This window comes from Embleya scabrispora (genome assembly GCF_002024165.1).
Taxonomy (GTDB): Bacteria; Actinomycetota; Actinomycetes; order Streptomycetales; family Streptomycetaceae; genus Embleya; species Embleya scabrispora_A.
On sequence record NZ_MWQN01000001.1, the window covers coordinates 6,192,743 to 6,302,019 of the forward strand.

The 109,277-nt window shown below is 69.7% G+C and carries 129 protein-coding genes, 8 pseudogenes and 6 riboswitches (2 of these 143 running past the window's edge); of the genes and pseudogenes, 97 read left to right on the plus strand and 40 right to left on the minus strand.

From position 1 onward, the window contains the following. Positions 1–104, plus strand: partial view of a hypothetical protein gene (locus tag B4N89_RS27000; protein ID WP_321170716.1) — the end only. It extends 763 nt beyond the left edge of the window; the window shows 104 of its 867 coding nt (coding positions 764–867); its start codon lies beyond the left edge, outside the window; its stop codon occupies positions 102–104. 53 nt (positions 105–157) lie between these two features. On the opposite strand, the gene B4N89_RS27005 is transcribed toward B4N89_RS27000, so the two are convergent. Both B4N89_RS27005 and B4N89_RS27010 read right to left on the minus strand, forming a co-directional pair. Next, on the minus strand, positions 158–601 hold the full coding sequence (locus B4N89_RS27005) for a nuclear transport factor 2 family protein (RefSeq protein WP_078978382.1): 444 nt from the start codon (positions 599–601) through the stop codon (positions 158–160). 91 nt (positions 602–692) lie between these two features. After that, positions 693–1,673, minus strand: a complete 981-nt coding sequence (locus B4N89_RS27010; protein WP_078978383.1) for an aldo/keto reductase — start codon at positions 1,671–1,673, stop codon at positions 693–695. A gap of 209 nt (positions 1,674–1,882) precedes the next feature. Here B4N89_RS27010 and B4N89_RS27015 point away from each other — a divergent pair, with 209 nt between their 5' ends. Continuing rightward, entirely contained in the window at positions 1,883–2,767 is an 885-nt protein-coding gene (locus B4N89_RS27015; RefSeq protein ID WP_078978384.1) for a helix-turn-helix domain-containing protein, read from the plus strand. Between the two features lie 148 nt (positions 2,768–2,915). Continuing rightward, complete coding sequence (locus B4N89_RS27020; protein WP_078978385.1) at positions 2,916–3,512, plus strand: cadmium resistance transporter; 597 nt, start codon at positions 2,916–2,918, stop codon at positions 3,510–3,512. 180 nt (positions 3,513–3,692) lie between these two features. Here B4N89_RS27020 and gntD read toward each other — a convergent pair whose 3' ends face one another. From gntD to B4N89_RS27035, 4 genes are read right to left on the minus strand one after another with little or no spacing between them, the layout of a single operon-like run. After that, positions 3,693–4,769, minus strand: a complete 1,077-nt coding sequence (gntD, locus tag B4N89_RS27025; RefSeq protein WP_078978386.1) for a guanitoxin biosynthesis L-enduracididine beta-hydroxylase GntD — start codon at positions 4,767–4,769, stop codon at positions 3,693–3,695. Next, complete coding sequence (locus B4N89_RS27030) at positions 4,766–5,788, minus strand: SDR family oxidoreductase (protein WP_201260915.1); 1,023 nt, start codon at positions 5,786–5,788, stop codon at positions 4,766–4,768. The genes gntD and B4N89_RS27030 overlap by 4 nt, the downstream gene beginning before the upstream one ends. Before the next feature lie 5 nt (positions 5,789–5,793). Next, the gene (locus B4N89_RS52690) at positions 5,794–5,922 is read right to left on the minus strand and encodes a hypothetical protein (RefSeq protein WP_268812525.1); all 129 of its coding nucleotides are present in this window, start codon (positions 5,920–5,922) and stop codon (positions 5,794–5,796) included. Next, positions 5,919–6,746, minus strand: coding sequence for a hypothetical protein (locus B4N89_RS27035; protein ID WP_161500820.1), 828 nt, complete (start codon positions 6,744–6,746; stop codon positions 5,919–5,921). Before B4N89_RS27035 ends, B4N89_RS52690 begins: the two co-directional genes overlap by 4 nt. A gap of 461 nt (positions 6,747–7,207) precedes the next feature. Between B4N89_RS27035 and B4N89_RS27040 the strand changes: the two genes are divergently transcribed. Further along, positions 7,208–8,170: an aldo/keto reductase gene (locus B4N89_RS27040; RefSeq protein ID WP_078978389.1), complete on the plus strand. Its 963-nt coding sequence runs from the start codon at positions 7,208–7,210 to the stop codon at positions 8,168–8,170. A gap of 115 nt (positions 8,171–8,285) precedes the next feature. Here the strand turns inward: B4N89_RS27040 and B4N89_RS52695 are convergent, their stop codons facing one another. Continuing rightward, positions 8,286–8,420: a hypothetical protein gene (locus B4N89_RS52695; protein ID WP_268812526.1), complete on the minus strand. Its 135-nt coding sequence runs from the start codon at positions 8,418–8,420 to the stop codon at positions 8,286–8,288. 262 nt (positions 8,421–8,682) lie between these two features. Next, positions 8,683–9,024 (minus strand): hypothetical protein, encoded by a 342-nt coding sequence (locus tag B4N89_RS27045; RefSeq protein ID WP_143658099.1) that lies wholly within the window; start codon positions 9,022–9,024, stop codon positions 8,683–8,685. A 1,086-nt stretch (positions 9,025–10,110) separates the two neighbouring features. Here B4N89_RS27045 and B4N89_RS27050 point away from each other — a divergent pair. Continuing rightward, the gene (locus tag B4N89_RS27050; RefSeq protein WP_078978391.1) at positions 10,111–10,449 is read left to right on the plus strand and encodes a helix-turn-helix domain-containing protein; all 339 of its coding nucleotides are present in this window, start codon (positions 10,111–10,113) and stop codon (positions 10,447–10,449) included. Between the two features lie 343 nt (positions 10,450–10,792). On the opposite strand, the gene B4N89_RS27055 is transcribed toward B4N89_RS27050, so the two are convergent. Both B4N89_RS27055 and B4N89_RS27060 read right to left on the minus strand, forming a co-directional pair. Further along, positions 10,793–12,343 (minus strand): DEAD/DEAH box helicase, encoded by a 1,551-nt coding sequence (locus B4N89_RS27055; protein WP_078978392.1) that lies wholly within the window; start codon positions 12,341–12,343, stop codon positions 10,793–10,795. Positions 12,344–12,718: 375 nt separating this feature from the next. After that, positions 12,719–12,928: a cold-shock protein gene (locus B4N89_RS27060; protein WP_078978393.1), complete on the minus strand. Its 210-nt coding sequence runs from the start codon at positions 12,926–12,928 to the stop codon at positions 12,719–12,721. Positions 12,929–13,658: 730 nt separating this feature from the next. Between B4N89_RS27060 and B4N89_RS27065 the strand changes: the two genes are divergently transcribed. Both B4N89_RS27065 and B4N89_RS52700 read left to right on the plus strand, forming a co-directional pair. Then, complete coding sequence (locus B4N89_RS27065; RefSeq protein ID WP_078978394.1) at positions 13,659–13,934, plus strand: hypothetical protein; 276 nt, start codon at positions 13,659–13,661, stop codon at positions 13,932–13,934. A 19-nt stretch (positions 13,935–13,953) separates the two neighbouring features. Then, a complete protein-coding gene (locus B4N89_RS52700) occupies positions 13,954–14,082 on the plus strand; it encodes a hypothetical protein (protein WP_268812527.1) in 129 nt (42 codons plus the stop codon). 374 nt (positions 14,083–14,456) lie between these two features. On the opposite strand, the gene B4N89_RS49950 is transcribed toward B4N89_RS52700, so the two are convergent. Continuing rightward, positions 14,457–14,726, minus strand: coding sequence for a hypothetical protein (locus B4N89_RS49950; protein ID WP_161500821.1), 270 nt, complete (start codon positions 14,724–14,726; stop codon positions 14,457–14,459). Positions 14,727–15,142: 416 nt separating this feature from the next. On the opposite strand from B4N89_RS49950, the gene B4N89_RS49955 reads away from it, so the two are divergent. From B4N89_RS49955 to B4N89_RS53410, 4 genes and pseudogenes are all read left to right on the plus strand, one after another. Beyond that, positions 15,143–16,606, plus strand: coding sequence for an FAD-dependent monooxygenase (locus tag B4N89_RS49955; RefSeq protein WP_078978395.1), 1,464 nt, complete (start codon positions 15,143–15,145; stop codon positions 16,604–16,606). Positions 16,607–16,829: 223 nt separating this feature from the next. Then, complete coding sequence (locus tag B4N89_RS27080; RefSeq protein WP_161500822.1) at positions 16,830–17,372, plus strand: hypothetical protein; 543 nt, start codon at positions 16,830–16,832, stop codon at positions 17,370–17,372. Positions 17,373–17,650: 278 nt separating this feature from the next. Further along, positions 17,651–17,974, plus strand: a complete 324-nt coding sequence (locus tag B4N89_RS27085; protein WP_078978397.1) for a hypothetical protein — start codon at positions 17,651–17,653, stop codon at positions 17,972–17,974. Positions 17,975–17,984: 10 nt separating this feature from the next. After that, a pseudogene (locus tag B4N89_RS53410) lies at positions 17,985–18,329 on the plus strand (nucleotidyl transferase AbiEii/AbiGii toxin family protein); the annotation flags it as partial. A gap of 135 nt (positions 18,330–18,464) precedes the next feature. On the opposite strand, the gene B4N89_RS27095 reads toward B4N89_RS53410, so the two are convergent. Beyond that, positions 18,465–19,562 carry a terpene cyclase/mutase family protein gene (locus tag B4N89_RS27095; protein ID WP_078978399.1) on the minus strand — a complete coding sequence of 366 codons (1,098 nt, stop codon included), beginning with the start codon at positions 19,560–19,562 and terminating at the stop codon, positions 18,465–18,467. Positions 19,563–19,692: 130 nt separating this feature from the next. After that, positions 19,693–19,827: riboswitch (cobalamin riboswitch) on the minus strand. An 855-nt stretch (positions 19,828–20,682) separates the two neighbouring features. Next, positions 20,683–20,854, plus strand: a riboswitch (cobalamin riboswitch). A 48-nt stretch (positions 20,855–20,902) separates the two neighbouring features. On the opposite strand from B4N89_RS27095, the gene B4N89_RS27100 reads away from it, so the two are divergent. The 6 genes from B4N89_RS27100 (at position 20,903) to B4N89_RS27125 (ending at position 28,218) form a co-directional block, all read left to right on the plus strand. After that, positions 20,903–21,496 (plus strand): cob(I)yrinic acid a,c-diamide adenosyltransferase, encoded by a 594-nt coding sequence (locus B4N89_RS27100; RefSeq protein WP_078978400.1) that lies wholly within the window; start codon positions 20,903–20,905, stop codon positions 21,494–21,496. A gap of 914 nt (positions 21,497–22,410) precedes the next feature. Next, positions 22,411–22,579: riboswitch (cobalamin riboswitch) on the plus strand. Positions 22,580–22,785: 206 nt separating this feature from the next. Next, entirely contained in the window at positions 22,786–24,285 is a 1,500-nt protein-coding gene (locus B4N89_RS27105) for a CoA-acylating methylmalonate-semialdehyde dehydrogenase (RefSeq protein WP_078978401.1), read from the plus strand. A 3-nt stretch (positions 24,286–24,288) separates the two neighbouring features. Further along, positions 24,289–25,431 (plus strand): acyl-CoA dehydrogenase family protein, encoded by a 1,143-nt coding sequence (locus tag B4N89_RS27110; RefSeq protein ID WP_078978402.1) that lies wholly within the window; start codon positions 24,289–24,291, stop codon positions 25,429–25,431. Then, a complete protein-coding gene (locus B4N89_RS27115; RefSeq protein WP_078978403.1) occupies positions 25,428–26,513 on the plus strand; it encodes an enoyl-CoA hydratase/isomerase family protein in 1,086 nt (361 codons plus the stop codon). Before B4N89_RS27110 ends, B4N89_RS27115 begins: the two co-directional genes overlap by 4 nt. After that, positions 26,510–27,445 carry a 3-hydroxyisobutyrate dehydrogenase gene (mmsB, locus tag B4N89_RS27120; protein WP_078978404.1) on the plus strand — a complete coding sequence of 312 codons (936 nt, stop codon included), beginning with the start codon at positions 26,510–26,512 and terminating at the stop codon, positions 27,443–27,445. Before B4N89_RS27115 ends, mmsB begins: the two co-directional genes overlap by 4 nt. Then, positions 27,442–28,218: an enoyl-CoA hydratase gene (locus B4N89_RS27125; RefSeq protein WP_078978405.1), complete on the plus strand. Its 777-nt coding sequence runs from the start codon at positions 27,442–27,444 to the stop codon at positions 28,216–28,218. The genes mmsB and B4N89_RS27125 overlap by 4 nt, the downstream gene beginning before the upstream one ends. A gap of 96 nt (positions 28,219–28,314) precedes the next feature. Here the strand turns inward: B4N89_RS27125 and B4N89_RS27130 are convergent. The 11 genes and pseudogenes from B4N89_RS27130 to B4N89_RS51670 form a co-directional block, all read right to left on the minus strand. Continuing rightward, positions 28,315–28,692, minus strand: a pseudogene (locus tag B4N89_RS27130) (SAM-dependent methyltransferase); the annotation flags it as partial. After that, positions 28,671–29,555, minus strand: a complete 885-nt coding sequence (locus B4N89_RS27135; RefSeq protein WP_078978406.1) for an ECF transporter S component — start codon at positions 29,553–29,555, stop codon at positions 28,671–28,673. The gene B4N89_RS27135 and the pseudogene B4N89_RS27130, both read right to left, overlap by 22 nt. Further along, complete coding sequence (locus tag B4N89_RS27140) at positions 29,552–31,252, minus strand: ABC transporter ATP-binding protein (RefSeq protein WP_078978407.1); 1,701 nt, start codon at positions 31,250–31,252, stop codon at positions 29,552–29,554. Before B4N89_RS27140 ends, B4N89_RS27135 begins: the two co-directional genes overlap by 4 nt. Continuing rightward, positions 31,249–32,484: a CbiQ family ECF transporter T component gene (locus tag B4N89_RS27145; protein WP_078979671.1), complete on the minus strand. Its 1,236-nt coding sequence runs from the start codon at positions 32,482–32,484 to the stop codon at positions 31,249–31,251. The genes B4N89_RS27140 and B4N89_RS27145 overlap by 4 nt, the downstream gene beginning before the upstream one ends. Beyond that, on the minus strand, positions 32,481–33,494 hold the full coding sequence (locus tag B4N89_RS27150; protein ID WP_078978408.1) for a hypothetical protein: 1,014 nt from the start codon (positions 33,492–33,494) through the stop codon (positions 32,481–32,483). Before B4N89_RS27150 ends, B4N89_RS27145 begins: the two co-directional genes overlap by 4 nt. Positions 33,495–33,517: 23 nt before the next feature. Next, complete coding sequence (locus tag B4N89_RS27155) at positions 33,518–34,792, minus strand: prenyltransferase/squalene oxidase repeat-containing protein (protein ID WP_161500823.1); 1,275 nt, start codon at positions 34,790–34,792, stop codon at positions 33,518–33,520. A gap of 14 nt (positions 34,793–34,806) precedes the next feature. Next, entirely contained in the window at positions 34,807–35,004 is a 198-nt protein-coding gene (locus B4N89_RS49960; protein WP_161500824.1) for a hypothetical protein, read from the minus strand. A gap of 123 nt (positions 35,005–35,127) precedes the next feature. Then, a riboswitch (cobalamin riboswitch) is annotated at positions 35,128–35,202 on the minus strand. A gap of 417 nt (positions 35,203–35,619) precedes the next feature. Continuing rightward, complete coding sequence (metE, locus tag B4N89_RS27160; RefSeq protein ID WP_078978409.1) at positions 35,620–37,944, minus strand: 5-methyltetrahydropteroyltriglutamate--homocysteine S-methyltransferase; 2,325 nt, start codon at positions 37,942–37,944, stop codon at positions 35,620–35,622. Between the two features lie 164 nt (positions 37,945–38,108). Then, a riboswitch (cobalamin riboswitch) is annotated at positions 38,109–38,327 on the minus strand. Between the two features lie 228 nt (positions 38,328–38,555). Continuing rightward, complete coding sequence (locus B4N89_RS27165; RefSeq protein ID WP_078978410.1) at positions 38,556–39,089, minus strand: flagellar hook-length control protein FliK; 534 nt, start codon at positions 39,087–39,089, stop codon at positions 38,556–38,558. Positions 39,090–39,272: 183 nt separating this feature from the next. Then, positions 39,273–39,347: riboswitch (cobalamin riboswitch) on the minus strand. 275 nt (positions 39,348–39,622) lie between these two features. Continuing rightward, positions 39,623–40,567: a cobalamin-binding protein gene (locus B4N89_RS27170; protein ID WP_078978411.1), complete on the minus strand. Its 945-nt coding sequence runs from the start codon at positions 40,565–40,567 to the stop codon at positions 39,623–39,625. Between the two features lie 83 nt (positions 40,568–40,650). Then, positions 40,651–40,983, minus strand: a complete 333-nt coding sequence (locus B4N89_RS51670; protein ID WP_235618810.1) for a hypothetical protein — start codon at positions 40,981–40,983, stop codon at positions 40,651–40,653. Positions 40,984–40,992: 9 nt separating this feature from the next. On the opposite strand from B4N89_RS51670, the gene B4N89_RS27175 reads away from it, so the two are divergent. Beyond that, a complete protein-coding gene (locus tag B4N89_RS27175; RefSeq protein ID WP_235618811.1) occupies positions 40,993–41,589 on the plus strand; it encodes a (2Fe-2S)-binding protein in 597 nt (198 codons plus the stop codon). Between the two features lie 28 nt (positions 41,590–41,617). Here the strand turns inward: B4N89_RS27175 and B4N89_RS27180 are convergent. Then, positions 41,618–43,076, minus strand: a pseudogene (locus B4N89_RS27180) (short-chain fatty acyl-CoA regulator family protein). A gap of 192 nt (positions 43,077–43,268) precedes the next feature. Here B4N89_RS27180 and B4N89_RS27185 point away from each other — a divergent pair. The 6 genes and pseudogenes from B4N89_RS27185 to B4N89_RS27215 all read left to right on the plus strand — a co-directional run bounded on the left by B4N89_RS27185 (position 43,269) and on the right by B4N89_RS27215 (position 48,369). Beyond that, positions 43,269–44,795: an MmgE/PrpD family protein gene (locus tag B4N89_RS27185; RefSeq protein ID WP_078978413.1), complete on the plus strand. Its 1,527-nt coding sequence runs from the start codon at positions 43,269–43,271 to the stop codon at positions 44,793–44,795. A 162-nt stretch (positions 44,796–44,957) separates the two neighbouring features. Then, a pseudogene (locus B4N89_RS27195) lies at positions 44,958–45,152 on the plus strand (citrate/2-methylcitrate synthase); the annotation flags it as partial. Continuing rightward, on the plus strand, positions 45,149–45,577 hold the full coding sequence (locus tag B4N89_RS27200; RefSeq protein ID WP_078979672.1) for an acyl-CoA thioesterase: 429 nt from the start codon (positions 45,149–45,151) through the stop codon (positions 45,575–45,577). The pseudogene B4N89_RS27195 and the gene B4N89_RS27200, both read left to right, overlap by 4 nt. A gap of 526 nt (positions 45,578–46,103) precedes the next feature. After that, positions 46,104–46,742 carry a metal ABC transporter ATP-binding protein gene (locus B4N89_RS27205; protein ID WP_078978414.1) on the plus strand — a complete coding sequence of 213 codons (639 nt, stop codon included), beginning with the start codon at positions 46,104–46,106 and terminating at the stop codon, positions 46,740–46,742. After that, positions 46,739–47,608, plus strand: a complete 870-nt coding sequence (locus tag B4N89_RS27210; protein WP_078979673.1) for a metal ABC transporter permease — start codon at positions 46,739–46,741, stop codon at positions 47,606–47,608. The genes B4N89_RS27205 and B4N89_RS27210 overlap by 4 nt, the downstream gene beginning before the upstream one ends. Further along, complete coding sequence (locus tag B4N89_RS27215; RefSeq protein WP_078978415.1) at positions 47,566–48,369, plus strand: metal ABC transporter solute-binding protein, Zn/Mn family; 804 nt, start codon at positions 47,566–47,568, stop codon at positions 48,367–48,369. The genes B4N89_RS27210 and B4N89_RS27215 overlap by 43 nt, the downstream gene beginning before the upstream one ends. Before the next feature lie 206 nt (positions 48,370–48,575). Here B4N89_RS27215 and B4N89_RS27220 read toward each other — a convergent pair. The 8 genes and pseudogenes from B4N89_RS27220 to B4N89_RS27250 form a co-directional block, all read right to left on the minus strand. Continuing rightward, a pseudogene (locus tag B4N89_RS27220) lies at positions 48,576–50,231 on the minus strand (class I adenylate-forming enzyme family protein). Between the two features lie 240 nt (positions 50,232–50,471). Continuing rightward, complete coding sequence (locus tag B4N89_RS27230; protein WP_235618812.1) at positions 50,472–51,674, minus strand: MFS transporter; 1,203 nt, start codon at positions 51,672–51,674, stop codon at positions 50,472–50,474. A gap of 322 nt (positions 51,675–51,996) precedes the next feature. Further along, positions 51,997–54,642: an alanine--tRNA ligase gene (gene alaS, locus B4N89_RS27235; protein WP_078978416.1), complete on the minus strand. Its 2,646-nt coding sequence runs from the start codon at positions 54,640–54,642 to the stop codon at positions 51,997–51,999. A 314-nt stretch (positions 54,643–54,956) separates the two neighbouring features. Next, positions 54,957–55,214: pseudogene (locus B4N89_RS51685) on the minus strand (3-hydroxyacyl-CoA dehydrogenase family protein); the annotation flags it as partial. A gap of 186 nt (positions 55,215–55,400) precedes the next feature. After that, complete coding sequence (locus tag B4N89_RS27240; RefSeq protein WP_078978417.1) at positions 55,401–55,904, minus strand: NUDIX hydrolase; 504 nt, start codon at positions 55,902–55,904, stop codon at positions 55,401–55,403. A gap of 15 nt (positions 55,905–55,919) precedes the next feature. Next, a complete protein-coding gene (locus B4N89_RS49965; protein ID WP_161500825.1) occupies positions 55,920–56,069 on the minus strand; it encodes a hypothetical protein in 150 nt (49 codons plus the stop codon). A 302-nt stretch (positions 56,070–56,371) separates the two neighbouring features. Next, on the minus strand, positions 56,372–56,659 hold the full coding sequence (locus B4N89_RS27245) for an endonuclease NucS domain-containing protein (protein ID WP_161500826.1): 288 nt from the start codon (positions 56,657–56,659) through the stop codon (positions 56,372–56,374). A gap of 910 nt (positions 56,660–57,569) precedes the next feature. Further along, positions 57,570–57,959, minus strand: coding sequence for a hypothetical protein (locus tag B4N89_RS27250; protein ID WP_078978419.1), 390 nt, complete (start codon positions 57,957–57,959; stop codon positions 57,570–57,572). Positions 57,960–59,068: 1,109 nt separating this feature from the next. Here B4N89_RS27250 and B4N89_RS27255 point away from each other — a divergent pair. From B4N89_RS27255 to B4N89_RS47975, 7 genes and pseudogenes are all read left to right on the plus strand, one after another. Next, complete coding sequence (locus B4N89_RS27255) at positions 59,069–63,346, plus strand: AAA family ATPase (protein ID WP_143658100.1); 4,278 nt, start codon at positions 59,069–59,071, stop codon at positions 63,344–63,346. Continuing rightward, the gene (locus tag B4N89_RS27260) at positions 63,343–64,191 is read left to right on the plus strand and encodes a hypothetical protein (protein ID WP_078978421.1); all 849 of its coding nucleotides are present in this window, start codon (positions 63,343–63,345) and stop codon (positions 64,189–64,191) included. The genes B4N89_RS27255 and B4N89_RS27260 overlap by 4 nt, the downstream gene beginning before the upstream one ends. Before the next feature lie 1,042 nt (positions 64,192–65,233). Further along, a complete protein-coding gene (locus B4N89_RS27265) occupies positions 65,234–65,440 on the plus strand; it encodes a hypothetical protein (RefSeq protein WP_143658101.1) in 207 nt (68 codons plus the stop codon). 82 nt (positions 65,441–65,522) lie between these two features. Further along, the gene (locus B4N89_RS49110; protein WP_143658102.1) at positions 65,523–66,071 is read left to right on the plus strand and encodes a MauE/DoxX family redox-associated membrane protein; all 549 of its coding nucleotides are present in this window, start codon (positions 65,523–65,525) and stop codon (positions 66,069–66,071) included. Between the two features lie 13 nt (positions 66,072–66,084). Next, a pseudogene (locus B4N89_RS47970) lies at positions 66,085–66,229 on the plus strand (IS5/IS1182 family transposase); the annotation flags it as partial. 14 nt (positions 66,230–66,243) lie between these two features. Beyond that, the gene (locus B4N89_RS53415; protein WP_414646430.1) at positions 66,244–66,510 is read left to right on the plus strand and encodes a transposase; all 267 of its coding nucleotides are present in this window, start codon (positions 66,244–66,246) and stop codon (positions 66,508–66,510) included. Further along, positions 66,507–67,220 (plus strand): tyrosine-type recombinase/integrase, encoded by a 714-nt coding sequence (locus B4N89_RS47975; protein ID WP_161500827.1) that lies wholly within the window; start codon positions 66,507–66,509, stop codon positions 67,218–67,220. Before B4N89_RS53415 ends, B4N89_RS47975 begins: the two co-directional genes overlap by 4 nt. A 392-nt stretch (positions 67,221–67,612) precedes the next feature. Here the strand turns inward: B4N89_RS47975 and B4N89_RS27275 are convergent, their stop codons facing one another. Together B4N89_RS27275 and B4N89_RS27280 are read right to left on the minus strand one after the other, a co-directional pair. After that, entirely contained in the window at positions 67,613–67,807 is a 195-nt protein-coding gene (locus tag B4N89_RS27275; protein WP_078978423.1) for a hypothetical protein, read from the minus strand. A 189-nt stretch (positions 67,808–67,996) separates the two neighbouring features. Then, entirely contained in the window at positions 67,997–68,545 is a 549-nt protein-coding gene (locus tag B4N89_RS27280; RefSeq protein WP_161500828.1) for a helix-turn-helix transcriptional regulator, read from the minus strand. Between the two features lie 210 nt (positions 68,546–68,755). Here B4N89_RS27280 and B4N89_RS27285 point away from each other — a divergent pair, with 210 nt between their 5' ends. The 24 genes from B4N89_RS27285 to B4N89_RS27405 all read left to right on the plus strand — a co-directional run bounded on the left by B4N89_RS27285 (position 68,756) and on the right by B4N89_RS27405 (position 82,522). Continuing rightward, positions 68,756–69,028 (plus strand): helix-turn-helix domain-containing protein, encoded by a 273-nt coding sequence (locus B4N89_RS27285; protein ID WP_161500829.1) that lies wholly within the window; start codon positions 68,756–68,758, stop codon positions 69,026–69,028. Positions 69,029–69,573: 545 nt separating this feature from the next. Further along, positions 69,574–69,972: a hypothetical protein gene (locus B4N89_RS27295; RefSeq protein ID WP_078978427.1), complete on the plus strand. Its 399-nt coding sequence runs from the start codon at positions 69,574–69,576 to the stop codon at positions 69,970–69,972. Then, the gene (locus B4N89_RS27300; protein ID WP_143658104.1) at positions 69,969–70,277 is read left to right on the plus strand and encodes a hypothetical protein; all 309 of its coding nucleotides are present in this window, start codon (positions 69,969–69,971) and stop codon (positions 70,275–70,277) included. Before B4N89_RS27295 ends, B4N89_RS27300 begins: the two co-directional genes overlap by 4 nt. A 122-nt stretch (positions 70,278–70,399) precedes the next feature. After that, complete coding sequence (locus B4N89_RS27305) at positions 70,400–71,026, plus strand: hypothetical protein (protein ID WP_078978429.1); 627 nt, start codon at positions 70,400–70,402, stop codon at positions 71,024–71,026. After that, on the plus strand, positions 71,023–71,538 hold the full coding sequence (locus B4N89_RS27310) for a hypothetical protein (RefSeq protein ID WP_078978430.1): 516 nt from the start codon (positions 71,023–71,025) through the stop codon (positions 71,536–71,538). The genes B4N89_RS27305 and B4N89_RS27310 overlap by 4 nt, the downstream gene beginning before the upstream one ends. Next, positions 71,535–71,954, plus strand: a complete 420-nt coding sequence (locus B4N89_RS27315) for a hypothetical protein (protein WP_078978431.1) — start codon at positions 71,535–71,537, stop codon at positions 71,952–71,954. Before B4N89_RS27310 ends, B4N89_RS27315 begins: the two co-directional genes overlap by 4 nt. Further along, the gene (locus B4N89_RS27320; protein ID WP_143658105.1) at positions 71,951–72,514 is read left to right on the plus strand and encodes a hypothetical protein; all 564 of its coding nucleotides are present in this window, start codon (positions 71,951–71,953) and stop codon (positions 72,512–72,514) included. The genes B4N89_RS27315 and B4N89_RS27320 overlap by 4 nt, the downstream gene beginning before the upstream one ends. Next, a complete protein-coding gene (locus tag B4N89_RS27325) occupies positions 72,511–72,855 on the plus strand; it encodes a hypothetical protein (RefSeq protein ID WP_078978433.1) in 345 nt (114 codons plus the stop codon). Before B4N89_RS27320 ends, B4N89_RS27325 begins: the two co-directional genes overlap by 4 nt. Continuing rightward, the gene (locus B4N89_RS27330) at positions 72,852–73,145 is read left to right on the plus strand and encodes a hypothetical protein (RefSeq protein ID WP_078978434.1); all 294 of its coding nucleotides are present in this window, start codon (positions 72,852–72,854) and stop codon (positions 73,143–73,145) included. Before B4N89_RS27325 ends, B4N89_RS27330 begins: the two co-directional genes overlap by 4 nt. Next, the gene (locus B4N89_RS27335) at positions 73,145–73,573 is read left to right on the plus strand and encodes a hypothetical protein (RefSeq protein WP_101897186.1); all 429 of its coding nucleotides are present in this window, start codon (positions 73,145–73,147) and stop codon (positions 73,571–73,573) included. The genes B4N89_RS27330 and B4N89_RS27335 overlap by 1 nt, the downstream gene beginning before the upstream one ends. After that, complete coding sequence (locus tag B4N89_RS27340) at positions 73,570–74,403, plus strand: hypothetical protein (protein WP_078978436.1); 834 nt, start codon at positions 73,570–73,572, stop codon at positions 74,401–74,403. Before B4N89_RS27335 ends, B4N89_RS27340 begins: the two co-directional genes overlap by 4 nt. A 1-nt stretch (position 74,404) precedes the next feature. Continuing rightward, the gene (locus B4N89_RS27345; protein ID WP_078978437.1) at positions 74,405–75,433 is read left to right on the plus strand and encodes a hypothetical protein; all 1,029 of its coding nucleotides are present in this window, start codon (positions 74,405–74,407) and stop codon (positions 75,431–75,433) included. After that, entirely contained in the window at positions 75,430–75,744 is a 315-nt protein-coding gene (locus tag B4N89_RS27350; protein ID WP_078978438.1) for a hypothetical protein, read from the plus strand. The genes B4N89_RS27345 and B4N89_RS27350 overlap by 4 nt, the downstream gene beginning before the upstream one ends. Then, positions 75,741–75,929 (plus strand): hypothetical protein, encoded by a 189-nt coding sequence (locus B4N89_RS27355; protein ID WP_078978439.1) that lies wholly within the window; start codon positions 75,741–75,743, stop codon positions 75,927–75,929. Before B4N89_RS27350 ends, B4N89_RS27355 begins: the two co-directional genes overlap by 4 nt. Further along, positions 75,926–76,618, plus strand: a complete 693-nt coding sequence (locus B4N89_RS27360; protein ID WP_078978440.1) for a hypothetical protein — start codon at positions 75,926–75,928, stop codon at positions 76,616–76,618. Before B4N89_RS27355 ends, B4N89_RS27360 begins: the two co-directional genes overlap by 4 nt. Beyond that, entirely contained in the window at positions 76,615–77,172 is a 558-nt protein-coding gene (locus B4N89_RS27365; RefSeq protein ID WP_235618813.1) for a Holliday junction endonuclease, read from the plus strand. Before B4N89_RS27360 ends, B4N89_RS27365 begins: the two co-directional genes overlap by 4 nt. Continuing rightward, positions 77,169–77,870, plus strand: a complete 702-nt coding sequence (locus B4N89_RS53090; protein WP_321170717.1) for a WhiB family transcriptional regulator — start codon at positions 77,169–77,171, stop codon at positions 77,868–77,870. Before B4N89_RS27365 ends, B4N89_RS53090 begins: the two co-directional genes overlap by 4 nt. After that, on the plus strand, positions 77,867–78,127 hold the full coding sequence (locus B4N89_RS27375) for a WhiB family transcriptional regulator (protein ID WP_235618814.1): 261 nt from the start codon (positions 77,867–77,869) through the stop codon (positions 78,125–78,127). The genes B4N89_RS53090 and B4N89_RS27375 overlap by 4 nt, the downstream gene beginning before the upstream one ends. A 94-nt stretch (positions 78,128–78,221) precedes the next feature. Beyond that, positions 78,222–79,067 carry a hypothetical protein gene (locus B4N89_RS27380; RefSeq protein WP_078978442.1) on the plus strand — a complete coding sequence of 282 codons (846 nt, stop codon included), beginning with the start codon at positions 78,222–78,224 and terminating at the stop codon, positions 79,065–79,067. Positions 79,068–79,101: 34 nt separating this feature from the next. Then, complete coding sequence (locus B4N89_RS27385) at positions 79,102–79,524, plus strand: hypothetical protein (protein WP_078978443.1); 423 nt, start codon at positions 79,102–79,104, stop codon at positions 79,522–79,524. Beyond that, positions 79,521–80,318, plus strand: coding sequence for a hypothetical protein (locus B4N89_RS49970; protein WP_078978444.1), 798 nt, complete (start codon positions 79,521–79,523; stop codon positions 80,316–80,318). Before B4N89_RS27385 ends, B4N89_RS49970 begins: the two co-directional genes overlap by 4 nt. 65 nt (positions 80,319–80,383) lie before the next feature. After that, entirely contained in the window at positions 80,384–80,578 is a 195-nt protein-coding gene (locus B4N89_RS27395) for a hypothetical protein (RefSeq protein ID WP_078979677.1), read from the plus strand. A 188-nt stretch (positions 80,579–80,766) separates the two neighbouring features. Next, on the plus strand, positions 80,767–82,071 hold the full coding sequence (locus B4N89_RS27400) for a DNA cytosine methyltransferase (RefSeq protein ID WP_078978445.1): 1,305 nt from the start codon (positions 80,767–80,769) through the stop codon (positions 82,069–82,071). A 40-nt stretch (positions 82,072–82,111) separates the two neighbouring features. Continuing rightward, a complete protein-coding gene (locus B4N89_RS27405; protein WP_078978446.1) occupies positions 82,112–82,522 on the plus strand; it encodes a hypothetical protein in 411 nt (136 codons plus the stop codon). An 8-nt stretch (positions 82,523–82,530) separates the two neighbouring features. Here B4N89_RS27405 and B4N89_RS27410 read toward each other — a convergent pair whose 3' ends face one another. Then, positions 82,531–82,950 carry a hypothetical protein gene (locus B4N89_RS27410; RefSeq protein WP_078978447.1) on the minus strand — a complete coding sequence of 140 codons (420 nt, stop codon included), beginning with the start codon at positions 82,948–82,950 and terminating at the stop codon, positions 82,531–82,533. 42 nt (positions 82,951–82,992) lie between these two features. Continuing rightward, positions 82,993–83,190 (minus strand): type II toxin-antitoxin system Phd/YefM family antitoxin, encoded by a 198-nt coding sequence (locus B4N89_RS27415; protein ID WP_078978448.1) that lies wholly within the window; start codon positions 83,188–83,190, stop codon positions 82,993–82,995. Positions 83,191–83,314: 124 nt separating this feature from the next. On the opposite strand from B4N89_RS27415, the gene B4N89_RS27420 reads away from it, so the two are divergent. The 19 genes from B4N89_RS27420 to B4N89_RS27510 all read left to right on the plus strand — a co-directional run bounded on the left by B4N89_RS27420 (position 83,315) and on the right by B4N89_RS27510 (position 93,554). Next, the gene (locus B4N89_RS27420; protein ID WP_143658107.1) at positions 83,315–84,301 is read left to right on the plus strand and encodes a hypothetical protein; all 987 of its coding nucleotides are present in this window, start codon (positions 83,315–83,317) and stop codon (positions 84,299–84,301) included. After that, entirely contained in the window at positions 84,301–84,975 is a 675-nt protein-coding gene (locus B4N89_RS27425; RefSeq protein WP_422652282.1) for a zinc finger domain-containing protein, read from the plus strand. The genes B4N89_RS27420 and B4N89_RS27425 overlap by 1 nt, the downstream gene beginning before the upstream one ends. After that, positions 84,972–85,511, plus strand: a complete 540-nt coding sequence (locus B4N89_RS27430) for a hypothetical protein (RefSeq protein WP_078978451.1) — start codon at positions 84,972–84,974, stop codon at positions 85,509–85,511. The genes B4N89_RS27425 and B4N89_RS27430 overlap by 4 nt, the downstream gene beginning before the upstream one ends. 201 nt (positions 85,512–85,712) lie before the next feature. Further along, on the plus strand, positions 85,713–86,435 hold the full coding sequence (locus B4N89_RS27435) for a helix-turn-helix transcriptional regulator (protein WP_235618815.1): 723 nt from the start codon (positions 85,713–85,715) through the stop codon (positions 86,433–86,435). After that, entirely contained in the window at positions 86,432–87,559 is a 1,128-nt protein-coding gene (locus B4N89_RS27440) for a hypothetical protein (protein WP_078978452.1), read from the plus strand. The genes B4N89_RS27435 and B4N89_RS27440 overlap by 4 nt, the downstream gene beginning before the upstream one ends. Next, the gene (locus tag B4N89_RS27445; RefSeq protein WP_078978453.1) at positions 87,559–87,828 is read left to right on the plus strand and encodes a hypothetical protein; all 270 of its coding nucleotides are present in this window, start codon (positions 87,559–87,561) and stop codon (positions 87,826–87,828) included. Before B4N89_RS27440 ends, B4N89_RS27445 begins: the two co-directional genes overlap by 1 nt. Next, positions 87,825–88,616, plus strand: a complete 792-nt coding sequence (locus B4N89_RS27450) for a hypothetical protein (RefSeq protein ID WP_078978454.1) — start codon at positions 87,825–87,827, stop codon at positions 88,614–88,616. The genes B4N89_RS27445 and B4N89_RS27450 overlap by 4 nt, the downstream gene beginning before the upstream one ends. Then, complete coding sequence (locus B4N89_RS27455) at positions 88,613–88,933, plus strand: hypothetical protein (protein WP_078978455.1); 321 nt, start codon at positions 88,613–88,615, stop codon at positions 88,931–88,933. Before B4N89_RS27450 ends, B4N89_RS27455 begins: the two co-directional genes overlap by 4 nt. After that, the gene (locus tag B4N89_RS27460) at positions 88,930–89,178 is read left to right on the plus strand and encodes a hypothetical protein (protein ID WP_078978456.1); all 249 of its coding nucleotides are present in this window, start codon (positions 88,930–88,932) and stop codon (positions 89,176–89,178) included. Before B4N89_RS27455 ends, B4N89_RS27460 begins: the two co-directional genes overlap by 4 nt. Further along, on the plus strand, positions 89,175–90,428 hold the full coding sequence (locus tag B4N89_RS27465; protein ID WP_078978457.1) for a hypothetical protein: 1,254 nt from the start codon (positions 89,175–89,177) through the stop codon (positions 90,426–90,428). Before B4N89_RS27460 ends, B4N89_RS27465 begins: the two co-directional genes overlap by 4 nt. A gap of 25 nt (positions 90,429–90,453) precedes the next feature. Beyond that, positions 90,454–90,687 (plus strand): hypothetical protein, encoded by a 234-nt coding sequence (locus B4N89_RS27470; protein ID WP_078978458.1) that lies wholly within the window; start codon positions 90,454–90,456, stop codon positions 90,685–90,687. Positions 90,688–90,806: 119 nt separating this feature from the next. Then, positions 90,807–91,037, plus strand: a complete 231-nt coding sequence (locus tag B4N89_RS27475) for a hypothetical protein (RefSeq protein WP_078978459.1) — start codon at positions 90,807–90,809, stop codon at positions 91,035–91,037. 79 nt (positions 91,038–91,116) lie between these two features. After that, a complete protein-coding gene (locus B4N89_RS27480) occupies positions 91,117–91,320 on the plus strand; it encodes a hypothetical protein (protein ID WP_078978460.1) in 204 nt (67 codons plus the stop codon). Between the two features lie 39 nt (positions 91,321–91,359). After that, positions 91,360–91,674, plus strand: coding sequence for a hypothetical protein (locus tag B4N89_RS49120; protein WP_078978461.1), 315 nt, complete (start codon positions 91,360–91,362; stop codon positions 91,672–91,674). Between the two features lie 52 nt (positions 91,675–91,726). Continuing rightward, entirely contained in the window at positions 91,727–91,960 is a 234-nt protein-coding gene (locus B4N89_RS49125) for a hypothetical protein (RefSeq protein WP_078978462.1), read from the plus strand. Further along, positions 91,957–92,271, plus strand: coding sequence for a hypothetical protein (locus B4N89_RS27495; protein ID WP_078978463.1), 315 nt, complete (start codon positions 91,957–91,959; stop codon positions 92,269–92,271). Before B4N89_RS49125 ends, B4N89_RS27495 begins: the two co-directional genes overlap by 4 nt. A 185-nt stretch (positions 92,272–92,456) precedes the next feature. Then, on the plus strand, positions 92,457–92,831 hold the full coding sequence (locus tag B4N89_RS27500; protein ID WP_078978464.1) for a hypothetical protein: 375 nt from the start codon (positions 92,457–92,459) through the stop codon (positions 92,829–92,831). Next, positions 92,828–93,163: a hypothetical protein gene (locus tag B4N89_RS27505; protein WP_078978465.1), complete on the plus strand. Its 336-nt coding sequence runs from the start codon at positions 92,828–92,830 to the stop codon at positions 93,161–93,163. Before B4N89_RS27500 ends, B4N89_RS27505 begins: the two co-directional genes overlap by 4 nt. A gap of 166 nt (positions 93,164–93,329) precedes the next feature. After that, positions 93,330–93,554 (plus strand): hypothetical protein, encoded by a 225-nt coding sequence (locus tag B4N89_RS27510; RefSeq protein WP_078978466.1) that lies wholly within the window; start codon positions 93,330–93,332, stop codon positions 93,552–93,554. A 17-nt stretch (positions 93,555–93,571) separates the two neighbouring features. Here the strand turns inward: B4N89_RS27510 and B4N89_RS50820 are convergent, their stop codons facing one another. Then, on the minus strand, positions 93,572–93,943 hold the full coding sequence (locus B4N89_RS50820; RefSeq protein WP_201261032.1) for a hypothetical protein: 372 nt from the start codon (positions 93,941–93,943) through the stop codon (positions 93,572–93,574). Here B4N89_RS50820 and B4N89_RS27520 point away from each other — a divergent pair. From B4N89_RS27520 to B4N89_RS27605, 23 genes and pseudogenes are all read left to right on the plus strand, one after another. Next, positions 93,837–94,393, plus strand: a pseudogene (locus B4N89_RS27520) (single-stranded DNA-binding protein). The gene B4N89_RS50820 and the pseudogene B4N89_RS27520 overlap by 107 nt on opposite strands. A 62-nt stretch (positions 94,394–94,455) precedes the next feature. Continuing rightward, positions 94,456–94,800 (plus strand): hypothetical protein, encoded by a 345-nt coding sequence (locus B4N89_RS27525; RefSeq protein ID WP_078978468.1) that lies wholly within the window; start codon positions 94,456–94,458, stop codon positions 94,798–94,800. Beyond that, complete coding sequence (locus B4N89_RS27530; RefSeq protein WP_078978469.1) at positions 94,797–95,180, plus strand: hypothetical protein; 384 nt, start codon at positions 94,797–94,799, stop codon at positions 95,178–95,180. Before B4N89_RS27525 ends, B4N89_RS27530 begins: the two co-directional genes overlap by 4 nt. Then, positions 95,177–95,395 (plus strand): hypothetical protein, encoded by a 219-nt coding sequence (locus B4N89_RS27535; protein WP_078978470.1) that lies wholly within the window; start codon positions 95,177–95,179, stop codon positions 95,393–95,395. The genes B4N89_RS27530 and B4N89_RS27535 overlap by 4 nt, the downstream gene beginning before the upstream one ends. A gap of 486 nt (positions 95,396–95,881) precedes the next feature. Then, positions 95,882–96,097, plus strand: a complete 216-nt coding sequence (locus tag B4N89_RS51690; protein ID WP_235618816.1) for a hypothetical protein — start codon at positions 95,882–95,884, stop codon at positions 96,095–96,097. A 238-nt stretch (positions 96,098–96,335) separates the two neighbouring features. Continuing rightward, entirely contained in the window at positions 96,336–96,971 is a 636-nt protein-coding gene (locus B4N89_RS27545; protein WP_078978472.1) for a vWA domain-containing protein, read from the plus strand. Next, positions 96,968–97,534: a 3'-5' exoribonuclease domain-containing protein gene (locus B4N89_RS27550; protein ID WP_078978473.1), complete on the plus strand. Its 567-nt coding sequence runs from the start codon at positions 96,968–96,970 to the stop codon at positions 97,532–97,534. Before B4N89_RS27545 ends, B4N89_RS27550 begins: the two co-directional genes overlap by 4 nt. A 41-nt stretch (positions 97,535–97,575) precedes the next feature. Beyond that, complete coding sequence (locus B4N89_RS27555) at positions 97,576–98,007, plus strand: response regulator transcription factor (protein ID WP_078978474.1); 432 nt, start codon at positions 97,576–97,578, stop codon at positions 98,005–98,007. 39 nt (positions 98,008–98,046) lie between these two features. After that, positions 98,047–98,826: a VWA domain-containing protein gene (locus B4N89_RS27560; RefSeq protein ID WP_078978475.1), complete on the plus strand. Its 780-nt coding sequence runs from the start codon at positions 98,047–98,049 to the stop codon at positions 98,824–98,826. Then, positions 98,823–99,350, plus strand: a complete 528-nt coding sequence (locus tag B4N89_RS27565) for a hypothetical protein (protein ID WP_078978476.1) — start codon at positions 98,823–98,825, stop codon at positions 99,348–99,350. Before B4N89_RS27560 ends, B4N89_RS27565 begins: the two co-directional genes overlap by 4 nt. Positions 99,351–99,369: 19 nt before the next feature. Next, entirely contained in the window at positions 99,370–100,452 is a 1,083-nt protein-coding gene (locus B4N89_RS27570; RefSeq protein WP_078978477.1) for an RNA ligase (ATP), read from the plus strand. Continuing rightward, positions 100,449–101,045 carry a hypothetical protein gene (locus B4N89_RS49975; RefSeq protein ID WP_161500830.1) on the plus strand — a complete coding sequence of 199 codons (597 nt, stop codon included), beginning with the start codon at positions 100,449–100,451 and terminating at the stop codon, positions 101,043–101,045. Before B4N89_RS27570 ends, B4N89_RS49975 begins: the two co-directional genes overlap by 4 nt. After that, positions 101,035–101,232 (plus strand): hypothetical protein, encoded by a 198-nt coding sequence (locus tag B4N89_RS49980; protein ID WP_161500831.1) that lies wholly within the window; start codon positions 101,035–101,037, stop codon positions 101,230–101,232. Before B4N89_RS49975 ends, B4N89_RS49980 begins: the two co-directional genes overlap by 11 nt. 86 nt (positions 101,233–101,318) lie before the next feature. Further along, positions 101,319–101,492 (plus strand): hypothetical protein, encoded by a 174-nt coding sequence (locus tag B4N89_RS49985; RefSeq protein ID WP_161500832.1) that lies wholly within the window; start codon positions 101,319–101,321, stop codon positions 101,490–101,492. Further along, the gene (locus tag B4N89_RS49990; protein WP_161500833.1) at positions 101,489–102,307 is read left to right on the plus strand and encodes a tRNA(His) guanylyltransferase Thg1 family protein; all 819 of its coding nucleotides are present in this window, start codon (positions 101,489–101,491) and stop codon (positions 102,305–102,307) included. Before B4N89_RS49985 ends, B4N89_RS49990 begins: the two co-directional genes overlap by 4 nt. Then, positions 102,304–103,530 carry a T4 RnlA family RNA ligase gene (locus B4N89_RS27580; RefSeq protein ID WP_235618817.1) on the plus strand — a complete coding sequence of 409 codons (1,227 nt, stop codon included), beginning with the start codon at positions 102,304–102,306 and terminating at the stop codon, positions 103,528–103,530. Before B4N89_RS49990 ends, B4N89_RS27580 begins: the two co-directional genes overlap by 4 nt. Positions 103,531–103,535: 5 nt before the next feature. Beyond that, the gene (locus B4N89_RS27585) at positions 103,536–104,423 is read left to right on the plus strand and encodes an AAA family ATPase (RefSeq protein WP_078979680.1); all 888 of its coding nucleotides are present in this window, start codon (positions 103,536–103,538) and stop codon (positions 104,421–104,423) included. A gap of 24 nt (positions 104,424–104,447) precedes the next feature. Next, positions 104,448–104,621, plus strand: coding sequence for a hypothetical protein (locus tag B4N89_RS49995; RefSeq protein WP_161500834.1), 174 nt, complete (start codon positions 104,448–104,450; stop codon positions 104,619–104,621). Continuing rightward, on the plus strand, positions 104,618–105,001 hold the full coding sequence (locus B4N89_RS49130) for a DUF6915 family protein (protein WP_078978478.1): 384 nt from the start codon (positions 104,618–104,620) through the stop codon (positions 104,999–105,001). The genes B4N89_RS49995 and B4N89_RS49130 overlap by 4 nt, the downstream gene beginning before the upstream one ends. After that, complete coding sequence (locus tag B4N89_RS27595; protein ID WP_078978479.1) at positions 104,998–105,492, plus strand: hypothetical protein; 495 nt, start codon at positions 104,998–105,000, stop codon at positions 105,490–105,492. Before B4N89_RS49130 ends, B4N89_RS27595 begins: the two co-directional genes overlap by 4 nt. 37 nt (positions 105,493–105,529) lie before the next feature. After that, positions 105,530–106,207: a hypothetical protein gene (locus tag B4N89_RS27600; RefSeq protein ID WP_078978480.1), complete on the plus strand. Its 678-nt coding sequence runs from the start codon at positions 105,530–105,532 to the stop codon at positions 106,205–106,207. After that, entirely contained in the window at positions 106,207–107,151 is a 945-nt protein-coding gene (locus tag B4N89_RS47985; RefSeq protein WP_143658110.1) for a hypothetical protein, read from the plus strand. Before B4N89_RS27600 ends, B4N89_RS47985 begins: the two co-directional genes overlap by 1 nt. Further along, complete coding sequence (locus tag B4N89_RS27605; RefSeq protein WP_101897191.1) at positions 107,148–107,633, plus strand: DUF6221 family protein; 486 nt, start codon at positions 107,148–107,150, stop codon at positions 107,631–107,633. The genes B4N89_RS47985 and B4N89_RS27605 overlap by 4 nt, the downstream gene beginning before the upstream one ends. A gap of 261 nt (positions 107,634–107,894) precedes the next feature. On the opposite strand, the gene ligD is transcribed toward B4N89_RS27605, so the two are convergent. The 3 genes from ligD to B4N89_RS47990 all read right to left on the minus strand — a co-directional run. Continuing rightward, complete coding sequence (gene ligD / locus B4N89_RS27610; RefSeq protein ID WP_078978482.1) at positions 107,895–108,875, minus strand: non-homologous end-joining DNA ligase; 981 nt, start codon at positions 108,873–108,875, stop codon at positions 107,895–107,897. A gap of 106 nt (positions 108,876–108,981) precedes the next feature. Next, complete coding sequence (locus B4N89_RS27615; RefSeq protein ID WP_101897192.1) at positions 108,982–109,167, minus strand: DUF397 domain-containing protein; 186 nt, start codon at positions 109,165–109,167, stop codon at positions 108,982–108,984. Further along, a protein-coding gene (locus B4N89_RS47990; RefSeq protein WP_101897193.1) for a DUF5753 domain-containing protein crosses the window boundary here: on the minus strand, positions 109,095–109,277 show its 3' portion. Its footprint extends 762 nt past the window's final position; only the last 183 of its 945 coding nucleotides appear in the window; its start codon lies off the right edge, out of view; the stop codon is at positions 109,095–109,097. The genes B4N89_RS27615 and B4N89_RS47990 overlap by 73 nt, the downstream gene beginning before the upstream one ends.

The window sequence follows — 109,277 nt, forward strand, 5'->3', positions numbered from 1 at the left end:
TCGTACGGGTGATCCGCCTGCACGCGGACGACCCCAAGGCCCTGTACGACGCCGTCACACGAGCACGAACCGCACCCGCCCGGGGTGCACCCGCGTCGGGGTGAGCACCGGGTCCGGCGGGGCACGCTCGGCGCTCCGCACCCCGGTGCCGCCGGCTTCACGACCACTGCGCGGTCGACGGCGAGGACCGGGTGCGCTGGACCACCTTGGGCTTGTCGACCAAGGTGCCGGCGTCGTGGTAGAAGAGCCGGTTCTCGACGATCTTGCCGCCCTTGACGGTGAATTGCTCGATGAACCGGGTCGGCTCTCCGGTCGCGATGTCGGTGATGCCGACGCACGCCGCGACGCGGTCGCCGTCGGCGATGGTGTAGTGCACCGTGATCGAGGAGATGTCGAGGTAGTCGGGCAGGACTTGAGCGAGGGCGAGGAATTCGTCCTTGCCGTGGTACGCCTTCCCGAAGGGCAGGAACAACGGTTCGATGACCGCGATGTCGTCGGACAGGTGGGAGAGGACTCCCTCGATGTCGCCCTTGTTCGCCGCGGCGAACATGGCTTCGACGACCGCGCGGTTGCGCTCGGTCGGTGACGTGGCCGCGGACATGACGTTCCTCCTGAAGGGCGAGGGCTCTCGGGCGTCGAGAACCTCGGTGACAGTCGCTTTCGGGTTGCGGGTGTTCGCGTCGGTGCCGGGTTCAGCGGTCGATCGTGGACTCGTTGAAGTCGTCGTGCCGGGCGCCGGTGGCCGGCGTGAGGGTGTCGAGCCGCCGCAACCGATCGGCGGTCAGAACGACGTCGTCGGCGGCGGTGTTCTCCTCGACGCGGGCGACGCGCCGGCTTCCGGGGATCGGGGCGATGTCCCCGCCCTGGGCCGCCAGCCACGCCAGCGCGATCTGGGCCGGGGTCGCGCCGACCTCGCCCGCGACGGCCCGTACCTCCTCCACGAGCCGCAGGTTCTGTCGGAAGGCCTCGCCGACGAACCGCGGATTGGTCTTGCGCCAGTCCCCCTCGGGGATCTCCTCCGGCGTGCGGATCCCGCCGGTGAGGAACCCGTGCCCGAGCGGCGCGTAGGGGACCAGGCCGATACCCAGCTCGCGCAGCAGAGGCAGCAACTCGCTCTCGACATCGCGGGTCCACAGGGAGTACTCGGTCTGCAACGCGGAAATCGGATGAACGGCGTGTGCGCGGCGGATCGTGTCCGGAGCGGCCTCGGACAGGCCGATGTGCAGGACCTTGCCCTCGGCGACCAGCTCGGCCACGGCGCCGATGGTCTCCTCGATGGGGGTGCTCCGGTCGACCCGGTGCTGATAGTAGAGATCGATCCGATCGGTGCGCAGACGCTTCAGAGACCCCTCGACGGCGGTACGGATGTTGGCCGGGCTGCTGTCGAACATGGCGGTCGCGTCCCCGCCGTGCGACAGGATGCCGAACTTCGTGGCGATGACGGCCCGGTCGCGCCGGCCTTCCAGCGCCCGCCCGACGATCTCCTCGCTGTGGAACGGGCCGTAGCTTTCCGCGGTGTCGATGTGGGTGACGCCGAGGTCGAGCGCGCGATGGATGGCGCGGACGGATTCGGCGTCGTCCAAGCCGCCACCCGAGGTGTAGGTGCCGGCCATGGTCATGGTGCCCAGGCCGATCCGGGAAACCCGCAGGCTCCCGAGCATCGCGTTCCGCATCGAAGGACTCTTTTCTCGTGGAGGGGGAGTGGCGCGGGAGGGTGTGTCAGGGGTAAGCGGCGAGGACGGGCATCCGTGGTGTCCGGGCGTCGATCCCGACCCCGCCGACGACCAGCCAACATCGGTTGACCACATCCCGACAGGCACGGCCGAAAGGGGTACTCGCAGGGACCCCTTCCGGTGCGCGGGCCGGGCCTACCCTCGATCCCATGGACGAACAGGAGGCCGCCCGCTCCGCGGTCCGCGAGTTCCTGACCACCCGCCGTGCCCGGGTCACCCCCGCCGACGCCGGCCTTCCTCCGCAGGGCGCCCGCCGTCGGGTGAAGGGCCTGCGCAGGGAGGAGGTCGCGCTGCTCGCCGGGGTCAGCCCGGAGTACTACGTGCGGCTCGAACGCGGCCAGGCGACCGGGCCCTCCGCCGGCGTCGTCGACGCCGTCGCCGGGGTCCTGCGCCTGGACGAGGACGAACGCGCCCACCTCGACCGGCTGCTCGCGGCCCTGACCCCCGCGGCCCGCAAGCGGCGACGCCGGGTGGGGAAGGACCCGGTCAGCCCGGGAATCCGGTTGCTGCTCGACTCGATGGACCACCTACCCGCGATGGTCTTCAACGGCCGGTTCGACATCCTCGCGGCCAACACACTGGGGCGCGCACTCCTGGCACCGATGTACGACCTGCACGAACAGCCGAACTGCGCCCGCTTCCTGTTCCTCGAAGAGCCCAGGGCCCGGGACCTGTTCCCCGAGTGGGACCGGATCACGGCCGACACGGTGGCGATGCTGCGCATCGAGGCCGGCCGCCATCCCGACGACCCCGACCTGACCGCTCTGATCGGTCAACTCGCCACCCGCAGCCCGCACTTCCGGACACGCTGGGCAAGCAACGACGTCCGCGTCCACCGCGCCGGCACCAAGACCTTCCGACACCCGCTCATCGGCGAGATCACACTGCCCTACGAGACCCTGCACATCGACGCCGCCTCCAGCCGGATCCTCATCGTCCACACACCCCAACCGGGCACCCTCGAAGCCGACGCGATCCGCCTCCTGGCCAGTTGGAACGCCGACAACCAACGGAACATCAACCCGACAGCATGACCATGTGCCGCGCTTGAGGAGGATGACCGCAGCCGCGTCGCTTGGTGCCTCCGGACCAGGGGCTTTTGCGGACCGCCAGACGAGGCACCGCGGGATTCCGCCGGCCCAGTAGGGTCGCGGGGCGATCGAACGAAGGAGCACCGAGTCCGTGGAGTCGGGCATCGTGGGGCAGGCCGTGGGCCTGTTCGCCGTGACGAACGTCGACGACATCGTGATCCTGGCGCTGTTCTTCGCCCGGGGAGCGGGGCACCGCGGCGCGGCTCGGCGGATCGTGCTCGGCCAGTACCTCGGCTTCGCCGGGATCCTCGCCGTCGCCGGAGCCGCCGCGTTCGGCGCCACGTTCCTGCCCGGGTCGGCCATCCCGTACCTGGGCCTGCTTCCCGTCGCGCTCGGCGTCAAGGCGGCCTGGCAGGCATGGGAACACCGCGGCGAGGCCGACGGGGAGCGGGACGGGGCGAGCGGTGGCCCGAAGGCCCTGGAAATCGCCGCCGTCACCTTCGCCAACGGTGGCGACAACATCGGCGTCTACGTCCCGGTGCTCACCACCGCCGGAGTCGGCGGGATGGCCGTGTACGCGGTCGTGTTCCTGGCGCTGGTCGCGGTGTGGTGCCTCGCCGGCCGCTGCTTCGCCACCCGCCCCGTCGTCGCCAAGGCGCTGAGCCGCTGGGGCCACATCCTGCTCCCGGTGGTGCTGATCGCCATCGGCCTGCTCATCCTCGTCGAAGGCGGCGCGTTCGGGCTGTAGCCGGCCGACCGCGCCGTATCGACGATCCGTCACGTGGTGGCCGGCCGGGTGCGGAGCCACGGTGTCGTTCCCGGAGGCGGGAGCGATGATCCGTGTTTGCCGTGCCGCGTGGAGGTGTTCGGGCGTGGGGTCGTGGATCGATCGGTGCACCCGGTCTTCCACGTCTTCGCGGCCGGCTCCCTACACCAGCGCACGGCCGTGGGGGCCGAACCGGCGTCCCTCGGTGGGGCGCAGGTCGGCGGTCACCTTGACGCGCCTCAGCCAGCGGTCGGTGCCGTCGTAGCGGGCCCGGAACGGGCGGCGGCCGTGGACGGCCCGTTTGTTGTCGACGATCAGTGCCTGCCCGGGTGCGACGACCACATCGCGCAGGGATCGGTCGATCGTGTCGATCAATGTGTCGAGGGCGCGTTCGGCTTCGGGATCCCGGAGGCGGCGCCGCATGTAGGGCGGGTCGATGCAGAGGAAGGGCGCGTCGGGGTCGCCGGTGAGGACGGCGAGTTCGCGTGGCCGGTGCGTCGCCGCGATGATGCGTTCGAAGGTCTCGGCGCTGGGGTGGTGGTCGCTGTTTCCGGTCATGGGGGTCCGGAGAGTCGTGGAGTGGGATTTGTCGGGGAGGATGACGAATCGTTCCTCGAACAGGACGCGTTTGATGTCGGGGTCGAGGTCCAGGTCCGTGACGGGGACGAAGGTCGTGGCGATGTCGTCGTGATTGCGCAGGCCGAGCAGGACGAGCCAGTCGGCGCGGTGGGGATGGAAGGCGTCTTCGATGTGCCAGTGCAGCATCGTCGTCGAGCTCGAGCCCAGCTTTTCGTGCTCGTGTTCGGGCACGGGGAACATGTCCCCCGTCAGCCTGCCCGATTGCTGGGTGAGGGAGGAGAAGGGGCTGCCCAGCAGCGAGCCGATCAACAGCAGCAGCGCGGTGGCGCAGTCCAGTTCGCGGGAGCGTGGCGGGTTGCTCTGGTCGGTGGGGGTGGGGCCGATCAGGGTCGGGTCGAGGGTGAGTCCCGACAGGAGGAGTCCGCCGTAGGGCTGACCGGTCAGCCGGAAGCGGGTCAGGACGGTGCGGACGCGGACGGGCAGTTCCTGCGCGCGAACCGCGATGGTGTCCAGTTGCCGGTCGAGGGGGCGGGCGGGATCGGCGTCCACCAGTCGTTCGGCCACGTCGCGGAGCACCGCGCTTTCCTGTGCGGTCAGATCCAGACGTGGGATGGTGCCGTCGCCGTCGAGATCCGGTGGCGTCGATGCGGTGTGCGTCATTGCTGAATCCCTTGTTCTGGTGGCTTCACGCCCGGGTCGCTCGGCTGGGGCGGCGGATGACCGGTCGGCGGGTATGGCGACGGGTCTGCGGTCGCCGTCGCGCCGATGCCCGTGGCGGTCGGTTCGTCGTGACGGGAGCCGGCGCCGGGGCCGGTCGGGGTCGACGGCCGCACTCGTGACTCGTCCGAGGGCGGTGCGTGGTTCAGGCCGCTGCCGGATGCGCGGGACGCCTCCACCTGGGCGAGGAGTTGCCTGGCCTTCGCCTCGGCGGTGGCCAGTGCGTCGTCACCGACGATCCAGCGCAGCGGCGGCTCCGCGGCCTCGGCGATCCGGATCAGCGACGCCGCGAGTTTGGCCGGGTCGCCTGCTTGCCTGCCGTTCTTGAGTCGCCATGCGGGCAGCATGGTGGCGGTGCGCCCGGCGTAGTCCTCGATCGACGACTCGGGCCAGGTGGTGGAGGGTTCGCTCAGCAGTTCGGTACGGAACAGGCCCGGGTTGACGATGGTGGTGCGGATGCCGAACGGTTCGATGTCGAAGCGCAACGATTCCATCCATCCTTCGACACCGAACTTGGCGGTGGCGTAGGCGGCGCAGAACTCCAGGCCGGCCAAGCCGTCGATCGAGGAGATCGTGATGATGTGACCACCGCGCTCGCGTCGCATGTACGGCAGGACGGCGCGGGTGACGTTCATCGGCCCCATCAAGGTGGACTCGATCTGGGCCCGCATCCGTTCGGGTGGGATCTCCTCGAAGTAGCCTGGGTAGGAGTCGGCGGCGTTGTTGACCAGTACGTCGACGCGTCCGAACCGCTCCACCGCCGCCGCGACTGCGGTCTCGGCTTCGGCGGGTCGGGTGATGTCCAACCGGGCCACCAGCAGGTCGTCATGTTCGCCGAACACCTGCTCGATGCGTGCGGGGCGGCGACCGGTCGCCACCACGCGGTGGCCGGCGTCCAGCGCCGCCCGGACGATGTGGGTGCCCAGGCCCCGTCCGGCACCGGTGACGAGCCAGACCTTCATGGTGTTCATTCCTCCCGGAAGCCGCGCGCCGGATGCGGCGAAGGTACGCGCGAACCGGACGGGGTGCCGCGGGTGATGTGGCCGATGGTGATGCCCTCGGCGGCGCGCGCGGCCGTGCGGTTTCGGGTGGTCATGGACGTTCGAGGAGGTGCAGTCGGCTGTGTGCGAGTGCCTCGACCACGATGGACGCCTCACCGTGGGAGTGCTCGTGCGAGCGCGCCTCCATGCGCAGACTCGGTCCGGCCCGGCCGCCGAAGTGGTCGCACACGTGGACGTGGGCGACGTACATCGCCCGGACCGCGGTCAGGAACGTCTCGTACTCCTCGGATCGGGCGCGGAGGGCGTTCAGGGGGAGATCGCGGAAGGCCTGTACCAGTGCGTGGTGGTCCCGGGTCTGCATGCCGCTGAAACCGGCGTTCAGGCGAGGGGGCGTCATCGTGTCGCGCACCGACCCGTAGTCCTGCGGTCGGAAGTCCCCGGCGTAGCGCAGGCCGGCCCCCGCGGCGAGCGCCAGTCGGGAGGCGAGCAGCAGGTGCGTGCGTACGCCGGGATCGTCGCCGCGGTCGACGGCGGTGCGCAGCAGGTTCAGCGCGACGACGAGTGCCTGGATCTGGGCAAAGAAGTGCTGGTGTCCGAGGTGCCAGCGGCCCGAGGGGCGGTAGGCGTGGCCGTGCGCGAGCGGTGGGGTTCGGGTCGGGGGCGCGGCGGGGTCCTCGTCGGTCGCCGAGGACGCGTACCCGTACCACGGGGCATAGCCGTCGAGCAGACGAGCGACCTCCTCGGGCCGCATGGTCGTCCCCATGGTCCGCAGATCCATCAGGACCCGGGCATGGCTCAGCGCCGTACCGGCGAGAAACGCGACGCCGGCGTTGTCGCAGACCCGCGTGATCCGGAAGAAGCCGTCGTGTTCGGCGAAGTCCTCGATGGCGCCCCGGTCCGGGTCCGTCCGAGTCGACATCATCGCCCCGGGGCAATGCTCCGAGAGACAATCGCGCGCTGCGATCGCAAAGCCGCGAGTATCCGTGAACAGTCGGGGCGGTGACAGGGAGAAATTATCGAGGATGGGGACGGCCGACCGCAGCTCCGCCCGTCCGGTCGGTAGAAAGTGAGGAAAAGGGAGAGTAAGCGTGCCGAACGATGCGCTGTCGCTTTCGAATGTCTTCTCCATATTCAGGCACCCTGTATTCGGGGGTCTTTTCTGTCAACCGCCCATCGGGTGACGCCCCGTTCGTTTCACACGGCGGCAGCAGCCGATCGCGGCCGATCGGCTGAATCCTCGCCGATCGCGGACCGTGACAGGCGGGCGCAGTATAGGAACCGACGAGGCTCTCGAACGCCCAAACCACTCGCCGTCGTCCTGCACCGGCCAGGCACAGGGCGACGGTACTCACCGCGATCACCGACCCGGATGGAAACACCATGACACGTCCCGCCATCGCCGACCTGACCCTCTTCCCCATGGCTCTGGGCGGCAACGTCTTCGGCTGGACAGCCGATCAGGACGAATCCTTCGCCGTCATGGACGCCTACGCGGAAGCCGGCGGAAATTTCATCGACACGGCGGACTCCTACTCCAAATGGGCACCGGGAAATTCCGGCGGAGAGTCCGAAGAGATCATCGGGAAATGGATGAAGGCCCGGGGAAACCGGGCCGATATGGTCATCGCCACCAAAGTCGGAGCGCACCCCGAATTTACCGGCATCGCACCCCGGGTCGTCGCGGGTGCCGTCGAGCAATCCCTCCGGCGCCTGCAAACCGACTACATCGATCTCTACTACACGCACAACGATGATCCCGGGGTACCCGTGGAGGACTTCCTCGGAGCCCTGGACCGCCTCGTGGCGCAGGGAAAAGTGCGCCACATCGGCGCATCGAACATCTCCGCCGAACGCCTCACCGCTGCCTTGGCCGCCTCCGAGCGCGACGGATCGGCGAGTTATGTCGTTCTGCAGCATCACTACAACCTCATGGAACGCGACCGCTACGAAGGCGGGTTGCGAAACGTGGTCGCCGCGCACGGACTGGCGACCGCGCCGTACTACGCCCTGGCCGGGGGATTCCTCACCGGCAAGTACCGGCCGGGAACGACGGTGGACAGTCCACGATCGGCGTCCGCCGTCGCGTATCTGAACTCGAGCCGCGGTGGACGGGTGCTGGCGGCTCTGGACACCGTGGCCAGGGCCCACGGCGCGAGTGTGACCGCGGTGGCGCTCGCCTGGCTCGCGGCACAACCGACCGTGACCGTGCCCATCGCAAGCGCCCGCGACACGGCGCAGTTGGCCGACCAACTCGCCTTTCTCGACATCGCCCTCGAAGAGGCGGAGGTGCAACTCCTGTCCGCGGCCTCCGAGGCCACCGACTCCCCGCACGACGACGCGTGAGGCCGACACAGCCGTCGGTGGCGGGCCGCTGCTGTGGACGCCGAGGTGGACGGCGTTGTCAGTGCCCTGCCGAACACGGCGACGTGGATGCGGTTGTCGCGGTCGAGGGCCGCGCTCACGCCGCCTTGGCTGCCGTGCCGTCGATGACCGCGCCGACATCGGAGGCGACGTGCGTGGCGTGATTCAGCTTCACGATCCAGTCGCTGTGACCGGGGACGCGCTCATGGCACACGTGAAGGTTGTCCGTCATGCCCCGACCGCCCATCACGATGCGGCCGAACCGTCCCGCACCGCGAACAGGCTCCGAAGGTCCGGCCAGGTGTCGTCCCCGGCCCTGACAGGCGAGACGGAGTCACCGCAGGAGCGGGTCGGGCTGCCTCGGCGCGAGTCGGGCTCGGGGCACAGTGGTCCCCACGCCGCTGACACCCGCCCGGCGGACCCATGCCGCTCGTCCCGTCCCACCCATGCCGACATTCGATGCTCTTTACAGCCGACATGCCGTCACCGGTTTGTCAGGCGACTTTGCGACATTTGTAGCCGGACAGGTAGCCCTGTTCGATTACCCCGTAGGCGCCGTTTGCCTTCTTCTGGTCGCAGACCCACGTGCCCTTCTTGTAGATTCCTACGATCTCGAACGGCTGCCAGATGAAACCCCATCCCGTCTGGGCACCATTTTTGGCCTCGCAACGACGCATGTCGTCACCTACATCCCCATCGATGTCCTTGCTGGGGAACTGACACACGTACTGCCAGGTGGAGTCGGCCTCATCCTCCACCGTCCCGGCCACGGACGGTGCAGCGGCGGCCAAAAGAAATGCCGATGAGAGGGCGATGGAGAGAAAACCACGTTTCATTCGTGCCTCCTGCTCGGATGCAACCCGCGCTCACAGCCGACGGCTCAGCGCATTCGCCACACAGGTGTTGTGTGCAGCCCACCCACGCCTTCCCACGACGCCCGCCGAGCAGTACTCCACCGAGGCGGATTCACCACATCAGGTGACCGAGCGAGTACCAAGTCCGGGCCGAGGCTGCCGGAGAAATGCAGCGAAGTGCCCAACGGTCCGGCCCGATGACGGGAAGGCCGATGCGCGCAACGCGGCGCCCATGCGGCGCAGGCCGGGACGGCAGTCCGCTTCGTGCTACCGGTGGAGGCCCCCCGCCCCGCCGGCGGCGGTCTGGCCCGGATCAGGCGCGGTCGGTGATCGCCCCGGAGCAGATTTTGTGTACCCGGAGCTTCCAAAAATCTGTGGTGGCTGGAGTAGACATTGGGTGCTGGTGTGGTTATGGTTTCTCTCGTAGCCCAGAGAGACGGAAGGGCCTGGCAGAGACGAACTGCCGGTCGCAGTACACGTAGTCGAAGTTTGCAGGACGGTGCGCTGGTGGAGCCCCGAAGCCAGGGTTGTCGCAGGACGGCGACGGGACTGACGGCCGCATCGGGTGAGCGATGTCGCAAGTGCAGTGCGCAGTACCCGCAGTAGAAGTAAGTGAGCAGCACCTCGGTGAAGGCGTCGACTGCGGACGCGCGCACCGGGAGGTTCGGCGGTGGGGTTCCAAGCCAGAGCAAGCGAAGAACGGGCGATCGGGGCCGGCCGTCGAAGGAGTGGCGCAGTCACAGGCCACCGAGCAGTACGTGTCACCGGCAGTATGCGGAACCGATAGAGCAACACCGGCATTACGCAACCGAGGAAACAACGAAGGAGTGGAAGCGCCATCGGGATCGCCCGGGCGGAAGTCTCGAGCCCGGGTACCGCAGGACATCGTCAGTGAGGTGGTCTCCGGTCAAGCAACCGCGATCCCCACGCCCCCGATGCCAATCCGGTCGGGTCCGCGGAATCAATAGGCCGGCGCAACGTCAGGGCCGGCAGGTGGTGTAGCAGTTCCTTCGGGGCCCTGGATGCCGAACGGCACCAGGGCCCCTCCACGTTCCACAGAGAGGCGCGATGACAGCAGACAACTCGTACGGCCGTCTCGACGACGACGACTACCCCGCCTACACCACGGGCCGGGCCGCCGAGATCCTCGGCACCACCCAGGGCTTCCTCCGCGCCGTCGAGGGAGCCCGCCTGATCACCCCGCTGCGCTCCGAAGGCGGCCATCGCCGCTACTCCCGTCGACAGCTTCGTATCGCGGCCCGTGCTCGGGAACTCGTCGACCGCGGGACCTCCATCGAGGCCGCCTGCCGCATCGTCGTCCTCGAGAATCGGCTGGAGGACGCCCGGCGCGGCAACGCCGAAGGCCGCCGATCCGCGGTATCGGTGAGCCCCACCGCCGTGGCCTGAGACGACCGAGATCCGCAATCCCCGAGAACCTCTCGGCCACCGCCCACACACGCCGGCCGCGAGGCACAGCATTCGACCGGGCACGTCTCCTGATCGACCCCATGACAGGGTGCGCATGGCCGCCCGGAGACCGGTAGCGCGCTGTCGTTCGTGGCCCATGAGGTTGCTTGCGAGCAGATGCTCCGGACATATGCCGTTGCCGGAATCCGCCGAAGCGCGCGTGCGTCCGGCTTGCGCCGGCGAGGTGTCCGGGACGGCGAACGGCCCCGGAGAACCGGCCGCACGCTCGCCCGACGGCGAGCGCGTGGCCGGTCCTTCGAGGCCGGGGTGTCGCGGGTGCGGGTCAGGCTGCGGTGACGGCGCGAGGTGCGGGGCGGGTGGTGGGGCCGGAGCGGCGGGCCTGGGCGGAGCCGCTGCGGCGTCCGCGCGAGGAGGAACCGCTACCGGTGCGGCGGGGGCGGTCGACCACCGGTGCGGTGATGACGACCGGGATGCCGGAAGGTACCTGGGCGCCGGTGATCCGGGTCAGTTCGGCCTCGCCGGAGCGGACCTGGGTGGTTTGCGGTGTGATACCGGCGTCGGACATCAGGCGGATCATCTGGCGGCGCTCGCCGGGCAGGACCAGGGTGACCACGCTGCCGGACTCGCCGGCGCGGGCGGTACGGCCACCGCGGTGCAGGTAATCCTTGTGGTCGCTGGGCGGGTCGACGTTGACGACCAGGTCGAGGTTGTCCACGTGGATGCCGCGCGCGGCGACGTTCGTGGCGACCAGGACGGTGACGTGGCCCGACTTGAACTGCGTGAGCGTACGGGTGCGTTCGGGCTGCGACTTGCCGCCGTGCAGCGCCGCGGCGCGGACACCGCTGTTGAGCAGGTGCGCGGTGAGCCGGTCGACCGCGTGCTTGGTGTCGAGGAACATGATCACCCGGCCGTCGCGGGCGGCGATGTGCGTGGTGGCGGCGTTCTTGTCCGAGCCCTGGACGTGCAGCACGTGGTGTTCCATTGTGGTGACCGCGCCGGCGGAGGGGTCGACCGAGTGCACGACCGGATCGTGCAGGTACTTGCGCACCAGCAGGTCCACGTTGCGGTCCAGGGTGGCCGAGAACAGCATTCGCTGCCCGTCGGGGCGTACCCGGTCCAGGAGTTCGGTGACCTGGGGCATGAAGCCCATGTCCGCCATCTGGTCGGCCTCGTCCAGGACCGTGACGCCGACATCGGTCAGTACGCAGGCGCCGCGGTCGAGCAGGTCCTTGAGCCGGCCGGGCGTGGCCACGACCACCTCGGCGCCGGCGCGCAGCGCGCTGATCTGGCGGCCGATCGGCATGCCCCCGGTCACCGTGGCCATCCGCATCCGCAGCGAACGGGCGTACGGGGTCAGCGCTTCGGTGACCTGCTGGGCCAGCTCACGGGTGGGCACCAGCACCAGCGCGAGCGGGTGCCCGGGCTCGGCGCGCCGGCCGGCGGTACGGGCGAGCAGCGCCAGGCCGAAGGCCAACGTCTTGCCCGATCCGGTCCGGCCACGGCCCAGCACATTGCGGCCGACCAGCGAGTTCGGCAGCGTCGCCGCCTGGATCGGGAACGGCTCGGTCATACCCAGACCGGTCAGCGTCGCGAGCAACTCGGCCGGCATGTCCAACTCGGCGAACGAGGTCACCGCGAGCAGCGCAGGGGTGATGGTCTCGGGAAGCGCGAACTCCCTCTGCACACCGGAGGAGCGGCGGCCGTAGCTGCCGGAACCGCCCGCGCGGCCGTAGCCGCCGGAGCGGCCCGAGGAGCCGGAACGGCCGTAGCCACTGCCGCCGGCGGCCGAGCGGGTGTAGCCGCCGGTGCCGCCGCTCCGGCCGCGGGAAGAGGAACTGTACGAAGAACTGGTGGAGCGGGCGTTCGGGTTCACGGGGAACCTTCCTCGACACGGGACGTACCGCGGAGACCCGGCAGCCGAAAGCCGCGCAAGGCATCACGAGAACGAGCCGAAATGAAAAACAGAAACGAAGTGGGGCGAACGAATTCGCGCGAGCACACTTCGAAGAGGCGCGGCGCCGCGAAAACGGCGGCCGGCTCGAATGGACTGCGAAGTCCGGGGGCGGTGGGCGGTGCGCGGTCTCAAGCCGTCGGCTGCCGCCTACCGGGCGGGGATACTGCGTCGCGTGCCGTCGTCACGACCTCGGGAAAAGAGGGGCGAGCGGCCTGCGGTGAAAATACGAACTTCGCACCAGGGCCCGCGACCTCACGGTGGGGCGAGCCCTGGTACGAGGGCGCCGGAAGGGCGTCAGGCGGGAACGATGTTCTCGGCCTGCGGGCCCTTCTGGCCCTGGGTGACGTCGAAGGAGACCTTCTGGCCTTCCTGGAGCTCACGGAAGCCCTGGGCGGCGATGTTCGAGTAGTGGGCGAAGACGTCGGGGCCGCCGCCGTCCTGCTCGATGAAGCCGAAGCCCTTTTCCGCGTTGAACCACTTCACGGTGCCAGTGGTCGATGCCATGTCGTTCTCCTTCGATTGGGGGCAGTACCGGAATCCACGTTGTGCGATTCCGCGTCGCCGCAAGGAGCCCATCCCGGAGATGACCGGCCAAACAAAAAATGCACCCACGGATCACGCCCGTCAGGTGCACACAAAGTTCATGGGTACCACAACTGCAACTGATACCAACGTAGCACGGATAGCGACGGCATCGCGGACTTTGACGATCAACAGCCCCCGATGCCGGGTAGTGCGGGGGCCGGCAACGCGGCCCACCTCCCGACTCGTTGCTGTCTCCCGCAAGAAAACCCGCCGCAGGCCCCGGCCCCGGTTGCAGCCGTGCGAACGACGACGTACTCCCGATGCCCGCCCACCGTCGTGCGCCACCGGCGCGCGCGTGGGGGGCGATCAGGCGCTTGAGTTCCTTGGTGACCGTGCTCGACTGGAGCCGGGAGCCGTCCTCGCGGGTGAACAACGGCCCGGAGACGACCCAGGCGGCACTCGCGGCCGTGCGCTAGGCGTGCCGGCGCTTGCGGTGGGCGTGCTTGTCGATCGCGAGTGTGTGCGTGCCGCTGACCCGCCGATGCTCGAGGCCGGAGTGGTGGAGCCTGGAAGCGATGACAGGCCAACGAGGTGTCCTCTCGCGTGGGATTGTTGGCGGTCATCTTCTGCGTCACGAAAAAGCAACCGTCGCGTCTTGTCCATCTATGACGCCCTGCGGGCTTGATTCGTCCGATCATCGAGCAGGATCATGGATCTGGAGGTCGGGCGGCGCGAGTCCCTGGTTGTAACCGAACTGGTCGCCTTGGCCCAGGCGTTGGGGGTGCCGGCGATCAGCCTCCTGTTCCCCGTGGGCGAGGTCGCCACCGTTTCGCCGACTCCTGGCGCCGTCGTCGTTACGTGGGATGCGCTTGCGGCCTTCGCGGGGGAGAGGGCGGCGTCCGAGTTGCCGCCGTCGGATTCGCCGCGTACGCGGCTCGAGGCGTCTCGCCATCATGCGGTTGCCGTCGAGGCGGCCGGCGCATGATCGGCGTCGGCTTGCGACCGTGAACCTCGATCCGGCCGAGCACGAGCGGGTGGGGCAAATCGCGGCGCAGTACGAGCGGTTGACGTTCGAGGACATCCTGGGCTGCGTGATCTGCGGATGCGGATGCGGATGCGCGCTCGGGGGCTGAAGCCGCCCATTCTTCCCGCTCGGCTCGCTCATGTTGACGATGGCACCGCGACGGAGGTGTCCAACGCCTGAAAGGCCTGGCGTGCCGACGCCGTTGCGGGGGGTGTTCCGAAGAGGACCGGACTCCCGGAGTTCGTGGGCTACGCCTGCGGTTGCCGTGCGAGGGACGGTCGGTCTCGGTGTGACGCTGGGTTTCCCCGAGGGCAGCGTGCGCAGCGCACCGCGAAAGAGCCTCGTGGCTCATGAAGCTCGCCTCGGTCGACGACTTGAGCGATCGACCGGATCGATGGACTGAAGCGCAGGCCACCTCAGAGACAGGCATCGATAACTGGCCGATGCCAAAACGACCAGTACGGGCCGGGGGGTGACGGTGCGTCATCTGCATCGGACGCCGATACGGCCGGAAAGCGCGGAGCGGGACATCGCCGGGGCGGGGATGTTGGAGGGCGGCTGGTATTCCACCGAGGAGGTGGCCGAGTTGCTCGGGGTGGATCCGTCGTCGCTGCGGAGGTGGCGGATCGAACGCCCGGTGCGGGGGCCGCCGCCCGTGCCGCTGTCGGCGCGGACGACGGTGTACAGGTGGCGGATGTGGAGGCGTGGTTGGCGGGCCGTCGGGTGGATCCGCAGGTGGCTGCCTGATGCCACCGCCTCGAATACCGGCCGTGGGCCTCAACCTGTCCTCCGATATCGAGTTTCGTGAGGGCGGCTGAAGAAGTCGGCCGTAGCGGGCGTCGATCCGGCGATGGCCGTGATGCCGTTGGGCGAATACAGCGACCTGGTCACGGTTGTCGCCGCGCAGGGCTACGAGATGGCGTGTGGTCCACATCTGGTCCACACGTACCGAACCCATTCCGAGGCGGTGCCCGGCCACCGGGATGCCACGGCCGATTCGCGCCTGTACCGGGATCCACGTCGCGGGCGAACCGCCCCTCCGTCAGCGCCCCTGATACGCCCCCGTACGCCCCCTCGCCACCCTTGAGCATCCCGGGAGCAGCGCGATGAAGTGGTGCGCGGACGGTGGGCCGACCGGGCCTCCGTCCGCCCGACGATCGGGGATCGGCATGACGGACGCGGACAAGGGCAGCTCGGCACCGGGTACGAACGCCGACACGAATCCGGGCAAGCGCACGAGGGCGGCCCGGGCCGGTCGGGGCTGGGGGCGCGCCGTGGTGATCGGTGGCGGCTACGCGGGCCTGCTGGCGGCCCGGGTCCTGGCCGACCACTTCGACGAGGTCCTGGTGCTGGAGCGGGACGTCGTCGACCGCACCACGGGTGCACATCCGAGCGCGCCGCAGTCGTATCACGCGCACGCGATGCTGGCCAGGGGTGCCCAGGCGCTGGAGGTGCTCTTCCCGGGCCTGCGCGCGGAGTTGGAACAGCTCGGCGCGCCCGTGTACGACTACGGGGAGCGGATCAGCTTCCTGCTGCCCACCGGCTACGCCGTGCGTGCCACCACCGGAGTGCGGATCCAGTCCTTCACTCGGGACGAGCTTGAACGCCGGATCCGGGGCCGGGTGCTCGACCTGGCCCGGGTTCGGCTGCTCGACGGGGCCCGGGTCCGTGGCCTGGGCAGGGGCGCGGACGGCCGGATCAACTCGGTCCGATACCGGACCGAGCAGGGCGGGGAGCAGGAGGCCACGGCCGACCTGGTGGTGGACGCCTCCGGGCGTACCACCTCGATCGACGACTGGCTGACCGAGGCCGGGTTGCCGGTCTCGGCGAAGAACACGGTGAAGGCGAAGATCACCTACACCACGATGGTTTTCGACCGCACCCCCGAAGAGAAGGACTACGACGTCGCCTACCAGATGAGCTTCGCCCCCGCGGTGCGCCGCGGCGGTGCCATGCTCGCGGTAGAGCACGGCCGCTGGGTCTGCTCGCTGTTCGGCTTCGAGCAGCAGCCGCCCACCGACCCGGACGGCTTCCTGGACTACGCGCGCAGCCTGGACAACCCCCGGCTGGCCGAGCAGATCGCACGCCGCAGCGGCCACGACGAGTTGCACCGCTACACCAACCCCGGCAGTACCTGGCGCCTGCACCACCGCAACCCCGGCTGGCCGGAGGGACTGATCGCGATCGGCGACGCGCTCTGCGTCTTCAACCCGGTCTACGGCCAGGGGCTGACCGTGCCCGCCATCCAGGCCGAGGCGCTCGGCTCGCTGCTCCGTCGCCGCTCCACCGGTACGGGCCCGACCGGCCTGAGCCGCGAATACCTGCGCGCGGCGGCCGAGATCATCAAGGTGCCGTGGTCGCTGTCCACCACCTCGGACCTGATGTGGAGCCCGTCCGGCCAACCGCCGGCCGCCCGCTTCGCGCACTGGTACAACAAGCAGGTTTTCGCGCTGGCCCGGCACGACGCCGATGTCTGGACGCGCTTCGTCAAGGTGGCCAACATGACCGGCCCGTCCTCACTGCTGACGCACCCCACGGTCCTCGCCAAAATCGCCCGACAGGCCGTCACCCGCCGCCCGAACCCCGGCGCCGACGACGCCCCGTACGCGGATCGGCGGGACGGAGCTGCCTGACCACACATGACGGCAATCCGGAGACGCGCGGCAACCACCGCCACCGGATCCTGACTGCGCCCACATACGGATACGTCCGGTCCAACAGGCCGCATAGCGCTCGGCATCCCGCAGCACCCAGGCGTGGGCGGAGGATGATGCGGGTTCGACGGAACTCGGGGGCACGGGTGTGCCTTCCGGCGGTGCTCAGCTCCGCCGCAGCGACGAGTGGGTTCGTCATGAAGTGACCACAGGTTGGCGTGGCCGACGCCTCGGTCGACGAATTCCCCGCCCCGACCACCTGGAGCGCCAGGTCCACGGCGGCATCCGCGACACCACCATACTTCCCGGGACCATCGGAGAGACCGGGACCTTGGCGTACTTCCACGACGCCGAGCAGCACACGATCCGCGCGGCCGCACGAGCGGGAGCACGGACCTGCACGACGGTCGATGTCCACACGACGGCGCCGGACATGCACGCGCTGCGGATCACCCGGGTGTGCGAGCGAGAAGGCCTCGCCCCGTCCCGGCTGTACTTCTCCCACCGCGACGAAGTCCTGGGTCTCGGCTACCACCGACAAGTCCTCGAACAGGGCTCGACCATCGGATCCGACACAAGGACCATCGACCAACTCGTCCTCAACCACGACGACCACGTCACCCTGCGCCCCGAGGCCCCCGTCGAATCGGTTGCGCCCACATCGCGACCACGCGGCCTGGCTGCGACACCTGTTCAAACCGCTTTACACAGCCGCGGCCGCGGGCCGTTCGCTCGTGAGCCCTAAAGCCGAGCGCCGGTCGTGCGACCACACTGGGGCCACCAAGCCCCACATCTGAGAAGACGGCCTCCGACCTGCGTAAACGCTGGTCGGGACGACAGGATTTGAACCTGCGCCCCCTTGACCCCCAGCAAGGAGATGGGGCATTTCCGCAGGTCAGAGGGGGTTTAGCAGCCGATATGACGTTTGATTTCCATCGTATTGTGCCACCTCGTGCATGGCGTGTGGTCCACAACTGGTCCACGCGGCGGAGTCTCTCGGGCGTCCGTTGGCATACTTGACGCATGGACACACGAGTGCGGTACGCGGATGTCCGGCCGTACTCGGTGCCGGACAGCTTCGCCGAGTTGGCCGGCCCGGTCGAGGGTGTCGTCGTGTTGCCCACGTCGCTGGATTGGACCCCGAAGCGGTCGTACGACCTGGCGGACGACGCCGATGTGCGTCTGCTGTACGAGACGGTGCTTCGTGAGGCGATGCATGCCGAGGAACTCGGTCGTCACGTGAACGGGGACCTGCCGGCGCACGTGTGGTCGCGGCTGTGGCTGCCGCTGCGCCTGCGGGTGATGTGGGAGTCGAGGTTCCCGGACCTGGTGCCCGCCGCCGCATAGCATTCCGGCCGTGGATCCCCTGCACGCCAGGCTCGCCCGCGTCGGCCTTGCCGCCGCTGCGTCGTACGGTTTCGTCCTGGCGGGCGGCTACGCGGTCCAGGCCCACGGCTTCCTCGAACGCGTCTCGGACGACGTCGACCTGTTCACCGACGTCACCGACCCCACGGCGTTCGCCGAGGCGGTGGATCGTGTGGCCGCGGCCTACCGGATGGACGGCTTCACGGTCGACGTCGAACTCCTCGGGGACGTGCTCGCCCGCTTCACGGTGATCGACGAGACGGGCCGCGCGGCGAAGGTGGAGATGGGCTGCGACTGGCGATCCCACCTACCGGCACACCTCGACATCGGCCCGGTCCTGCACCCCGACGACGCGGTCGCCAACAGGGTCACCACACTGTTCGGCCGAGCCGGCAGGAGGGGCCCCGGGACCGACGCCCGCGCCTGTCGAGGGAGCGGCCACCGTGTCGACGGTGGCGGCTCCCTCGTCTGGTCAGGGTGTGGTGGGGCAGTGCAGTTCGGGGGCGTTTCGACGGGCGCCCGCACTACTCAGGTCGGCGAAGCCGGTGCCGGCCAGGCCGAGAACCGCCTGAGCGGTGGCCCTGGTGGCGGTGGCCGGGTTGTACCCGCCGGTGTCGTAGGCGATCGCGCCTCGCGTGGCCGTGGATGCCGAGCAGCCGACCTGACGTTCGGTCAGGAAGTGCCGGGCGGTCAGGCCCGGTATCACGCGCCAGGACGAGAGCAGGGCCTGGGCGGCCAGGCCGGTGCTGTTGGCGTTCGAGGTGGTGGCGCCCACCGTACCGAAGCCGCCGTCGGAAAGCCGGTGTGAGGCGAGCCAGTTCAGGCCGGCGGCCGCTTCCTGGTGGCGCCCGGTGGCGGCCAGCGCCTGCACGCTGATCGCGGTCGAGTCGGCGTCGCTGGTGCAGGTGGACAAACCGTAGTTGAGGGGGAATCCGCCGTCGGCGCAGTGTGCGTCGGCCAGGAAGTCCACCGCGGCGGCGGGGGCGCCGGCTGGAGTGCGATCCAGCGCGAGGAGTGCGAGGGACTGGCTGAAGGCGTTGCTGTAGTCGCCCCATGGCGAGGTGTCGGTGAAGCGCCCGGAGGGCTGTTGCAACGAGCGCAGCCGGGTCGGCAGGTCCACGCCGCCGAACGAGGTGGGGTCGACACCGCGTACCTCGGCGGCGAGGAGGGTCTTGGCGGTGGCTCCGGCGTAGGCGTTGGTGGTGCCGTCGCCGATGTAGCCGGACAGGATCTCCGGGCGGGCGAGCCACGTGGTGGCCTTGGCCCCGTTGTCGTCGGCGACCCCGGCGGCGGCGAACGCGAAGATCGCGTCGATGGTCAGGCCCTGGTCGGGGTAGGTCACTCCGTCGAAGGTGGTCTCGAAGCGTTCGCCGTCGACGAGTTGCCGAGCCAGCCATCCCGCCGCGGCCTGGGTGCGGTTGCCGGAGAGTATGGACACGTTTGCCTGGGGCGTTGTGTCGGTCGTCGGCGGTGCCGCCGCGGCGGTGGACGGGATCATGGCGGCCGTACCGGCGAGCGCCAGTCCGCCGAACAGCGCGGCGATCCGGCGTCCGGGGCGGGTGAGAGTCATCACGGTGCCTTTCCGGGCCCATGGCACGGCGAACCCGGAAGACCCGGCGGCCGAGCGGGCACACCGACGGCGGCACCGCCCCGACGCACGGGTCGCTGGGGCTCCGTCCCGCGGACCACGACGGGGATGGGAGACGAACACTCCGGCGACGGGCATTCGGGCTCGCCGTCGGGAGGGACGGACCACCGCTGCGGGTCAGCGCCGGATTCACACCGGACTTCCCCCGTCGTCGGAACTGCTGCGGGTCGTCGCACAAGACGATCGAGACAGATGGAGACGCCCGGAATCGGAACGTCGACTGGTCAGACCTGCAGATCCCGCACTCTACGGATCGCTCGCTCTGGAAGGAACTCTCTTTCCGGCCAACAAGATCGCCTGCACATGAAGGATGGAGTCGGTACCGGGCCGAGACCAGCGCGAAGTTCTCGCCCTGCGAGGGCGCTTGGTGAGAGCCATCGTCTGCGGGACGGACCGTCGCGGTCGCATTGAGCACCCTGGCGATCGATCCGATGCCAGTTCGTTCACAACATCCGTCGTGTCCGACACAAGCTTTGGCGGCCTGCTCCACGACGCACATGACACCGATTCGACTCACACGAGCGGCGATCAGTGTGCTCGACGCGGAACCCGGAAATCCTCCTTGAGGCTTCAGGACCTGCCTGCAGGCCGACCTGGGGTGCGACGGTCTCAGTACGCGCGACAGGTTGATCGACACCGTGGCATGTCGAAGGGGTGGTCGGCGTCCGAGGCGGGTTTCGTGACGGTGTTCCCGGCGCTTCGAGCGAATCCGGTCGCTCGCCAAGGACTTGGGGACGGCGGTGCGCGTTTGCTCTGGCGAGCTCTCCACACGTTTCGGGGAGCGATCCTCGGCCCGGGAGCATCTACTCCGATGACGGCCGATAGTAGTCACACGCCGCCTCTTGACCGGGGTCGGCGTGGGGGCGGGCACTGAGGAAGCGGCGTAGCGACCGAGCGGTGTCGGGCGCGGCGCGGCCCGTGTGTCGGTGGGTGGCGCCGATTCGGAGACGCCGCACGTGTGTGGTCCGCCCCGGTCGAGCAGGAGTGCGGTGCCCGCGGCAGGAGGTCCCGGGTCTGGTCTGGTGCCGGCGAGGACCGCGTGTCATGCTATGGCCTGCTGTGCGACGGCAAAGCCGAGGAAACCGGTGTGATTCCGGTGCGGTCCCGCCACTGTGATCGGGGAGCGACTCCCGTCGAGGCCACGGCCCCGCCTCGGGGTTGGAAGGCCGGGGGAAGTGTCGATCCGAGAGCCAGGAGACTCACGTCGTCGCCACCTCGACACAACCGGGGCGGATTTCCCCGAGAGAGGCCGGTGGTTCGCCATGTCTGTGGTGCTGAGCCGTATCTACACTCGCACGGGAGACGCGGGCACGACCGCGTTGGGCGACAACTCCCGCGTCCGCAAGACCGATCCACGGATCGTCGCCCATGCCGACACCGACGAGACCAACGCCGCCATCGGTGTGGCGCTGGCACTGGGTTGCCTGGACGCGGAGTTGCGGAACGTCCTGGAAGGCATCCAGCACGACCTGTTCGACGTCGGCGCGGACCTGTGCGCTCCGATCCGCGACGGAGACGAACGCCTGCGGGTCCGTGAGGAGGACGTGTCCCGCCTCGAGCGTCTGTGCGACACGTTCAACGAACGACTCGAGCCCTTGCGGTCGTTCGTACTGCCGGGCGGTACGCCCGGCGCGGCGCTCCTGCACACGGCGCGGACGGCCGCCCGACGGGCGGAACGCTCGGCGTGGGCGCTGATCGACACGGACACGGAGTTGTCCGGCGGGGAGGCGGCGACGGTGAACCCGGTGTGCGTCCGATATCTGAACCGTCTGTCGGACCTGCTGTTCATCCTCGCGCGGTTGGCCAACGATGGCGGGCGCGGCGACGTGCTGTGGAGCCCGGGCCGCAACCGCTGACATCGCGCCGCCACCGCTCCGCCGGCGATATCGCACCGGTTCTCGACAGGTGTGGCGGCACGAAGGACTCGCTCGGGAGACAACCCGAATTGCGTTCCCGGACTTGCCACCCGGCCGCCGCCGCGGCGGGGTAGCGAGGCAGCGGTCGCGGCGACCGGATCCCGCGGTTTCGGTGGCGGCCGAAGGCTCCGAGGAGCTTTCTCCATGCGCTCCTGTGCGCTCCTGCGCGGGCACTTGCCCCCGGCCGACCCGGAACATCTCCGTGTCGGCCGGCGTCGCCGACACACAACGCGCATCCGACGCGCCCAGGTCGGACGCGCATCGCGGGGTTCCACGCCCATCGTCGAGACACGTCGCCCTATGAGGTGCTCCACCGGTTCATGGGCAGCTCGCGCCCGGTATCCGGGCAGCGGCTCGGCCGTCCTGTCCGGAATCGGTGCAGGATGCTCCAACAGGCTCCATCGGCGACGCCCGGGCGAGCGCGTCGCGGACACGCCGTCCGCCTTGTGTGCGGGAGGCCAAGAGGCGCACGTTCGGTCCAACCTGCCGCCTGCGGTCCAGCGGCGGTCGGCTTCGAGGCGGGTGGTCTCGCGGCGACTGTTCACTCGTCCGTTGTTATGCCCCGCCCGGCGTTGGTTCGCCGTCCCGGTGCGAGGCAGGGGCATCGGGCGGCGTGGCCGATGAACGCGATGGCGCCCTGTCGGTCCGGGAGCGCAGATCCACCAGGCCGGAGCGTGCGAAGCGGAAGTCGGGGCGGCGAAGGCGCAGGCCGAACGAGAGTGCCGGCGGGGCTCCACGAGCGGTCGGCGGCCGCATCGGCGACAGGTTGTCGGCGCGCGGCGACGGGCGTTGGTTCCGGACATGTACTCGCGGTCGCGGGCGCTGGACTTACTAGGACGTCCGACTATATCGTCCTGAACTACAAGGTCCGCGGTGCAGGGAAGCCGGTGTGAATCCGGCATGGTCCCGCCACTGTGACCGGGGAGTGCGCTGTCGTGCACCACGCCACTGGCGAAAGCCGGGAAGGCGGGCAGCGTGTGTCGATCCGGAAGTCAGGATACCGGCCGCGGGTATATCCGTGTTGTCCACGAGGATGGAGCAAACACGCATGACACCGGCCCGCGCCCTTGCCCCGGATGTTCCTGCACGCGTCGAAGCCATCAGGATTTCCTGACCACTTCGACGTAGACCCGAGCCGTCGCCGACCACGCGCGCGCCCCCGCGCCGCAGCCGGCTGCTTCGGTCATGCCTCCCCCTCCGGATCGCACCTGACGAGAGACAGGTCGTTCATGGTCCGCGAGCTTTCCCACTTCATCGGCGGCAAGCACGTCACTGGCACCTCCGGCGTGTTCGGCGACGTGTACGACCCCAACACCGGACAGGTACAGGCCCGCGTTCCTCTCGCGGATCGCGCCGACACCTTGACGGCGATCGCCGACGCCGAACGGGCGCAGCCCGAGTGGGCCGACTGGAATCCCCAGCGGCGCGCCCGGGTCCTGGCCCGCTTCCTGCAACTGGTCGAGCCCGAACGCGAATCGCTCGCCCGGCTGCTGTCCGCCGAACACGGCAAGACCATCGCGGACGCCCATGGTGACCTGCAACGCGGCCTGGAAGTCGTGGAGTTCGCCACCGGCATCCCACACCTGCTCAAGGGGGAATTCACCGACAACGCGGGCAGCGGGATCGACGTGCACTCGCTGCGCCAACCGCTCGGCGTGGTCGCCGGCATCACCCCCTTCAACTTCCCCGCGATGATCCCGCTGTGGAAGATCGCTCCCGCCATCGCCTGCGGCAACGCGTTCGTGCTCAAGCCGTCCGAGCGCGACCCCTCGGTGCCGCTGCGCCTGGCCGAGCTTTTCCTGGAAGCCGGTCTGCCGCCCGGCGTGCTGAACGTGGTCCACGGCGGCAAGGAGAGCGTGGACACGCTCCTGGAGGACCCGCGCGTCCAGGCGCTCGGCTTTGTCGGCTCGACCGCGATCGCCGAGTACGTGTACACGACCGCCACCGCGAACGGCAAGCGCGCCCAGTGCTTCGGCGGCGCCAAGAACCACCTGATCGTGATGCCGGACGCCGATCTCGACCAGGTCGTCGAGGCCCTGATCGGGGCCGGGTACGGCTCCGCGGGCGAGCGCTGCATGGCCATCTCGGTGGCGGTTCCCGTCGGCGCCGAGACCGCGGACGCGCTGGTGGACAAGCTCGTCGCCCGGATCGCGACTCTGCGGGTGGGCCCCTCGCACGACCCCGAGGCCGACTTCGGCCCGCTCGTGGGCCGGGACGCACTCGACCGGGTGCGCGGCTACCTGGACATCGGTGTGGCCGAAGGCGCCAAGCTGCTCCTCGACGGCCGGGACCTGCGGGTGCCGGGCCACGAGGACGGCTACTTCGTCGGCGCGTCGTTGTTCGATAACGTGACGCCCTCGATGCGGGTGTACCGCGAGGAGATCTTCGGCCCGGTGTTGTCCGTGGTCCGCGCGGCGTCCTACGAGGACGCGCTGGGGCTGGCGAGCGGGCACGAGTACGGCAACGGCGTGGCGATCTTCACCCGCGACGGCGACACCGCCCGCGACTTCTCCCGCCGGGTGAACACCGGCATGGTCGGCATCAACGTGCCCATCCCGGTGCCGGTGGCCTACCACACCTTCGGCGGCTGGAAGAGGTCCGGATTCGGCGACCTGAACCAGCATGGCCCGGACTCGATCCGCTTCTACACCCGTACGAAGACGGTGACCTCGCGCTGGCCGTCGACCGCGCGCGAGAGTGCGAACTTCGACATTCCGACGATGGACTGACCGATGACCGCGCTCACCGTAGACCAGATCGCCATCCTCGAAACCACCCGCGACTTCGCCCGCGAACACCTCGCCCCACACGCGATCGAGTGGGACCGCACCGGACACTTCCCCGTCGACGTCCTGCGCAAGGGCGCCGAACTCGGCCTCGGCGGCGTCACCGTCCGCGAGGACGAGGGCGGTTCGGGACTCGGCCGACTGGACTCCGTACTCGTCTACGAGGCCCTGGCCGGTGGTTGCCCGACCATCGCCGCCTACTATTCCATCCACAACATGGTCGCCTCGATGATCGACCGGCACGGGACGCCGCACCAGCGCTCCCGCTGGTTGCCGGGTCTGTGCTCGATGCGCGACCTGGCCAGCTACTGCCTGACCGAACCGGGCGCCGGATCGGACGCCGCAGCCCTGACCACCCGCGCGGTCCGCGACGGGGACGACTATGTCCTGCGCGGGGTCAAGCAGTTCATCTCCGGCGCCGGCTCGTCCGCGGTGTACGTGGTGATGGCGCGCACCGGCGGGGACGGCGCCGACGGGATCTCCGCCTTCGTGGTGGAGGCCGACACCGACGGGCTGTCCTTCGGGCCGAACGAGCGCAAGATGGGGTGGCATGCCCAGCCCACTCGCCAGGTGATCCTGGAGAGCGTGCGGGTGCCTGCCGCTCATCGTCTCGGCGCCGAGGGCGACGGCTTCAGGATCGCCATGGCCGGCCTCAACGGCGGTCGGATCGGTATCGCCGCCTGCTCGCTGGGCGGCGCGCAGGCGGCACTGGATGCCGCCGTGCGTCATCTCACCGACCGCGAGGCGTTCGGTGCGCGGCTCATCGACGCACCGGCCCTGCGGTTCCAACTCGCCGATATGGCCACGGAACTGGAGGCCGCCCGCACGCTCGTGTGGCACGCCGCGTCCTCGCTCGACGAGGACGACCCCAGGGCGCCCCAACTGTGCGCGATGGCCAAACGGTTCGCCACCGATACCGCCTTCTCGGTGGCCGACCGCGCGTTGCAACTGCACGGCGGATACGGCTATCTCGCCGACTACGGCATCGAGAAGATCGTCCGCGACCTGCGGGTGCACCGCATCCTCGAAGGAACCAACGAGATCATGCGCGTGATCGTCGCGCGCGCCCTGATCGGAGCGGCCCGATGACCACCCCCACCACCGAACACGACCAGCCCGTACTGACCCACCGGCAGGGTGCTCTGGGCCGGATCGTGCTCAACCGGCCCGCGGCGCTCAACGCGCTCACCCACGACATGGTCCGCCGCATCGACGCGGCGCTGACCGCGTGGGAATACGACGACGGCGTACGGCTGGTGGTGATCAGCGGCGCGGGCGAGCGCGGCCTGTGCGCGGGCGGCGACATCCGCGCCATCCATGCCGACGCCGTCTCCGGCGGCACCGCGAGCCTTGACTTCTGGCGCGACGAATACCGGCTCAACGCCCGCATCGCCCGCTATCCCAAGGCCTACGTCGCCGTCATGGACGGCATCGTGATGGGCGGCGGTGTCGGCATCTCCGCGCATGGGAAGGTGCGCATCGTCACCGAGCGCTCGACGATCGCGATGCCCGAGACCGGCATCGGCTTCGTCCCCGACGTCGGCGGCACCCACCTGCTCGCCCGAGCCCCCGGCGAGTCGGGTACGCACCTGGCGCTGACGGGCTCCGCGATCAGCGCGGGCGACGCGATCGCCTGCGGCCTCGCCGACCACTTCGTGCCCTCGCACCGCCTGGACGCGGTGATCGAGGCGTTGGCCACCGGGACGCCGGCCGACGTCCTCGGCCGCTTCGCAGACCCGGCGCCCTCGGGCGAACTCGCCGAGCGCCGCGCCTGGATCGACACGTGCTACGCGAGCGACAACGTCGAGGAGATCCTCGAACGACTGGAGGACAGCGGCGAACCGGCGGCCAAGCAGGCCGCCGAACAGATCCGCGCGAAGTCGCCCACCGCGCTGAAGGTGACCCTGGCGAGCCTGCGCCGCGCGCGTGAACTCGACTCTTTGGAAGCCGTGTTGGAACAGGAGTATCGGGTGTCGAGTGCCGCACTGACCGCACCCGACCTGGCCGAGGGCATCCGCGCCCAGGTGATCGACAAGGACCGGACACCGAACTGGTCGCCCCCGACGCTGGACGCCGTGCGGCCCGAGGACGTGGGCCGCTTCTTCCGGGCACCGGCCGAGGGAGCCCCGCGCCTGGACTTCGCGTCCGTGACCACGGAGGTGAATCGATGACGACGACCCGCACCGTCGCGTTCGTCGGATTGGGCAATATGGGTGGTCCGATGGCTGCCAACCTGGTCACGGCCGGACATGTCGTCAACGGATTCGACCTGGCCCTCGAGGCCTTGGAACAGGCCCGGCACAAGGGTGTCCGTATCGCCGGATCCCCTGCGGAAGCCGCCGTCGACGCGGATGTGGTGGTCACCATGCTGCCCGGCGGGGCGCATGTCCTGGACTGTTACCGGGGCCCGAACGGACTCCTGGCCGCGGCCCCGGCCGGGGCGTTGTTCGTCGACTGTTCGACGATCGACGTCGCCGACGCGCACGCCGCGCACGCCGCTGTGCGTGCGACGGGTCGTCGCGCGCTGGACGCGCCGGTGTCCGGGGGAGTGGTCGGCGCGGTCGCCGGCACGCTCACATTCATGGTCGGCGCCGACGATGAGGACTTCGCCACGATCGAACCCTTGTTGACCGCGATGGGGCGTCGCGTCGTGCACTGCGGTCCGGCCGGTGCCGGGCAGGCCGCGAAGATCTGCAACAACATGATCCTGGGCGCCACCATGATCGCGGTCAGCGAGGCGTTCGTACTCGGCGAGCACCTCGGGCTGTCCCACCAGGCGCTGTTCGATGTCGCCTCGGCCGCTTCCGGCCAGTGCTGGGCGCTGACCACGAACTGCCCGGTTCCCGGCCCGGTCCCGGCGAGCCCGGCCAACCACGACTACCGGCCCGGCTTCGCCGGCGCCCTGATGGCCAAGGACCTGCGGCTGGCCGCCAACGCGATCCGCGCGGGCGGGGTGGCGGCCGAACTGGGCCTGCACGCGGCCGAGATGTACGCGGCGTTCGCCGAGAACGGCGGCGCGAACCGGGACTTCTCCGCCGTCATTCACACCATCAGGGACCACGACACCGACACCGTCGCAGGCGAAGGGAACGCCCCCGCATGACCGAGTACGAGACCATCCTGGTCGAACGCCACGATCGCACCGCGCTGATCACGCTCAACCGACCCAAGGCACTCAACGCCCTCAACCTCACGGTGATGGCCGAGGTGGTCGACGCCGCGACCACGCTGGACCGCGACCCCGACGTCGGCGCACTGGTGATCACCGGCTCCGCGAAGGCGTTCGCCGCCGGCGCGGACATCAAGGAGATGCAGCCCAACGGCTACATGGACGTCTACCTCTCCGACTGGTTCTCCGCCTGGGACCGCCTCGGCGAGGTCCGCAAGCCCACCATCGCCGCGGTCTCCGGCTACGCGCTCGGCGGCGGATGCGAACTCGCCATGATGTGCGACATCCTCCTCGCCGCCGACACCGCGGTGTTCGGCCAGCCCGAGATCAAGCTCGGCGTGATCCCCGGCATCGGCGGTTCGCAGCGGCTGACGCGGGCGATCGGCAAGGCCAAGGCGATGGACCTGTGTCTGACCGGCCGCACGATGAACGCCGACGAGGCCGAACGCGCCGGCCTGGTCTCGCGCGTCGTCCCCGCCGCGGACCTGCTCACCGAGGCCCTGGCCACCGCCGCGACCATCGCGGGCATGTCGACGCCGATCGCGATGATGGCGAAGGAGAGCGTCAACCGCGCCTTCGAGACCACCCTCGCCGAGGGCGTGCGCTTCGAACGACGCCTGTTCCACGCCACGTTCGCGACGGTCGACCAGAAGGAGGGCATGGCGGCGTTCACCGAGAAGCGCACACCGTCGTTCACCCACCGCTGAGCCCACCGGGACGCCGGGCGGCTGCCCAGCCGCCCGGCGTCCCGATCGCATGCCCGCACCGAAATCCGCGATCCAACGTGTTCCGGCCGACGTGGCTTATCCCTCTCCCCGCAGACGCAAGAGGTAGGTGTCCATGATCCAGCCGTGCCGGGCTCGGGCCTCGGCTCGCAACCCGACGATGCGATCGGCGACTTCCGACAGTCGTCCGGAGACCAGGATCTCGTCCGGAGTTCCTACGTACGCGCCCCAGTAGATCCACAGATTCTCGCCCGCGAGATGGGTGAAGGTCTGGTGCGCGTCGAGCATCACCACGATGTCTCCGCTCCCGTTGGCGAAGTCCGCGAACCCCTCGGCGAAATACCGTCCGGGAGTGATGTGCAGCGGCCGGCCCACTTGCGTGAGAGCGATCCGATGACGCGCCGCCAGGGCCGAGACGCTGCTGATTCCGGGGATCACCTCGAAGTCGAAGTCCACTTCCGCGCCTGCGTAAGGCTGTTGTCGGCTGGGGCGGGTTCGAACACGATCGGTGCCTCGAACGCGGCCTTGCGGGATGCGCGCCGCAGGGCGGCCAGTACCGCCGGGCCGACGAGGACGATCGCGACGCAGTTGGTGATGGCGCGGCCGGTGTCCCATCCGAAGGTCGAGGTGAGCACGGTGAACACGAAGAACCGGCGCAGGTTGTCCAGGATGCCGTCGCCGGGGACGAAGGCCGGGCCGACCATGGATTCGGAGTCGGCGAGGAACGGCCAGAACCACATGTTCATGAGGAAGCCGAACGCGTAGGCGGCGAAGGCGCCGTAGCAGGCGAGCATGACGATCTCGCGCCGCCCCCGGACGCGTCGGGGCAGCAGCCCCGCGCCGAGTCCGACCCAGGCCGAGGCCAGCATTTGAAACGGCAGCCACGGTCCGACGCCCGCGGTCAGCAGGGCGGACGCGAACAACGAGGTACAGCCGAGCACGAACCCGAAACCGGGGCCGAATACGCGTCCGGCCAGGACGAGCATGAAGAACACCGTCTCGATCCCGGCCGTGCCGGCGCCGAGCGGGCGCAGCGCCGCGTTGATCGCGGAGAGCACGCCGAGCATGGCCAGCGCCTTGGAGTCGAGCCCACCACTGGTGAGTTCGGCCAGCACCACCGCGACCACGAACGGCAGCGTGACGGCGAAGATGAGCGGTGCGTCACCCGAGTGCGCGGCCGATTCGGGGGAGGGGGAGGCGAACAGCGGCCACAGGAACATGGCCAGGCCCGCGATCGAGGCGATGGTGAGCACGATCGCGGTCCGCGCGGTGATCCGGATCGCGTTGACGCGTTTGCGCGTGTCGGTGACGGTCGTCATCCGGTGGGCTCCCTGTCTGCGGCGGATGCGCGAGCGTCGCGTGCGGTCGGGACGCCGTCCTCGGAGGCGGACTCCCGGTCGCTGATGTCCGTATCCGCAAGGGCGTTGCCGACGTCGGTGACGGTCAGCCATTCGGCCGGTGCGAGGATCTTGGCCACCTGGGGTGCGAACGCGGGCGAGGAGACGACGACTTCGGCGGTCGGACCGTCGGCGACGATGTCGCCCTCGGCCATCACCACCACGCGGTCGGCGACCTGTGCCACGAACTCGACGTCGTGTGTGGCCAGTACGATCGCCCGCCCCGCGTCGGCGAGTTCGCGCACCACTCGGACGAGTCGCCGCTTCGCGTGGTAGTCGAGGCCGCGCGTCGGTTCGTCCAGCAGCATTACCTGTGGCGCGGCTACCAGTTGGATGGCAAGCACCAGGGCGAGGCGCTGCCCCTCGGAGACATCGCGCGGGTGCAGGGTGCCGTCGATCCCCGGCGCGATGCGATCGAGCAGCGCCCGGCACGCACCGGGTTCGGCGCCGGATTCCCGGTCCGCCTCGGCGCATTCGGCGTCCACGGTCTCCAGGTAGAGCAGGTCGCCAGGAGTCTGCGGGACCAGACCGACCAGTGCGCGAGCCCGCTTCGGCTCGGCCCGGCCCGGATCGGCGCCCGCCACGTCCACGGTGCCGCCCTGGCGGGGACCGGAGCCCTGGAGGGCCCACAGCAGCGAGGATTTGCCGGAGCCGTTGCGGCCCATCAGGGCGGTGACCTGCCCGGCCGGCAACTCCAGGTCGAGGCCGCGTACGGCGATCACGTCGCCATAGCGCACGATGATGCGCCGCGCGGTCAGCAGCGGGGCGGCCGTGGAATGGGCCGATCGTGGTCCGGGCGGGGTACGGTCCGCCAACCGCGCCCGCAGTGGTGCGGCCAGGCGGCGGGCGTCGCGGACCGACAGCGGCAGCGGCGACCAGCCGGCGAGCCGCCCGAGTTCGACCACGGGCGGGGCGATGTCGCAGGTCTCCAGGATTTCGGCGGGCGCGCCGTCGCGGACCGTGCGGTCGCCGGGCAGGTGGACGAGCCGGTCGGCGTACTGCACGACCCGTTCCATGCGGTGTTCGGCGACGATCGCGGTGATCCCGAGGTCGTGCACGAGCCGGGTGATCGCGGCCAGGACGTCCTCGGCGGCGGTCGGGTCGAGTGCCGAGGTCGGCTCGTCCAGGACCAGCACCCGGGGATGCGCGGTCAACACCGCGCCGATCGCGACCCGCTGCTGCTGGCCGCCGGAAAGCGTACGCAGCGGACGATGCCGCAGCTCGGCGATACCGAGCAGGTCGAGGGTTTCCTCGACACGTTTGCGCATCACCGCCGACGGGATGGCCAACTGCTCCATCCCGTAAGCGAGTTCTTCCTCGACCGTGTCGGTGACGAAGCCGGCGAGCGGATCCTGACCGACCACGCCCACCAGGTGCGCGAATTCGCGCGGCGGTTGCGAGCGGGTCTCGATCCCGTCGACGAGCACGCTGCCACGCAGGGTGCCGCCGGTGAAGTGCGGGACCAGGCCGTTGATCGCCCCCAGCAGGGTTGACTTGCCCGCCCCGGTGCGACCGACGACCAGACACAACTCCCCTTCGGGAATGGTCAATTGCACGTCGCGCAGGGCGGGGGCCGGTGCGTCGGCGTAGGTGATGGTGACGTCGCGGAATTCGATCACCGGACGGACTTCTCCCTGATGGTGGTACCGGTACCGGCCGGGCCCGCCCTCGGCGCGACGGCCGACGTATCGGGTGCGGGCGCGGTGTCGCCGATGCGAGGCGCGGTGAGCGGTGGCGGCGGCGCCAGCCACGCGGGCAGCACGCCGACGAGCAGCGCGAGTACCGGGAGCGGGGCCAGTTCGGGCCAGGCGAGCGGGCTCAGCGACGGGTACAGGTTGCCCGCGTCGATCCGGCTGGTCAGGTAGAGCAGCGCGCCGGTGCCCAGACCGCAGCCGGCGACCGCGAATTCGGCCGGGCGCCAGCGGTCGGGGAGGTAGATGCTCCGGTTGATCCGCCGGCCGGTGAGCACGAAGCCGATGCCGGCGATCAGGAGGCCGCCGGGCAGCATCGTGGCGCCCAAGTAGCGGGGTGTGCTTCCGTCGAGGAGCGCGTAGACGCCGACGCACACGCCGATCAGCCCGACGAGGGTCAGGACGCCGGTCAACAGTCGGATCGCGCGTGGTAGATGCCGATTGCGGCCGTATCCGCGCGAGTCCATCGCGGCGGCCAGTGCCAGCGAACGATCCAGCGCGTCCTGAAGGACCGGGATCGCGATCGACCGCAACGCCCGCATGCCCTTTTGCGCCCCGCCGCGCAGTCGGCGGGCCCGGCGTACCCGCTGCACGCTCTCGACCAACTGCGGCGCGACCGACAGCGCCACGACCACCGCCGCGCCCACCTCGTACAGCGCCGCCGGCACCGCCTTGAGCATGCGCTTGGGACTGGCCAACGCGTTCGCCGCGCCCAGGCACACGATCATCGTGGCCAGCCGCAACCCGTCGTAGAACCCGCCCAGGACGTGTTCGAGCGCGACCGGCCCGAACAGGTGGATGCCCGCCGCCCACGCGGGCAGCGGGATCTCCGGCAGGTCGACGAGCACATGCCCGCTCGCCGCGCCCGCGCCGAAGACGATCCGGAACAGCACCCGCATCACGATGATGAACAACCCAAGGAACAGGTACATCCGAAACGCCAGGGCCCACGGGGCGTCGCTGCGCCGGTTGGCCACGACGAGCCCAGACACGGCCAGGAGCAGCGCGAGCAGCAGCGGGTTGGTGGTCCGGCTGGCGGCGGTGGCCAGCCCGAGCGCCCACAACCACCACGCGCCGGGGTGCACGGTGCGGGGCAGCCGGCCGCCGCCGCGGCGGAGCGCCGCAGCGGTCGGCGACGGTTTCGGGTGGGGCACGTTCATCCCGATCCGTCGGCGCGCGTCCGGCGGCGCCACGTGGTGAACCCGGCTGCCGCGCAGATGGCCACGAGCAGGGCGATGCCGACGATGGTCATGGTCGGGATGCCGTCCCGCTTCTTCGTGGCCAACTCCTCGCCGCCGGTCCAGGTCTGGCCCTGCGGGGTGACGCCGGAGGGCTGCACGGACGGCGCGGCCGACGCGGGCTCGGGCGCCGCGGACCCGGTCGGGGCGGTGGAGGGCACCTCGCTCGCCGGAGCGGCCGGTGGGGGTTCGGACTCCATCGGATTTCCGGAGACGCCGGGCCCGGGGGCCAGTGGGTCGGTACCCGAAGTGGTGGTCCCGCCGGCCCCGTTCGAGCCGGACCCGGTCGACGCGGTGCCGCCTCCGGCTCCGGCCGGTTTGCCTCCCGGTCCCGCCGACGTCGTGCCGTTGCCGGAATTGCCTCCGTTGCCGGCCGGCGGTTGCGGGTTGTTCGTCCTGGGCGGCGGGTCCTGGGTGGCGGGTGTGGTCGGGCGGGACGGTGCCACGCGCGGCGAGGGGTTGGTGGTCTCGGTCTTGTTCTTGGAGAACGACCAACCCTCGAAGCTGCCGAGCGGCGGCTTGCGGTTCATTACGCCCCACTGGCTGTACGTCCACGAACCGCCGTTGGGGGAGTGCCAGTACGACCAGTACGCGCTCGCCGGCGGCGTGTCGATGCATGCCTCGGAGTTGGCCCCCGGCTTGCCCTCGATCCGGCAGATGAAGGACTCGCCCCAGCGGGCAACGCCGGCGATCTCGATGCCGGCGTTCTTGAGCGCGGCATGGCCGGTGGCCTGATCGCCTCGTGCGCAGCGCACGATGGTCGTGCCGCCCAGATCCTGGAAGTCGATCACGACCGTCACACCGTTGCCGTCCGGGCAGTAGCCGGGCGTGCCCTTGGACGTGTCGACCGCGCGCGCGGTCGGTGCGGCGACGGTGAGCTGGGCGGTGGCGGGCAGGGTGAGCAGGGCCAGGACGGCGACCAGGCGGGCCATTCGGCCTCCGCGGCCGAGGCGCCTCACGTGTGCCGTCCGTTCTTCCGGCGCGCACCCGCGCGGACGGCGAAGCCGGTACCGACCAGGCCGACCGCGAGCAACACCAATCCGCCGACCTGGGCACCGGTACGGGCGAGGCTGCTGCCGCCCCCGTTCGCGGTGCCGCCGGCGCCGGATATCGAGCCGCCCGTGCCGGCCTGGTTCGTGTTCGTCGCGGACGCGGACGAAGACGCGGAGATCGACGCGCTAGCGGTCTGGCTGAGCGAGGTGGTGGGCGACGTTGAGGCCGATGGGCTCGCGGATTCGGTGTGGGTGGCCGAGCCGGTGGGCGCGGGAGTGTGGGATCCGGTCGGCACGGTGGTGCTTGTGGCGGTCCCGGTCGGCTCGGTCGGCGCCTTACCCAGGTCGCCGAGCGGGACGCCCGCGAGTACGAGCAGGGCCTGCGGGGTCGCGCGGCGCCACTGGTCGCGCTGGAAGTCGGGGATGCCCTCCGCCTGCGCCGAGGTCAGCGCCTCCTCGTTGTAGGCGATCGTGCCGACGTCCTTGGTCGCGGCGCCTGCGTTGTCGGCGGTGATCTGGTGCTTGGCCACCCACGCGGCGGCCTTGTCCGCCTCGGCCGAGTAGCCGACCGCGCGCAGCGCCTGACCGGCCAGGCCGGTGCTGTTGGTGTTCGAGGCCGCTGTGGGCCCCGAACCACCGAACGAACCGTCCGCGCGCTGCCGGGACTTCAGCCAGTCCGCACCCTTTTTCGCGGCCGCCGCAGCGCCGGTCGACCCGTTCTCCGCCGCCGCGGACAGCAGTGCCTGCACGGCCATCCCGGTGGAGTCCGGATCGAGGACGGTGGTCGGGGTGTCCTGGCAGACCGGCCCGGTGCTGCCCAGCTGCCCCGGGAACAGTCGGAAGCCGCCGCTGGGGCACTGCTGCTTGATCAGGAAGTCCACCGCACTCTGCGGGACTCCGCCGCTGCGGGCCAGGCCCAGGACGGCGAGCGACTGCCCGAAGGCGTTGCCGGAGTCCGGGCTGCCGGTGAGCTTGTCCCGGACCCGACCCACGTCGTCGCCCGCGTCCGGGCCGGCGACCAGATCGAGGGTCTCCGCCCGCATGTCCAGCCCGCCGAACGTGGCCGGGTTGCGGCCGGCCACGACCGAGGCGAACAACACCTTCGCGGTCGCCCCGGCGATCCGCGAGCCGGGCATGCCCCACTCCTCGACGCTGTTGTACTTGCGGATGTTGGCCGCCACGGCGTCGGTCGCGGCCTTGAGCGCCGCAGGCTCCGAACGGGTGGCCGCCAGCGCCATGACGGTGTCGATGGTCAGGCCCCAGTCCGAACCGGAGAACCCGGGTATCCCCCGTCGACCAGCTCCCCGGCCTGCCATTTCGCCGCCGCAGCGGCCTGCGTGGCATACGGGTTCGCGGCGTCGGCCGACGCGGAGAAGACAGGGGAGGCCGCGACCAGAATCGCGCCGCAGACCGCGACCGCGCCGGTCTTTCGCACAGTGAGCCAGGACATCGGTGGAACCCTTCCGAGACCGACGCGTCCCGGGGCCCGCCGACGACACGACGCCGGTCGGGCGGTCCGGGCTTCAGCGTGTAGTCCACGACAGCTGGAGCCGACAAAACTCGTACGCACCCAGGTATTCCGACTCGCGGCGGCCTTGCGGCCACCGCCTACGGTTGCGGGTCAGCGCCGGATTTCGACCGGCTTCCCCTGGGTTTCGAACTATGGAATTGGAATGCCGATACGACTCGGCGTGCGGAGCATACGGAACATTCCGACCGTCGGACAACAGGATGAGCGCGGAATCCCTCGTGCCGTTCGTCACGATGATGGACATCAGACAACGGGATGGGGGCCGGAGGGTCGGCGGCGGCTCCAGTCTCGGCGCGTTGGTGCCGGTGAAGGCCAATCCGCCGCCACCATGTCCACGGCCCAACCCGCCGCCGGACGAACCACCCTCACTCGCCGCGGTGTTCGTCGGCGTGGCGGTGCCTCTCGGGCCCGGCCCGGGGTTGGTGCGCGGGTCGCGAATCAGCGTCGCGAAAGAGAAGCCCACACTGCCAGTCGAGTCAACGCGTTGGGCTGGTCGCCGGGGTGGGAGCATGCTCCTACCCCGGCGAGCTCAGGTCAGAAGGTCGTGTTCGGCAGCGTCGCGCGCACCTCCCGGGCCGCCGCGACCAGGTTCTCCAGCGAGGTGCGAACCTCGGGCCAGCCGCGGGTCTTGAGGCCGCAATCGGGGTTGACCCAAAGACGTTCGGCGGGGATCGCGGCAAGTCCCTTGCGGAGCAGGCCCACCACCTCGTCCGTGCTCGGGACGCGCGGAGAGTGGATGTCGTACACGCCGGGTCCGGCCTCGCGCGGGTAGCCGTGGGCGGCGAGTTCGCCGGCGACCTGCATGTGCGAACGGGCCGCCTCCAGGCTGATCACGTCGGCGTCGAGGTCGTCGATGGCCTGCACGATGTCGCCGAACTCGGCGTAGCACATGTGGGTGTGGATCTGGGTCGCCGCGCGTACGCCGGACGTGCTCAGGCGGAATGCCTCGGTGGCCCAGGCCAGGTATTCGGCGTGGTCCACGGCGCGCAGCGGCAGCGTTTCGCGCAACGCGGGTTCGTCCACCTGGATGACCGAAGTCTCGGCCGCCTCAAGGTCGTTGACCTCGTCGCGCAGCGCGAGCGCGACCTGTCGGGCGGTGTCGCCGAGCGGTTGGTCGTCGCGGACGAAGGACCAGGCGAGCATGGTCACCGGTCCGGTCAGCATGCCCTTGACGGGTCGGTCGGACAACGACTGGGCGAACGAGGTCCAGCGCACGGTCATCGGTTCGGGACGGGAGATGTCGCCGGCCAGGATCGGCGGGCGTACATACCGGGTGCCGTACGACTGGACCCAGCCGTGTCGGGTGGCCACGTATCCGGTGAGCTGTTCGGCGAAGTACTGGACCATGTCGTTGCGTTCGGCCTCACCGTGCACCAGGACGTCGATGCCGGCCTTCTCCTGGAAGGAGATCACGTCGCGGATCTCGGCTTCGATGCGCTCCTCGTACCCGGCGCCGTCGATGCGTCCCGCGCGCAGGTCGGCGCGGGCGGCGCGCAGTTCGGCGGTCTGCGGGAAGGAGCCGATGGTGGTCGTGGGCAGCAACGGCAGGCCCAGGTGCGCGCGCTGGGCCTCGGCCCGTTCGGCGTACGGCTTGCCGCGGCGCGCGTCGGCTTCGGTGACCGCGGCGGCGCGGGCGCGTACGGCGGGGTCGTGGGTGAGTGCGGAGGCCTTGCGCGCGGCCAGGTCGGCGCGGTTGGCGGCGAGGTGGGTCGCGATGGTGTCGGTGCCCTGGCTCAGACCGCGGGCCAGGGTGACGATCTCCTCGGTCTTCAGCCGGGCGAAGGCGAGCCATCGGGCGATCTGGGGGTCGATGTCGCGTTCCGCGTCGGCGTCCAGCGGCACGTGCAACAGCGAGCAGGAGGCGGCGACGTCGACGCGGTCGGCCAGGCCCAGCAGTATGCCGAGCGTGGTCAGCGACTTGCCGAGGTCGTTGATCCACACGTTGCGGCCGTCCACGACGCCGGCGACCAGACGTTTGCCGGGCAGCCCGCCGACGGCGGCCAGCGCGTCCAGGTTGGCGGCGGCGGAGCCGGTGAAGTCCAGTGCCAGGCCCTCGATCGGGGCCTTGGCCAGGGTGGGCAGCGCCTCGCCGAGCCGGTCGAAGTACGAGGCCACGAGGAGCTTGGGCCGGTCGGTCAGTCCGCCGAGGTCGCGGTAGACGCGGGCTGCGGCGCCCAGTTCGGCGAAGCTGCGGTCCTGCACCAGCGCCGGCTCGTCGAGTTGTACCCACTCGGCCCCGGCTCCGCGCAGGTCGGCGAGCAACCGCGCGTACACCGGAAGCAGCCGGTCCAGCAGGGTCAGCGGCTGGAAGTCGGCCGCTACGCCCGGTGCGGGCTTGGCCAGTAGGAGGTAGGTGAGCGGGCCCACCAGCACCGGCCGGGCGGTCAGGCCCAGCGCGACGGCCTCTCGGAACTCGGCTACCTGCTTCGTGGAGTTCGCCTCGAAGACGGTGTCCGGCCCGAGTTCGGGGACGAGGTAGTGATAGTTGGTGTCGAACCACTTGGTCATCTCGAGCGGCGCGACGTCTTGCGTGCCGCGGGCCATGGCGAAGTAGCCGTCCAGGGCGTCGGCTTCGACGGCGGCGCGATGCCGGGCCGGGATGGCGCCCACGGCGACGGTGGTGTCGAGGACGTGGTCGTACAGCGAGAAGTCGCCGGTGGGCACCTCGTGGATGCCGGCCTCGGCGAGGCGTCGCCAGTTGGCGAGGCGCAGTTCGGCCGAGGTGTCCCGAAGCGCCTGTGCGTCGATGCGGCCGGCCCAGTAGCCCTCGACGGCCTTCTTCAGTTCCCGGTTCGGGCCCTGACGGGGATAGCCGTACACGGTGGCACGGGCTGCCGCGGCTGCGGTCTTGGTGGTCACGGAACTCTCCTTCGCGAGCCTGTCGACAAGATCCCGGAGATGGATCGCAGGCACGAAGGGATGGCAAACCACACGGGCCACGTCGGCGTACTCGCGCGCACATACGTGTCCCACCGGTTGTCCGCCGACCCGCCCACGAGGTCACCGAGCTCTCCGTGCGCTGCGACAGCGCACGGGCAGTGGCAGGTCTTCGGACTCGCGGGCACATCCACCAAGGGTGGACACCTACTGGCCGTCGCTTCCCGGATCCGACACGGATCCAGTGCTGTTGACGGCGGTCGTTCCCACTCACCGCTGCGGGGCAGTCCCGGATTCTCACCGGGTTCCCTCTTGCGACGCGCCTACCCGGATGGCAGGGCGAACCGACTGCGTGCGACAGCTTAGACGTACAAGAGGCACCCGGGGGAGCCCGGTGCACGCGCCCGAGGGCAAGAGCACGCCTCGAAGGCGTGGACGCAGCCGGCGTCGTTGCGATCGAGTCGGTGCTCGTGACGCGTTGCCGCGTTCGTCCCGGGCGGCCTGCCCCCACAGGGGGTGATCCTGTTGGAACGAACGCGGTCGCGACCTCGAGGCCGAGCCTGCCTCGGGGTCACCGGCGGATCGGATCGGCGCTACGGGCGCGTCGGGGCCACGCGCGGCGGCGGATTGGTGGTGTCCGTCTTGTCCTTGGAGAACGACCAACCCTCGAAGCTGCCCAGCGGAGGCTTGCGGGCGCTCGCGCCCCACGAACTGTAGGTCCAAGTGCCGTTGTTGGGCGCGTGCCAATAAGACCAGTAGGCGGATGCCGGCGGGGTGTTGACGCACGGTTCGGTGTCGACGCCGGGCTTGCCCTCGATCCGGCAGATGAACGCCTCGCCCCAGCGGTTGGTGCCCTGGATCTGGAAGCCGGCGTTCTTCAGCGCGGCCAAGCCCGTGGCCTGGTCGCCGGGCGCACAGCGAGTGAGCGTCGCCCCGCCGAGTTCCTGGAAGTCGACGATCACGGTGACGCCGTTGGCGTTCGGGCAGACGCCGGCGGAGCCCTTGGTGGGGTCGATGGCGTAGGCGGCCGGGGCGTTCACGGTGATCTGGGCGGTGGCGGGCAGCACGAGCAGGGCGAGCGCCCCGACCATCCGACCTATTCGAGCCTTGTTTCCACGAATCTTCACGCGCGGATCCCTTCGTGCGACGGGCGTCGGCGCGAGCGGCGAGAGCGATGCCGACCGGGCCGAGCGATGTTCCTCTCGGGACCGCGCACCCCCGGTATCCACCGACAAGACATCGCCGGACGTGAAATCCGGGCCTCAGCGTGCAGTCCACGACAGCTGGAGCCTCTAACTCGTACGAATCCAGGTGTTCCGACTCGCGGTGGCCTGCCGGCCACCGCCTACGGTTGCGGGTCAGCGCCGGATTTCGACCGGCTTCCCCTGGAATCCGAACTATGCGGTTGTCGCCGACCTGAAGAGAGCCAGCTTGCGGAGCGTACGAGATGCCCTGTTCTTCGGACAACGGGTCATACGACGAATCCGCGATGTCGTTCGTCACCTTCTTGGGTGCTCAACGCTGGTTTGCACAACGGCGGTTCGGTCAGCCGGGCCGCACTGGGCCCCACGACAGGGGGCAACGGCGCGTTTCGACGAGCAAGTTCGAGGAGCACGCGATGCCGGCGACAGGGCGCGTCGGCCCGCCGGTGAACCGGTGGTCAGCCGCGTGTCGTCTCCGCGCCCGCGTCGCCCGGCAGTCGTCGCGCCTCGGCGTGGGTCACCGGCGCACCGGCCGTGACGTCGTGCAATACCCATGCGAGCACCTCGGCGCCGCGCACCACACGGGGGCCGGGGCGGTTGAAGTACGCCGGTCCGTCGAGCACCCACACCCGCCCGGACCGCACGGCGGGCAGGTCCGACCATCCCGGCAGAGACGTCAGCAGGCTCGCCTCCGATTCGGTGCGCTCGGGCGCGAACCCGCACGGCAGCACCAGGATCACATCCGGCCGGGAGTCTCGAACCGCAGCCCACTCCACGGCTTTGGTGTGTTCGCCGGGCGCGGCGAGCAGCGGTTCGCCGCCGGCCAGGGCGATCTGCTCGGGGACCCAGTGCCCGGCGGGCCACAGCGGGTCGAGCCATTCGATGGCCGCGACCCGGGGCCTCGGCCGCCCCGCGACCGCCGCGGCCACGGCCGCCATGCGGGCCCGCAACTCCCGCAGCCGCGCGGCTGCGACGTCCGCGACTCCCAGCACCGCACCCACGTGGGTCAGTGTGTCGAGGACGTCCGGCAGCGTGCGCGGTTCCAGACTGACCACGCGCGGACCGGTGTCCAGAACCCGAACCGTCTCGGAGACCGCCGTGTACGACACCGCGCACACCGCGCACAGATCCTGCGTGAGGACGACATCGGGCGCCAACTCCGCGAGGCGCTCGGCGTCCAACGTGTACAGCGACGAACCCCGGTGCGCCGCACCGCCGACGGCCTCGGAGATCTCCCGACTGCTCAGCCGATCCGCATCGAACTCCGCACGGGTGACCACCGGCACCCCGGCGACATCCCCCGGCGGCCAGTCGCATTCGTGGGTGCGGCCTACCAAGTCGCCCACGAGTCCGAGTTCGGCGACCAGATCGGTGGCTGCGGGCAACAACGAGACGATGCGCATCCAGCAAGCGTAGGTCGCACGCGACGGCACGGGGCCCACAGCCGGCGGGGACCGCGATGTGACAGCGTCGGCGCGACCTTCGGTCAGCGCACCGTGTCCGAGGTGCGGATGGCCTCTCCTCGGCGCGGAATCTCGCCGATAGCTTTATTGCCATGTCCGTCGGAATCATCTCGCCCCGGAGACCGGGCCTCGGCTCGGCCCGAACCACGGCCATCCACGATCACAGTGAGCGCTGAGCCGTGATCGGTGGACAGGTGATGCTTCCCGCGGCGGATCGCCTGCGCGATGTCCTCGGCGGTCTGATCGAGATCGGTCCGTTCTTCGCGTTGGCTACCGGACCCCGTGCCGACACCGCCGGGTTCCGTCTCCTCGGCGATCTTTATCGCGCACCGGATCTGCTCGCCCACCATGTCCACGACGTCGGTGTGCGATTGGGCACGGACGAGGTCCGTGTCGCGGCGTCGATCGTGCATCTGGGCATCGCCGCCCGCCTGTGGTCGGTCGCTCTCGGTGCCGTGGCGCAGGCCCACGTGGTTCCCGACCTCGATCCCGACCGCGTCATGTGGCGGCTTGTACCGCCGGGCCCGGCGGAGCTCTGGGCCGACCCTCCTCCGCAACCCGCCGGGCCGCTGGACGGAGGCGAGGACAACCTCGCGGACGCGCTGTACGAGGTGGTGGCCGAGGGCCACCTGGCTCCCCTTGCTCAGGCGATCCGCCGGATCACGCCGGTCTCGGAACGTCTGCTGTGGGGCAACGCGGCTTCGGGCCTGGTGGGTGCGTGGCGGGTGCTGGACCGATACCTGCATCCCGACGATCCCGCGCGAGCCGATACCGCGATGCGGATCGCCGGCACGGTGCAGTCTCGCGGGCATTTGCGGGGCACCGGGACGTGGTCCCGGGCCGCGTTCCGCCGGACCACCTGCTGCCTGTATTACCGCACGCCGCAGGGCGGTGTGTGTGGCGACTGCGTGTTCACCGCAGCCCCCGCACGCCACCGCGCGCCGGGGGACAGGCCACGGTGAGCCGGGCTCTGCGGGCGATTCGCGGTCGCTAGTGCGTCGAACGCACCTGGTAGGGCGCTGCGGTGGTGCGGTCCTCGTCGACGGCGAGGCGGTTACCGGCGGTGGGGTTGGCGCGTTGCGTGCAGTCGTGGCGCTCGCAGACGCGGCAGCCCATGCCGATCGGGGTGGCGGCGCGGGGGTCGTCGAGGGCGTGGCCGTCGGCGTAGGTGAGGCGGTGCGCGTGGCGGAGTTCGCAGCCGAGGGCCACGGCGAAGGTCGCGCCGGGGGCGTTCCAGCCGGGGAGGCCGCGGGTGACGGTTCGGGCGATCCAGAAGTAGGAGCGGCCGTCGGGCATGGTGGCGATCTGGGTCAGGATGCGGCCGGGGGAGCCGAACGCCTCGTACACGGTCCACAGGGGACAGGTGCCGCCGAATCGGGAGAAGTGGAAGTCGGTGGCCGATTGGCGCTTGGAGACGTTGCCGGCGCGGTCGACGCGCAGGAACGCGAAGGGGACGCCCGCGGCGTTGCGCCGTTGCAGGGTGCTGAGCCGGTGGCAGGTGGTCTCGAAGCCGACACCGTAGCGTGTGGCCAACAGGTCGATGTCGTAGCGCAGTTCCTCCGCGTCGCGGTGGAACGCGGTGTAGGGCATGACCAGGGCGCCGGCGGCGTAGTGTGCCAGGCCGACACGAGCGAGGGTGGGGGCGTCGGGTCCGGTGAGACCGGCGCCCGCGACGATGGTGTCGATGAGGTCCCGGAACTCCAGGGACGCGAGTTGCACCGCCGCCTGGAACGCCCGCTGCCCGGGCGTGAGATGCGCGGCGAGCCGCAGGGTCGCGCTCTCGCGGTCGAATCGGCGCGGGTCCTCAGCGACGACGGCGCGGCCGCGCGGCGCGGTGACGACCACACGTACCCCGTGCCCGTCCGCGAGACGGGTCGTGAGCGCCGCCTCGGCCGCCCCGGGCACGATTTCGGTGGTTTCGGCGAGGGCCTCGGCCGCGGCGTCCAGCGCGGCGATGTGGTTGCGCTCCGCCGCGAAGAAGTCCCGCACTTCGTCGTGGGGTTCGGCCAGTCCGAGGGATTCCGGGTGGCCGGCGAGGACGGCCGCGCGGTCGGCGGCCTCGCGGTAGCGGCGATGCAACGCGACGAGCGCGCGGGCGGCGTCCGGGAACTGCCGGACCAGTTCCCGGATCTCCTCGCCGTCGGCGGCCTCGACCCGGTGTCCTCCGGCCGCCTCGTCGGCAAGCGCCGCGCGTACGTCCGCGCCGAGCCGCAGCCGATCCGCGTCGGCGAAGAAGTCAGGGGCGACGCCCAGGGTCTCGGTGACGCGCAGCAGCACCGGCACGGTCATCGGCCGTCGGTCGTGCTCCATCTGATTGAGATAGCTGGGCGAGATCTCCCAGGCGGCGGGCCAGATCGACCTGGCTGAGCCCGTGCCGGCGGCGGAGTTTGCGCAGCGCGGGACCGGCGTACATCTGCCGATCGCCCGGCGGACGCCCGCGTTTCGCCATCACTCGCTCCTCTGCCGTCTTCGAGGTCGACCGTCGCCGAGATTGGCAAAGGTATCAAGTCGGAATTAACAAGATTGGCCATGGGCCGCGAGAACTTGGCAGAAGTTGGCAGATTGGCTTCCTGGTGAGGCGGGGATCAGCGTGTGAGCCTGATCGGCACAGGCAGACATCAGCTCACCTCCAGGACGTGCCATGACCGAATACCGCGTACGTGTCCGCCGCAGTGCGGAGGCCTTCCCCCGTACCGAGGAACTCGCTCACAGGATCGCCGAGCTGGCCGCCGGGACGACCGAGGCCACGATCACCGACGCCGTCCGCGACATGGTGATCAACCGCGTGATCGACAACGCGGCCGTCGCGATGGCGTCGCTGCGTCGTCGACCACCCGCCGTGGCCCGAGTACAGGCGCTGCGCCACCCGGTTTCCGCAGGTCGTGCGGGTGCCACCGTGTTCGGCGGCGACGTGCGCGTGTCCCCGGAGTGGGCGGCGTGGGCGAACGGCACCGCGGTCCGGGAACTCGACTTCCACGACACCTACCTCGCGGCGGACTACTCCCACCCGGGCGACAACCTCCCTGCGATCCTGGCGGTCGCCCAGCACACCGGCCGCTCCGGCGCCGACGTGATCCGAGCCGCCGCCACCGCGTACCAAGTGCAGGTCGCGCTGGTGACCGGGATCTGCCTGCACAAGCACCGCATCGACCACATCGCCCACCTCGGGCCCTCCGTCGCTGCCGGACTCGGCACCCTCCTCGACCTGCCCGTCGAGGTGATCCGCGAGGCGGTCGGTCAGGCGCTGCACACCACGACCGCCACCCGGCAGTCCCGCAAGGGCGCGATCTCCTCCTGGAAGGCGTTCGCCCCCGCGTTCGCCGGCAGGGCCGGCATCGAGGCGATCGATCGCACGATGCGCGGCGAGGGCGCGCCGGCACCGATCTACGAAGGCGAGGACGGGGTCGTCGCGAGGCTGCTGGACGGCCCGCGGGCCGAATACACCGTGAACCTCCCGGGCCCGGGTGAGTCCCGCGACGGCATCCTGCGCACCTATACCAAGGAACACTCCGCCGAATACCAGGCGCAGGCGCTCATCGACCTGGCCCGGCGCCTCAACGCGCGGCTCGGCGACGAGGGCATCGCCCGGATCTCGGACATCGTGCTGCACACCAGCCACCACACCCATCAGGTGATCGGCTCCGGTGCCAACGACCCACAGAAGTACGACCCGACCGCGAGCCGCGAGACGCTCGACCACTCGATCCCGTACATCTTCACCGTCGCGCTCCAGGACGGCGCCTGGCACCACGAGGACTCCTACCGGCCCGAGCGCGCGGCCCGCCCGGACACGGTCGCGCTGTGGCACCGGGTCACCACGCTCGAAGACCCCGAGTGGACCCGCCGCTACCACTCCGAGGATCCGGCGGAGAAGGCGTTCGGCGCGCGCGTGGTGATCACGTTCGACGACGGCAGCACCCTCGTGGACGAGATCGCGGTGGCGGATGCCCACCCGCTCGGCGCCCGCCCGTTCGCGCGCGAACAGTACGTCGCCAAGTTCCGCACCCTGGCCGAAGGCGTCCTCGACAAGGCCGCCCAGGACCGATTCCTCCTCGCCGCCGAACACCTCGCCGATCTGGACGCGGCCGGTATGGCCGACCTGTTCCCGACCGTCGACCCCGCCCACATCGCCGACATCGACGCCACCCTGCCGAAGGGGATCCTGTGATGTTGCACGCCCGTACCACTGCGGCGGCCAGGCGCCGGGCCTTTCGCGACGGCCTTGCCTCCGGCACGCTCCAACGCATCCCCGGCGCGTTCAACCCGCTCACCGCCCGGCTGATCCAGGACATCGGCTTCGAGGGCCTGTACGTCTCCGGCGCGGTCGTGTCCGACCGGCCCTGCGTACCACCTCATGGGCTTCGACATCCCCACCTTCACCCCCATCTTCGTGATGAGCCGCATCACCGGCTGGACCGCACACATCACCGAGCAACTCGCCGCCAACGCACTCATCCGCCCGCTGGGGGCCTACACCGGGCCGGTCCAACGCCCTGTCCCGCAGCCGGCGGCCCGACTGACATGACCGGTACCGAAGAACGGGCGCACACGCATGAAGCCGCCGCGCAGATCGCGGACTTCGTACTGCCGCCCATGCTCAACCACCACGGCACGCTGTTCGCGGGCATCGGGCTGCAACTCCTCGTCAAGGCGGCGGTGGTCGCCGCGAGCAGGCGGGCACGGGGCGATGTGGTGATGGCCTCCTGCCGCGACGTGGCCTTCATCCGGCCGGTACGCGGCGGGGAACTGGTGACCGTATCCGCGTTCGTCAGGACCCAGGGCCGCACATCGCTCGACGTATGGGCCCAAGCGGTCGCCGAGGACCCCACCCGAGGCAGGTGCTACACCGCGATTGAAGGCCTCTTCCGCTTGGTGCGCGTCGACGACACGGGTCGCCCGAGCCCACTGCCTGCCCACACGGCGGACGCCGCGCTCGCGGGTACCCGGTAGCGCCCGGCAGACCGAGTAGCCCACAACAGCTTGCCCAAGCGCCGCCGGCGAGCAGCATGACCAGGATCGTGCTTCTGGCCCAGGGGAGCCGACTGAGCCTCTGCCGAGGTTTCCACAGCTCCGAGACCTGCAAGGACTTCTGATCACCTCCATCTGGGTCGACATCGCGGCTGACGTGCATAGGCCGATTGCTGCCGTTGTGTGGCGAACGCGGGTGATGAGCCTTTGCCGGCCGGCGTGACCCCACGCACTTTTGGCCGACGAGATCGACGCACCCACGTCGATCAAGGTGCCATCTTGTTCCACGACGGAATCTCGTCGTGGTCGTGGTCGTGGTCGTGGGCCGCGGTACGGGCGAGATGTGCCCCCGCCACAGCGATGAGGGGTCGGGCTGTGTATGGCCGAAGGGTCCGGGCGGCTTGCGCGGGCGATCGATTCCGGACGGTCGCCCGCCGCGGACGAAACAGGGTTCACCGGGAACTGACCCCCGTCGAGTTCCGACTCCTTTCTCGAAGCGAGGGGTGCAATGGACGACGGGTCGGACATACGGATGCGCGGGGTGGGGTGCCGTCATGGTCGCGTGGAGGCGGTGGCCGGGGTGGATCTCGATGTGGCGGTCGGGGAGCGGGTGGCGCTGACCGGTACGAACGGGTCGGGCAAGACCACATTGCTGCGGGCGGTGCTTGGCCTGCACCGCCTGTCCGAGGGCCGGATCACAGTGGGTGGTCGGGACGCGCGGACGGCGGCCGAGTGGGCGTGGCGCAGGAGGGCGTGCGCGTGGGTTCCGCAGAAGCCGGCGTCCGGCCGGTTTCCGCTGCTGGCGCGTGAGTTGCTGGCAAGTGGTGGCGTGGCGGCCGAGGCCGGTCGGGCCGCCGAGAAGCTGGGCGTCGCCATGCTGGCGAACCGACCTGTGCATTCCTTGTCCGGTGGTCAGTTGCAGCGGGTGTATCTGGCGCGGGCGGTCGGCTGCGTCGCCGCCGGTGCCGGAGTGTTGTTGGCCGACGAGCCCACGGCGGCGCTGGATTTCGCGGGCCAGGAGGAGGCCGCCGACCTGCTCCTGTCGCTGCCGGTGACGGTCGTGGTCGTCACGCACGATCGAGCGCTGGCCGAGCGCTGCGATCGGGTGCTGGAGATGGCCGCGGGTCGGTTGCGGTGGGTCGGGTGACCGCCCTGGCCACGGCGGACGTCGGGGAACTCCTGCGGCTCGTGCCCGTTCAACGGGCCGGCTTTGCCCTGTTGTTGGCGGCGGTGGGCCTGCCGATCGTCGGTGTGATCATCGTCGGGCTGGACATCATGCCGGTGCGGTTCGCGATGATGCATGTGGCGTTGCTGGGCATCGCGGTGGGTCTGTGGACCGGTGTGGACCCCATGCTGTGCGCGCTGTGCGCGTGCGCCCTGGCCGGCGCGGGAGTCGCTCCGCTCGCGCGCAGTCCGGAGGGCCTGTCCGGGGCGATGAGCCTGCTCATGAGTCTGGCGATCGCGGCGGCCCTGCTCGTGCTCTCCCTTTCCGGGGTCAACGCGGCGGGCGCCTTCGCGCTGTTGTGGGGCTCGATCCTGTCCGTGGGCGAGGCCGACCTGTGGGTGCTGGGCGCCCTCGCGGTGGTCGTACCGCTGCTGTTTCGGTGGCGCCGCCGCGATGTCGCGTTGCTGTTGTACGACCGCGAACTCGCGGTGGCCTCGGGAGTGCGCGTGAACGTGCTCACCCCTTTCTTGCTGGTCCTGGTCGCCGTGGCCGTCGCGGGGGCGATCAAGCTGACCGGCGCCTTGCTCGTCGACGCGCTGACCCTGTTGCCGGCGCTCGCCGCCCGCCGGCTGGGCACCTCGTTGGGATCCATCACCGCCTGGGCGGTCGGTATCGGCGTCGTGGTCAACCTGTCGGGATTTTTTGTCGCGCTGTGGCTGGACCTGCCGCCCGGTCCGGTGCTCGTCCTGACGGCCGGGGTCCTGGTCCTGGTCGTCCATCTCATACCCGAACGGAGAATCGGCTCATGGCGCGCATCCGCGTGCGTTTCATTTCCCTCCTCGCATTGAGCGTGGGCCTGGCATTGACCGCGACCGGTTGCGGCGACGATTCCTCCGACGACAAGGGCGGTGGCAAGGGCAGTGGCAAGAAGGGGCCGGCCGTCGTGGTCACCACCACGTGGGAGGGTGCGTTCGCCAAGGCCGCGGGCGCCGAGAACATCAAGGTGATTGTGCCCTCGTCGGTGCAGCACGCTCCCGACTACGATCCCAAGCCGTCCGACCTGGCGGCCGTGGCCGACGCGGACTTCGTGCTCTACGCGCCGTTCGAGCCGTACGCGAAGAAGATCAAGGACGCGGCCGGGTCGAAGGCCAGGCTCGTCGAGGTCGGGCTCGACAACGACGCCGACAACGTGACGGCCGAAGTCACCCGCCTGGCCGATCTGTTCGGCACGCAGACCGCCGCCACCACGTGGAACGCGGCCTTCCGGACCGAATACGACACGCTCCGGAACGACCTGAAGGGCGCGTGGCCGGGCGGCAAGGCCCCCGCGGTCGTCGCCCAGGTCTTCTCGGTGTGGGCGGCGAAGCTGGCCGGGGTCGAGGTCCGCGGCACCTACGGGCCCGAGGCGGTGGCGGCGTCGCAACTGTCGGACCTGGCAAAGAAGGCACCCGCCCTGGTCTTGGACAACGCCCACATGACCACGGGAAAGGTCCTGCCCGACTCGGGTGCGCGGCAGGTCGAGATCGTCAACTACCCGGGCAAGGATCTGGACCTGTTGCCGGTGTACCGCGACGCCGCGTCGACGCTGCGCAAGGCGATGGGCGGCTGAACTACCCGAGCCACGGATGATTTCGGCGGTGTGGGCCACCCGCCCTACGGGCGGCCCACACCGCCGCTTCGTGTCCGGGGTGTACCGCAGCAACGACGCCACCCACAACCGCGCGACGGCACCTGTGGCCGCGACGCGCCCGCCTTTCGACGCGCCGATACCACGACACCCCTGCCGCCCCGGACTCGTCTGCGGAAGGGTCGGTGTCAGCCCGCCGCTGCCGGAGGTTGCTCGTGCGCCCGGTCGGCGAGGCGTGCGCGCAGCAGTGCCCGGTCCGGCTTGCCCGCCGGGGTCAGGGGCAGGGTCTCGATCGTCAGCAGGTGTTCGGGGTGTTTGCGGCGTTCGAGGCCCCGGGCGTCCAGGTGCGCGCCCAGTTCCGGGTGGGGGTGCGCACGTCGCGCGTCACGACGCAGGCGGCGAGTCGTTCCCCCATCAGCGGGTCGGGGACGCCCACGCACACCACGTCGCGCACGAGCGGGTGGGTGGCGAGGTGGATCTCGACCTCGGCGGGGCTGATGTTGGCGCCGCCTCGGATCACCACGTCCTTCAGGCGTCCGACGATCCGCAAGGCGCCGCTTTCGTCGAGCAGGCCCAGGTCGCCGGTGCGCACCCAGCCGTTGGCGGTGCGGTAGCGGGCGTCGAGGTCGGGGGCCGCGACGTAGCACAGCGGGGTCATCGGGCCGCGAGCGACGATCTCCCCGATCGTCCCGGCGGGGACTTCCTCCATGTGTGCGGTGTCGGGGACGGCGATGCGGATGTCGGCGACGCGCGGGTCGGGGTGGCCGGCGAGGGTGCCTCGTCCGTCGTCGTGCGGGGGTTCTCCGGTGAGGCCGGTGTGGCAGTTGACGCCGTCTGCCGAGCCGTAGAGGTTGACGATCGGGCAGCCGAACGCGAGGCGTGCCTCTCGGGCGGTGGCCTCGTCCAGGGGTGAGCCTCCGATGATCACGGCGGTGGGCGGGGTGAAGGCCGGGTGCGCGCCGGTGGCCATCCGGTCGAGCATCATCCGGATCATCGTCGGCACCCCCAGCATGTGGGTCGGTCGGTGGGCGGCGAGCGCGTCCAGCGCGGCTTCCGGGGTGAAGTGGTCCAGAAGGACGAGGGTTCCGCTGTGGCGGGCGGGTGACCGCGGTGCCGTTGCTGCCGAACGCGGAGGCCAGAGGCACCAGGAACAGGCAGCGGGGCGGCTGCTTGTCCGGGATGAGGGAGGCGAGGAAGTTGCCGCGGCCGCCGGCCAGGGCGTTGTGGGAGTAGGCCACCATCTTGGGTTCGGCCTCCGAGCCGGAGGAAACGAGGGTACGGGCGGCGGAGTCGGGGTCGGGCCGAGCGGGGGAGAACGTCTTGGCGTCGGTACGCATCAGTTCGGCCAGGGCGATGGTGCCCTCGGGGGCACGGCTGGGGCCGGCGGCGATCACCGCGCGCAGCCGGGGCAGGTCGGGCGCCCGGTCGAGCAGGTCGGCGGCGGGGTACTCGCCGATAGTGATCACGGCGACCGCCTGCGATCGATGCAGCAGCATGGCGGTCTCGCGCCCGCTGCGGCCGATCGGAACCGGCAACCCGACGGCCCCCAGCGCGGCCGTGGCGAGGTCGGCGATGACGGCGAGGCGGTTGTTGGGCAGTTGTAGTCCCACCACGTCCCCGACGCCGATGCCTCGCGCGGCCAAACCGGCGGCCAGACATCGCGCCTTGCGGTCCAGGGCCGTGTAACACAGCGTCCCCTTGGCGTCCACGACCGCCGTGTGGTGCGGGTCGGCGATCTGACGGGCGCGTTGGAGGCTGGAGAGGTCCAGATCCGGACACGTGCCCTCGACCGCCCAGGTACGACGCAGTACGGCGGGCAGCAGATCGCGCAGTTCGACGCTCACGTGAACCTCCAGGGGGCGGGGACGGCCGGCGCGCCGTGGGCGCCCCCGAGGAATCGGCGCGCAACCACAGCAGCCCCGCCCAAAACCCGCCGGTCCACGAACCGCGCCCGGTTGTCGTCCACAGGCCCGTGTCCGCAGCCGCGAACAACGGGAAACGTTCGCCGACTTCGGCACGAGTGACCCCCACCCGGTCCAGGATCGACGCAAGGGCCGGGCGCACCCACGCCGGCGCCCGGGGGGTCATGCGCGACCCGCCGAGCGCGCCTCGTGCACCGCCCACACCACGGCCACGACGCTCGCTCCGGTGAACTCACCGGCGACCAGCAGCCATCCAGACCCGTTGTGACCGGCGTCGGCCAACGCCCCGAACAGCGGCGGCCCGACCGCGAACCCGGCGAAGAATCCCGCCGAGACCAGCGCCGAATCCTGCCCCGCCCGGCCCGGGGCCGCGCGCTGCATCACCAACACCATCGACACCGCGTTGGCCGACACCGCGAACACCCCCATCCCACCGGCCGCGACCCACACCAGGGGGGTCGCGGACGCGGACAACGCCAACAGCAGCGCCGCCCCCACCGCGCCGACAGCCAGCACACCCGGCAACCACCGGGAGCGACCCGGTCGGGCGGCCACTCGCGACCACCCCATCCGCCCGACGACCCCGGCCACGCCCAGCACCTCCACCAGCACCCCGGCAGCCGTGAATCCCAACCCCAGCCGCTCCGTGCCGTACAGCGCCAGGTACGTGTTCACCGAAGCGATACCGCCACCCAACAACACGGAAAACGACGCCAACCACGCGACCATCCCGCGCGGTACCCACACCGCAGGCACCGGTTCCATCGGTGGATCGACCGGCAGCACACGAACCGCCCACACGGCCGCCAACAGGGCAACACCCGCAGCAGTCCACACCGCTCCCCGCCAACCCGCGACGGGGGCCAGCGCCGCCAACGGCAACCCGGCCGCGAACGCCCCCAACTGCACCCCGGACTGCTTCATCCCCGTCACCGCCTCGCGCCGCGCCGCCGGGACACCGGCCAGGATCGCCTTGTTCGTGGCGGGATTGGCCAGCGCCTGCGGCAACCCGCCCAGCGCAACGGTTCCCAACAACAAACCGGCACCCGGTGCCGATTCGATCAGCGCCAACGCGAGCGCCGACACGACCAGCAACGCGACCAGACAGCGACGCGGACCCAGCCGATCGACCACGCGCCCGCCCACCGGCGACAACACCGCCGCCACACCGAACCCCACCGTCGTCGTCAGGCCGAGCGCCGCCGGTGAAACCCCCAACTCGTCGACGATGCGCGGGCCCAGCGCTCCGATCAGGAACAACTGCAACATCGAGAAAGCCATGGCGCAGGTCAACAGCCCCGTCACCGCACCGGTCGCCCTCCACCCGTCGGCACCGGCCGCCACCGCACCCGATTCCACCCTCATGGACGCCCCTTCGTCCGGCCGTCACACCCCGAAGGCACCGCGCCCCGCGAAAGTCGTCGGGCCACACACAGGGCAAGTTCCGTCTCCCGTACGTGAACCGGCTCACAACGAATGGCGGACTCGGGCAACGCCTTCGCAGATCTCTCTTGACCGAGCGCCGCGCCGAGTCGCTCGGCGTAGGGGAAGGCGGTCCTCCAGGAACTTCGTCGCGGGTACGACCCCGGAGGACCGGGTCTCGATCCTGCGGTCTCTGCGGGATCCGGTACCGGGCCGGGGGCCGCGGCGGGGCCGGAGCCGTGCCCGTTGCGTTCCCCGCCAGGGATCAGCGGTTGCCGACGAGGCGTGGCAGATCGGCGAGGGCGTCCGTCAGGCGGTCCGCGGCGAGGCCGCCACCTTGGGCGAGTTGTGGGGAGCCGCCACCACGGCCGTTCAGGATGCGCTTGATCAGATCGGAAGCGCTCAACCCGGCTTCGTGAGCGGCTCGGTTGACCGCGATGACGACGACGCCCGTGGGTTGGGCGACGGCGACCGCGCCGGGAACGGTGGCGGGAAGGCGTTCGCGCACGGCGACGGCCAGGGCCCGGGCATCGTCCGCTCCGGCTTCGACGATGGCGGTGACGAGCAGGGTGCCGCCCGCGTCGACCGCCCGGCCGGCCAGTTCCGCAGCGTGGACGGTGGTGGCCTGTTGCCGCAGGCGCGCGTTTTCCTTGTCGGCGGCCTTGAGGCGGTTCAGCAGGCCGGTGATGCGTTCGAGGAGTTCGGCGCGCGGGGCGCCGAGTTGCTCGGCGATCCCGGCGACCAGGTCCCGTTCGCGAGCCAGGTAGGCGAAGCCCTCGATGCCGACGGCGGCTTCCAGGCGTCGCATGCTGGCACCGACGGACACTTCCGAGGTCAGGGCGATGGTGCCGATCTGGGAGGCGTGTTCCACATGGGTGCCACCGCAGAGTTCGCGCGACCACGCGCCACCGATCTCGACGACGCGGACCCTGTCTCCGTAGGTCTCGTCGAACAGTGCGAGCGCGCCCAGCTGCTTGGCCTCGGGGGTAGTCATCCACCGCACGCCGACGGGCAGGTCGCTGCGCAGGGCCCGGTTCGCGGCGCCTTCCACCTCGTTGCGGATCGGGTCGGAGAGCGCTGCGCGCCAGGGAAAGTCCAGGCGCAGGTAGCCGGGTCGGTTGTAGGAGCCGGCCTGGAGGACGGTCGGGCCCAGGATCTCGCGGAGGGCGGCGTGCAGGACGTGGGTCGCGGAGTGGGCCTGGCGCGCGCCGAGTCGCCATTCGGGGTCGACGGCCGCGTGCACGGCGTCACCGGTGGCGAGTTCGCCCGCGGTGATCCGTACCTGGTGGGCGATCAGGCCGGGCAGTGGTCGCTGGACGTCCAGGACCTCACCCTCCACCGACGTACCGGACAGGATGCCGGCGTCGCTGTCCTGGCCGCCGGACTCGGCGTAGAAGGGGGAGCGGTCCAGGACCACGGTGACGATGTCCCCGTCCCGGGCGACCGGCATCTCCCCCTGGGCACCTAGGAGGGCGAGGACGCGGGACTCGGTGGTCAGGGTTTCCCAGGCCGCCCAGTCGGTGGGGCCGTGCGCGTCCAGGACGGACCGCAGGTCAGAGGTGTCGACGGCGGCGCCGGACTTGCGTGTGCGGGCATCCGCGCGGGCCCGTTCGCGCTGGGCGTTCATCAGTGCGGTGAAGCCCTCCCTGTCGACCTCCACGCCCTGCTCGGCGGCCATTTCCAGGGTGAGGTCGATGGGGAAGCCGTAGGTGTCGTGGAGCAGGAACGCCTGGGCGCCGGGCAGGGATCGCCCGCCATCGGCCTTGACCCGGGTGACGGCCGTGTCCAGGACCGTGATGCCCTGCTTGAGCGTGCTGCGGAAGGCGTCCTCCTCGCCGTATGCCCGGTCGGCGATCCGGGCGAAGGACTCGGTGATCTCCGGGTAGCCGGGGGCCATGCAGTCCCGGGCGACGGGGAGCAGTTCGGGTAGGGCGGGGTCCCGGTGGCCGAGTTGGCGCATGGAGCGGACGGCGCGACGCAGGATGCGGCGCAGTACGTAGCCGCGGCCCGCGTTGCCGGGTACGGTGCCGTCGGCGAGAAGCATCAGGGCCGTGCGGACATGGTCGGCGACGATGCGCAGCCGCACGTCGGCCTCGGTATCGGCGCCGTAGCGGACCCCGGCCAGCAGTGCCGCCCGGTCGAGGACGGGGCGGGTCTCATCGATTTCGTAGAGGTTGTCCTTGCCCTGGAGCAGGGTGGCCATGCGTTCCAGGCCCATGCCGGTGTCGATGTTGCGGCGCGGGAGTTCGCCGAGGATCGGATAGCCGGACTTGCCGGGTCCCTCGCCGCGTTCGTACTGCATGAAGACGAGATTCCAGAACTCCATGTAGCGGTCCTCGTCCACTGCGGGGCCGCCCTCGCGGCCGAGGCCGGGGCCCCGGTCGTAGTACAGCTCGGAGCAGGGTCCGCACGGTCCGGGGACGCCCATGGACCAGAAGTTGTCCTCGTCGCCGCGGGCGACGATCCGCTCGTCGGGCAGGCCGGCGACACGCCGCCAGATGTCGCGCGCGTCGCTGTCGGAGTGATGGACCGTGACCCAGATCCTGTCCGCGTCGAGTCCGTATCCCCCACCGGCCTGTGCGGTGGTCGACAACTCCCAGGCGTAGGCGATGGCTTCCTCTTTGAAGTAGTCCCCGAAGGAGAAGTTCCCGTTCATCTGGAAGAAGGAGCCGTGACGGGTGGTGCGGCCGACCTCCTCGATGTCCAGGGTGCGTACGCACTTCTGCACGCCGGCGGCCCGTTGCCAGGGCGCGGCGACCTCACCGGTCAGGTAGGGCTTGAAGGGCACCATGCCGGCGTTGACGAACAGCAGCGTCGGGTCCGGAGTGGGCAGGGGCGCACTGGGGACGACCGTGTGGCCGCGTTCGGCGAAGTAGTCGAGGAAGATGCTCCGAATGTCGGCGGTACGCAAGGTTCGATGCTCCGGGGACTCGGTCGGGCTGGGCGCGTTGACGATGCCCGCGGGCGGTGGCGACCGAGCAGTGCCGCGTTGTCGAATGCCCTCCGATCGGGACGAGTGGCCCGGGTTCCACCGAGACGCCCGCGACCGCGGCGCGAGCGAGCAGCCACCTGCCCGGCGCCGGTTGGGCACCCCGCTCCTCCGCACGACGACTCGTTCTTCGCCACCGCCGGAGTCCATCGCAGCCCCTTTGTGCATTCGACCCGCAATTGCGACCTACTCGCAATAAAGTACCTCGACGAACGTCGAACGCCGGATTGCGCAGCGTCGTAGAGGGAGCCGGCGATCGAGGCGGCCGTGTCCGGTCCGATCAGGCCGGCGAGCCTGAGCGGACCCATGAGGCGGGCGCAGCCAGGTTCATGCCGGTGTCGATGTCGGCGGCGGTGGCGATGCCCGACTTCGCCATGCGGATCGTGGCGAGCAGGTAGGGGACGAACAGGCGTTGACGACGAGGCCCGCCAGTTGTGGGAGCGGGTAACGTTCTCGCCCAGGCCGGTGACGAAGCTCTCCACGAGGGCGATCGTCTCCACGGTCGACAGGCTGTGGGAGGCGACACGCGCCCTGCTGAGGTCCGTCGGCAGTCCGGGGGACGCCCACCCAACGCGCATGGTGCCCGACGGTCTGTCCATTCCGTTTGCCGGACGCCGCCGAGCCCCTGGAACAGATCGTCGTCTCCCGGATCATCTTCGTGTGATGGCCGCGCTCCGGCGTCACCAGCGGGCGACGAGTGTCTCTTGTGCACCCCGGTTGCGGTACAGCCAGGTGGTGCCTGGTGCGATGGCCTCGGTCAGATAGCCAACGATGGGTTCCCGTTGGGTCGCGCTGCTCAGTTCACAGAGCAGCTTCAGGGCATCGGGCAGAGGGAAGAAGGCGGCTTGTTCGATGTCGTCGTCTTGTGGCGCGAGCTTCCCGGTCCACTCGTCGATTTCGAAGGCGGCGGCGAATGCCGAGGGATGTTGCTCGGAGTCGATGTGCATGAGGAACGCGGTCCGCACAGGGTCGCCGACCAGTAGTCCGGTCTCCTCTCGGAGTTCGCGCCGGAGCGCTTCGTGGAGAAGTTCACCGTCCTTGACCCCGCCGCCGGGTAGTGACCAGAGCATCTCGCCGCCGGTGCCGAGACCCTCCCGCACGAGCAGGATCTCGTCGTCTCGGCGGATGATGCCGATGACAAGCTGCACCCGGGGTTTGGGGGCCTTCACATCTCCTGTTGTCATTCCGCAGACCGTACGTCATGGCCGGTTGTGCGCTCGGTCGACCGTCTTGAGCCGGCGGACGGGCAGGACGTACTCGGCCACGTCGGGATCGCTCTCGTCTCCCGGGTGGCGGTAGCTCTCGACGAGCCGCTGTTCGGCCAGGCGGACCGAGTCGTCGCCGACCATTGCCTCGGCGAACCAAGTCCGATCTCCACACCCTTCGCCGATGCCCACATAGCCGACGTGGGGATGTAGGCGTTGATCCGATGCCGGCTGCGGTCGGCGCAGGCCCTGGGAGAACCACTTGCCGCCGCCGGCGGAGACGAACCCGAACCGGTGGGCGTCGTCCCAGGAGCGAGTGGAAGCAGATGGCGTTGACCGGGACGCCGAGGTCCGCGAGGTGGCCCACGATTCGTTCGGTGGCCTCGTCCAAGCGTGCGGCGACAATCGTCACGCGATGCCGTCACTGCGGTAGCCCGCGAAGAGTCTCAGGATGCGCGCGTGGGAGAGCGACACCGCCCAGGAGGCGTAGTCCAGAGCCTGGGCGATACCTCGCGTGCCCCTCGGCCGCGCTTGAGTTCCAGGACGCGCAGGCAGCCCTCCCCGTCGACGGCGAGGAGATCGACGAACCCACCGTTAGCGGTGGGGACCTGGCGGCCGATCAGCAGGACGGGCTCACCGAGGATGTCCGGATCCGCCTTGATCGCGTCCTCGAGGTCACGCTCCAGAGGCATCGCGGCCGGTCGCATGCGCTGCGGCCGTCCACCCTCGTCCATCCGCCAGATTGCGACCTCGGTCGGCATGCACCTCCAGCCCGTCGAATCCTTGTCCCAGGCGCAACTGCGGCATGCTGCGGATTTGTTCCGCCACCGACAGGATCGATGCCACGATGGCGCGCCGGAATCGGTGACGCGCGGGACAATGGCTTCAAACCCGGCGGGTCGACGGGAGCCGGTGTCGGTATCTGCATCCCGAACTGCGGTTGGTGACCAGTGCGTCGGAGGCGCTTCAGGTGCATTTGGACCCTGGTTGGTCCCCAAGAGGTTTTCGGGACCTCTTCCAACCGGTAAGTGGTCTAAACCAGCAAGAGGCGCTGACCTGGGCTTTTGCCCTGGTCAGCGCCTCTTGAACACCGTCGGGACGACAGGATTTAAACCTGCGACCCCTTGACCCCCAGTCAAGGAGATGGGGTCTTTCCGCAGGTCAGGGGCATTTTGGTGCCCAATACGACGTTCGATTTCCAGTATATCGTGCCGTTTCGCGCATGCCGTGTGGTCCACAACTGGTCCACAGCGTCCGAGCGTTGGTGCCGTGCGTTCGTCTGGGTGCAGCGGTTCCGCATCGGAGTTCGACGACCCGAGTAGGGCCTACCGAAAACCGCGGTTCGGGTTGCGCGGCGTGACGTTGCCGAAGTCTTCGAATCACGCGAGGTTTGGCGTCACCGATGTCGAGTGCCTGGTTGAGCGGATGGGATGGGGTTTCGACGCCGGTGAACTTGGAGTTGTAGAACCACAGGACCTCGTGGTCCTGGAAGAGGAACTCGGAGCAGGCAGCCCAGTCGTAGTCGTCCTCGTGTTGGGGCATCGGGATGCTGCCGCCACCGCGACTACTGGCGTCGATGAGATCAGGTGCGTTTTCGAGGGCGGGGTGGAAGACGATCTCCTCCGCCGTGCAGGTGGCTTGCGGTCAGTTGCCGTTTTTGATGTCGCCTGTCAGGTCGTCGCAGGCCCGGGCGACCTGTTTGCGCCATGCCCTGTTCTGGCGCCGGGTGATGCGTGTGAGGCGCCCGAAGAACTCGTACTCTTCGTCTTCTTCTGCGGTGATCGGCGCGTCGTTCAGTTTCTCGGTGTCTTCGTAGGCGGAGTCTGCGGGCCGGCTCAGGGCCGTGTGCAGAACGTCAGCCGTGCGCGGTGTCAGTTGCCAACCGCACTCCTCGCTTTCCTCGTCTTCACACCGATGAGCAGTCAGCGGGAAGAGCGCGACGAAGTCCATGGCTTGCTTGTCGACGCCCGGGTGGGCCTTGGCCGGTGTGATCTCGTCGGGCAGCCGCCGGCCGGTGCCGAAATCGGCCCGCACGGAGCCGTGGGCCAGTTGGCGACTTCGTCGCCGTGCGCGAACAGCAGTTCCGCGGCCTGCTGCGCGTCGGCCGATCCGCCCCCGGTAACTCGTCACCGTTCGTTGCCGCGAACGTCAAGGCACCGACCAAGTCCTTCGGGTCGTCGTCGGGCTCTTCGATCGGCAAAGGCGTCCGGGGAGTTCCGCCAGGCGTGTCTCGCTTGGCGTACGGATGACGGCTATGGGGAGTTCTTTCGGGTGGTCGTTCACATCGCTCGGGCGAGTGGATCGTCGGCGGGCCATCGGAAGAGAGCGGGAGCGAGACCGGGCTACCCCCCGCTGGGTGCCTGGGCCAGGGCCTCATGGAGCGAGGCCGCCGGTGCACCGGGTAGCGCCGAGTCAAAGTGACTTGCGACGGCTTGCCGGTAGCGATTCAGATCCCTGGTTCAGTGTCAGGGTTCGCAGCAACGCGGCTGCGTGCTGGGCGAGTGTGGCGTCCCGACAGGTGAGTACCGCCTGTAGCGAGGAGGGCCCGTCCGGGCGGGCCAGGAGAATGAGGACACGGCTTTTGTTCGCACCGTGTTCGCAGAAGAAGTTGCGGGGACCACCGGGGTGGTCGTTGGGGTATTCATAAGCACGCCCCAGTGGGAAGAAGGCAGTTGTGATGGACTGCGCTCCGGTGAGAATGCCGCTGGATGGACGCGGTGCGAGCGCGTCTCCGGAAGACGAAGAGGATTGAGGTGACTGGTGCCGTCGCTGCAAGCGGCGGCCCGGGTCGACTCGAGTGCCCACGTCGGCGCGCGACGTGCTCCGGCATCACGTGTTTGAGGTGAGGCAGTCAACCCGCGTGGTCGTGGTGTACCGCAGAGACCTCTGTCGGTGGTTGCGGTCCAAGGGGCTGCGGTACAGCCGACGGTGTCGAGGACCTTGCGGTTCAGGGTCTCGTTGTCCCGAGTTTCCCGCTCGGGGTTGGAAGCTCCGGAGTGGGTCGGGATGACCCCCGCCCCGGAACTCGATCCCGGCGTAGTCTAAGCGGCTTGTGCCTGTGGCGTCGCTCGTGTTCGGCGATGTGATCGATCCTAACCTGGCACGTTGGTCGCTCTGTCCGGGAGTTGGGAGTGTGGGTCGGCGTGGGGCGTGCGTTGGTGGTGGGGATCGGCCGTTTCGATGCGGACGCCTCGGGTGACGAGGTCGCGGTCGGTGCTTCGGCGTGGTCGGAGTTGCCATTCGTGGACGAGGTGGTACCACCGGTCGTTGCGGCGCTGAACCGGCTGGGTTACGCCACCGATGTGCACAGGGATGTCGGTGCTGCCGCGTTGCGGGCCGCGGTGGACGAGGCGTTGGGGTCGGCGCGGGTGGTGTACGTCGCCTCGCACGGGGATGCGAGCGCCGACAATCCATATCGGGTGGACGTGGTGCCGGCGGACGCGTGTGTGGGGCGGGGCACAAACGTTGCGGAGTGGGTCGACGACGCACACCGACTGGGGAATCCGACACTGTTCCTGCTCGACCTGTGCAGGTCGGGACGCGCGACGTCGCTGCCGCACATGGTCCACAGTTCGGACGCGCCGGCAAACGCATGGGTGATCGCAGCGTCGAGCAGGCGCGAGGACGCCTACGATGGGCGGTTCAGCATCGCGGTGACCGAGGTGCTTGAGGAGGTCGCTCGCACCGGGTTGGATACCGACCCGGCGCGGTCGCACGTGCCGTTCTCGGTGGTGGCCCGCAGAATCCGCAGGCGAGTGGAGCGGATGCCCGGGGTGGTGCAGAACGTGCAGAGCACGGCGATGGTCCTGGCCGAGGACGAGCCGGACCTGCCGTTCTTCCCCAACCCCGCCCACAATCCGGACGCGGCCCGTTTGGCCGCAGTGGACCCGGCCTTGCGGGTGTTCCTCGACCCGTCGGACGCGCGTCACTTCACTGACAAGGCCGGTACCCGGTTTACCGGGCGACGTTCGCAACTTCGCCTGCTTGCGCCTTGGTTGGACGATGTCGATGCCGGTGGCCTGCGGGTGGTAACCGGCAATCCCGGGGTGGGGAAGTCGGCGCTGCTGGGGGCGCTGGCGTGCGCCGCGCACCCCGAGTTGGTGGCGGTGGCCCCGCACGTGCGCGAACGCCTGGATGCCCGTGACGCGTCGGCCTGCCCCTCGGTCAACGACCTATTGGCTGCTGTCCACGCCCGTGGCCGTCCCTCGGCCGAGGTGTTCGCGTCCATGGCATGCCAACTCGGACTGAACGAAGGGTTGGGGACGCCGATCGACGTCGGAATGTTCATGGGCATGATGCCCCAAGCGGGTGAGGTGCCGGCGGTGATCGTAGATGCCCTGGACGAGTCGTCCGACCCGGCGGCGCTGTGCGCGGATCTGGTTCGCCTGGCCCACGCCACGCGCCCCGACGGTACGCCGGCGGTGCGGCTACTGGTGGGCACACGGCCGTGGCCGATGTTCACACCCCTGCTCGATCTGGCGGGCATCACCGGTGACCTGGTGAACCTGGACGAAGCCGACCCGGACGAGGTCCGCGACGACGTGGCCGATCACATCAACGCCTGCTTGGCGGACGTCTCCACCTACGCTCCGCCGAGCCGCCGCACGATCCGTCACCACCTCGCCCGCGCGATTGCCGAACAACTCACACCGCACCGCGAACAACGGGCGGCGTGGGGGGCGTTCCTGGTAGCCGAGGTCTTCACCCGATACGTTGAACGGGTTCCCGTCCCCAACGACGTGGACGCAGCCCGCGCATTGGGTCGCTCGGTACCCACCACGCTCCCGGCAGTGCTCGACCTGGATCTGGCCGGGCGCTCGGACGGCCCCGGCATCCGCGCCGTCCTGTCGGCCTTGGCCCAGGCCCGAGGCGAGGGCATGCCCCTGGAAGTGGCCCTGCCCATGGCGGAGCTATTCGCCGACCTCGATCCGGACCGCGCCCGATCCCTTCTGCCCGATGCCCTGTTCTACCTCCGCGCCGTTCCCGACCACGACGGCACGCTGCTATACCGCCTCTTCCACCAAGGCCTCGTCGATCACCTCACCCGACAACCCACGAACGACACCAGCACCCCCACTCCCGGCAACATTCTGGACCACCTCCTTTCCGTCCACACCAACCTCGACGGCCACACCCGCACCTGGGATATCGCACCCCCCTACCTCCTGCGTCACGCCCCTGCGCACGCTGAAGCCGCAGGGCGCCTCGACGAACTCCTGCTCGACACCGAGTACCTCGTTCACGGCGACCCGGCCGCACTCGTTACCTCGTTCCCCCGCGTTCACACCGACGACGCGCTGCTCGCCCGCGCCGTCTACCGCACCTCCATCGGCGTCCACCGCCACTCCGACATTGCCACCCGCCGACGACTCCTCGCCATGGACGCGACCCGCCACGATGCCACGATCCTCGCGCAGGCCCTTGCCGAGAGGACCAAGCCGGGCACGTGGACGGTCGTCGCCGCGACGGGCGGACTCATCAACCCTGCATGTCGCGACACCTTCACCGGACACTCCGATCAGGTGAACGCCGTGGCGTGCACCATGTTGGACAGGCGGCCGGTAGCCGTTACCGGAGCGGGGGGCAACAGCGTGTGGATATGGGACCTGGCCACGGGCAGTCCACGCGGCGAATCCCTCACCGGACACACCGGCGCGGTGCTCGCGGTGGCTTGCACTGTGCTGGACGGGCGGCCGGTAGCCATCACTGGGGCCGGAGACCACACCGTGCGCCTGTGGGACCTGACCACGGGGCAACAGCGCGGCAAACCCCTCACCGGACACACCGGCGTGGTGCACGCCGTGGCGTGCACCACGCTGGACGGGTGCCCGGTCGCTGTCACCGGAGCCAGTGACAACACCGTGCGGATATGGGACTTGACCACGGGGCAACAGCGCGGCAAACCCCTTGCAGGACACACCGATTGGGTGCGTGCCGTGGCGTGCACTGTCCTGGACGGAAGGCCGGTGGCCGTTACCGGAGCCGACGACCACACCGTGCGCCTGTGGGACCTGACCACCGGCAGCCCGCGCGGCGAACCTCTCACCGGGCACACCGGCTGGGTGAACGCGGTGGCGTGCACTGTCCTGGACGGAAGGCCGGTGGCCGTTACCGGAGCCGACGACCACACCGTGCGCCTTTGGGACCTGACCATAAGGCGACAGCAACACGGCACGCCCATCAAGGGCCACTTCGGCGCAGTGCGTGCCGTGACGTGCACGGTCCTGGAAGGACGACCCGTCGCCGTCACCGGAGCCGACGACAACACTGTGCGGATATGGGACCTGACCACGAGACGACAACACCGCGAACCCCTCACGGGGCACACCAGTCACGTGAAAGCCTTGGCCTGCACCATGTTGGACGAAAGGATCGTCGCTGTCACCGGAGCCCACGACCGAACCGTGCGTCTGTGGGACCTGGCCCTGGGAAAACCGCGCAGCGTGCCCCCCACCGGACACACTGGCATGGTGCGTGCCGTGGCATGCACCGTCCTGAAAGGACGACACATTGCCGTCACCGGAGCCGACGACCACAGTGTGCGCCTGTGGAACCTGACCACAGGGCAATCGGGCCGCAAACCCCTCACCGGACACCGCGACTTGGTGCGCGTCGTGGCGTGCACCCTCCTCGAGGGACGCCCCGTCGCTGTCACCGGCGCCGATGACACCACGGTGCGTGTGTGGGACCTGGCAACCGGGAGACCATACGGCGACCCCCTCACCGGACATACCGGCTGGGTGCGCGCTGTGGCCTGCACCACGCTGGATGAACGGATCGTCGCCGTCTCCGGAGCCAGCGACAACACCCTGCGGATATGGGACTTGGCTACAGGGGGACAGCGCGGCTGGCCCCTCACCGGACACACCAGTTGGGTGAACGCGGTGGCGTGCACCACTCTGGACGGGCGGCCGTTCGCCGTCACCGGAGCCGACGACCACACCGTGCGCCTGTGGGACTTGACCGCGGGACGACAACATGGCGAACCCTTTACCGGGCACACCGGTGAGGTGAACGCCGTGGCGTGCACCACGCTGGAGGGGCGCCCGGTCGCTGTTACGGGAGCCGACGACCACACCGTGCGTATCTGGGACCTGAACACCGGACGACAGCGTGGCGCCCCTCTCATCGGGCACATCGGCGCGGTGCGGGCGGTGGCATGCACTGTCCTGGACGGGCGGCCCGCCGCTGTCACGGGAGCCGACGACCACACCGTGCGTATCTGGGACCTGACCACGAGAACTCACATCGACAGGATCCCCCTGCCCGCACCGTGTAGCGGGCTCGCTGTGGGCAACAAGGAACGCCTGTTCGTCAGCTTCGGCGTGGACGTTGCGCTCCTAAGACGTATGCCGCGCCGACCCTCGGCAGGATGGACACGGAACCCCGCCAACACAGCCACCGTCCAGGAGCATTCGTGACACAGTCCATCGTGGGGGTCCACGGCATAGGGAACTTCCGCCGCGGCGAGACTCCCGACGAAGCCGCCCGAACGCTGGGGCAGGTCTGGCACACCAACCTCGCGACCGCCTTGTACCGCGCTGGAGCCGCCGCGTCGCCGCCTGACGTGTCCGTCGCCTATTACGCCGATCTGCTCCGCAAACCCGGCAAACAAAGCGGCGACGACGGCCTCGACGACCTCGACCCCTCCGAGTCCGAATTCGCACGCCAGTGGTTGGGCACGTTCGACCTTCCCAGAGGGGTCGCCGCCGGCGAATGGACCATCGGACTACGCCAAGACGTCGAAACCCTCGCCCGCAAACGCTTCTTGGGGCCGCCCGCGACGAAGTGGTTTACCGCGACCTTCTGTCGCGAGGTCCCCGCCTACCTCAAGAATCCCGACAGCCCTGCACGCGCCGCGGCCCGCAGTCGCGTCACCGACACACTCGAAACCACCGGCGCCCGCATCGTGATTGCCCACTCCCTCGGCTCCGTCGTCGCCTACGAAGCCCTCTGGGCCCGGCCCGACCTCAACGTCGACCTCCTGGTTACCCTCGGCTCCCCCCTCGCCTTGCCCCACGCCGTCCTGCCTCGCCTGCGACCTGCACCCGTCGATGGCCGCGGTGCACGACCACCCGGCGCCGCCCGCTGGGTCAACCTCGCCGACCCCGGCGACATCGTCGCCATCCCCAAAGGCGGGATCGGCCGCACTTTCGAAGGCGTCGACACCGACGAACACACCCTCATCCACGCTTTCGACTTCCACCTCGCCAAGAATTACCTCGCCCACCAACGCCTCGGCGAAATCCTCCGCGACATGCTCTGAGAGAGCGAGTCGAAACCGGATCCCGAGGCTCCGAAGAACGGCTCCCCTCCGAGCCGACCTGCGGTTTTTTCTCGCGTCGTGACCACGGCGCCCCAAGCGATCCGGGTTCGTCAACTCCACCGCCCGACATGCCCACCGAAGCCACCCAGCCCACCCGGGAAGACTCTCCGAGAGCCCGATCCGACCGCCCTCCCTACCCACGATCCAGGCCAACCCCGAACCACCCCATGCAGGGCGCGCACCACCATCGATGGGCTGCCACCGTCTCGATTTCACGGGCCTGATTCGAGTGGCCCCAGATCCAAAGACGAGGCGGAGAGCGCCAATCTCGCGGCATGTGTGTGGTCGGCGGCTCCAGGAGGTTCGGTTGTCGAAAACGGAATCGTTCGATACTCGTTGCCAGGGCGACGAGACCGGTTCACGCGTCAAGAGGGATTGCATTCTTGGATCATGAACACTGCGGCAACCAAATACCGAATAATCAGTGATGATTGCCCGAATCGGGCATTGAAGACCTTTTTATAATCTGCGACCCTGTGTTGACTTCGATCAGTTCCGGCCGGCTTCCTTGTTGAAGGGCCGATCGGGAACTTGAATCCCGGGCTCCGGAAAGACGTCGACAGGAGGACCAGTGGATCATCCGAGTCCGAGCACCGGACGTCGATCATTCTTCAAGAAAGCCCTGCTCGGAATGGGGATTGCCATTCCGGCTCTGGGGGCCATCGCGACACCGGTCAAGGCGGACCCGCCTCACCGCCACTGCGTGTCCACCTACGAAAAATTCAAACGCCTGCGCTGTGTCCGGGGGATGTGGGTGGAGGATGTAGGCATCTACTGCTCGGTCTGCCTCGGTGAATGCAGTACGCGATCGACTCTGACCGGGCAGGCGTGCGACGGGGAAGGTTGCCTCACGGTGTCCGATCCACGCGCCCTACGGTGCCCGTAGCCGCGTCACGAGAACAACGAGGAGCCGTCCATGCGGTCATCAGTGGAAATCGAGGAAGTCGCGTTTGCCGAGGCCCGCGCTGCAGGTGGGCCCCACGTGGCAAAGCTTGCCGATCTCGTCGAGAGGTTCGGCGGATACGAGTTCGACCTGCCGGCGGCGGAGCCCCAGTTCGGCGCGGTGCACGTGTCGCTGGAGCCTTGGCGTGATCGAGACCCGGAGACCACCTACCTCACGGTCCGGATCCACCAGCACTACACCCAGGAGGAAGCCGCCACGCACGGGCTGAGGGCGGACAGGGACTAGATCTCGGGGCCTCGGCGGGCCCGTCTCGAGTAGGGAGGTGAGCTGCCGAGGCCCGCACCGCCCGCGCGCCGGAGGGAGGCCCATGATTCGGGCCATTGCCGTCGATGTCATCGCGTTCCATTTATCCATCTCGCTTCTGGCACCCGCTCTCTCCAAAGCTCTGAACTTTCATATGACCAGGCATGAATTATCTGTCTCCTTTGCCGTCAAGGTGATCCCGGCCACGGTCTGCGCCCTGCTCTTGATCACGGTCGAAGTGACGCTGGGCATCCTCATCGGAACGGGGGCATTTGCGGTGGCAGTGAATTCGGCGACGGTTGGGCTTTTCCTTGGGTTTCTCGTCCACCGGATACGTGCTGCGCGAAAAGGGATCGCCTGCGGTTGTGTCGGTGATTCGAACTCGCAATCACAACCGACTGCCAGATCGTCGACATCCGAGTACTCGTTCATGATCGCCGGCTCGGTCGGATTTCTGGCCTTGGCTCTCACGAACCTGCGTTTGGTGATCGCCGGTGAACGACCGTCCCCGACGTCGGGGGCTCTTGCGGTTGCCTGTGTTGGGGCGGCTCTCGCTCTGCGCGTCTGGAGGGCCGCCCGCTCCGTGCCGTCGAAGACCACGACGGGACGTTGAAGCGCGTGTCCTTCGTATGTTGGGGAAGTTGGTGACACTTCTGCGGCGTGGGAGCGTATGCGGTCCGCGAGGGCGGGCCGTGGAGCCTGCCGCTGGAGGACCGGGCCCTGCTGGTTGCGGCAAGCTATACCGGCACCACGCAAGTACCCCAGATGAGCTGCGGGAACGGGCGATCCGGGAGGTACGTACCTCCGGGCGTCCGGTCGCCCATGTCGCCCGGGACCTGGGTACCCACAACGAGGACCTGCGGAACTGTGTCCGCCAGGCCGAGGCCGACGCCGGGGAGCGGGCCGACCGCTCGACCACCGCCGCGTCGCAGGAAGTGAGGCAACTCCGCAGGAAAAACCCCGAGTTGCGGCGGACCAACGAGATCCTCAAGGCCGCCTCGGTGTCTTCTGCGCAGAAGATCGACCGTCCCCGGACGAGGCCGAGCAGGTGATCGACCACCTGCCCGACAAAAGTCTCGGGGTCGATCCCGTATGCCGGGTGCTCGATCTGTCGCCGTCGACGTACTTGGCGCGCAAGAAGCGTCCCAAGTCTGCTCGGCAACCGCGCGACGTGTTTGCGCGAGCGGCTTGCGCCGAGTGGACCCTGCCGATCCGTTCACCGGTCTCGTGTTCACGCGTGAGAACGGTCCGCCGTTGCGGCCGCAGGCCCTGCTGGACCGCTTCCCGCCACTGGTCCGCCCAGGCGGGGGTTCCACAGTTCACGATGCACGACCTGCGGCGCGTGGCGGCGACGTTGACGATTACGGCGGGCGTGCCGTTGACGGTGGTGTCCAAGACATTGCGGCACTCGACGTTGTCGACGACGGCGAACATCTACGCCCATCTGACCCGGCAGGCCGCCCACGATGCGGTGGACGCCATCGAGGCGGCCCTCGTCGGCGCCGAAGGCGAGGACGCGAGGATCGACCTGCCGAGTCGGCTGCGACCACACCGCGACCACCCGGCCCGGCTCCGCGACCTGTCCAAACCGCTCTACGCCGCTGCGATAAGGGGTCGTTCGATGATGTGGCTCGGGGGCGGTCGACGGCCGTGCGACCACACTGCGACCACCAGCCCTCGAAATGCGGAAAAGGCCGCCTTCCCATTTCTGAGAAGACGGCCTCCGACCTGCGTAAACGCTGGTCGGGACGACAGGATTTGAACCTGCGACCCCTTGACCCCCAGTCACAGAAACGGCGTCCGTGACGTCCATGTGTTCCGGGGGAGCGGCGGAACGTGCGCCCGGAAGGGCCTTGAGAGCAGGGAGTTCACGCAGATCGTGAGATGGATGTGAGACGTCGAGCCCCGGCGGGACGAGTTCGTCGACCCGCCGGGGCTCGGCATTTCCGGGCGGGCTTGTGAGACGAATGTGAGACGGTCGAGAGGGGAAAACCCCACGTGGGCGGGCGGGTTCGAGGCTTCGAGAAGAGGTGGGATCCGTGCCCTGCTCCGAGAGGCGGTCCGACCGGGGAGCCCCGCGCGGCTGCCGCAGCGGGGGTCGAAGCGACGCCCGCCCCCTCCCCGTAAGGGGGCACGCGTCACGTCGGTTCCGGATTACGAGGCCATGGTCGAGAGGGCCGTCGAGACGAACCGCACGATCTCGGCGATGTCGTTGATCCGGTTCCGCGAGTTGAGCTGCTGCTCGATCTCTGCTGCGAACTCTGCTGCGTTGGCGCCGATCCTAGATTCGAGGACCCAGATGACATAGACGGGGTGCGTGGTGTCGACGATGACGTCGACGCCTGCCACGGTCGTGGGAAACCTCTCTACCTGTCCGACTCGTACCCACTGCACTGTACGTGCGCCCCCCCAACCCGAACGGAGCCGCCGCTACCGGGAACGTTCATGACAGCACACCGGGGAGACACATGTTGGTCGTTCAAGTCGAAAACAAGCCAAAAACACGTTACGAATCTTCTTGATCACTACCGGTTAGGTTCATATTGCGCTTGCGTGCCTCCAACTCGGACCACAGCGCGGTGCCGGATGCCAGTTGATCGTCGGAGACCTCCGCCCCCTCGGGGCCATCAGTAGGACGACGACCTTGAGGCCGTCGACCTCGATGATCGTGCTGTCGACGACCTGGTTGTCCTGGCCGAGTTGTCGTTCCACGCGCAACGGCATGCCGCGGGCGAGCGCCGGCCGGGAGGGCGGTGACCCCGAGCCCTCGCCGGCGGGTTTCCGATATGCCTGGGACTTGCTCTTGCGTCGCCCGCTGACCTGGATGGCGACGGGGGTCGAGACCAGGGGCGGGGGGCTCCCACCGTCCGCTATGCGGCGGGCGTCGTTCATTGGGTCTGGCCAGCCGAGCACCGCGCCGACGTCCTCGATCGTCGTCGGGATGCGGGTGTAGGTGTACCCGCCCTCGAGGTTCGTGATGGTCGTGCGTCGCACGTCGGCGCGCACGGCTAGTTCGTCCTGGGAGAGCTTCATATGCTCACGTGCCTTGCGGATGGCGTTGGCTACGGGTGCCCAGACGAGAGTCATGGCCTCATGATGCCTAACTTTTGGCATCACGCACGAGTTTTCGCATGTGATTTGGCCGGGAAACCGGCGGGACTTGGCGCGTTTTTGGGCAGACGTGACCCCGTTCGGGCTACCCCGCGCGCCCCGGCTGCGATCTTGTGCCAAAAAAGCTGCCAAAAAAAGTGCTCAAAAATCTTGTGTTGACCTCATCTTGCGCATCTAATGGTCCCTGTGACGCCGAACGGGACGAAGATCAAAGCCCTGAGAACGGCACGCGGGATGACCCTGCGCGACCTTGCCGCAGCCACCGGCCTCGACAACGGAAACCTGTCGAGGATCGAGCGCGGTACGCGTGGTGTACGCCCCAAGACGCTCGCCACTCTCGCCGACTTCTACGGGACCACGATCGACGCTCTCCGGCTCAGGCGGCCTCCGACCCGGCGGCACCCGGACCGCAACGGCGGCCCGACCCGCCACACGATCGACGCCCGCCGAGCACGCTGATCCACGCGGACGCGAACCCGTCCGCAGCACCCGATACGCGAAAGCCCCAGGCCCCGCCGGGGAGCCGGCAACAGCCGTACTCACACGCGGAACCACGCATCGAAAAAGGGCGACCCGTGCCGTCGAACCCGGGCCGCCCGTGACCCACCACCACACACGCATGCAGAGAGGTGGCAGGCAGTGACCCACGCTACCCCGAACACAGGACGGGGACCCACCCCCGCTATCGACCACAGGCTCGCCGACGACTACACGGCGATCCGCGCGATAACGGCGGACGACGAGCGCCGGACCGGTCGAGCCCTCGTTACCGCGGCCCTGGCCTCCTCCGGACCGGGCCGGTCCCGCCGGGACCTCGACCCCGACACCCGCGCCGCCATCGTCGACGTCCTCCAGATGGTGGGCCTCATGCGGTGCCCCGAGATCGAGAACCGGGGTGTTCACGGCACGACCCGTCGATTCGACGCCGGCTGCCTCTGCGCACGGTGCACCGAAGCCGGCGCGGCCCGGGACGCCCGCGCGGCCACACGCGAGGGAGTACTGCCATGACTCTCCTGAGCCTTCTGCGCACCCTCGCCGAGGACGCGGCGGACGCCGCCGACGTCCGAGCGAACGACGACACGGCCGAGGTCGTCGCGCAGGTGCGCGCCGATTTCCTCAAGCACGCCGATTCGCTCGCGGCCAAGACCCTCGGAGCGATTCCCGCCGACGCCCTCACCTGGGTCTACGACGAGTTCGCTCCCGAGGGCGTCGAGGGCGCGGATGTGTGGCTCGGCGACCGCACCCGCCTGCGGTACGAGTACCGCGACGACACGGAACGCACAACGTTCCGGCTGATCCGCGAATGTGTGTGCTGCGGAGGCACGGCCGTAGTGAACGTCACCTGCCTCGCCGACCTCACAGGCCACCTCAACGACGAATGCTGGACGGGGGAGAACCCGTGATCTTCGGCATCGGGCGCAGCGACGAAGCCGTCAACGCCCCCGAAATCCTCCGTGAGCGCGTACACGCCATCGCCCCGAAAGCGGTACGCGTCCAGTTGAGCCGGCCCGCCTTCGCCCCGAACCCGTTCCTGTGCTCCCGTCGCGAGATCACGGTGATCGACCAGCACGGCCGCGAACTCGACGGCATGCACATCGTCTACGGCGGTCGGGACGAACTCCGCAGCCGACTGGAGCGCGCACTCCCGCGCGGATGGCCGGACGTCGAGTACGACGTCCACGCCCGGACGCTCTCCCCGATCACCTGATCCACCGCGCGGCCACGGCCGCGCCCCTCGAACCGCCGGCGGCGGCGCGCGTGCCCACCCCACCCCCCCGGGAGGGCACCCCGCCGCCGGCACCCCAAACACCGCCCGGAGGCACCGTTCGCATGAGCATCGACAACACGTCCAACCTCGACCCGACCATCGCCTACGGCATGCTCCTGGCCGCCAGGTCCGCCGAGCCGACGATCAGCGCCGTATCGACCGCGTTCATCACCGACATGGAGGCGCAGGGGCAGCGCCAGCTCGTCGCCTCCGACCTGCTCCCCACCGAGTGCGACGACGACGCAACCCTGGAAGCGCTCGGAATCACGCTCGGCGAACCCCTCGCCGACGACCCGCTGTTCCGTCCCGCGACCCTGCCCGACGGCTGGAGTCGCGAGGCGAGCACCCACGACATGCACAGCCACATCCTCGACGAACACGGCCGCCGACGCGTCCACGTCTTCTACAAGGCGGCGTTCTACGACCGCAAGGCGTGGATGGGCGCGGAGAGCGTGTTCTCCTACGTGACCCACTGCGTGGGTCGGCACGTGAAGCCGATTCCCGACGACGCTTGGGCCACTCCCGAGGCCCTGCACGATGCGGCGAACCAGGCGGCGGAACGGTGGGCCCGTCTGGCCCGCACCGCTCGCAGCCACGGCGCCGCCGACGAGGCACGCGAGTACGACACCGAGCGCACCGCGTACCTCGCGATCGCCGAGCGCTTCGCACCGTCCGGAGGTGCGGCGTGAGGAACCCGTTCACCGCCCGCCGGCGCAGGTTCGTCGCCGCGACGATCGCCGCAGCCGAGGCAACCGCCGACGAACGGGCCCAGGACATCGCGGCGACGTGGATTCTCGACGCGGACCGCCGCGCCGCAGAGGCCGAGCACCGCGCGGTCGACCTGCGAGCCGCACTCGATCAGGCACACGAGGACCTGCGGCGGGCCCACGCGGACACCGAGACCAGAACGGCCGCCCTCGCGAACCGCATCGCCGACCTCAACGAGCGCTGCCGCGCGCTCGCCGCGACGAACGCCGCCCACGGCGGCGACTGCTCCGCGCGCATGCACGCCTTGGACCGCCTCTCCCACGAACTCGCCGACCGACTGGTCGAGTTGCAGCGCGCCAACGAGAACACGTACCCGCCCGTCGGCATCGACGCCCGGACGTGGCAGACCGCGATCGACGACACCCGTACTCGGGTCATCACCGAGAAGGCCGCCGCCGCGAAGGCCCTCGTCACGACAGGAGCAGCGGCATGAAACTGTTCGGCACCCGCCGCCGCCTCGCCGCCGCCGAAAGCGAAGTCGCCCGGCTGACGCACGCACACGACACCGACTCCAGGTCGCTGGCCGACGCCAACGTTCGGATGCAGCTCCTGGAAGCCGAGAGCGCCGCCCTCACCAGGGACAACGAGATCCTTCGCCGGGTACGGGCCGCCGCCGACCACGAGTGTGCACGCCTGCGCGACGCCTACGCGGCCCTCTGCCGCCAGAACGCGTCCCTGCTCGCCGACGTGGAGGCATCGATCCCGATGATCACGGCCGCCGAAGGACAGCGCGACGAACTGGCCGAACAGCTCGCCGTCGCCGAGGGCCGACTGACCCGTCTCGTGCGGCCCCGAGAGGCGAACGCCCCTGCGGCCGAGCAGTGCGAACTCGCGGCGGTGGCACCGTGACCGCCGACACTCCGAGCCGGCGAGCCCCGCGCGACCACGCCGTGGCCAGGGGAGTGATCGAACGAGTCAGGGCCCGGCGTCGCATGCGCGGGTGGAGCGCCGAACGACTCGCGGCAGAGGTGACCGCATCCGGCTACCCGCTCTCGCGCAGCTCCGTCGCCACGGCCGAACGCAACCACCGCGCGGGAATGTCCGTCGACCAGCTCGTCGCGACCGCCCGCGCCCTGGGGACCTCGCCGGTCAACCTGCTCGCCTGCGGACCGTGCCCCACCTGCCACGGGACCCCGCCCGCCGGATTCACCTGCGGCGACTGCGGAGCGGCCGGCAGCGTCCGCCCGACGCGCATGCGCGGGTGGGTGGAGCGCGCGGTCCGCGACACCGACGCCCTGTTCGACCGGTGCAGCCGTGACGGCGCCTCCCTCGACGACATCCGCATACTCCGCGACCTGGTCCACGACGTGGCCGACGAGGTCGTGCGTCTCCAACAGGTCGTGCGGACCAAGGACTTTCGCCTCGCCGAACGACACTCTCGAATCCACACCCGGGGGGCCGCGTCGTGACCGTGCAGTTCTCCGTCCTCGTCGGCGGTCTCCACGTTCCGCTCCACGAGTGCGACTGGATCCGCCGCGCCCCGTGCGGCTGTGCCACGGCCATCTGCTCCGCCCGGATCGCCGGCGCCGTCCTCGCCACCGAGGACGACGCCTGGCACGAGTTCTACGAGGACGCCGGCACCAAGCGCCACCGCGAGGCAGCCATCCGGGCGGCAAAGAAGGCCGGCTTCACCGTCGAGATGAACACCGTCCACAACGCCGTCACCGCCCTCATGACGCCGTGCACACACGGGAAAGCCGCCCCGGCCCAGCCCGACCCGACCGACCCGTTCAACGAGGACCAGCCGTGAAGACCCCGCAACCCCGCACCGCCCACCGCGTCCTTGCCGCGACCCTGATCACCGGCCTCGCGCTCGTGCTCGCCGGCTGCGGCGACAAGTTCACCGAGCCGTTCAAGGACGCCCCGCGGGGCGCGACCAACAACGGCCCGGCCGAGATCATCACCAACCCCGACGGGTTCTCCAACGTGTCCGCCAAGTGCGACGGACCCAACCGCGTTTACGTCGCCTACCACGGCGACGAAACCTATGCGGCCATCGCCGTCGTCCCCAACGACCCCCGATGCGTGGGGTTGCGGTGATGGCCGACGAAATCAGCCCGACCGAAGCCGCCCACGTCCTGTGGTATTTCGCGCCGCCCGGGCGCCGACCCGGCTCCTTCACCGAGCAGTTGATCGCGTTGATCAACATGGCCGGCCAGGAGAACCGCCGCCGGCTCGCCCGCGCCTACCCCGGCTACGCCGCCGCCGTTCACATGATCAAGACCGACCCCAGGGGGACGCAGCGCCTCACCGACATCGCCTACGGGCGAAAGCCGGAGAAGGCCCTCCCGGGCGGTACGCACCCGTCGACGGACGAACTCCACGGCGCCGCAGCCCGCGCCGTCGACGACGAGATCGACCGTCTCCGCACCGGAGACAGGGCCGCCATCGAACGGCGCATCGCCGCAGCCCGCACCGACTACGAGCAGGCACGCGCCGCATTCCTGGGCCCCGGGGGTGATGCATGACCGATCCGTTCTGGGCGCGCCACACCGATCACGGTCGCTACTACCTGGACCCGGCGACCGGCGAACTCCTGCCGTCCGTCACCAACGTCATCGGCACGTGCGTTGCCAAAGAACGGCTCGTCCCCTGGGCAGCCAAGATCACCGCCGAATGGGCCGCCGACCACCCCGACGAGATCCGGGACCACGTCGGCGCCGACCGCGCAGCCCTCATCCGCGCCATGACCGGCGCCCACGTCGCCATCACCGAACACGCCATGGACCTCGGCACCCGCGTCCACGCCGGCGCCGAAGCCAAGGTCCTCGGCGCGCCCGTCCCCGACGACTCCGAAGCCGCCCCGTACCTGTGCCAACTCGACAAGTGGCTCACCGCCTGGCGCGTGGACCCCGACCGCGACATCGAGGCCGCCGAACTCACCGTCATCAACCGCACCGTCGGCTTTGCCGGCACCGGCGACCTCCTCGTGTGGCTGCGCACCGGCCGCCTGCGCCGACGCCAACTCTGGCTCATCGACTACAAATCGTCCGCGACCCGGCCGGCGAGCAGCGTCTACCCCGAGTACGACCTCCAGCTCGGCGCGCTCCGCAACGGCGAAACCGTCCTGCTGCCCGACGGCACCGAACTTCCCATGCCGCGCGTACAGCGCGCCGGGATCCTCAACCTCCGCGCCCGCAGCCACGCCTTCGTTCCCATGCCCGCCAACGACGCCACCTGGAACGCATTCCGCAACCTCGTCCCCGTCGCCCGCTGGCTCCACGACGCACCCACCACCCACCCCGCGCTCAAACCCCCGCCCTGGGCAGACGAGCCGACCACCGGAGAGGCGGCCTGAGATGAGCCAACGCATCAAGACAATCCAGGCGCAGCAAGCCGAACTCGGTCGCCTCCGCACCGGCACGAGCACCCCCCTGCGCCCCGGTAGCGATCGCCGCCGCCCCGTGCGGTCCGGCACCTGGATCCTGTCCTCCCACAACCGCGGATACGTCGAAGCCGCCGCCAAGCTGTGGGGCGGCGACGTCGAACCCTGGCAACCCCAGAACTCCTCCATCAGGCAATGGCGCGTCACTACCGAAACCGATTCCCTGGACGCTCTGTTGCCGCCCGGAGACCCCCTGAGCGCGCACAACGAACTGTGGGACGGCGGCGGTATCAAACTCCGCTGCGACGGCATCACCGAACTGCGCTCCGGCCAACCCTGTATCTGTCTCGCGCGTTTCGGCATCGACTTTCACAACACCGCGCCGTTCGGAGAGGCGTGCAAGCCCACCACCCGACTGCGCGTCTTCCTCCCCGACATGCCCGACTTCGGTATCTGGCGCGCCGAAACCCACAGCTTCTATGCCGCAGCCGGCTTGGCCGGCCAGGTCGACGCCGTACTGGAGGGCACCGGCGGGCGCGGCATCGTCCCTATCCGACTCACCATCGAACAGCGCCAGGTCGTCCGCGAGGGAAAACCGAAGAAGTTCCCCGTCGTCATGGTGATTCCGCAACTGCCAAAACTGCGGCACGCCCTCAACGGTCCCCTCTCCGCAACGGCGGCCCTCGACCCCGCCTCCCTGGAACGCGTCGCCATCGAAGCCGCCGAACGCCCCGACTACCGCGCGAAGGCCGCAGCCCTACTCACCACGGACGACGTCACCGACCTCTGGTACGAGGCCCGCGACAAAGGACACCTCGACCGGGAAACCAAAGACATCCTCATCGCCCGCGCCGCGGCCATCAACGCGGAAGCCAACCAGGACGACGGCGACGACGAGGACGAACCCATCGACGCCGAAATCGTCGACGAACAACACCCCGCCCCGATATGGCCGACCGTCGCGCGCATCCCCGGGGCCCCGGACCGAGAGGACACGCCGTGACGCAACTGCCCATCGACGGCATGCCCCTGCCCGAACGCGCCACCGACCCCGACGAACAAACCGCCTGGTGGAACACCGCCTACGCCGCCGTCGTCGAACGCGCCCAACGCGGCGGGACGTTCACCATCTACGACGTCGCCCACGACGCCCACGTCGGCGAACCCCACCACCCCAACATGTGGGGCGTCCTCGCCGGCGCCCTGCGCCGCGACGGCATCATCCTCGAGGCCGGCGCCGTCGCCGGCCGCAGGCCCTCCGTCGCGAAATCCCTCGTCCACCTCTGGACCGGCACCGGACGGGCAGCGGCATGAACACCGACCTCCCCCTGTTCCTCGCCGGCCTCGGGATCGGCATGTTCGCCGGCGCCCTCGTCACCCTCGCCGCCCTCGTCCTCCTCACCGGCCGGCGCCCCGCCCCGGCGCCCGCGCCCGGCCCCGTCGAAGCCGCCGAGGCCATCACCCGCCAAGCCGCCCGCGAAAGGAGCGCCGAGCAGTGAACGAATGCCCCACGCCCGACAAGGCCCGCTTCGCAACCCTCGAAGCGGCGCAGTCCTTCGCGATCCGCAAGTTCCTCTCGCTGGGCATCATGCTCCGCCCCTACGGCGACTGCTCCTGCGAGTGGTACCACCTGACCTCCCAGGGCAGCGACGAACTCACCCCCACCGAGACCGAACTCGCCCGCGAATACGCACGCCTGCGCGACCTCGACCCGCCCGCGTTCGTCACGCTCGTCCGCGACGACGCTCTCGGCCGCACCTCCAAATCGACGGCCGCGGCACTGCGCACCCCCGGCCTCCTCGAACGATGGCGCGCCGCCCTCAAGGAACTCAAGACCGACATCCACGCGCAGATCGAGCAGAGCCGCGCGCAGGAGCACCCGGGCTCGCGGGACTGGCGCAACCGCATCGCCCACCTCCAACGGCGACTCGCCGTGCGCTCGGCCGAGACCAACTCCCTCGCAGTCGCCTTCTCCACACAAGGAACCCCCGCAACATCGGACGCCGAACCCAGCCGCGCGACATGCGGCGAACGCGCCGTCGAACGCCTCGTCGCAGCCCACAGAGCCGAATTCGACCGGCTGGTCCACGAGGAGTACACGGCAGCCGGCCTGTCCATCCCCCAAAACCTCCTGCGCCGCGACACGTTTCTCCTCGACGCCACCCCGCGCACGGAGGCGGCATCGTGACGACCACACCGCGCGTCATCGGCATCGACCCGTCCATGACCGCAACCGGCATCGCCTGGCACGACGGCACCACCAGCACCACCGCCGACACGGCCACCATCGGCGACGTCCGACTCGACAAGATCAGCCGCTGGGTCGACCTCGCCGCCCGCTACCACCCCGACATGCTCCGGCACGACGAGAACGGCGACGACCGCCGCGCCCACCTCGCCGTCGTCGAAGACCTCCCCACCCACGCCAAAGGCGCCGGCATCACGGGCATGGCCCAGGGCGTCGTGCGCCAAGCCCTCCTCGGGGCCGCCGTCCCCTACGCCCTCGTCACCGCGGCCGGCCTCAAGAAGTACGCCACCGGCACCGGCAACGCCAACAAGTCCGACATGCGCATGGCCCTGTACAAGCGCACCGGCCTCGACCTGCGCGACGACAACGAAGTCGACGCCTGGTGGCTCCGCGCCATGGGCCTGGACCACCTCGGCCACCCCGTCGTCGAACTGCCCGCCGCACAACGCGCCATGCTCGACAAGGTCACCTGGCCCCAGGCGGCTGCTCCGTGAGCACAACGAGTCTGACCAGACCACACGGCATCCCCACACAACGCCCCGACGGCAAGCGGTGCCGCGGTTGCGACGAGTACAAGTCCCTGGACAACTTCAGCCTCCAGAACAGCCGCAGCTCGACCCAGAACCGTCGATCGGAATGCAAGCCGTGCCGCAACAAGGCAGCCCGCCGAAAGCGCGAAGCCGGCCTCGCCGAAGTCCTCCGACAGCGCAACCTCCGCATACGCGAAGTCCTCGCCGACTTCCCCGACCCCAACGACGCAGCCCGAGAACTCAACGTTCTCCGACGCACCGTGCTCACATGGCAGGTAGCCCTGCGACGGAACCCCGACACGTACCTGCGTCCACACGGCAACCTCAACATGGGCGACCGCGCCGACGCGAGGGAACCACTCCCACCGCCCTCACCACCCCGGCCCGTCGCACCGCAACCCGCCCGACCCGACACGGCCTGGCGCGAGCACGCGGCCTGCCGAGGTCACAAGCATCCCGACCTCTGGTACGGCGGCCCCGACCGCCCCAACTCGCTGTGGCCCGGCCGCAGCGACTACACGGCAAACATCAACGAGGCCATAGCGATCTGCCGAACCTGCCCGGTCCGCAACCCATGCCTCGCCCACGCCCTCGCACACGACGAACAAGGCGTCTGGGGCGGCCTCACCGAAGACGAACGCAAGAAAGCCCCCGACCCGTGACCGACTGGCGCCACCTCGCGCACTGCCGCAACAGCGACACCCACCCCGAACTCTTCTTCCCGGACGGCGAAACCACCACCCACCACCTGGCCCAGATCGCCCGCGCCAAAGCCGTCTGCGCCCAATGCCCCGTCCAAGGCCCCTGCGGCGACTGGGCACTCGCCCGACCCAGCGAAGCCGGCATCTGGGGCGGCCTCACCGAGAACGAACGCCGCGCCCTCAAACGCCGCGCCGCCCGCCGACGCACCGCAGCCTGACCCAGACACAACGAAGGGCCCGCCGCAACCGCGACGAGCCCCACGACCGGCGACGCCCGAACCGCGCCGCCACGACCCCGAAAGGGCCGACACGATGACGACCGTCACGCCACCGGAACTCACGGTACAGGCAACCATCTCCACCACGTTCCGCGCCGAAGTGATGCTCGTGACCCCCAAGGTCGCCAAAGCCATCCTCGACAGGCAGAACACGCACAACCGCAACCTCAGCGACCGCACCGTCGCCGACTACATGCGCGACATGCTCACGGACAACTGGCCTCTCAACGGCGAAGCCGCCAAGTTCGCCTACGACGGCACCTGCCTCGACGGACAACACCGCTTCGCCGCCGTTTCCCTCTCCGGCGTGAGCGTGCCGATGCTCATCGTCACCGGCCTTCCCTTGAAGGTGCAGGAAACCATGGACACCGGCAAGCGCCGCTCCATGGCCGATGTCCTCACCCTGCGCGGCGAATCGAGCACGCACTCCCTCGCGGCCATCGTCAAACGCGTGTGGATGTGGGAAGGCGGCAACTACAAGTTCCACGGCGCCGGCAAACCCACCGTCGCCGAATGCACCGAACTCCTCCAGCGCAAACCTGAACTCCGCCGCTCCGCCGAAATCAGCGCTCGCGTCGGCCGTAGCTTCCGCTACCTGCCGCCCGCACCCGTCGGCCTCGCCCACCACCTGTTCTCGACCATCTCGCCCGAGGAAGCCCCCGAGTTCTTCGCACGCCTCGGCGACGGCGCCAGCCTCCCCATCCACCACCCCATCCTCACCCTCCGCACCCGCGCCATGAAAGACGTCGCCGGCGGCTTCCGCATCCCCGAACCCCGCGCCATGGCCTACCTCATCCGCACATGGAACGCCGTCCGAGAGGGCCGCAGCATGTCCCGCATCATCCACGACCACGAAGACGCCATGCCCATGCCCAGGTAACCCCGCCACCGCCCACACCACCCCGGGAAACCCGATGACCGACGCCGCCACCCTGGTCATGACCGCCCTCGAACACGCCTACAACCAGGACACGGACCGCGCCCTCGCCACCCTCCAGACCCTGGCCGAGGAACACGGAGACGCGGCCCTGTTCGGCGCCCCAGCCGCCTTCGCCGTCGTCGCCGTCCACGTACTCGAACGCCTTCACCCCCTCGCCCCCGGCGAGATGTGGGCAATCGGCTCCCTCGTCCGCGACATCGAAACCGCCAACCCCGCCAGCGTGTTCGCCGCCCGCTACGTCGTAGCCACCGCCAACCGCCAGGCGGACCACGCCCTTGCCCTCCTGCGCGCCGAAGCAAGCCACCCCGACGACGACCGCTTTCCACGCGCAGTCCTCGCCACCCTCGGCCTCGCCGCATCCCTCATGCGCGCCGTCCTCCCGAAAGACGCCCAATGAACCAACACGACGAACGCTCAGCCATCGCCGACACCCTCGAGACCATCTCCGACGCCCTCGCCGCCGCCGGCCACCACCGCGAGGCAGACGAACTCCACGCCCTCGCCCACGACCTCCGCACCCCACACCGCGGCGAATGGGAAGCCGTCTTCGACCACGACGACGGCCGATACCTCCACCTCGGCTACGGACCCGACGAACCCACCGTCCAGGCCCGCGCCACCGCCTGGGCCCTGAGCTTCGGCGGACGCCTCGACTGGCACGACCCCTGGCCCGACGGCACCCGCCAAGCCGACTTCATCGCCCCCGACCAGGACCCCGGCACCGGCATCGAAGTCCGCCCCTCCAGCCGCCATGACCGGCAACGCCGCTTCAACGAACACCAACGCGAAGTCGTCATCCGACTCCGAGACGAACGCGACGAAGTCCTCATGCGGCTCGGCCGCATCGGCAACGGCCACGGCAAACACGTCACCGAACACGGCACGACCTCCGGCTACTGCCACGAATGCGGCCACCCCTGGCCCTGCCCCACCAACACGTGGGCCACCACCAAACGAGACCTCGACCTCTGCTGGGACCCCTTCGACGACGAACCCCCGGCCCCCCAGCCCGAACCCGACGAGTACGTCGTCACCGTCCAGCGCATCGACGGCTACTGGGTCGGCTCCATCGCCGCCCTCGGACTCGCCGTCCAGGTCGACCACCACGACGACGTCGACCGGACCCTCCGCGAAGCCCTCGACCAAGACGGCCGCAACGCTGCCGCAGCGTTCTCCGTCACGTACAGCTGACGTCGAACCAACTTCCGGACAGGACAACCCCATCGGTGAACGACAACGACCGGAACCTCGAAAACGTGAGGCTCGTCGCCGTCGACGGAACCGAAGCCCTCGGCTTCGTCATCATCCGACCCGGCACCAGCGGACCCGGATCCGTGTCCCTCGAAGCCGGAGCCACCGGCCTCAGCAAGGGCGAAGGCGCCTACATCCTCCGCCGCGTCGCGGACCTGTGGGACGGCGAAGAAACCGCCGTAGGGAGACCGACCGGGTAAGACGTCGACCCCAATGCCCGATTCGACGCCATCGCACGCCTTGCGAACGCCCTCGAGGACTACCTCCCCGGCGACACCTGGCACCTCGCCAACGGCATCAAGCGGATCGCCGAAGGCACCGCAACGCCGACGGAAATCAGCACCGAACTCCCGAACTGACCGACAGCACCGGCCGAGAGACCCACACAATGAGCCTCACGTTCACCGACATCTTCTGCGGCGCCGGCGGCAGCAGCACCGGCCTGGTCGCCGCTGGCATGGAACTCAAACTCGCCGCGAACCACTGGGCCAAGGCGATCGAAACCCATGCCGCCAACCACCCGAACGCCGAGCACGTCTGCGCCGACATCAACAACTACGACATGCGCCGACTCCCCACGACCCGCGTCCTGTGGGGCTCGCCGATCTGCACCGAATCCACCCCCGCCGGAGGCAAGAAACGCCCACCGACCCGCGGCCAACTCGCCCTTCTCAAACACGGACCCGTCGCCGACGCCGCATGGGAACGCACCCGCGCCACCGCCTATGACATCATCCGCGCCACCGAAGTCCACCGCTACGACGCCGTCCTGTGCGAGAACGTCGTCGAGTTCGCCACCGACTGGGAACTCTTCGGCTGGTGGCGCAATGGGATGGAACTCCTCGGCTACAACTCACAGATCACCTCCGTCTCCTCCGCCCACATCGGAGGCCCTGGCAACCTGCACGCCCCACAATGGCGCGACAGGATCTACATCGTCTTCACCCGCGCCGGGATCCCACTACCCGACCTGCGCCCCACCCCACTCGCCCGCTGCAAGCAATGCGACCAGGACATCCCCGCCGTACAGTCCTGGCGCAACGGCCGCACCATCGGCAAGTACAAGCAGCAGTACGACTACCGATGCCCCAACACCGCGTGCGGGCACGCCTTCGTCGAGCCGTACATCCGCCCCGCCGCCGACATCATCGACTGGACCAACCGCGGCCGCCGGATCGGCGACCGGCGCCGGCCGCTGGTGGAGAACACCCTCGCCCGCATCCGAGCGGGCCTCGCCGCGCACTCGACCACCGACGAAGGACTCCTCGTGCCCTGCGGCGGCGGATGGAACGACTCACCGACCTCGACCGCGGACCCCATGCGCACCCGCATGGCCAACCCGAAAGGCTTCGAGGCCCTGTTCGCCCCACCGAACATCCAACCCCGGCGCAGCACCCCACCACGCAACCACGGCCTGGTGATTCCCTACCGCAAGGCCCTCCCCAAAACCACCGCGGAACCAATTCACACCATCAGCACCGTGGACTCCGCAGCCCTGGTCCAAGGCGGCCCGCAACTCGAAGACTGCTACTTCCGGATGGTCCAGCCGCGCGAACAACTCCTCGCCCAACGGTTCCCCGCGGACTACATCGTCCACGGCAACCAAGGCGAACAAACCATGCAGGCCGGCAACGCCGTCTCCGCCAACGTCGCCCAATGGATCGGCCAGCGCGTAGCCGCAGTCCTCGCGTAACCCCAGCAGCCAACCCGGCCTACAACACCCAGGACACGACATGACCACGCACTACACCGACGACGACCTCTACCGCGAAGCCGCGCGACAACACCACAAAGCCACCCAGGACCCCGACTACGTCGGCATCGGCGAACAAATGGCCGACGAGAAGGTCGGCGACACCGACACCACATGGGACGAACTCGACGAGGAGGAATTCGACCTCGCCCGCACCGGAATCGACGAACTCCTCCACGACGCGGCCGACATGTCCCGCTGGGCCATCGACGCCGGCGCCGACCACCTCGAACCCCACGAACGCACCCTCGCCTACACGGCCAAGGACGGGCGGCCCCTCATCCGCATCCACTTCGCGTTCGCCGACGAGATCCCCGAGAAGAACCGCGAAGGCTGCATCGAGGCGTTCACCAACCACCTCCAAATGCTCGCCAGGGTGACGCTCGGATGAGTGGGGGATCAGCCCTGCGCCTCGAGGGCGGCCTTGGCGCGCTCGTACCACTCCACAGGCACGACGACAGCCACCCGCTTCCTGGCTCTGCTCGCGTCGACGACGAACTTCGGGAGATGGCCGTGGACTTCCTCCAGCGCCGTGGGCAGTACCTTGCGAAGTTGACCGACGAGGAGTTCGTCCCTGTCGAGAGTCCTCGGACGTGGCGCCCAGGGCGAGCCGATGACGTTGTGTCGAGAGCGCTCGACGCGTATGGCGCGCAGCTCTGCGGCGAGCGCGGAGGGGCGATTGTCGAACCACACCACCGAGCCCGACGCGACCTGCGGCCACCACGGCTTTTGGCGCGCATGCACGGTCAGCCGCGCGTAGGGGTTGATACCGATCCCGACGTACAGGAGCGCACCTTTCGCGTCGTACAGGCGGTACATCGCGGTTGGCTCGTTTTCAAGCCACATCTGAACCCTCCGGGGTTACACCGAGGAGGAGTCCCCCCGGTTTCTCTGGACCTCGATTGCCTCGGCATCTGGCACGGGAACGATCGCGGCCACTCGCCTGCCTCGGCTGGTGACGTAGGTGATCTGGCCGCGGATGGCCGTCTCGTTCAGAACGTCGGACAGCGTGGTGCGCAGTTCGCGGACGCCGATTTCGGAGCTTGTGTTCGCAGGCATACGCACATGCTAGCTGCGGTACGCTAGCGTACCTTGGTGTACACAAGGGTTGTGGCGGAGACGGACTCCGCCCTCTGAGCGCACCCGTTCCCCATCTCCATGCACGGCAGAACGGACCATCTCCATGGCACGTACTCACGCTCGCTTCTACACGACCATCTGGCGCGATGCGGATTTCCGCCGGTTGCCGGGTTCGGCGCAGCGCATGTACTTCTTCCTGGCGTCTCAGCCGAATCTGACGCACGCGGGTGTGTTGCCGTTGACGTTGGCGCGTTGGGCGGCCTGTTCGGTGGACGGGTCGGAGCAGGAGCTGCTTGCGGATCTGGAGTTGCTGCACGAGCGCCGGTTCGTGGTGTTGGACCGGGCGACGGAGGAGGTGATGATCCGGACGTTCGTCGTGGGCGACAAGGTGTACAAGATGCCGCGCGTGATGGGGTCGATGGTGGCTTCGGCGCAGCAGATCGAGTCGCCTGTGCTGCGCCGGACGCTGTTGGATGAGGTCGCGCGGATTCCGCTGGACGAGTTGAGTACGGAGCCGACGAAGAAGGCTCCTCACCTGTCGATTCGCGTCCAGGTGGAGGGGTTGATCGCGGAGCTGCGGGAGTCGTTCGGCGAGCCGGTCGCTTCGGCGGGTGTCGTCGACGGGGTGCCGCCGATGGATCCGGAGCCGCCCGGGGTGGATGCGCCGGTTCTCGATGCGGCTTTGGATCTGCGGTACCCGATTGCGCCTTCGGTTGCGGGTGTTCCGGATTGGCTTGCCCCGTTGGCTGGTGCGATGGCGCAGGCCGGGATCGGCGTCCCTTGGAGTTTCAAGGAGGGCGACTCCGAGCTGCTGCGTGCGGATGTCGAACGCGTGGGCCTGCGGGCGATGTTCACGGAGGCGGTGGAGGCGTTCGCCGCCGCCGGCGACAAGCCGTTCTCCAGTCGCTGGTTCTACCCGCGGTGGCACGCCCTTCAGGTGGCTTCCGTAGTCCAGATGGGTTCCCGGCGTTCCAACAGCCGCCAGGCGCAGACGGATGACCAATACGAGCAGTCGCGTCGGGACGCGGAGGAGCGTCGTGCGGCGCGCTTGGCGGCGGAGGCGGGGGCACGGGCAAGGGGTGGTGGGTGATGGACGAGGTGGAGGCGGTGGATTTGGTGCGGTGGGTGCAGGCGTTGTGTCCGCAGCAGCACATCGACCGGTTGACGGGCGAGGCGTGGTTCGAGGTGTTGGAGCCGTTCGATTTCGAGGAGTGCAAGGCTGCGGCGACCGTGTGCGCTCGCGAGAAGCCGTTTGTGGCGCCGGCGGAGATCATCGCCGAGGTTCGGCGGGTGCATGCTGAGCGGTTGGCGTCGTTGGTGTTGTATGAGCCGGCGCCGGGCGAGGACGTTGAGGGGTATCTCGAGCGGCTTCGGGCGCAGATCGCCGCGGTGGCGTCCGGGCGCAGTGTGCCGGAGATTGCGCGGGCGTCGGGTCCGCGGCTGCAACTCGTGTCCGGTGGGGCAGGGCTTCGTGCGTTGCCTCCGGAAGTCGAGGCGGTGGTCGGGGGGTTGCGGCATCCGGCGCGGAGTGTGCGGTGTCCGTTGTGTGGCGCGCGCGAGGGGTTCTCGTGCCACTACTCGGATCGTCGCGTCGTGCCCACAGGGGCGCACGCGGAGCGGGTGGCGGTGTGGGCGGTGCAGCGGGTTGTGTGCCCGGCCTGCTCGGCGGTGCCGGGTACTCCGTGCCGGAGGTCGCCGGACGAGTCGTTGCGGCAGCCGGCGCATTCGGAGCGGGTGCAGGTGGCGGAGCGGGAGGCGGCGTGATGTCGAAGGTCCCGGTCGAGTCGCTGATTCCGTTGGCCGCGCGGCTGATTGTGTTGGTGCACGGCGAGGGCGGCCGGTCCGACATAGGGGAGTTCCTGGCCGGGCTGAGCGACGACGAGCGTTGGGCGTTGCTCGTGGTCCTGGCCGCGATGGTCAATCCGGATCGGTCGCTGGGTGCGGCGCTGGGGTGGGTGGCGTGGGACGAGCGGGGTGACCCGGGGGCGCTGGGCCTGGCGGACACGCGGACGATCCGGGACGTCGCGCCGGACGTCGAAGCGGAGCCGTCATGCGGCGAGTTGATCGACTCGGAGGTTCTGAGGCGGGCGCTGGTGGGGGAGTTCGTTGATGCGTCGGATTCGGAGAAGCGCGCTGTGATTGAGGCCGCAGTGCGCGAGGGGGTCGAGCCTGTGGTCGTTTCCCGCGGCCTTGGTCTCGGTCTCAAGTGTGTGCAGAAGCAGATCGAGCGGGCCCGGGTGCGGCTCACGAACGGAGGGACGGGTTGTGAGAACGCGGGTGTTCAGGGCGTCGCGAGCTGACGGTGGATGGGTGGTGACGTGTCTGGATGAGCGGTGTCGCCCGGATTCCCTCGGCTGCGAATGGGGTGGGCATGTGGTTGTGGTGGTTTCGGGTGAAGGCAGTGCGAAACGAGCGGAATCGGTGCATCGCCGCTGGTTGAGGTCCCTGCCGCGTGAGAAGCGAGTGCCCGTGATGTACGTCGTGGAGCGGTATGACGGCCGGTGGGCAGCGTTCTGCGAGGACGAGCGCTGCGCGCCGCATTGCGAGAAGGGTTCGCGACACTGCCTGGCCGTTACCCGATACAGGAGCAGCGCCAGAAGGGCCGTGGTCAGGCACCGCTGTTGGTTGCGGTCGGTGCCGCGTTTGGCTGCCCCGGAGGCGGTGCCGTGCGGGCCGGTGTGCGGCACGTGTGGTGGGCCGATCGCTGGCACGGTGGCGGGGGGTGCGGCATGTCGGTCGTGATGTCTCCGTTGCTGCGCTGTGACGGGCGTGAGAGCGCGGGCGTTCGGTGTTCGTCGGAGTTGGTGGCGCCGGTGTCCGCGCGCACGGCCGAGGAGGTGCGGGCGTTCGCGTCGGCGGTGGGTTCGGGCAAGCCGGACGAGGGCCTGGACTGGTGTCCCGAGTGTCGTGGGTGGCGTGTGGATTCGCTGGCGGGTGCTTCGCGTCCCGAGGTGCGTCCGCAGGAGTTGCAAGTGTTGCGGGGGATCGCCCGCGGACTGACGAACGGTCAGATCGGTAGGGAGTTGTTCATCACCGAAGAGACGGTGAAGGGCTACCTGAAACACCTGTACAAGGCGCTCGGGGTGAAGACGCGTGCAGCTGCGGTCGGGGTGGGATTCCGGGCCGGGCTGTTGACCCTCGACGACGAGGCGATCAGGCCGATGGGCTCGAAGCGCGAAGCAGGGCAGGCGTCGGTCGACGGCAGGACTCGGAGGGATTCATGACCGAGACCCATGGAACGGTCGACTCCGAGGTGGCGGTACCGCACTACGAGAAGTGGTCGACGGTGCCCCGATATTTGCTCACCCGTACCCAGCACGCCGAACTGGACCTGCCGCGCACCCCCTCCGGTCGGGTCGCTGCGAGGGTCACAGGGAAGGACTTCAAGGGCAAGCGAGCGACGTTCGATTTGTTCGACGTTCGAGAGTCGACGCCTACCCGCACCGGGGTGGCGAGGCTCCTGGCCTCCGATCCGGCGCTGTACACCTGCGGCCACTGCGGCGCCCACGACGAACGACCCACGAATGCCCGCCTGTACGGCAGTCCACTGCTGTGTTCGACGTGTTTCGACGCCGACAGGATCGCCGTCGCCCAGCAGCGGGCCCGCAATACCCGCGCGGACCAGACGACGTGGGCCCGCAAGGTGTTGGCAGATCCGTCGGCGGTCTGGGTCCACGTGCACAAGGAACCCCGGGTGCGGGCCGGTGACGGTGGTCCGAGGTGCCCGGTGTGGACGGTGACGGCCGTCGATGCCACGAGGGCCTGGGTGCTGCGGATGGTTGTGCGCCCGAATGGCGCCCGGGCGGCGAATGCTCCTGCGAGCGCCGTTGACGAGGCCACTGCGGCGAAGCGGATCGCGCGCAAGTTGGGCGGCCGTCGGATCGTCGCGTGGGACTACGCGCACGCCGAACCCCTGATCCGGTGGGCAAAACAAGGCGGCCGGCCCGTGGTTCACGACTTTCGCGATGCGCTCCACGATCGCCTTGTTGGGTGGCGCGGTCTTGTCGATCGCAGAGGCCACGTCGTTCACACCTGCGTGTCACCGGGCCGGGCGGACCGTCTCCTGGTGGCGACCGTCCGCATGGCGGAGATCACCAGCGCCGCCGACGACCACCGGGCCCTCCTCGTCGCCGACCCGGGAGCGACCGTCGTCGACATCGCCGGCCGCCCCGAAAGCGCCTTGCGGCTGCACGCGATCCTGCGGGCGGTCGGTGTGGTCGTCGGCGACGCCGAGCCCACGCTCGTCGAGGTACCCGACGCGGGGGGCATGGTCCGCTTGCGGATCCTGTGCCACCGCGACGGTGTGGTTCGTACCGGGCCCCTCGGCGACGCCACTGAGGATGCCTGATGGCCCGCACACCCGACGGCCGCCTCCGCACGCCCACCCCGGCGGAACTCAACCTCACCGACGTCGTGTCCGACGCCATCGCACGTGTCGCCGACGACCCCGACCACGAGGGCGACCCGTTCTGGCTCGCCGTCGCCGCCGTCTCCGCAGTCGTCGACCAGGGGTGGACACCCCCGCCGCCTGGATGGATCCCGCCCGCCAGGCCCGACATGCGCGGGCAGGGCGACCTGCTGACCGCCCCCACGCCCACCACCGGGAGCACACCGTGACCGACCAGCCGTACACCCAGGAGGACCTCCTCGCCGAGGCCACACGCCGGCGCCGCGACCGCACCACCTGGGACCTCGTCGACACCGTCATCCCCAGCACCGGCCTGTCCTGGGCGCACCTGTGCACGAAGGACTACTCGATCGCCGACGAGGAGATCCGCCGCCTCGTCCGGGGCGCCCCCGACCTGTCCGAGTGGGCGGTCGCCATGGGCGGCGACGGACTCCAGCCGTCCACCCACACGCTCAGCCTCCTCGGCGACGGCAAACACCCCTTTGGGCGGCTCCACTTCGCGTTCGAGGCGGACATGCCCGAGGACGCCCGCCGGGCCCTGATCGTTCTCGTCGGCGAAGCCCTCCAGGATGCCCTCGCCCAGAGGGTCCCGACCCGACTCACCACACACGGCCGCAGCCCGGCCGACAACCTGACGGAGCCCCAGCCGATGCCCGACCCCGAGCCTCCTGCCGACACCATCCGCCGGGCCGCCGACCTCATGCGCACCCGGGCTGCCGCAGCAACCCGCGGACCCTGGCTGTCCATGGATGGCGGCGACCGTCTCGTTCACGACCCCGGCCACGACTACGACCCGCCGGAGTACGTCGTCGACGAGCCGATGTCCTCGGCGGCGAATGCGGAGCACATTGCCGCGCTGCACCCGCTCGTCGCGGTCGCCATGGCGAACGTCCTGGAGCAGTTGGCCCGCAGCATCGACGAGTGCGACTTCTACGGCACGCCCGCTTCGGCGCTCGCCCTCGAGCTGGCGTACACCTACCTGGGGAGGGAGGCGTGACCGAACCCACTGCGGCGCCGATTGACCCGGGCGCGCTCCGGGCCGCCATCGACACCCTCAACGGTCCCTGCCGCACGAAGACCGATCTCGACGCCTCAGTGGCCGCCATCGACGTGCTCGACGGCGCCATGCCCACCGTCCTCGACCTGGTCGACCGGCTCACGGCCGAACGGGACCAGAAGGCCGCCGCTCTCGCCCGGGTTCTCGCCGAGTACGACGCGAGCTGGGCCGCAGCCGACTGCTACGGCGACGGTGACGTCGCGACCCGTGACCTCGTTGCCCGCATCCGCGCCGCCATCGAGGAGCCGACCCAGTGACCGACCGCATCGACGTGTACGACGGCCTGCTGAACGCCGGCTGGACCGAGAACTCCGAGGGCCACCTGCGCTTCGGCCGGGCCCTGTGGAGCCTGCTCGACGACGACGGCGAGTGCACGGTCGCGGTCGGCGGCGCCGCCCACGCCCCGGGGTGGAGTGTGTGGTTCCCGGCCGAGGTGCCCGACGCGATCGTTCTGGGAGTGGCCCGGGCTGCGATCGAACTGGCCAAGGCGGCGGGCCGATGACCGACCAGCCGAGCACCGAGCCGCTCGACCTCGACGCGATCCGGGCCGACCTGGCCGTCGTGACCTCGCGGATCCAACCGGACGGGATCGTCGAGTGGTTCGCAGCGAAAGCCCGCCTCGCGACCCACGTGTCCGCGCTGCTGGCCGCACTCGCCGACGCCGAACGGCGCGTCGCCCTCGCACAGCGCATCGCCCACCGCGACGACTACGACCTCGACGTCGACCTACCCGGCGTGATCGGCGACGGCCTGTGCGGGATCGACTGGGACGGCGACGACCACCCGCCGCAGTGGCTGGTCGATCGGGTCGTCGGGATCGTCCGGCCGCACCTGGCTCGGGCGACGGAGCGAGCCGAGTGGCGGGGGCTGGCGTGGCGGTCGGCCCGGGAGCGGGCCGTGCGGCTGCGGGCGGGGCTCGCCGAGGCCCGCGACGCCATGGACGAGGCGAGCAGCGCTCTGCTCCGCGCGGACGCGGTGGTCCTCGACGCGCGGGCCTGCATGCAGCGGCGGGCGGCCGACGAGGTGGATGCGCGGGCCGAGGGCCGGCAACTCCGGGCCGCACTCGCCGAGCGGGACGCCGAGATCGAGCGCCTGCGCACCACCGCCGTCGTGATCGGCCCCGGCCTGGGCGCCCTGACGGCGGACCTCGCCGGACGCGTGGCGGCGGAGATCGGACGCCGAGACGAGGCGGACGCGGATCCCGGGCGTGGGATGCCCACGCGGGGCGACTGGCGGCTGGCGCGGGACCGGACCCGGGCGGCCGAGCATGCGGCCGAGCGGCTGGAGGCCGAGCGGGACGAGGCGTGGGCCGACGCTGCCCGGCTGCGGTCGGCGTGGCGGTCCGCCTGGCGGGGCCGGCACGAGCTGCGGGCCGAGCACCGCGACGCCGTGGCCGTGGCCCGGTGGGCAGTCGCCGAGAACTACGCGCTCAAGCGCGCCGTGGGCTGGATGCGCGTCACCGACAAGCTCCCGGCCGCCGAGCCGCCGCTGTACCCGCCGATCGTCGAGTGGGTCGTCCAGGCCCACGAGCCGTGGAGCCGGTATGCAGCGGCGGACGGCTGGGTCAAGGACGGGGCGCCCTATGCCACCCGGGAGGAAGCCCACGCTCGGGCTACCCGGTGGCGTGCGCGCCCGGGTTCACCGGCGGTGCGGGTGCTCCGGGTGGAGTCGACGCACTGGCTCGATGGCCCACGCGCCCCCGAGAGCCCCGCAGACGCGCCCGACCCGTCCAACGACTCATGCCCGACATGAAAACCACACGGACCGGAGGAACTGCATGCCGAAGTACACGCTCCACCTCACGACTTGGGCCTCGACCTCAATCGACTTCGAGACCGACCTCACCGACCCGGCCGAGATCGAGGCTGCCTTCTGGGAGTCCAACCCGGACACGCCCAGCATCTGCGCGCAGTGCTCCGGCTGGGGGCGCGACACCAATCTCGAACTCGGCGACGAGTGGGAGATCGCCACGAATGACGACGTTCCGCTGATCGAGCCGGCGGACTCCTGAGCCGACGACAGGACCCAGCGGGCGGCGGAGGACGCCCGGCGCCCGCTGAGCCCGCAGACGGGCACACAGCCACACGCACGGGCCAACCACGGCCCGGCCGACGACAGGAGACAGCACCGATGACCGAGACCTGCGAGACCTGCACCAACCCCGAGATCTGCGAGCACTGCGACGGCGATGGAGCACCAGGGTGCTCCTGCGAGGGGGGCTACATCGTCCCGACCCACTGCTGCGACTGCGGCCAGAACGAATACCAATGCGTCTGCTGCCCCGGGCGGCACCCCGACGTCGGCACCTGCGACTGCGCGCTGACCGTCACCCGCGCCGACGGCACCACGTTCATCGTCTGACCTGCGCAGCCCGCCCCGCTGAACTCGGGGCGGGCCCGCACAGACCCTACCCACCAGCAGCCGACAGGAGACGCCACCGATGACCACACCCACCACCGCCGGCCAGTGGAACGCGCTCCACCCCGTCGGCACACCCGTCCACGCCTGGCCCGGATGCCGCGACGCCGAGCCCATGACCACCCGCACCCGCACGCCCGCCTGGACCCTCGGGCACGGCGCCCCCGTCGTCTCCGTCGAGGGCTACCCGGGCGGCATCAGCCTCACCCACATCGAACCCGCCTGACCTGCGCAGACCGTACCCACCAGCACGAAGGAGGCCCTCATGGGCTGGAGTTCAGCAGGCCACATCTTCGACCCCGTCGCCCGCGCGCTCATCGACACCGGAGTCGACGGACCCACCAAACGCAAAGTCCTCGGCGACCTGATCAAGAGGCTCCAGGACGGCGACTGGGACACCGAGGACGAATCGCTCGAGCAGTTCCTCGACGACCCCGACGTCGTCGCCGCGTTCGCCGACCACGGCATCCGCATGCAGGTCGACCCGGAAGCCGAACTCGCCGCCGCACGGGCCGAGATTGACGAGCTGCGCGGCCGCGTCGCCGAGCTGGAGCACCAGCTCGCCACCCGCGGCACCTGACCCAACCACCCGGCCGGGGCCACGCGCCCCGGCCCCACCACCGGAGACCACCATGACCCGCCGCGAGTACACCGTCCGCACGGTCGAGCACGCCATCGACGCCCGGCCACCCTGGGGCGCGACGTTCAGCGAAATCAGCAAGGCCCTTCGGTCCATCGAGACCGAATACCGCCAACTGCACGGCCTGACCGCCGACGCGTCCATCCCCGACGACGCCCTCACGATGTTCCCCGGCGACGACGAGCTGATCATCCGTTTCACGATCAAGGAGGCGGCGACGCGATGACCGAGCCCACCGTCCGCACCACCCGCCACGAGGTGTCGCTCCTGCCCGAAGGCGACATCAACGCCTACGCGTTCGCCGTCGAGGTCACCCGCAACCGACGCGGGACCTGGTCCGTGCTGAACGGCGGCCACTGTCTCGCGGACGGCGCCCCCGGTCACCCGGACGGAGGCCGCTGCCACATCGACCACCGCTACGACGAAGACACCGCCATCGAACTCGCCAAACGCATCGCGCCGCACGTCACCGTCATGGGGCTCACCGTCGCCGAGGCACTCGCCCGCGGCCAGGCCGAGGAGGCCGACCCGATATGACCGAGCCCACCACCGACCCGTCACCCCGCGCCTGCCCCTGCGCCATCGGGTGCTGCCCCATTCACACCCAGGCCGCACCCGTCGTCCACGAGCCCACCTGCATCTGCCCTCTCGACATGGCGAATTGCCCGGTCCACACGCGGTCCGCGTCCGTGACTTTCGCAATCACACCCGAGCACATGCCCATGATCCGGCTCCTCCTCGGGCGGCACACCGCCGACACGATCACCGACGACGCGCTCGACGCCCTGTACGCCGAGCGCGACCAACTCGCCGCCGCCGTGCAGCGCGTGCGGGACCTCGTCGCCGACATGCGGACCTGGCACACCCCCCGCGACATCGGCGTCAACTACGCCGACCGCATCCGGGCGGCACTCGACACCGACAGGCCGCTCGACCAACTGCGTCCGGACCCCCGGTTCAGCGGCGCGATCGGCCTGTTCGGCGCGATCAACGTTCCGATGCCGATGACCGCCGAGGAGTACGCCGGGATCGACGCGATGACGAAACGCCTCGCCCAGAAGGCGTGGGACGCCCTCGACAACCAGGAGCCGAAGTGACCACCCAGGACCGACGGAACGCCATCGACAGCCTCGACGTTGCACAACGACTGATCCACGAAGTTCCCGACCGGCCCATCCCCAGCGACCAAGCCACCGCCTTGTTCACCCGGGTCCAGGCATTCATCCAGGCCGCCGCCGTGCACGCTCTCCTGGACATCGCCGACTCCATCCGCGAGACCTACGCCCGAGCCGCCACCCCGGCCCCGCAAGCGACTGGCGGCCTCACCTGCGTCCACTGCGGTGCCGACTGCTCCTGCGGCTGGACCACGGACGACACCCCCAGGTTCGCGTGCCACCCGTCCTGCCCGCTGCCGCCCGCAGTGCCCTGACGCGCCGAGGGCCCGCGCTCGACCAGGGGAGTCCGGGAGCACGGGCCCATCGCCGGCCAGGGGGTGGGCCGGATCAGGGACGCTACGCCCGACCTGCGACAACCTCCATAGATAGATCATTTCGAGACCGGAACGAAACCGGACAGACATTACCCAGGAGGCGCCAATGCCGCCACTCCGCTACGGCTACACCGGCCTCGCGCCCTACAGCACGGACATCCCGCCATGTCCCAAATGCGGCCACACGCACACAGCCACGACCTACCGGACCGTCGGCGACTGCGATCACGAGAACATCGGCACCCTCGTGGGCGACTTCCCCAACGAGCGCTTGTGCCGGAGATGCACGAACTGCGGCTACGGCTGGGACGAGAAAACGCTGGACACCTAACACGGCGGCGGCCCCGGTCACCCGAGGGTCGCACGGTCCCGCCTCACACCCCGGACCGTACCGCCCAGGGAGCGCACCCCCCGCCCCACCACGGCGATCGGCAACGAAGTGAAGGCCGTCGTTGGGCCGGCGACCCCCTCCGGACGGGACCGGCGCAGGGCGAGCGAGACGACGACGTTCACGCGCGGATCCACCGTGGGCTTCGTGTCGGTCGGGTGGCCGAGCCTGACCACAACTCCGGGTTCTAGCCCGGTCATCGAAATCACAGGGAGGCCATAGGACATGGCAGGCGAAACCGTCATCACCATTGTTGGAAATCTGACCGCCGATGTGGAATTGCGCTTTACCCCCTCCGGTGCGGCCGTCGCGAGCTTCACCGTGGCGTCCACGCCGCGCACGTTCGACCGTCAGACGAACGAGTGGAAGGACGGCGAAGCGCTGTTCCTCCGCTGTTCGGCCTGGAAGCAGTTGGCCGAGAACGTGGCGGAATCCCTCCAGCGCGGCACGGGCGTCATCGTCCAGGGCCGGCTGAAGCAGCGGTCCTACGAGACCAAAGAGGGCGAGAAGCGCACCGTCGTGGAGCTCGAGGTCGACGAGATCGGCCCGACCCTGAAGTGGGCGACCGCCAAGGTCACCAAGGCGAGCCGCGGTGGCGGCGGCCAGGGTGGTTACGGCGGCGGTCAGCAGGGCGGCGGCTACGGCGGTCGTCCCCAGCAGGGCGGTGGCGCACCCGCCGACGACCCGTGGGCAACCCCCGCAGGGGGCGGCCAGCAGCAGGGCGGCGGCGCGGGGGTTGGGGTCCCCCGCCGGGCGGCTACGCGGACGAACCTCCGTTCTGAGCAGGAGTTCCGGAGGGGCGGCGCGCGCCGCCCCTCCTCGATCCGATCGAAGGAGAGCATCGGTGACCAAGCATCTGGTGTTGGAGAAGAAGGCCCAGCCCGACGAGACCGTGCGTTGCGGTCCGATGGCGCTCACCCCGCACGTTCGGGAGGACTATTGGATGTTCCGCGTGCGGCTGACTGCCGAGCAGGCGGTCGTCGCGTTCCCGAAGTTCCGTACCGTGGGTATCGGTTTCGCGGTCGAGACCGACTGGAACACGAACCTCCCGTATACCTGCGACGCCGTGAAGATCTACGAGCACATCGCGCACAACGTGGGGGACGATTCGATCACCCGCGAGGACTGCGTCGCGGCGATCCGCCTGCTCCAGGACGCCATCGAGGCTGGCGTCGCGGGCGCCGTATGATGCCCGACGACTACGACGCCCTGGAGGCGCAGGCCGTCGACGAGCCGGCGTTCTCGAACTCCGACGAGGGCTACGCCTGGATCGATGCGAACTGCGCGATCTGCGTGCACGAACTTCCCCCACGCGAGCGCCGAGACGGCGACGGCTGCCCCCTGATCCTCATCGCCTTGCTCGGCAAGCGGCCCCGACAGTGGTCCGACGGGCCACGCACGCCCGAGGGCCGCTACGCCATGGCGACGCAGTACGTGTGCAGCGAACAGCGCGACGAGCCTGCGGCGGACGAGCTGCGCCCGGTCCCGGTGATGGCCGGCCAGGGAGAACTTCTGCCTTGCGAGTCCGCAGCGCCGCGCCGTCCGGTCCGGGACGGAGGTTCGTCGTGAGCCTGCTCGTGTACGCCGTGGAAGCCGGACCCGATTCGACCTCGGTTGGTGACGACCTCGTCCACGCGTTCTGCTGCGATCCGGACCTCGGCCTGTGCGGCGAGGACCTGAGTGGTACGTCCTGGGCCGCGGACGACGACATCGATTGCGTTGTGTGCGCCGACCTGGAGGAGGCGGGGTGGCCGTGCGATCCGGACTGCCCGAGGGTGTCGTGACGCCGGGCCGGGACCTCGGCGCAGTACGTGTGATCGTGATGGGAGGCCGCGACTACGAGGAATGCGACGTCGTGATCCGCGGCCTCGTGCGCCTGCGATACGCCCATCCCGGGGCGACGTTGGTGGTCGTACAGGGGGAGTGTCCCACCGGGGCGGACCGTTGCGCCCGCACGTTCGTGACGCAGGCCCGCGCACGGTTCGGCTGGGACGTGGAAGGTGATCCGTTCCCGGCGGACTGGGACTCGTGCGGCGACGACTGCCCGACGCGACCGCATCGGGTGCGCCGCCACCCCCGGGACGTCGTGCACCCGGGTGTGCTCCCCACGTACTGCCCGGGGGCCGGGCCGCGAAGGAACGCGCTGATGGTCGCGGCCGGCGCCGACATTGCACACGCCTACCCCACGGCGAGGTCGCGCGGGACCTACAACTGCATGCGTCTCGCGAGCGCGGCGGGCATCCGGGTGGAGAAGTTCGCGGGGCCCGGCGGTGACCGCCGTCCTGATCCTGGCCGTCGTCTACGCGCTGGGCCTGTGCGGCCAGGTCGCGCTGGTGGTGTGGCTGCTGCGTACCGACGTGTGGTTCGGCACGATGGCGCGGATCAATCCCCGGGGCGTCGCGTTGGCCGGGGCGGTGTGGGCCGTGGCGTGGCCGGCCGTGGTGATCGCAGTCGTGCTGATTCGCTGGGCCGAGTCCAGGTCCTGAGCCCTGGAGCCGGCGGCACGCGGAACCTCCGCCAAAATAACTGCCAAAAAACATGACCAAATACTTGTGGTGGGCAGCCCTGTGACTCTCTAATGGTGGAGCGAGCAGAACAGGCCGACGGCCGGACGCGTGCCGGCCGCCCGCCCTTCACGCCACGAGATCCCTCGCCGCCGAACTCCGCGCCCCATGCCCGGGTTTCGTCGTGCCCGCCACCGGAGTCCTCCTCGATGGGAACCCCATGAGCAACCCGCCCACCCGTCACATCCTCGTCGTTCTCGACCGATCCGGCTCCATGGAGAACGTCCGCACCGACACCGAGGGCGGCCTGCGGGCATTCCTCGCCGAGCAGGCCGCGTCGCCCAGTACCGATGTCGTGACTCTCGTCCAGTTCGACTGCGAGATCGAGACGGTGTTCTCGGTCGTTCCCTTGGCGAACGTGCCGGAATTCCGCCTCGCGCCCCGATCCTCGACCGCGCTCCTGGATGCGATCGGCACGACCATCAACGGGGAGTCGGCACGCGTTGCCGCACTGGCCGAGGCGGACCGCCCGGACGAGACCGTGGTCGTCATCCTCACCGACGGTGCGGAGAACGCCTCCCGGGAGTACACCCTGACGCAGATCGAGAAGCTGATCGGGGAACGCCGCGACGAGGGCTGGGTGTTCGTGTTTCTCGGTGCCGATCAGGACGCGTTCGCGGTGTCCGGCCGCATGGGCATCGACCGGGACACCACCCTCAGCTATTCCGGCCGCAAGACGACGGGCTCCATGCGGACCGCCGGGACGATGATCTCCCGGGGCAGCGGAGGCGGCTCCTACACGTTCACCGACGACGAGCGCGCACAGACGATGCCGGAAAGCGAATCCGACCGGTGAGCGCCGTCGACTACGACTTCGAGTTCCTCGAGGACGGCCACACGATCCGGCCGATCAGCATCGGCATGGCCGCAGACGACGGCCGCGAATACTACGCCGTCGTCCGCAACGAGGACACCATGTACGCGGCCGTCCGCCACCAGTGGCTCCGCGCGAACGTCGTTCCTCACCTGCCGTTTCGGCGCGCCGACGTGAACGAATGCCCGGACGCGTGGGATTGGGCCGACGACCACCCGGACATGCACCGGGTCAAGCCCGTCGAGACGATCGCGAACGAGGTTCGCATCTTCCTCCAGGCGACGCCGGATCTCCACTTGTGGGCCTGGTACGGGGCATACGACCACGTCGCCCTGGCGCAGCTGTTCGGGGCCATGGTCGAACTGCCCGCAGGCATCCCCATGTGGACGAACGACACCCGGCAGGAATGCGCCCGACTCCGCTTGGACCCCGACGATCTTCCACGGCAGCCGTCCGACGTCCACCACGCCCTTGCCGACGCCCGCCACAACCGTGCGCGGCGCGAGTTCCTGCGGCGCCACGCCGCCGCTCTCGGACGTGCGTGACCACGCCGACCACCCGCCCCCATCGTCTCGGAGGCACCCGTATGGCCATCGAAACGGCCACCACCCATGCCCGCATCCGCGACGCGCTCCTCGACGGCGCGGACTTGCACCATCTGAACGTGACCGTGCGCGAGGTCGACGTCCTCGCAGCGATGGTCGATCTCGCCCTCAACGGCGGGAACGAGACGCGCGAAGGCCGCCTGCACGGTCGCGCCGTCGAGGTCCTGGCCGGTCTCGGCCGCGGCCTCTCCAACGCCGACATCGGCCGCGAGATGGGCCTGAACGAGGGGACCGTCCGCAAGTACGCCAGCGAGCTGTTCAAAACGCTCGGCGCCTGCAACCGCGGCCAGGCCGTGGTGCTCGGCCTGGCTTCCGGAGACCTCGACCTCGCCGAGTTGGCCGAGGCCATCGCCCGGGACAACCTCGCCGCCGAACACAGCCGCGGCGCTTCTCTGCGCGCCAGCGCCGCCTGACGTCCCACTGGCCTGCCCACATCACACCCGGGAGATCCCATGTTCTTCAGCAGCAGGAAAACCGCCGACCCGACTCCCGTCGTCCCCGCCGGCAGCCGGCCCGGTTCCGCCGCGCACTCCGGATCCGCCATCGACCTCACGAAGATCACCGCCACCGCACCCGCCCTCGTCGACCTGTACAAGAAGGCCGGCGTGTCGCTGAAGAAGCACGGCCTGGCGGGCGTTCGCGCGGCGGTGTACCTCGTCCTGGACCACTCCGGCAGCATGTTCGACTACTACGCCGACGGCACCGTGCAGGCCCTCGCGGAGCGGGTACTGGCCGCCGCCGCGCACTTCGACGACGACGGCACCGTGCCCGTGGTCCTCTTCGAGTCCCGCGCCCACCGGCCCGAGCCGATCGTGCTCGGCTCCCACCAGGGCCGAATCGCCGAACTCGCCGCCGACTGCCCCTGGGGCGGCACCGACTACGCCTGCGCCATCGACGCCGTGGTCAAGCACTACAAGGCGTCCGGTGCCACCGATCCGGCGTTCGTGATCTTCCAGACCGACGGCGCACCCGCTTCGAGGCCCGACGCCGAGAGCGCGCTGCGTCACGCCTCGACGCTGCCGATCTTCTGGCAGTTCGTCGGCTTCGGCTCCGAAGGACAGTTCGACTTCCTGCGCCGCCTCGACACCCTCCGCAATCGCGCCGTGGACAACGCGGGCTTCTTCGCGGCCGGGCCGGACCCGCGCGCCATGTCCGACACGGAACTCTACGACAAGCTCATGACCGAGTTCCCGCAGTGGCTGATCGACGCGCGCGCCGCAGGTGTCCTGTGAGGGATCCGGACACCCGCAATCCGCGACGTGGACACCATGCGTGGAAGGCGATCGTCACCGGGGCCCTGCTGGGCTCGGCCGCACAGTTCCTTCCGGTTCACGTCCACCTGGTCTTCCTTGCGATCTCGTTGTGCCTGATGTTCGGCGGCATCCTTCGGTCGGGGTGGCACGACCGCGGCAACTGCGACATCTGCATCCGCCACGCCCCGGTGGACGGCGCCGTCGAAGCATACGAACTGAGCCCGGTACTCGCTGTTTACCACCTGCTCCGAAAGCCTTGGTTCGTAGGTGCGTACATCACGTCCATACTCGCCGGGCTCATCGTCGTGGCGCTGTTCCAGGAATCCTGGGCGCGTTGGTTCTACCCAATGCCGCTGCTGTTCGTCGCGGCGACCGAAATCCTCGCGCGACTGCACGCCCCGGTCAGCCCATGGTGCTTCCGCTGCCACCCGAACGGCGGCGGAGGCGGCGGCCACGACGACATCGTCGACGACCCCACCCCGGCGTCCCCCGTTTCCCGCTGAGCCTCCGAAGGGCCTTGCCTTGTCCACTCTCCGCGTCACCGCCGAACGGCTGACCATCCACCCCCACCCCAACGCCGACGCGCTGGAGCTGGCACAGGTGGGGCTCTATCGCGCCGTCGTACCGAAGGGCACCTACACCACCGGCGACGCGGCGCTCTACATCCCCGAACAGGCCGTCGTTCCGGACCCGTTGATCGCGGAACTCGGACTGACGGGACGCCTCGCGGGTCCCGATCACAACCGCGTCCGCGCGATCCGCCTGCGCGGCGAACTCTCCCAGGGCATCGTGTGCCGCCCCGCCTCCCTGGCCGGCGTCGACCTCGAGGCAGCCGCGGCGGCCGGCACCGACTTCGCCGAACGACTGGGGGTCACCAAGTGGGTGCCGCCGATCCCCGTCCACATGAGCGGCGACGTCGTTCCGGCGCCGGATCTCCTGCGATGGATCGAGATCGAGAACATCCGGCGCCACCCCGGCCTTTTCACCCCCGGCGAGCACGTGATCGCCACCGAGAAGATCCACGGAACCGCCTGCCTCTACACCCACGTGGCCGCGACGGGGGAGGGGTTCGTGTCCTCCAAGGGCTTCGGCTCCAAGTCCCTGGCACTGGTCCGCAACGACCACAACCTGTACTGGCGGACCGTCCTCGCCCACGGCGTACCCGAGGTCGCCGCCTGCATCGCGAAGACACTCGGAGCGGAGCGAGTGGGAATCTTCGGTGAGGTGTACGGCGCCGGCGTCCAGGACCTGGCCTACGGCGTCGACGCGAAACAGGCAACGCCCGGGTACGCCGTGTTCGACGTCGCCCTCGCCCACGCGGAGGGGCGGCAGTGGTTGAGCGCTCACGTCCTGCCCTCTCTGCTGCGATGGAACGGCGAACTCCCCGTGGTTCCGCGCCTGTACGACGGGCCCTACGACGAAGCCACCCTGCTGGGGCTCGCCGAGGGCACCGAGACGATCTCGGGGACGTCGGCGCACGTGCGCGAGGGCATCGTCGTGCGGCCCTACTACGAGCGGCACAGCCCGATCCTCGGCGGCCGGGCCATCGGGAAGATCGTGTCCGAGGCGTACCTGACCCGCAAGGGCGGGACGGAATTCGAATGAGTGAGCCGGCGAAGCTCCATGCCGCCGTCCGCGAGGCGATCATCGCCACGGTCGGCGAACTCGCCCTGCCGATCACGGCCTACGACACCTCCTGCCTCGTCCAGGCCGTGACCACCGCGATCGGCCGCCACTACCGACCCCCGGCCGAGACGGCTACGCCCGCCCCGGGAAAGGCCACGGGCAAGGTTCTCGGGCCGATCCCGCACGGCACCGCCGCAGGCTACGGCCGAGAGGCATACCGCAAGCTCCCCCACTGCGACCCGTGCCGCAAGGCCATGGCCGCCGCCCAGGCCGAACGGCGCACCCGGCCACCCGAGGAACGCACCGGCCGCAAGGCCACCATGACCCTCGCGGAGATCGTCGCCGAGCGCACCACCCCCGAGGACGACCACCTCGTATGGGCGGGCGGCCAGGTGCGGTGGCAGGGGGAGAGGCTGACCGGCGCCCAGGCGGCCTGGAGCGTCCACCGCTCCCGGCCTTACGTCGGTTACATCCGGCGGACGTGCAAACGGTCCGACTGTGTGGCGCACCTAGCCGATCGGCGGGATCGGGAATTCGAGGACGCCGTCATGGGGACCGTTCATGCCGACTGATCCGACAGCCGAACTCAGGCAGGCCGCCCTTGAACTCGGCGCCGACGAACCCGTGGCACTCGCGATCGCGGCGTGGCTCGAAGGCGTGGCGGAACGCATGGGCGCGGGCGGCTGGGTCCTCCCGCCCGAACGCACCCACGCGCTCAAGATCGCCCGCGCCGTACTGCGCCGTTCCACTGCCTCCTGACGCAACGGGGCCCGCCTCACTGGGGGAGACGGGCCGCAACCACGTTACCCCGACTGCCGATCCCTTTGTCCCCTTTGGAGAAACCCGTGCTGCGCTTCGCACTCGGCGCCCTGGCCGGCACCCTGACCGGCGCCATCGTCGTCCACGTCACCGACCGCCCCGCCCTCGCCGTCCTGGTGGGCCTCGGTGTGGCCTGCGTGATCTGGGCCTGGCGTCTGGTGATCGACGCGATCGACGAGGTCCTGGACGTGCTGACGTGAGCGACAGCACCGCCCTGGGCGACCGCATGAAACGCCACGAGCAGGCCACCCGCACCGTCCTGCCGGCCCGCACATACACGGTGATCCGCGTCGACGGCCGCAGCTTCCACACCTACCTGCGTGGATGCACCAAACCGTTCGACGAGCGGTTCATGGCCGACATGGACCTCGTCGCCGAGGCCCTGTGCGCGGAGATCTCCGGCACGGTTCTCGCCTACACGCAATCCGACGAAGTCTCGGTCCTGTGCACCGACTTCCAGGCGGCGGGCACGCAGCCCTGGTTCGGCGGAGTCGTCGCCAAGCAGACCTCCATCGCCGCCTCGGTGGCCACCGCCGCCCTCAACGCCGCCCGCCCCGGCAAACGAGCCCTCTTCGACGCCCGCGTGTTCACCCTGCCGAACCCGATCGAAGTCGCGAACTACCTGATCTGGCGCCAGCGCGACGCCGTCCGCAACAGCATCTCCATGGCAGCCCAGGCCCACATCCCGCACAAACAACTCCACGGCGTCAACGCCAACCGCATGCAGGAAATTCTGTGGTCGAGGCACGGCATCAACTGGAACGACTACCCCGACGGGGCCAAACGCGGCCGGCTGACCCGCCGCCACACGGGCGAACGCGAAGTCACCTGGACACACCGGCACACCGGCGAGACGCACACCGAGACCGCGCTGCGTTCCCGGTGGGAGACCGCCGCCGCGCCGCACTTCACCACCGAGGCGGGCGGCTTCCTCGCCGAGGCCATCCCGCCCATTCCCCGGCTGAACACCGATCAGGAGACCTCGCCGGACGACCGACCCAAGGAGAATCCGTGACGTCCCTCCACGGCGACGGGTTCCGGGCCGAAACACCACCGGCCCGCTACGACGCCGGACCACCGGAAGGATGGTGGTACGGAACACGCTCCGTCCGAGGACCGCTGTGCCTGGCCGACCTGTTCCCGCTCGCGGACCTCGAAGCCGAGATCGCGAGCGGCCACGTCACCCGCAAGCGACACCCCGAACTCCCGCTGTCCATCCACACCTACGCCCCCGCGTGCCAGTACGAGAACCACTGGAACCCGGTCACGATGCGCTGCCGCGGGCTGGTAGCCGACGACAACGGGAGGATCGTTGCGCTGCCGTTCCCGAAGATCTTCCTGGCGTCCATGCACACCCAGGGCCACCCCTTCGCCCCGCCACTTCCCGCAGGGGCGCCGTTCGAGGTCTACGACAAGGTCGACGGCTCCCTCGGAATCGTGTTCCACTACGGCGGGCGCTGGCACGCCGCGACGAAGGGCTCGTTCTCCTCGGCGCAGGCCCTGTGGGCCCAGGCCCGCATCGACACGTCCGACACGGGGGACCTCGATCCCGCGGTGACGTACCTCGCCGAGATCGTCCACCCCGGAAACCGAATCGTCGTCGACTACGGCGAGTCCAAAGACCTCGTGCTGCTGGGCGCGTATCGCCCGTTCGACGGCACAGAAGTCGAACTTCGGGAAGTCGCACCGCACTGGTCGCGGATCGGCTCGGTCGTGCGCTCCTGGGGCAGCAGACAGTCCTTCGCCGCCCTTGACGGCCTGGAGGGGCTGGCCGCTGTGAACCACTCGATGGACGGCCGCCCCGTCTCGGGACTCGCAGCCGAGGGCTACGTCGTCCGCTTCGCGTCCGGACTCCGCGCGAAGATCAAATACGCGGACTACCTGACCCTGCACAAGCTCTACACCGGCACCAGCGAACGCACCGTATGGGAAGCCCTGGCCTCCGGCCGCGACATCGGCGAACTCTTCGACCGCATCCCCGACGAATTCCGCGACTGGGTCGACGACGTGGCGAACCGACTGACCGCCAGGGCCGACGCGTGGATCGCCAACGCCGTCGCGGCCCACAAGGCCATCGGCACCTGCCCCGACCGTCGCACATTCGCCGAACGCGCCAAGGACTCGCCGTACCGCGCCGCGCTGTTCATGCTCCTCGACGGCCGCGACATCCGCCCACTCGCCTGGAAGCAGGTCCGCCCCGCCGGCCCCACCGCATTCACGACCTCGGACCAGGAGTGACCACCATGCCCACCGTTCACCTCACCACGGGCCTGCCCGCCTCCGGCAAGACCGGCCTGGCCCGGGGCCTCGACGCGCTCCGGTTCAGCCTGGACGACTACCGGGCGATGATGCGCCGCGACAGGTCGACCTGGAACGGCGACCTGGAGAAGATCGCCGTCGAGGCGATGATCCGCTCCGCGCACGCCGCCGTCGAAGGCGGCCGCGACATCGTCGTCGACAACACCCACCTGACCGCGAACCTCCCCGGCAGATACAAGGACGCGTTCCCCACCGCGGTGTTCCGCGTGCACGACCTCATGGCCGTGCCCGTCGAGGAGTGCATCCGCCGCGACGCCGAACGCGAACAACCCGTCGGCGAGGACGTCATCCGCAACCTCCACGCCCGACACGTCAAGGCCACGCGCAACGGGTGGCGCCTGACCGACGCGTGGATGAACGACCGCCACACACCCGATCCGTACATCCCCGACACCAGCCTGCCCACGGCGGTTCTGTGCGACATCGACGGAACCCTCGCCCTGAACGAGAGCGGACGGGGACCCTACGACTTCCACCGGTGCGGGGAGGACACCGTCAACCGGGCCGTTGCCGACGAACTTGCCCTGCACGACCGCGCCAACCACATCATCGTCCTGCTCTCCGGCCGCGGCTCCGAGTACCGGCCCGAGACCGTCGCGTGGCTCGCAGCCCACGGCATCGCCTACGACGAACTGTGGATGCGCCCCCTGGGGGACTTCCGCCGCGACGACCTCGTCAAGGCCGAGCTGTTCGACAAGCACGTGCGCCACCGATTCGCCGTGCGCTTCACCCTCGACGACCGGGACCGCGTCGTGGCGCTGTGGCGCCGCATGGGAATCCCCACCTGGCAAGTCAACTACGGCGCGTTCTGATACGCCCCGACGAACGGAGCCGACGTGGACGACGTCGAACGGGTCCGCGACGTGGTCGCGTGGATCCGCGCCGAGGCGCGGAAGCGGCGATCGAGTTGCGTCCCCTGGTTGCAGATCGCCGACAAGATCGACCCCGACAAGGCCGGCGACCCGAACCACCGCGGCCTGCGCTCGTACTGGGATCAGGTGAGGGAGTGAACTCCTGGCATCACGCCCAGTCGTCCGCCCGCAAATGGGGCGGCGAACCCGACGTCTACCTGCCGATTCACGAACTGATCGACTCAAGCAAACGCGTGATCGGCGACGTCCGACACCGCTCGCTCTACCACCACACCGCCGGGGTCTGGCTTTGCCAGGAGGTGTTCGGCGTGACCCTCGACGTCCCCCGGCGACACGGCACACTCCGGGTCCCCGTGCGGCTCGTCGCCGAACAGCACGTCCTCGAAGACCTCGGATGGCTCCCCAGCCCCGCCGACTACCTCGACGGCATGCCCATCAAGCCCTGGATGTCCGGCAGCCGGCGCAAGTCCGTCCCCCTGTCCCACCTACTCCTCGACCCGCCCGGAGACCCCAAGTGAGCACCGAACACCGCACTTTCCTCGGCCTCGTCGTCAAAGGCGACATCACCCGAGGCAAACGTGCGGAGCAGCGGCCCCTCGAAGAACTCCAGCCGCTCCTCCAGGCCGTCCTCGACGACCCGACCATCATCGAGTTCGGGTGGCGGCAATACACCCCGTACTTCGCGGACGGCGATGTGTGCGAATTCGGCGTCCACGGACTCTGGTTCCGCACCGACATCGACGACGAGGACGCGAGCACGTGGGACCTGGAGGTCTTCGGGCACCCCAGCCTCGGCGAGGAGCCGGGTACTTGGGACGAAACCGCGAGGGACTACGTGGTCGGACCCTACGAAGGACCCGACAAGGCTCGGTACGAGCGCTGCCGCAACCTTGCATCCGCAATCACCGACAGCGCCTTCGAACACGTCCTGCTCGCGGCGTTCGGGGACCACGCCCAGGTGACGGTCCGCAAGGACGGCATCGAAGTCGAGACCTACGAACACGAATGACCCACGGCGAGCAACGGCACGGCTGAACGGAACGCCCGTGAACGACACCACCCCCTCCCCGGACGGACCCGCCTGCGCCGTCTGCGGCTACGCCCTCCACGGCGACCAACAGGACCGCACCGCCTGCCGCCACTGCGAAACCCGCGTCGACGCGCACCTGGAATCCCTCCCAGGCCACTACGCGGCACTCGCCGACGCCCTCCTCCCCGGAGCCCACGCCGAGGGGACTCCCGTGTCCGGAACGCGCGTCCCACCACTGCCCGTCCAGCTCGAGGCGCTGAACCTGCGCGCCCCGGGCGGCATGGTCACGATCCTCACCGAGTGGGAGGACGACTGGCGCCGCCTCTACGGCTGGGCACCCCCAGGCCCCCGCGGCCGCGCCGAGGAAGCCCTCGACAACACCGTGCGGTTCCTCCGCAACAACCTCGGTTGGGCATGCCGCCAGCACCCGGCCATCGGCGAGTTCGCCCACGAGATCGGCGACCTCGTCGCACGCAGCAAGGCCGCCTGCGGCAAACGCAGCGACGCCAAATACGTCGGCAACTGCCCAGGCCCCGACGACGAACGGCCTTGCGGCGCACGCCTGTACGCCGACCCCTGGATGGACTTCATCCGCTGCCGCCTCTGCCGCTGCGAATGGCCCCGATCCGAATGGATCGGCCTCGGCATCCGCATGCACGGCGGAACACCCCCCACCGCGAAAAGGATTGCCTGATGGGTCGCGAAGTGCGACGAGTGCCCCTGGACTTCGACTGGCCACTCAACAGGGTTTGGAGCGGCTACCTCATGCCGGACGAACTTCGAGAAGACCCGTGCCCGGACTGCGAGAGCGGGTGGTCGCCGCACGCCCAACACCTCTACGACCAGTGGTACGGCAAGGCCCCCTTCGACCCCGCGAGCACCGGCTCGACGCCCCTCCGGCACGAAACCCCCGTCGTGCGCGCGCTCGCCGAACGCAACATCCAGCACGCCCCCTCGTATTACGGCAGTGGCGAATACGCAATCGTCCGCGAGGCGCGGCGACTCGCAGACATGTGGAACACACAATGGGGCCACCACCTCTGCCAGGCCGACGTCGACGCACTGGTCACCGACGGTCGGCTGATGGACTTCACCCACACGTGGACCCGCGAAACGGGGTGGCGGAAGATCGAACCTCCCGTCACACCGACCGCCGCAGCAGTCAACGAATGGTCCATAGGCACCCTCGGACATGACTCGATCAATGCACATATCGTGATCCGCGCGCGTTGCGAACGCGAAGGCATCGACGACACCTGCCCCACGTGTCAAGGCCACGCCACCGTCGAAACCTACCCCGGCCAGCGAGCCGAAGCCGAGGCGTGGGAGCGAACCGACCCGCCCGACGGCGACGGCTGGCAACTGTGGGAGACCGTGAGCGAGGGCTCACCGGTCTCGTCCGTATTCGCGACAGCCGACGAGCTGGCCGAGTGGATGACGCTGCCCGAGCGCGCAGAACGGCGGCTCTCACTCGACGTCGCGCGACGGTTCGTCGCCGACGGCTGGGCGCCCACGTTCGTGGGCGTGCCCGGCATCGGCCTCCTATCGGGAGAGGCGTTCATCGGCGGATTCGCAGACCCCGCCGCAGTGCCCGACGACGCCTCGGACCTGACGGTCGACGGGGAGGAACCCGCATGAGCGGCCTCGTGACAGCCCTGACTACGTTCGTTCGCGCCCGGATCGAAGAAGACGAAACCGTCGCCCGCCAGGCAACCCCCGGCCCCTGGCATCAACGCTGGGAAGGCCAGGAACTCCAGGTCTATGCACCGGGCCAGGCGTACCCGTACAGCGTCGCAACGTGGACCTACCTGATTCACACCGGTCCTCGCGCCGAAGAGGAGCGAGCCACGTGCAACACCTCGAACTCCGACCACATCACCCGGCATCACCCCCTCCGCGTACTGCGCGAGGCCCAGATGAAGCGCGCCATTCTCGCAGCCCACCCGATCACCGACCACGTGATCCCGCCCGGCTACGGACCGGGAGGTGAACCGTTCGGGTGCAAGGTCTGCCACGACTGGGATGGCGCCACCGAAGGCCGCGGATACTGCGTCACGCTCCGACTCCTGGCCGGCATGTATGTCGACCACCCCGATTACGAGGAAGCCTGGAGACCATGAACAGCGAGCGCGTCCGGCAACCCTGTACTTCCGACGCAGCCGGCAGTACAGGGACTCCGACGGCCGCCGACAGGGCGAACCTCGACCCGAAGCCCTGGATCTACAAGGACCACCCCGCGAACGGCGACTGGTCCACCGAACCCTGGCAGTGGACCATCCCCGGCTGCCCCTGCGACATCGACGGAGGAGACCTTCGGAACCACCACTGGATCATCGTCTACGCCCACGCCCTGGCGCACGCCGCACGCTGCCCGGCGATGCCTAGACCGGCCGCGCCAGGCCAGGGCGCAGCCGCTCGAACACCGGATGCCTGAGATACCCGCCCGACGTCCACCCCGTCGCGCTCACCTCGGCAACCAGCCGCGGCTCCACCCAGCGCGCACCACGACCCTCACTCACCGGCCCCGCGAACGGCGACGTCTCGCGCGGCACAACCGCGAACAGCTCCGCGAGCTGCCGCTGCTCCGCACCGGACATGCCCGATCCCACGGCCCCGACGAACCGCAACCCGCCGGCCTCGGCAACGCCCACCAGGAGCGCACCGGGAACACCACCGGACCGGCCCCGAACCGGCAGCCAACCGCCGATCACCACGTCGATGCGGACCTGGTGCTTGATCTTGATCCACTCGTCCGAGCGCACCCCGGGCCGGTACGGCGACGTCAGCAACTTGCAGACGATCCCCTCGAAACCCTGCTCCCGCGTCAGCTCGAACGCCCGGCGGCCGTGGCCCACCGTGTGCGCAGGCGTCGCCCAGCGGGCACCCGCCAGACCCAGGCCCAGCAGTTCGCCGCGGCGCGCCGTGTACGACTCGGTCAAAAGGCTGCGACCGTCCAGGTGCAGGACGTCGAAGATCATCAGATGTACGGGCGTCGTGCGCGCGAGCCGACCCGCCCTGGCCCCGTCGCGCACGGTCATCCGCGTCTGAAGGGCCCCGAAGTCGGGGCGGCCCCGCTCGTCCAGGACGACCACCTCTCCGTCGAGAATCGCCGGACGGCGCAGCGAGGCTCCGAGCGCGGCCAGCTCCGGATAGGTACCCGACGCATCCCGGCCGGTGCGGGTTACCGGGCGCGCCGTCCCGTCGCCCGAGCAATAGACGAGCAGCCGGGCGCCGTCCCACTTGACCTCGTAGCCGTAGAGGCCGTCGACGGCTGCCGACGGGAGACGGCCGGGGGAGGCCAGCATCGGGGACAGCCGGGGGAGGCCCACCGGTCCCGCCGCCGAGGGGCGCCGCGTCGCCATGCAACGAGCCTCACGCCGCTCGGCCCTCCCCGCACCCGGAGTCGGCCGACCGGGCGACAGCACAGAAGAGGGGCGCTCGCCGCAGCGAACACCCCTCCCGAACCTCTCAACCCAGGCGACCGGCCAACATCGCCCACGCGCCCACCGGCACGACGATCACCGGCGACCACGCGTCCTTGCTGTCCCGCACACCCACCCCAGTGACCAGGCGCGCGACCTCTACGCAGTAGTCCTGTTCGCTGTGGCGGGACTTTCGCCACTGCGGTACGCGGTTACCTCCAGAGCCGTACACACGTCTCGCCTTCGTCGATCCACCAGTTCCAGTGACGCCTCGGGCGACAGGGCAGCCTCGACCAATCGGTCGAACGTCCTCCGGAACGTACCGATGTCGTCCGGCGCGTC

Excerpts from the sequence above, each read along its gene's own strand:
- B4N89_RS27005 (WP_078978382.1), bottom strand. The coding sequence starts at position 601 with ATGTCCGCGGCCACGTCACCGACCGAGCGCAACCGCGCGGTCGTCGAA.
- B4N89_RS27010 (WP_078978383.1), bottom strand. The coding sequence starts at position 1,673 with ATGCGGAACGCGATGCTCGGGAGCCTGCGGGTTTCCCGGATCGGCCTG.
- B4N89_RS27015 (WP_078978384.1), top strand. The coding sequence starts at position 1,883 with ATGGACGAACAGGAGGCCGCCCGCTCCGCGGTCCGCGAGTTCCTGACC.
- gntD (WP_078978386.1), bottom strand. The coding sequence starts at position 4,769 with ATGACGCACACCGCATCGACGCCACCGGATCTCGACGGCGACGGCACC.
- B4N89_RS27030 (WP_201260915.1), bottom strand. The coding sequence starts at position 5,788 with ATGAAGGTCTGGCTCGTCACCGGTGCCGGACGGGGCCTGGGCACCCAC.
- B4N89_RS52690 (WP_268812525.1), bottom strand. The coding sequence starts at position 5,922 with ATGACCACCCGAAACCGCACGGCCGCGCGCGCCGCCGAGGGCATCACC.
- B4N89_RS27035 (WP_161500820.1), bottom strand. The coding sequence starts at position 6,746 with ATGTCGACTCGGACGGACCCGGACCGGGGCGCCATCGAGGACTTCGCC.
- B4N89_RS27040 (WP_078978389.1), top strand. The coding sequence starts at position 7,208 with ATGACACGTCCCGCCATCGCCGACCTGACCCTCTTCCCCATGGCTCTG.
- B4N89_RS52695 (WP_268812526.1), bottom strand. The coding sequence starts at position 8,420 with ATGACGGACAACCTTCACGTGTGCCATGAGCGCGTCCCCGGTCACAGC.
- B4N89_RS27045 (WP_143658099.1), bottom strand. The coding sequence starts at position 9,024 with ATGAAACGTGGTTTTCTCTCCATCGCCCTCTCATCGGCATTTCTTTTG.
- B4N89_RS27050 (WP_078978391.1), top strand. The coding sequence starts at position 10,111 with ATGACAGCAGACAACTCGTACGGCCGTCTCGACGACGACGACTACCCC.
- B4N89_RS27060 (WP_078978393.1), bottom strand. The coding sequence starts at position 12,928 with ATGGCATCGACCACTGGCACCGTGAAGTGGTTCAACGCGGAAAAGGGC.
- B4N89_RS27065 (WP_078978394.1), top strand. The coding sequence starts at position 13,659 with ATGGATCTGGAGGTCGGGCGGCGCGAGTCCCTGGTTGTAACCGAACTG.
- B4N89_RS49955 (WP_078978395.1), top strand. The coding sequence starts at position 15,143 with ATGACGGACGCGGACAAGGGCAGCTCGGCACCGGGTACGAACGCCGAC.
- B4N89_RS27085 (WP_078978397.1), top strand. The coding sequence starts at position 17,651 with ATGGACACACGAGTGCGGTACGCGGATGTCCGGCCGTACTCGGTGCCG.
- B4N89_RS27095 (WP_078978399.1), bottom strand. The coding sequence starts at position 19,562 with ATGACTCTCACCCGCCCCGGACGCCGGATCGCCGCGCTGTTCGGCGGA.
- B4N89_RS27100 (WP_078978400.1), top strand. The coding sequence starts at position 20,903 with ATGTCTGTGGTGCTGAGCCGTATCTACACTCGCACGGGAGACGCGGGC.
- B4N89_RS27105 (WP_078978401.1), top strand. The coding sequence starts at position 22,786 with ATGGTCCGCGAGCTTTCCCACTTCATCGGCGGCAAGCACGTCACTGGC.
- B4N89_RS27110 (WP_078978402.1), top strand. The coding sequence starts at position 24,289 with ATGACCGCGCTCACCGTAGACCAGATCGCCATCCTCGAAACCACCCGC.
- B4N89_RS27115 (WP_078978403.1), top strand. The coding sequence starts at position 25,428 with ATGACCACCCCCACCACCGAACACGACCAGCCCGTACTGACCCACCGG.
- mmsB (WP_078978404.1), top strand. The coding sequence starts at position 26,510 with ATGACGACGACCCGCACCGTCGCGTTCGTCGGATTGGGCAATATGGGT.
- B4N89_RS27125 (WP_078978405.1), top strand. The coding sequence starts at position 27,442 with ATGACCGAGTACGAGACCATCCTGGTCGAACGCCACGATCGCACCGCG.
- B4N89_RS27135 (WP_078978406.1), bottom strand. The coding sequence starts at position 29,555 with ATGACGACCGTCACCGACACGCGCAAACGCGTCAACGCGATCCGGATC.
- B4N89_RS27145 (WP_078979671.1), bottom strand. The coding sequence starts at position 32,484 with ATGAACGTGCCCCACCCGAAACCGTCGCCGACCGCTGCGGCGCTCCGC.
- B4N89_RS27150 (WP_078978408.1), bottom strand. The coding sequence starts at position 33,494 with ATGGCCCGCCTGGTCGCCGTCCTGGCCCTGCTCACCCTGCCCGCCACC.
- B4N89_RS27155 (WP_161500823.1), bottom strand. The coding sequence starts at position 34,792 with ATGGCGCTGGCGGCCACCCGTTCGGAGCCTGCGGCGCTCAAGGCCGCG.
- B4N89_RS49960 (WP_161500824.1), bottom strand. The coding sequence starts at position 35,004 with ATGTCCTGGCTCACTGTGCGAAAGACCGGCGCGGTCGCGGTCTGCGGC.
- B4N89_RS27170 (WP_078978411.1), bottom strand. The coding sequence starts at position 40,567 with ATGCGCATCGTCTCGTTGTTGCCCGCAGCCACCGATCTGGTCGCCGAA.
- B4N89_RS27185 (WP_078978413.1), top strand. The coding sequence starts at position 43,269 with ATGACCGAATACCGCGTACGTGTCCGCCGCAGTGCGGAGGCCTTCCCC.
- B4N89_RS27200 (WP_078979672.1), top strand. The coding sequence starts at position 45,149 with ATGACCGGTACCGAAGAACGGGCGCACACGCATGAAGCCGCCGCGCAG.
- B4N89_RS27205 (WP_078978414.1), top strand. The coding sequence starts at position 46,104 with ATGGACGACGGGTCGGACATACGGATGCGCGGGGTGGGGTGCCGTCAT.
- B4N89_RS27215 (WP_078978415.1), top strand. The coding sequence starts at position 47,566 with ATGGCGCGCATCCGCGTGCGTTTCATTTCCCTCCTCGCATTGAGCGTG.
- B4N89_RS27230 (WP_235618812.1), bottom strand. The coding sequence starts at position 51,674 with ATGAGGGTGGAATCGGGTGCGGTGGCGGCCGGTGCCGACGGGTGGAGG.
- B4N89_RS27240 (WP_078978417.1), bottom strand. The coding sequence starts at position 55,904 with ATGACAACAGGAGATGTGAAGGCCCCCAAACCCCGGGTGCAGCTTGTC.
- B4N89_RS49965 (WP_161500825.1), bottom strand. The coding sequence starts at position 56,069 with ATGGTCGGCGACGACTCGGTCCGCCTGGCCGAACAGCGGCTCGTCGAG.
- B4N89_RS27245 (WP_161500826.1), bottom strand. The coding sequence starts at position 56,659 with ATGGACGAGGGTGGACGGCCGCAGCGCATGCGACCGGCCGCGATGCCT.
- B4N89_RS49110 (WP_143658102.1), top strand. The coding sequence starts at position 65,523 with ATGATTCGGGCCATTGCCGTCGATGTCATCGCGTTCCATTTATCCATC.
- B4N89_RS27280 (WP_161500828.1), bottom strand. The coding sequence starts at position 68,545 with ATGACTCTCGTCTGGGCACCCGTAGCCAACGCCATCCGCAAGGCACGT.
- B4N89_RS27295 (WP_078978427.1), top strand. The coding sequence starts at position 69,574 with ATGACTCTCCTGAGCCTTCTGCGCACCCTCGCCGAGGACGCGGCGGAC.
- B4N89_RS27305 (WP_078978429.1), top strand. The coding sequence starts at position 70,400 with ATGAGCATCGACAACACGTCCAACCTCGACCCGACCATCGCCTACGGC.
- B4N89_RS27315 (WP_078978431.1), top strand. The coding sequence starts at position 71,535 with ATGAAACTGTTCGGCACCCGCCGCCGCCTCGCCGCCGCCGAAAGCGAA.
- B4N89_RS27335 (WP_101897186.1), top strand. The coding sequence starts at position 73,145 with ATGGCCGACGAAATCAGCCCGACCGAAGCCGCCCACGTCCTGTGGTAT.
- B4N89_RS27340 (WP_078978436.1), top strand. The coding sequence starts at position 73,570 with ATGACCGATCCGTTCTGGGCGCGCCACACCGATCACGGTCGCTACTAC.
- B4N89_RS27345 (WP_078978437.1), top strand. The coding sequence starts at position 74,405 with ATGAGCCAACGCATCAAGACAATCCAGGCGCAGCAAGCCGAACTCGGT.
- B4N89_RS27355 (WP_078978439.1), top strand. The coding sequence starts at position 75,741 with ATGAACACCGACCTCCCCCTGTTCCTCGCCGGCCTCGGGATCGGCATG.
- B4N89_RS27380 (WP_078978442.1), top strand. The coding sequence starts at position 78,222 with ATGACGACCGTCACGCCACCGGAACTCACGGTACAGGCAACCATCTCC.
- B4N89_RS27385 (WP_078978443.1), top strand. The coding sequence starts at position 79,102 with ATGACCGACGCCGCCACCCTGGTCATGACCGCCCTCGAACACGCCTAC.
- B4N89_RS49970 (WP_078978444.1), top strand. The coding sequence starts at position 79,521 with ATGAACCAACACGACGAACGCTCAGCCATCGCCGACACCCTCGAGACC.
- B4N89_RS27400 (WP_078978445.1), top strand. The coding sequence starts at position 80,767 with ATGAGCCTCACGTTCACCGACATCTTCTGCGGCGCCGGCGGCAGCAGC.
- B4N89_RS27405 (WP_078978446.1), top strand. The coding sequence starts at position 82,112 with ATGACCACGCACTACACCGACGACGACCTCTACCGCGAAGCCGCGCGA.
- B4N89_RS27410 (WP_078978447.1), bottom strand. The coding sequence starts at position 82,950 with ATGTACCGCCTGTACGACGCGAAAGGTGCGCTCCTGTACGTCGGGATC.
- B4N89_RS27415 (WP_078978448.1), bottom strand. The coding sequence starts at position 83,190 with ATGCCTGCGAACACAAGCTCCGAAATCGGCGTCCGCGAACTGCGCACC.
- B4N89_RS27420 (WP_143658107.1), top strand. The coding sequence starts at position 83,315 with ATGGCACGTACTCACGCTCGCTTCTACACGACCATCTGGCGCGATGCG.
- B4N89_RS27425 (WP_422652282.1), top strand. The coding sequence starts at position 84,301 with ATGGACGAGGTGGAGGCGGTGGATTTGGTGCGGTGGGTGCAGGCGTTG.
- B4N89_RS27440 (WP_078978452.1), top strand. The coding sequence starts at position 86,432 with ATGACCGAGACCCATGGAACGGTCGACTCCGAGGTGGCGGTACCGCAC.
- B4N89_RS27445 (WP_078978453.1), top strand. The coding sequence starts at position 87,559 with ATGGCCCGCACACCCGACGGCCGCCTCCGCACGCCCACCCCGGCGGAA.
- B4N89_RS27465 (WP_078978457.1), top strand. The coding sequence starts at position 89,175 with ATGACCGACCAGCCGAGCACCGAGCCGCTCGACCTCGACGCGATCCGG.
- B4N89_RS27470 (WP_078978458.1), top strand. The coding sequence starts at position 90,454 with ATGCCGAAGTACACGCTCCACCTCACGACTTGGGCCTCGACCTCAATC.
- B4N89_RS27475 (WP_078978459.1), top strand. The coding sequence starts at position 90,807 with ATGACCGAGACCTGCGAGACCTGCACCAACCCCGAGATCTGCGAGCAC.
- B4N89_RS27480 (WP_078978460.1), top strand. The coding sequence starts at position 91,117 with ATGACCACACCCACCACCGCCGGCCAGTGGAACGCGCTCCACCCCGTC.
- B4N89_RS49120 (WP_078978461.1), top strand. The coding sequence starts at position 91,360 with ATGGGCTGGAGTTCAGCAGGCCACATCTTCGACCCCGTCGCCCGCGCG.
- B4N89_RS49125 (WP_078978462.1), top strand. The coding sequence starts at position 91,727 with ATGACCCGCCGCGAGTACACCGTCCGCACGGTCGAGCACGCCATCGAC.
- B4N89_RS27495 (WP_078978463.1), top strand. The coding sequence starts at position 91,957 with ATGACCGAGCCCACCGTCCGCACCACCCGCCACGAGGTGTCGCTCCTG.
- B4N89_RS27500 (WP_078978464.1), top strand. The coding sequence starts at position 92,457 with ATGATCCGGCTCCTCCTCGGGCGGCACACCGCCGACACGATCACCGAC.
- B4N89_RS27510 (WP_078978466.1), top strand. The coding sequence starts at position 93,330 with ATGCCGCCACTCCGCTACGGCTACACCGGCCTCGCGCCCTACAGCACG.
- B4N89_RS27530 (WP_078978469.1), top strand. The coding sequence starts at position 94,797 with ATGATGCCCGACGACTACGACGCCCTGGAGGCGCAGGCCGTCGACGAG.
- B4N89_RS27545 (WP_078978472.1), top strand. The coding sequence starts at position 96,336 with ATGAGCAACCCGCCCACCCGTCACATCCTCGTCGTTCTCGACCGATCC.
- B4N89_RS27555 (WP_078978474.1), top strand. The coding sequence starts at position 97,576 with ATGGCCATCGAAACGGCCACCACCCATGCCCGCATCCGCGACGCGCTC.
- B4N89_RS27560 (WP_078978475.1), top strand. The coding sequence starts at position 98,047 with ATGTTCTTCAGCAGCAGGAAAACCGCCGACCCGACTCCCGTCGTCCCC.
- B4N89_RS49975 (WP_161500830.1), top strand. The coding sequence starts at position 100,449 with ATGAGTGAGCCGGCGAAGCTCCATGCCGCCGTCCGCGAGGCGATCATC.
- B4N89_RS49980 (WP_161500831.1), top strand. The coding sequence starts at position 101,035 with ATGCCGACTGATCCGACAGCCGAACTCAGGCAGGCCGCCCTTGAACTC.
- B4N89_RS27585 (WP_078979680.1), top strand. The coding sequence starts at position 103,536 with ATGCCCACCGTTCACCTCACCACGGGCCTGCCCGCCTCCGGCAAGACC.
- B4N89_RS47985 (WP_143658110.1), top strand. The coding sequence starts at position 106,207 with ATGGGTCGCGAAGTGCGACGAGTGCCCCTGGACTTCGACTGGCCACTC.
- B4N89_RS27605 (WP_101897191.1), top strand. The coding sequence starts at position 107,148 with ATGAGCGGCCTCGTGACAGCCCTGACTACGTTCGTTCGCGCCCGGATC.
- ligD (WP_078978482.1), bottom strand. The coding sequence starts at position 108,875 with ATGGCGACGCGGCGCCCCTCGGCGGCGGGACCGGTGGGCCTCCCCCGG.